The following is a 115,343-nucleotide window of genomic DNA, read 5'->3' as shown; positions in this document are numbered from 1 at the left end:
CGGTGTCGATCCCCGCACTCGACATCGACAGCACCTCGATGCCGGCGGCGGCGAGGAATTCGACGAACAGCTTCGCGACGTCCTCCGGGTAGCTCGCGGCCACCGCGACCCGGGTGATCCCCAGGGCGTGCAGGGCGTTGACGAACGCGAAACTGGTGCTGGACGTGGGCACACCGGTGGCGGCGGCGAGCGTCTCGGCCTGCTGCTTCGCGCCGTCGGGGCCGTAGACGAAGCTGCCCGACGTGCACGCCCACACGACGGCGTCCGGCTTCTCGCCGGCGAGCAGCGCGGCCCCGCCGGCGAGTTTCTCGGGGCTACCGAGGTCGAGCAGTTCGGGCACGGCGTGCAGGTCGGTGCCGTAGATGTGCACGACCGGCAGATCGACTCCGAGCATCTCCGCGGCGAAGGGGTAGTCGTCTTCGGCGGCGTGGTCCGGGTAGATGAATCCCACAGTGGGGGTCGGCGTGCTCGTCATGCGTTCTCCTCGTTCCGTGTCGTGGGGGTGTGTCAGAAGACGTTGCGGAGCCACTTCCCGGGCCCCGTCATGGGGAGTTTCATCCGGCCCAGACAGGCCCAGATGGTGAGCTGGTTGGCGGTGAGCACCGGTTTGCCGAGTTCCTCTTCGAGCGGCGCGATGACGTCGTAGGTCGGCAGGTTGGTGCAGCTGACGAAGATCGCCTCCGACCGGGGGTCGTCCGCCGCGATGATCCGCTCGGCGATCGTGCGGTAGTTGACCTTCCAGATGCCGCCGCCGAGCCCGAGGTGATCGGAGCGCACCACCTCGGTGCCGGCCTCGTTCAGGAACGCGTGCAACCGTTCGGTCAGCGGGGCGTCGTACGGCGTGATCACCGACAGCCTGCTCAGCTCGAGGTGCTCGATCGCCTCGACCAGCGCCCCGGACGTGGTGACCGCGTGCAGGGCGCCGGCCTCGCAGATCGCGTCGCACAGCGTCCGCTCGTATTCGAGGCCCTTGATGAAACTTCCCGACGTGCACAGATAGGCCACGACCTCCGGCTCGACGTGCAGGACGTCGCGCGTCGCCGCCATGAGGTGTCTTCGCTCGGACACGAGTTCGGCCATCTCCAGGCTGACGGGCACGGGTTCGTACGGCGTGCGCGCCAGATGCAGGCTCACCTCGAGGGGAGCCCAACGCCACAGTTCACGTTCGAGCGCCAGGTCGAACGGGGCGATGATGCCTATTCCCCGTTGCGCGATCGGCCCCTCGAATTCGGGAATGTTCAGTTCCAACACCAGGCCTCACCTTCGATTCGGCCGCGCCCGAGCATTATCAGATTGTTGACAATCATACGAGTTACTCTTACGGTGTCAACGTGAGTCGGAACCCGATCGTCGCGGTGCTACATGCCCACGTTCTGCCGAGCGACGAACTCATGGCACCGGTCGCGTCCCGTGCCGAAGTTCGCTACACCGGCAAGGCGGGGCTGAGCGACGCCCTCGACGGCGCGGACGTGCTGTTTCTCTACGACTTCCTCACCGATGCGGTGCCCGGAGCGTGGCATGCCGCCGGTTCCCTGCAGTGGCTGCACATCGCCGCGGCCGGCGTCGATCCCGTCATGTTCCCCGAGGCCCGCGACAGCGACGTCACGATCACCAACTCCCGGGGCGTGTTCGACGGCGCGATCGCCGAGTACGCGCTCGCGCAGATCCTCGCGTTCGCGAAGGATCTGCCGGGTTCGCTGCGACTGCAGCAGTCCCACACGTGGCAGCACCGCGAATCCGAGCGGATCGCGGGCCGCACCGCCCTGATCGTCGGCACCGGCCCCATCGGCCGCGCCACCGCCCGACTGCTCCGCACCGCGGGGATGAAGGTCAGCGGTTCGGGTCGCACCGCCCGCGACGCCGATCCCGACTTCGGGACGGTCACCGCCACCGAAGATCTCCCGGAGCAACTCGCGGCCGCCGATTACGTGATCGCGGTGGCCCCGCTCACCGAGCAGACCCGTCACCTGTTCCGCGATACGACGTTCGCCGCGATGAAGCCGGGCGCCCGGTTCGTCAACGTCGGACGTGGTGAGCTCGTGCGCACCGACGACCTCGTCGCCGCGCTGCGGTCGGGAACGATCGCGGGCGCCGCGCTCGACGTGTTCGACACGGAACCGCTCCCCGCGGACCATCCGCTCTGGGACATGACGAACGTGTCGATCACGCCACACAATTCGGGCGACTTCGCCGGCTGGCGCGACGACCTCGTCACCGTGTTCACCGACAATTTCGAACGCTGGGTGACGGGGTACCCGCTCGAGAACGTAGTTGACAAGCACCTCGGGTACGTACCGAGCCGATGATGACAGGGCCCGAACGTCCAGGCTGAAGGAGTTCTCATGAATCCCACCGACATGACCGCCGTCGAACTGGTCACGGCCTACTCGTCCGGAGAACTTTCACCGGTGGAGGCGACGCAGGCGATGCTCGACGCCATCACCCATCGTGATCGCGCCATCAACTCGTACTGCCTCGTCGACGAGGAGCGGGCGCTCGCGCAGGCCCGGAAGTCCGAGGAGCGCTGGAACACCGGCTACTCCAAGGGACTGCTCGACGGCGTCCCGATCTCCATCAAGGACATCTTCCTCACCGACGGCTGGCCGACGCTCCGCGGATCGCAGGCCGTCGACGAGGACCAGCCGTGGGACGTCGACAGTCCCGTCGCCGCCCGGCTGCGCGAGGACGGGATGGTGTTCCTCGGCAAGACCACGACCCCCGAGATCGCCTGGAAGGCCGTCACCGACAGCGCCCTGTGCGGGATCACCCGCAACCCCGCCGACCCGACCAAGACGGCCGGTGGTTCTTCGGGCGGCAGTGCCGCGGCGGTCGCCGCGGGTCTCGGTCCCTGCTCCGTCGGCACCGACGGCGGCGGCAGTGTGCGGATCCCCGCGTCGTTCTGCGGCGTCGTCGGTTTCAAGCCCACCCACGGCCGGATCCCCCTGTTCCCGGCGAGCCCGTTCGGGCCGCTGGCGCACGCCGGCCCGATCACCCGCACGGTCGAGGACGCGGCGCTGCTGATGGACATCCTGGCGTTGCCCGACCCGCGCGACCCGACGTCGCTCGCGCCGTCCCCGACCACCTTCCGCGGCGAAATCGGCCGCGACGTGGTCGGACTCGGCGTCGCCTACTCCCCCACACTCGGCTACGTGACCGTCGATCCGGAGGTCCGGGCGATCGTCGACCGGGCGGTGCAGGCCATCGACGCGGCGGGCCTGCCGGTCACCGCCGCCGACCCCGGGTTCGGCGATCCGATCGACGCCTTCGAACTGTTGTGGGCGGCCGGGGCCGCCGCCATGCTGAAGAATTTCCCGGAGGGGGCACGCGACAAGGTCGACCCGGGCCTCGGCAAGGTCTGGGAACGAGGCGAGAAGTTCAGCGCGGTCGAGTATCTCGACGCTCGCGCGGTCGCCGCGGACATCGGCATCACGATGGGCAAATTCCATCTGACGCACAATGTCCTGCTCACACCCACCGTCCCCATTCCGGCTTTCGAGGCGGGCCACGACGTCCCGCCGGGCAGCGACCTCACCGGCTGGCCGCAGTGGACGCCGTTCACGTACCCGTTCAACCTGACCCAGCAGCCGGCGATCAGCATCCCGGTCGGTCGCACCGCGGCGGGTCTGCCGGTGGGCCTGCAGATCATCGGCCCCCGGCATTCGGACGACCTCGTGCTCGCGGTCGCACGGTACGCGGAGCACGTCCTCGGCTAGGTCGGCCGAAAAGCACCCGATTCGCGCTGCATCCGAGGATGATCAGAACTGGGCCCGGTGCTCCGAACATCTGCTCTGCTGCCGGGCGACAGTTGCCTGACAGAAGTTTTCGGGGTCGAGGAGAGCCCGGGAGAGTAGATGACAGCAATGCCGGTGTCCGGGGTCCCGCCGCATTCGCCGCAGGACCGGGATCCGTTCGCCCCGGGCATGGTCGTCGCCACTCGATACACACTCCTCGGACGATTCGCCGGACCCGACTGGGTGCAGTGGTGGCACGCGCACGACACCGAACTGTGCAGGGACGTCTCGCTCAGCCTCGTCGACTCGGCGCACCTCCGCGACACCGACACCCGTCCGGATCCGGTGGCGCGGTTCTGCCGGAACACCACCGGCACCAGCTTCAGCCACGAGGGGCGGATCGCGCAGGTCTACGACATCGCGGTGGTCGGCGACCGGATCGCCGTGGTCGCGGAATGGACGCCCGGATGGCGTCTCGCGGATATCGCGCGCACGGTTCCGCGGCCGCTGGACGCCGCGCGCATCGTGCGCGACCTCGCCGCCGCCACCGCGGACGCGCACCATTTCGGTGCGCGCATCTCACTCGATCATCCCAACCGGGTACGGATCTCCCGGGAGGGACTCGCGGTCCTCGCCTTCCCCGCCACCCTCGCCGCCGCGAGCACGGCCGACGACGTCGCCGGCCTCGGCGCGCTGCTGTACGCACTGCTGCTCGGCACGTGGCCGCTGCCGTCGTGCGGCGAGACCCACGCGGCCGGACTGCCCCCCGCCGGTCGTCGGGGTGACGGTTCCGTCGTCCCGCCGCATCGGGTGCGGCCCACGATTCCCCGGCGACTGTCCGACGTGGCCGTCAACGCGCTCACCCGGCGACCCGGGATGGACACCGCGCAGGCGGTGGTCGACGCCCTCGACCGGATGCTGGCGGACGCGCGGGCTCGGTCGGCTCCCGCGTTCGCCCCGAAGAAGAAGGTCCGCCCGAAGGCCGACGACCGGTCGGCCCGATCGAGGGCGCCGCTTCCCGCGATGAGCGCTGCACTCGCCGTGGTCGTCGCCCTCGGCGCCGCCGGGTGGGCGATCGGCACCTCGTTCACCGCGTCGGACGCACCGCCCGCGGCTGTCGCGGACAGCACGCTCAGCGAGATCGTGCCCGCGCCGGAACCCGACCCGGTACCGCTGATCCCGTCGTCCGCGACCGTCTACTCCCCCCAGCACTTCCCGGACAACGGGACGAGGGCGTCGCTCGCGGTCGACGCGAACCCGGCAACGTTCTGGGCCACCGACCGCTACCCGCAGCAATTGCCGCCGACGAAGGGCGGAGTGGGCCTGATCGTGTCGTTCCCCAAGCCCGTCGATCTGCGGACCGTCTGGATCGAATCACCGACGCCGGGCACCAGGGTGGAGATCCGGACCGCGCCCGCCGCCTGGGCCAACATCGGCCACACCCAGTTGCTCGGCGCCGCCACGCTCGCGCCCGGAGTCACCCGGATCGCCGCCCGCACGCCCGCACCCACCACCCGCGTCCTCGTGTGGATCTCGGGCCTGTCCCCGGTCGAATCCGGATTCCAGTCGAGCCTGTCGGAGATCGGGTTCCTGGGCGGCGGCGCATGAGTCGCGACATCTTCGGCCCCACCCAGCCGAACACGGGAAGCACCGCGCGCGACCACCTCGCGAACGAACGCACCTATCTCGCGTGGCATCGCACCGGCATCAGTGTCGCCGCACTCGGTGTGGCGGTGGCGAAGTTCGCCCCACACCGCGGCGACCACGCCATTGCCGCCGGATTCATTCTGATCGGCGCGGGCCTGCTGGTATCCGCCTACGGCACCTACCGATACCGGGTCATCAGCAGGCAGATCGAATCCGGGGTATTCGCGCCGGCGACGTTCGCCGCCGTCGTCACCTCCAGCGTCGTCACACTGCTCGCGCTCCTCGCCGTGCTGGTTCTACTCTGACCCCGGCGCGGCCTCGACGCAGCGGAATCCGATGTGGCTCATCCCGGTGTCGACCATCTGCGGCCGCCGGGCCGCGGGCCGGTATCGGCGGCAGTAGCTGTCTGCGCAGAGGAACGATCCACCCTTGATCACTCGCCGCGGAACCCGGAACTGGGGTTGACGCGGGTCGAAGCTCTCCGCCATGCCGGGTCCACGCGGATTGCGTGGCGCACAGCACGACTGCGCGGTGTCGTCGTGCCGATCGGCGTACCAGTCGGCGGTCCACTCCCACACGTTTCCCGCCATGTCGAACAGACCGTAGTCGTTGGGCCGATAACTACCGACGGCGGTCGTGGTGCCGTACCCGGGGTCGGCGCGCCACGGGAAGTCCCCGTGCCAGTAGTTCGCCGGCGGCGGGGACTCGGAGTCCGGGGTGTCGCCCCAGGTGAATTCGGCCTGGTCGAGACCGCCGCGCGCCGCGGCCTCCCACTGCGCCTCGGTGGGGAGGGACCGTCCGGCCCACTGTGCGTACGCGGCCGCGTCCTCGTGGGCGACGTGGACGACGGGATGCCGTTCACGGCCGGCGATCGTCGACGCCGGTCCGGTGGGGCGGTGCCAGGACGCGCCGACCGTCCAGGTCCACCACTGGCTCAGGTGACGGAGATCGACTGGCCCGCGGGTGGGAGTGAACACCATCGATCCGGGTTGCAGGTTCTCCGCGGGAGCCCCGGGAAAGTCGGCGGGGTCCAGCGGACGCTCGGCGACCGTGACGTAACCGGTGTCCCGCACGAACGTCGTGAACTGTTCGTTGGTGACCTGGTACGCCTCGATCGCGAACGCGTCGACCGCCACCCGATGCGCCGGACCCTCTTCCGGATAGTGCCGATCCGAGCCCATGGTGAACGTCTGGGCGGGGATGCGACGGACATCGGAAACGGTCACGGTATCCACGAAGTCTCCCCTTCCGACTGCTCAGGTGACGGCCGGCGAGAAGACGCTCGTCCAATCGTTCTTCATGCTTACCACGGTCCAGTTGTTTGCTCGTGCCTCTTCGAGGGCCTGCTCGGCGCCGGCGACGTAGTCGAATTCGCGATCGGCGTCGTCGTGCAGGATCAGCACCCGCAGGGACGGGCGGTCGGGCAGCCCGGAGAACGCCAGCATCGGCAGGTCGCCGTTGGAGTTGCCGACCGACAGGATCGGCCGGCGCCCGATCCTGCTCCAGATCCGGACCGGTTTCTCCGGTCCGTCGTCGAAGAAGTCCATCGCCGCCTTGTAGAGCAGCTCCGTCCGGCCTTCCTCGGCGCGGTAGGAGAGGCCGAGTGCGCTGCCGATGATCCGTTCCGGCGGCACCCCGTAGAGCTGCCCTGCGATCGGGCGCATGAAGTCCCGGTCACCGCCGGACGCGAGGTAGATCGTGAATCCGTTCGCCTCCAGGTAGCGCAGCAGTTCGACCATCGGTGCGTATCCGCAGCCCCGGTACGGTCGACCGAGCGTCGGATGGTCCGCCCCGTCGAAGAATGCGGTGACGCGGGCGTCGTAGTCCTCGACGCTGACCTCGTCGAACGCCCGGGTGATCGCACCCATCAACAGCTTCAGATCCGCGTCGTCGCCGTGATAATGCTTGACCATCGCGGCGCCGAGCCATTTCAGGTCGTGCTCGTGCGCGGCCTGCCAGGGCTGCGTCTGCTGCAGATCGGGATCGGCAGCGGCCATTTCCGCCAAGCGCCGGATCGTGAAGTCGAGTTGGATCGGCATCGGCTTCTCGCACCACAGTGTGCCGTCGTTGTCGAAAACGGCGACCCGGTCCGCAGGCTCGACGAAGTCCGGCCCGCGCGCCGTTACCCGTCCGACGAAGTCCTCGATCGCGGACCGCGTCGATCCGTCCGCCCAGGAACCACCCAGTCCGGCACCCATCCCGGTCAGTCCTTCGACAGGAAGGCGTGCAGCTTCGCCACCGCGTGGTCGATCGTGAAGCTTGCCGGCTCCTGCCGCGGAGGAAATTCCTTGAACGTCTCGAGGAATTGAGTCGTGATGACCGTTCCGTAGATCGCGATGTAGTCGTGGTCGAGGAACCAGTCCCAATAGGTGTTCGACGTGATATCGGCCCGCTCGAACGGGTCGGTGCGCAGGTTGAACAGTTTCGGTAGCCGCAGTGGAGTGAACGGCTCCGCCCACAGTCCGAGGGTGCCCTGCGCCCGCTGCTCCATGAACACGATCTTCCAGTTGTCGAAACGGATGCCCAGCACGTCGCAGTCGTCGGAGAAATAGACCATGCCCCGGCGCGGGGACTTGTCGACCTCACCGGTGAGATACGGCAGCAGGTTGTAGCCGTCGATGTGCGCCTTGAACCTCTTGCCGCCGGCGTCGTGACCGCTCTTCAGTTGCTCGACGACCTCGGGCGCACCCGCGGCGGCGAGGAAGGTGGGCAGCCAGTCGTGGTGCTGAACGATCTCGTTGGAGACCACGCCGGCGGGAATCTTGCCCGGCCAGCGGATCACTTCCGGGACGCGGAACGCGCCCTCCCAGTTGGTGTCCTTCTCGCTGCGGAACGGTGTGGTCGCGCCGTCCGGCCAGGTGTTCGCGTGCGGGCCGTTGTCGGTGCTGTAGATGACGATGGTGTTCTCGGCGAGACCGAGTTCGTCGACGGCGTCGAGCAACTGGCCGACATGCTTGTCGTGATCGACCATGGTGTCGTGGTAGGGCGACTGCCAGTGCCCGGCCTGCCCGATGCTTTCCGGCTTCGTGTGCGTCCGCAGGTGCATGTGTGTGGTGTTCATCCACACGAAGAACGGGGTTTCGGCCTCCTTCTGCCGCGTGATGAAGTCGATTGCCGCGGCGACCGTCTCGTCGTCGATGGTCTCCATCCGCTTCTTGGTCAGCGGCCCGGTGTCCTCGATGCGCTGCTTCCCGAGCGGCCCGTATCGCGGATCGACCTCACCGGCGTCTTCCTCGGTGGCCCAGCAGTGGAGGACGCCGCGCGGCATCATCACCTCGTGCAGTTTGGGATAGTCCTGCGCGCTGGGATAGTCGGGGAGCTCGGGTTCTTCCTCCGCGTTGAGGTGATAGAGGTTGCCGAAGAATTCGTCGAACCCGTGCACGGTCGGCAGATATTTGTTCAGGTCGCCGAGATGGTTCTTCCCGAACTGCCCGGTGGCGTATCCGAGTGGCTTGAGCAGTTCGGCGATGGTGGGGTCCTCCGGCGACAATCCGACGTCGACTCCTGGGATTCCCACCTTGCTCATGCCGGTGCGGTACACGCTCTGCCCGGTGATGAACGACGCCCGGCCCGCGGTACAGCTCTGTTCCCCGTAGGAATCGGTGAACCTCATCCCCTCGTCGGCGAGGCGGTCGATGTTCGGTGTGCGGTAGCCCATCAGCCCGTCGCTGTAGCAGCTGAGATTGGTGATACCGATGTCGTCGCCCCAGATGACCAGAATGTTGGGTTTCGCGTCCGTCATCTGTCTCTCCTCGCATCATCGGGGGAATCGCAATCCTGACGATGCTCGCGGGACGTCCCGGCCACATCACCCGCGCCGGGTGAGAACCTCGTGCCGCCGACCTGCGTCAGTCCGGCGGCACCGACGCCGGTCGGTCCACGGCCAGGATGTACACGCTGATCACCATCACCCACACCGGAAACACCAGCGTTACCCAGAGACTGAAGCTGACGACCACCAGGAGCGTGACTGACAGCACGTAGGTGGCGACGGCCAGCCAACGCGGCATCAGCCCGGTGCGCAGCCAGATGGTCCCCAGCGAGATCATGAACACCCCGGCCATGCGAACTCCGTACACGTTGTTCACGTGCAACATCACCTCGCGACCGAAGTAGACGAGGTCGTTCTGCGGAGCGGTGGGCAGCCGGGATATGGCGAGCATTCCACCGGCGAGGGCCATCGACACGAAGGTCGTCGCGAGGAACAACAGCCCACTGCCCACGAAGACGGTCGAGAAGAATCGGTCTTCGAGTTCTCCGAGCCGGTCGCGAATGACGCCGATGAACCACAGGAACGCGATGCCCGCGAAGGGCGCGAGGACCAGGGCCGCCGTGATCTGCGTCTGGTGACTTACCCACGGGGTGCCCGCGGCGCCCGGCAGTGCGCTGCGCAGCAGGACGATGCTGGAGGCGAACAGGACGCCGAAGACGACACCGGCGACGGCTGCGGCCCGTGGGGTCCGCAGCCGGTGGTACTCGGCATCGCCCCGTGTGCCGGCCATAGGATCAGTCTTCGCCGCGGTCGTGCTCCGGGGCAACAGGGACCGCCGGTCGAGCAGCTATCCGGAAGCGTCCAGTGCCGCTTTGAGAACGGTGACGTCCAGCGTGGCCGCGAGATCGGCGATCGTCACACCCGACAGCGTGTCCCGCCACGCACGCTCGGCGCCGGCCATGACCTTCGCGATGCCGCAGGGGGTTGTGCACTGTTCCGGTGGCGCGGCGAGCAGCCCCTGCTGCCGGATCTCCGTGCACCGAAATGCCGGCGCATCGCCGTCGACCGCCTGCACGACGTCGAGCACCGTGATGTCGCCGGGGGCGCGGGTGAGGACGTACCCGCCGTCGCGGCCCTCGGTCGGGTGGACGAGGCCGGCCCGTGCCAGCGACTGCAGGTGCTTGGCGAGATAGGACTTCGACACCCCGTGCAGGTCTGCCAGCCGCGCGGTCGGCACCGGACCCTCGGCCTGGCTGAGCACGACGCAGCAGTGGAGCGACCACTCCACACCACCGGAAATCTTCATGCTCACGACCCTATTTGCGCAACCATTCGTCCAGGGTGGTCGGGGCGATCCAGGCGCCGGCGCCGGGTGTCGGCGTGATGGCCGCGTCGTCGAGTTGCGCACCGAAGTAGCCGGCGGCGGGATCGGTCGTCACGGACCGCTTGTCTCCGGTCGACGCGAACAGCCGGCGCACCAGTTCGTCGATGCCCAGCGGCTCGGGACCGGCGATCTCGACGGTGCCGTTCAACGGGGAGCCTGCGGCGACCTCCGCCACCCGCGACACGACGTCACGCGAGGCGATGGGCTGCAGGTGCGCCGGCGTCGCGTGCACCGTGTCGCCGACGGTCCCGGCGTCGGCGATGCCCGCGATGAACTCGAAGAACTGGGTCGATCGCACGATCGAGTAGGGCACTGGGCCCGCCTTGACCACGTCTTCCTGTGCGACCTTGGCCCGCAGGTATCCCGAGTCGGGAAGCCGGTCGGCGCCGACGATCGACAGGACCACGTGGTGCCCGACGCCGGCGGCCTCCTCGGCGGCGAGCATGTGCTTCGTCGAGTCCCGGAAAAACGCCAGGACGTCGTCGTCCGCCCACGACGGCGAGTTGGTCAGGTCCACCACCGCGTCGGCTCCCGCGACGGCCTCCGCGACGCCCTTGCCGGTGGTCGTGTCGATTCCGTCGGCGCGGCCGAGTGCCACGACGTCGTGCCCGGTCTCGCCGAGCGTGGCCGCGACCTGCCGTCCGATCAGTCCGTTCCCGAAAATGACGATCTTCACGTCTTCTCTCCTTTACTCGGATAATCCGTATCCGAGTTTACTCCGACAAGCGTTGTCCGAGTCAAGGCCCGCATCACGCCGATTCCGGCCGCACCACGACGGGCACCCCCTCGTACGGCGCGAGGGTGATCGGGAAACTGTGCAGCTCGTCCACGGCGCCGATCTGTTCGTCGGTGAACAGGTTGACCGCAGGCGAGCCCGCGGGCAGGAACTGCGACTGGACGGTCGCGGCGATCTCCTCGGACGTGAAGTTGAGGACCGTGACCTCCAGACTCGCGTCCGCCAGTTCGTGGACCATCACGAGCAGCCCCTTGTGCGACACGGTCGGCACGTCGAGCTGGACGGCGGTGGCGATGCCGAATCGGTTCCGGATGTCGATGATGCGGGCCAAGCGGCGTGCGAAGGACGTCGGATCCTGCAGTTGCACAGGCAAACTCCCGTACAGACTGTGTCCGCGGGGAATGCCCGACTCCGACCGTTCGGCGTCCGGGTTGACGCCCATCAGGTCGTGCGCACCCCGGTTGATCCAGCGGGTGTCCCCCTCCGCGAGGAGATCGGCGACGTCCTCTGACGGCACGGGAAGCAAACCGCACAGGTCCCAGCCCGACAGAGCGAACACTCCCGGCTGGAGTGCGTTGAACATCGCCAGCAGCAGGTGGGCCTGCTTGACGGTGTCGATGTCGGCGGCGTCCATCCGGTCGAGGTCGCGGATGCCCAGCGCGGCGGTGATGACACTGGCTGTCGTGCACGCGATCCCGTTCGTGGTGAACGTGCGGTTGTACGGCGCCCACCGCCCGGTGAGCCGCTCGCAGAGGTCCTTGCGGATGCGGTCGCCGAGGTCCGACCCGGTGACGGACTCGCCGCCGTAGTCGAACTCGTCGTCCTTGTGCAGCGTCGCGAAATGGACCAGCTCGAACGTCAGCTCGTCGTGGTTCTGCAGAGCATGGACGAGCGAAGCCGCGTCGACGCCGTGATCGCGGGCGAGGTTCATCGTCAACCGGAGGAATTCGGTGTTCCCCATGACCAGCGCGTGATGGTAGGCGGGGCGATTGATGAAGTCGTACGACAGGTCGGCGCCGGTCGTGCCCATCGCCTTGATGTCGTCGATGGTGAGGTTCAACTCCTGGAACGTGAATCCGCCCATCTTCCGCACGATGCTGGCGATGAGGTGATTCGCCGCCTCCGACAGCGGGTGCCCCTCCGACCAGCCGGGGAGTCCCTCGGTGCGGCGTTCCACCCCGAGGAAACCGTTGGCGTCCAGGCGGAGCGCGCCTGCGCCGAGGTCCGCGATGGAATGGCATGCGTCGCCGATGACGAGGCGCATGCCCGCGAACGACGGATCGAGCCAGTTGATCGACGGCTGCCCCGCCTTGAAATAGTGCAGATACACCCACCTGCGCTCGACGCCGTCCACCCCCATCACCGCGGGTGTGACACTCCAGTTGGTCTCCTTCACCCCGAGTTCGTAGAAGATGACCCGCTGGAGTTGCCCGATGATGTACCCGGCGCGGGCGAGCTGCGCCTCGGTGTCGGCGTCGATGTTCACCGCGTCCCGGCCTTCCGGAACGCGGGGAAGCAGGTGCCAGTCCTGCTGTTCGATCTCCACCATGTGATAGATGCCGGGATAGTCGGCGTGCGCCATCTCGGCGAGCCGGAAGTCGGCGCCCTTACCCGTGTGACCGGGGACGATGTCGTCGATGACGATGCCGTCGTACGCTGCGGCGACGACGCAGAGCTTGCGGAACTCCTCCTCCGTCCCGAACGCCGAGTCGATCTGCATGCTGATGCGGTCGAAGTGGCCGTCCACCGAGGGCGTGGCCCGCCACCCGTCGATCCCACCGGCCTGCTTCACCGGCCCCGTGTGCACCGCCGTCACCCCGATGTCGGAGAACGCCTGCCACAGCGACTCGTCGCCGAGTGAACTCAGGAAACTCGCGCCCGGCGCCGTGATGATCGAGATCGGGTACGCCGTGAACCACACCGAACCCCGCTCCACCGCGGCCCGCGGATTGGGGTCGGCATACGGGTTCTGCCACATGCTGCCCTTGCCGGACAACTGCTCCGCGATCAACTTCGCATCGTGCAGGATCGACTGGTTGATCAGCCACTCCACATACTTCGGGTTGTCCGGCACCGGTTCACCCGACTGCGCATCCACCCTGGCCGCGCGGCGGACCGACGGTTTCAACGGCCGCGGACGCGCCGGGTAGAACTGCTCGTCGTAGCTGATCTCGCTGGGCTCGTGATGGATCTCGGGGTTCATGGTCCTCCGTCGTCATCTCGTCGACTCCGCACCGGTCGGCTACCCGTTCACCGTCCCACGGAAACGACCGCCCGGCATGCGGAGTTGGGGAGGAAACGGCTCGATCACCTGGCGAGCAGCGGTGTGACGTCCCGGCCGACGAATTCGACGAATCCCAGCAGATCCGGTTCGTCCTCGGTCGGCGTGATCGCCACGGACGTCGCGCCCAGATCGGCGAGTCTGCGCACCTCCGCGGCGATGGTGTTCGCGTCTCCCGCGACGCCGATTCCTGCGTCGGCCGGTTTCTCCCACCGCGCCAGTTCCGCATCCACCCGTCGCTGCGCACCGTCGCCGGTGGCGGCGATCTTCGGGACGACCACGTCATGCGAGGCGGCCCGGTCGCCGCCGATCTCCTGCGCGATCAGGTCGCGGGTTCGGCGGACGTCGTCGTCGCCGACCGCGGACGGGAGGAGGTTGCCGTCACCCAGCCGTGCCGCCAGGCGGATCGACTTGGGGCCCTCGCCGCCGAGCATCAGCGGCACCCGCTCGGCCGGGGGCCAGTCCAGTGTCACGTCGTCGAGCCGAACGTACCGCCCGCGGGTGCTCACAGACTCGCCGTCGAGCAGCGCCCGCAGCGCCACCGAGTACTCCTCGAGCAGGGTCATCGGCGACCCGGCCCGGGCACCCACCTGCTCCATCCAGTCCTGCACCCCGTGTCCGACACCCGCGATCACCCGGCCGGGAAACAACCGGGCCATCGTGGCGATCTCCATCGCGGTGAGCGCGACGTTACGCAGCGGGGCGGGCATCAACCCGACGCCGACGTGGATTCGTTCCGTCCATGCGAGCGCCGCGGCCGCCGACGCGACGCCGCTCTCCTTGAAACAGTCTTCCCACAACCAGATCTCGTCGAGGCCGCTGCTCTCGGCCACCCGCGCGAAGTCTCTCAACCGCTCAGGTTCGATCGTCGGGATGAACGTCACGCCCAGTCGCGGCACCGCATTCGTCATCGACCCATCATGCGCGATCAGGCCGGCCCATCGTCACGATTCCCGCAACCGGGCGGTGCTGGCGCGCACGACCAGTGACGTCTTCATCAACGATCGCGTGCGGGTGCCGCCACCCAGCCGATCGAGCAGGATCGTCGCGGCCGCACGCCCCTTCTCGACGATCGGCTGATGAATCGTGCTGAGACCGAGAAGTTCTGCGACGGGCGCGTCGTCGAAACCGATGACGGACATGTCGTCCGGGACCGACAGCCCGCGCTCGCGCAGCACCTGCCACGCCGCCACCGCGTGCACGTCGGACGTCGCCACGAGCGCGGTCGGCCGTGCGGCGTCGAGCAGGATCCGGGTGGCCTCGGCACCGGAGTCGCTGTCGATGTTGCCCGCCACCACGATGAGCAGTTCCTCCACCGGAAGGTGATGGTCGCGGGCCGCGTCGAAATAGCCGGCGAGGCGTTCGCGTGCGTTGCGCTCGGTTGCCGCACCGACGTCGGCCGTCGTGACCATCCGGCAGTCGGAATCCTGACCGAGTTTGTCGACGATGATCCCGATGCGCCGGTGGCCCAGTTTCAGGATGTGGTCCATCTGGAGATAGGCGCCGTTCCGGTCGTCGATGGCCACGAACGGCAGTCCCGCGCTTCTGGGCGAATCGACGACGACGGCCGGGATCCCGCGCGCGATGATCGCCTCGACCAGGGGATGCCCGTCCGGGACGTTGTGGATGACGACACCGTCCACGAGCCCACGGAGAACCAGCGAGTTCGGGGGCGAGTCCGGTGAGCCACCGCGGGAGGCCGGGAACAGGGTGAGGGCGATGTCGGCGGAGTTCCCGATTTCGGCGATGCCCTTCATCAGCAGGGTCACGGACGGATCCTCCAGCGCTTGCACCGGGGAGTCGGGCACGATCACACCGACCGCGCCGATCCGTCCCGACCGCAGGCTGCTTCCGGCGATGTTCGGCCCGGCGTAGCCGAGGTCCGCGGCCACGGAGTAGATGCGTTCCCGTTGTGTCGCAGAGACCTTCGACGATTTGCTGAAGGCGTAGGAGACGGTGGCGACCGATACGCCGGCCGCTTTCGCGACGTCTTTCATCGTGACCACGTGGTACTCCCTCGTCGGCGTTCATCGGCCACAACCGGCCGTTGCGCACCGAAGCGCACAGGTGGCGAAGCCCGATCCTAGTCCGCGGTCGGGCGCTCCCGACGCTCCCCTCGACATCACCCATTGACAGCACTCCAGCCGGTGATACGATTCACCACCATAAGTTAATCGTTTCACCATCTGCTTTCACCATTCCGGTTTCACCATCCCTGGGAGCACTCATGACCAAGGTCCTCTACCTCTACGGCGGCTGGCCCGGCCACCATCCGTACGACATCGCCGCGTGGGCACGCGAACTGTTCTCCGAGCTGAACTACCAGGTCGAGGAGTCGCAGGACATCTTCACCCTCGACCGCGACCTGACCGGATACGACCTGATCGTGCTCGGCTGGAACAACGCGCTCACCACCGAAGACCTGAGCGATTCGCAGGAGAAGAACCTGCTCGACGCCGTCGCGGCCGGAACCGGGGTCGCGGCGTGGCACGGCGCCGCCGCCGCGTTCCGGGCGAGCCTGAAGTACCACTTCCTCCTCGGCGGCGACTTCGTCGAACACCCTGCGGGAGAGGCTTTCCCGCAGCCGTACAAGGTGAGCATCACCGACCGCGAGCACGAGGTGACCGCGGGTGTCGAGGACTTCGCCGTCGCGTCCGAGCAGTACTACATGCACGTCGACCCGAACAACCGGGTTCTCGCGGAAACCGAGTTCAGCGGCGAGCACCTGCCCTGGCTGGAGGGACTGCGCAGCCCGGTGGCGTGGGTGCGCCAGTGGGGCGCCGGCCGGGTCTTCTACCACTCGATCGGCCACACCCCGGCCGACCTGTCGGAGCCGAACGTGCGCCGACTGACCAAGCAGGGACTGCGCTACGCCGCCCGCGTAGCCAACTGACACAGCAAGGAGACACGATCATGGCGAAATTGACCGGCGGGCAGGTGGTCGCCCAGGTCCTGAAGCAGTACGGCGTCGAATACGTCACCGGCATTCCCGGCCACGGCATCTGGTCGCTCACCGATGCGTTCCTGGAGCAGGGGTCCGAGATCCCGTTCATCCAGGTCTACCACGAGCAGAGCGCCACACACCTCGCGGACGGGTACTACCGGGTGTCCGGCAAGCCGATGGCCGCGGTGGCGTCGATCGGGGCGGGCGCCGCGAACACGGTGCTCGGTCTCGCGACCGCGTACAGCGACTCGACGAGCCTGCTGTGTATCACCGGCGGGCCGCCCACCCACATGCGCGGGCGCGGTCTGCTCCAGGAACTCGAGCGGCACACCGACAACGGCTTTCCGCAGGTCACCGACGCGGTGTCGAAGCGCAGCTGGGTCGCCACCCGCGTGGAGGAACTGCCGTTCATCATGCACCGCGCGTTCAGCACGATGCTGACCGGTCGCCCGGGGCCTGCGCACATCGAGGTGCCGATGGACGTGCAGGCCGAGGCCGCCGACGTGTCCCTGCACGACCTCGCGCGACGGCTGCCGGTCGGCCTGCAGCAGCCCGACCCGCTGGCGATCGACAAGGCCGTCGACGTGCTCCGTGACTCACGCCGGCCGGTGATCGTCGTCGGCGGCGGCGCCATCACGTCCGACTCGGCCGACGAGGTACTCGCCCTCGCCGAGGCGTGGCAGATCCCCGTGGTCACCACGTGGAACGGCAAGGGCGCGTTCCCCGAGGACCACGCACTGTTCGCGGGCAGCGTCGGCCAGACCGGCACGATCGTCGGCAACGCCGTCGCCTCTCGCGCCGACGTGGTGATCTCCATCGGATGCCGGTTCACCGACTGGTCCTCCTCCAGCTACGCGCAGGGAGTGACGTTCTCGATTCCGCCGGCCAAGCTCATCCACATCGACATCGACCCACACGAGATCGGCAAGAACTACCCGGCCGAGGTCGGCATCGTGGCCGACGCCAAGCCGACCGTCGCCGCGATCGTCTCCTCTCTCCCCCGCAGCAGCGCCGACCGCTCCGAATACCTCGCCGAACTCGAGCAGCTGAAGGCGGAGTGGGAGGCCAAGCTCGCGGGCCGACGCGATTCCGACCGGTTCCCGTTCACCTCGCAACGCCCCCTCGGCGGTCTGCGGTCGGTGATGGAACGGGATGGCATCATCGTCGCCGGCTCCGGCAACACCCAGGGCGCCGTGAAGCAGACGTTCCCGGTGTATCACCCGCGCACGCACCTGACCTCGGGCGGATTCTCGTCGATGGGCTGGGCCGTGCCCGCCGCGATCGGCGCCAAGCTCGCCGCCCCCGACCGGCAGGTCGCGTGTGTGCTCGGTGACGGCGACTTCCTCATGACGTCGCAGGAGATCGGTGTCTGCGTGCAGCACGACATTCCTGTGGTCTTCGTGGTCCAGGACAACGCGGGCTTCATGTCCATTCGGGGTGGGCAGCGCAAGCAGACCAGCCGGCACATCGGCACCGAATTCAACCGCCCCGACGGCACCCCGTACAGCCCCGACTTCAAGGCGCTCGGCCAGTCGTTCGGCCTCGAATCGTTCCGGGTGGACGACCCTGCCGACCTCGAGAGCACGTACCGGAAGGCCTTCGACTCGAAAGCGCCTGCCCTGATCGAGATCCCGACGGATCGTGACGCCGCCGGACCGTGGGTTCCCGGGTGGTGGGACTTCCCCGTCCCCGCGTACATCGAGGACGAGCGCCAGGACGAGTACTGGGCGACGCGAGCCAAGGAACAGCACCTGTGAGAACCTCGGGCCACGATCAGATCGACGCGTATTCACCGCTGCGCGAGGGCGCGGTGGTCGAGGTGGGCGACTCCGACACGGTCACGGCCGATGTCGTGGTCGTCGGGTCCGGGATGGGTGGTTCGACCCTGGCGTGGGCGCTCCGGGATCGGGACGTCGACGTCCTGGTCGTCGAACGCGGCCGGTTCCTCCCCCGCGAGGTGGAGAATTCGCAGGCCGCGGAGATGTTCCTCGAGGGCCGGTACAAGACCGCCGAACCGTGGTTCGACGGCAGCAACGGTGAGCCGTTCCAGCCCGGTGTGTACTACTGGGTGGGCGGCAACACGAAGTTCTACGGCGGCAGCCTCCCCCGCTTCCGCGTCACGGATTTCGAGGAGACGCAGCACTACGACGGCGTCTCACCGAAGTGGCCGTTCAGCTACGCCGACCTCGAACCGTTCTACGCCGAGGCGGAGCGTCTCTACCAGGTGCACGGCAGCGACGGCGAGGATCCGACGGAACCGCCGCGGTCGACTCCGTACCCGTTGCCGCCGCTGCCGCACGAGCCGACGATCGAGCGTTTCGCGTCCTCGCTGCGCAAACAGGGTCTGCACCCGTTCCACACGCCGAACGGCATGAACCTGACCACGCAGGAGCATCGCCGGCAGTCGACCGCGTCGGACGGCACCCCGTCGCAGACCGACCACAAGAGTGAAGCGGAGAACCGCGCGCTGCGCCCCGCCCTCGAGTCGGACCGGGTACGCCTGCTCACCGAGGCCAAGGTGACGCGCCTTCTCACCGACGCGAAGGGCACGCGAATCGTCGCCGCGGAGGCCGAGTTCCGTGGTCGCACGATCCGGATCACCGCCAACCAGTTCGTGGTCTCGGCGGGCGCGGTCAACACCGCGGCGCTGCTGCTCCGCTCGGCCGACGAGCGGAACCCGGACGGTCTCGGCAACTCGTCGGGACTGCTGGGCCGGAACTACATGGTGCACAACAGCACGTTCTTCATGGGCGTCAACCCCTTCCGGACCAACACGACAGCGTGGCAGAAGACACTGGGCATCAACGACTGGTACGTCGCCGGCCCGGACAACGAGTACCCGCTCGGCAATCTGCAGATGCTCGGCAAACTGCAGGCCGCGCACGTGAAGGGGGCACGGCCCTGGGCCCCGATGTGGGCGCTGAAGGCGGTGGTGGATCGCAGTCTCGACATCTACCTCACCACGGAGGATCTCCCGGTGCGCAGCAACCGCATCCGGGTCGACGGCGACCGGATCATCGTCGACTGGACGCCCAACAACACTGCGCCGCACCGTGAACTGGTTCGCCGGGTCTCCGCGGCGGTCCGCAGGGCAGGGTATCCGATCATCCTCACCGAACGGATGGGGATCGCGACGAACTCGCACATGTGCGGAACCGCGGTCGCGGGGACCGATCCGGCGGCGAGTGTCCTCGACCCGAACTGCCGCAGTCACGACGTCGACAACCTGTGGGTGGTGGACGGGTCGTTCTTCCCGTCGTCGGCGGCGCTCAACCCCGCGCTGACCATCGCAGCCAACGCGCTGCGAGTCGCACCCCACATCGCGTCCGCCGCAGAATAACGTCGCTCCGCGGCCCTTCCGATCACGTCGCGCCCCGCTCGACGGGTGCGACACGGAGGAAGGGTCCGCGGATCGTCGCTGTCACCACCGGCTAACCGAGCTCGTACACCCGACCGGTCTGGATGCCGTACACGGACTTGACGAAGGCGCGGGCGACGTCGGCGACGGGAACGGGCGTGAACCCCGGGAAGTAGTCGCCGTAGACGTCGAGGGATTCGGTGACGACGGAGGGGCGTTGCGCGGGGTCAGAGCGTCCACGACAGTCGCGCCGATGCGGCCGGTTCCTCCGACGACGAGGATCTTCATTGGTGAACTCCCCGGTGTTGAAGACATTCCTGTGTGTGTATCGGCCATGGTGCCTGAACTATTCCGGGCCCGTTATCGTCTGACCGATTCCGGGACTGTCGCGACAAGGGAATGACTCGCACCGAGGCGCGCCTTCCGCATCACCGGTGGCCCGATGACCGCGACCACGAGTGCCAGCAGTGCTGGGATCATGAGTGCGAGAGTCAATCCGGCGTGGACTACGACAGTGCCGATGAGGACCGGTCCGACGAGCAGTCCGCCGTACCCGAGCATGTTGACGATTCCGATGTTGGTGCCGCTTCGGGCCGGGTCGATGCGACCGGCCGTGGCCAGCACCAGCGGGACGATGGGAGCGAGCCCGAGGCCGAAGACGAAGAGCCCCAGCAGCGCGGTGTACGCATGGGGCAGCGCGAGGGTGAACGCAAGGCCGAGAGCAGCCAGAAGTCCCGAGGTCGCGGTCACTGCCGTCGCTCCCCATCTCCGCGTGAGTGCGTCGCCACCGAGACGGCCGACCAGTTGGCCTGCCGAGAAGAACGCGAAGGCGAGCGCAGCGACTGCCGTGGTGGTTGCGAGTTGTTCGTGCAGGTACTTCCCGGTCCAATCCGATGACGCCTCGCCGAGCATGGCGCACAGACCGGTGCATCCGAGGGCGACGGCCAATAGTGTGCTCGCCGACCGTGCCGGACTCAATGCGGCGGCCTGCCCACCAACGCATGCGCGATCGTCGATCGTCCTGCCACCGTGGCCTTCTGGAGCCTCGGGGAGGTACCACCGGCTCAGGACGATCACCGCAAAGGCGACGCCGATCCCGTTGACGGTCAGGCACAGCACCGGATTGTCAGGCGCCATCCTCATGAATTGGGCACTCACGAGGCCGCCGACCAAGCCACCAGCCGGCCAGGCCGCGTGGAATGCAAGCATCGTCGACCGCCCGAGGCGACGCTCGACTGCTACACCATGAGCATTCACGCTCGTGTCCGTGGCGCCGCGCAGAAACCCCATCGCCAACGCGGCCACTCCCAGTGACGCTGCCCCTGTTGCGAATCCGACAGGCAGCAGCGATACGGCGTACAACGCCGCCGACAGTCGCAGCGTCCACTTCGGCCCCCACCGGTCGACGACACGACCCGCCGCGATGCATCCGACTGTGGCCCCGATACCGATGTAGAGGGCGACGATCGCGTACTGACCGTCGCTGACCTGGTTGCGGCCCTGGATCAGCGGAACGTTGGACGCCCACATTGCGACGGTGTACCCACCGAGGAAGAACGAGGCGAATGTAGCCAACCGCGCATTCCTCACCGTGACGAGATTCCCGATCGAGTCGTCCGTTGCGTTGCACACATGCCCTCCAGAACCGTCGATCATTGGATCAATGCTGTCAGAGGCCGTCGACAACATTGCGACCTCTAGTTTATTGTCGACAGATCGTTCATCGCAGCGGATCTGCGCCACGTAGCGCGCCCGCTGGTTTGCCGAGGGCGATGTTCTCACACCCTGCGGGACAGTCGATCCCGCCGAATGGATAGGTTTCCCATGCGAAAGATTTTTCTGGCCTGCCCGTACAGCCACGCGGACGAACGTGTCGTCCACGAGCGCTTCCTCGCCTGTAACGAGGTCGCCGCGACGATCGTCGAGTCGGGCAACGTCATCTTCAGTCAGGTGTCGATGTCGCACCCGATCAATCTGGCCTTCAAGACAATCGACCCCAGCGAGGTGGGCAAGCTGTGGGCACCCGTCGACGCCCACTTCATGGAATCGATGGACGAGTTGATCATTCTCGACGTGGACGGGTGGGATCGGAGTTCGGGATTGACGTCCTCTCGGCCGTGAACGACCGAGATTCCCTCGAGACTCACGTCCCGAGGTTCCTGTTTCACCGACAGTCGCCTCCCCACACCTTAGGTGCGAGGTGGTCTCACACCATCTCCGCAGGCTGCCACCGCCAGTCCGACGGCCAAAATATTCCTCGCCGCGTTCACATCCCGATCATGGACGGCGCCACATCGGCATGTCCACTCCCGCACGTCCAGCGGCATCGCCCCGGCGACCGCCCCGCACACCGAGCAGGTCTTCGACGACGGACAGAACCGATCGACCGCCACCACCCGCCGCCCGTACCAGTCGGCCTTGTACTCGAGCATCGACCGGAACTCGGACCACCCCGCATCCGAGATCACCCGAGACAACGACCGATTCTTCACCATATTCCGCACACTCAGATCCTCGATGGCGATCACTTGATTTTCGCGCACCAGCCGAGTGGAGAGTGTGTGCAGATAATCGCGACGCCGATCGGCGATCCGGCCATGAATCTTCGCGACCTTCAGTCGGGCCTTGGCCCGGTTCCGGGACCCCTTCTGCTTCTTGGCCAGCATCCGCTGCGCCTTCGCCAACCGCGCACGATCCCTGCGCTCATGGCGCGGGTTGGTAATCTTCTCCCCCGTCGAGAACGTGTACAGGCTCGTGATCCCGGCATCGAGCCCGACCACCCGATCGACCGGCTCGAGTTCGGCGATCGTGTCCTCGACGAGAATCGAAATGTGGTACTGACCGCGAGCATTACGCGACACCGTCACCTGCGACGGCACCGCCCCCTCCGGCAGCGGCCGCGACCACCGAATATCCAGGGGTTCGGACTGCTTGGCCAACCGGACCTGCCCACCCCGGTAGGTGAAGCAGTTCGAGAAGTAGGTCGCCGAATCCTTCGACCGGCCCTTCCTCTTGAATTGCGGGTAGCCGGTCTGCTTGCGCCAGAACCTCTCGAACGCGCCCTGCAACTGCCGCAGCGACTCCTGCAACGGCCCCTTCGACGGCTCCGCCAACCACTCCGTCTCGGCATCCCGCTTCCATCCCGTGAGCATCTTCGAGGTATCCGCATAGGTCACCCGACGCCGCTCCTGCGACCACGCCCGCGACCGCTCCGCCAACGCCCGATTGTAAACATACCGGGCGCACCCGAACGTCCGAGCAAGCTGATCCGCCTGCACCGCAGTCGGATAGAAACGAAACTTGAACGCCCGCCTCACCACCCTCCCCGCCATAACCCAGACACTAACCCCACGGTCCGACAAAACCAGATCGGCTGATCCCGGACCTGAAGGACCGGGTTTACGCCGAAAGAATCACGGATCAAGCGAGAGATCGAGTTCTTCGAAATCCGTGGCCGTCGCGTCAGCCTGTGGTCGAAGGTATCGGACGAGTTCGTGACGGAGACCGCCCGCGCCTGAGGCAGTGCCTCGGTCCGTCCCGTCACGGACGGCGGTCGGGTACCGGCTGCCGTCCACCGACGGGCGCCACCGTCCATGCGTACGTCATGCCGAAGGCTCGGACTCCCAACGCATCCGAGTGCCCGGCGGGCGTGAGCGAGGAAGCACACGCAGGGAGCGGCGCCGGCGTGCCTCGTCCCGTCTCGCGCGCGGGATCAGCGTCTGCCGGTCGCGCTCGGTGGTTCCACCCCACACGCCGTACGTCTCGCCGGCCGTGACGGCGTGGTCTGCGCATGCTCGCCGTACGGGGCAGCCCAGGCAGATTTCCTTGGCCGCTCGTTCTCGGCGGGCACGGGCAGCTCGCTCTTCGCCGTCATGCGAGTAGAACAGCTCGGTGTCCATCTGCCGGCACAGTGCTTGGATCTGCCAATCCCATTCCGGAGTAATCGGTTTGGGAAGAATCAACGCCCGAATCGTGGTCATCGTCAGCTTTCCCACCCCGATGCGGGAGGTCCGGTTTCGGACCCGACCACGGGGCGAAGGCATTGCGAGGGCCGACCGGAACCGAGGCGCCCAGCCAGTGTCCGGTCAGCGGTGTGCAGTCGGAAGTCAGTGGTCGACGAGTGCGCTGACACCCACCTCGAGGCTTCTCCGTCCGTCACGGGTGCGGAACGGTGTCCGGGCCGCCGCCGACTCTGTACACAGCGCCGCGGGGTCACGGTCGAGCCAGTGGTCGATCGCCACCCGGATTCGTTCCCGCAACGGCCGGGGTGCCAGGCGAAACGCCTCGACCTCGGTGGTCACCGCGAACTCGCCGACAACACGGGACCCGCGCTGCACCACTGGGTGGTCGCTTCGATGATCAATCCGGCGACCTCGCGGTGCGCGAGGTCGTTGGGAATGTCGTGGTAGCCACCGGGGATCGCGACGGCACGGCACTGGTGGAGTTCGCTCGCAAATTCCGAAGCCTTACCAGGTGCGGCGAATGCGTCGTGCTCGCCGTTGATCAACAGGATCGGCATGATGAGGGCCGGAAGGCCCGTGCGGACCTTGCATCCGGCGACGGCGAGCGCGCTCCACAGGTTCGGTTCGGCTGGGGCGGTGTCGAATCCGAGCGAATCGTTCGCGAGCGCGTCGAGGTATTCCTCGTCCTTCGCCATGATCAGATCGGTGCGTCCCTCCGCCTCGGGAGGCAGCCCCCACAGCGGCGCACCGGTCATCACCAGGCCGGTGCGGGCGGTCGCGGTGCGCATCGCCAGCAGCGCCCCGGTCAACGCGCCCAACGAGTGCCCGACGATGACGACGGGCAGGTCCGGGTGAGTGCTCGTCATGAGATCGAGCAGGATGCCCGCGTTGGACGCGAGTTCGTCGACGGAGGGGAACATTCCCGGGCGGCCGCCGGTGTGGCCGTGTCCGAGATGATCCGGGCCCCACACCTCGATGCCCGCATCGGTCAGTTGCCCGGCCAGCCGGTGGTAGTGCCCGGTGTGCTCCCCGAAGCCGTGCAGAAGCAGCACCTGGGCGTGGGCTGACCGGGCAGCCCAGTGCCGGTAGTAGATCTTGTTGCGTACGCCGTCGAAGAAGGGCACGTCACGCCTCCGGTGCGGTCGAGTCGGGGGCCTGCCCGTCGGACAGGTCCTGGAACCAGGTCGGCGACGTCAGCCACTTCAACGGGATCGGGGGGCTGGGGTAGCCGGCGACGAGGATGGTGTTGGCGTGCACCGAGTAGTCCCCGGTCTGGACGAAAACCTTGACCCGGTCGCGTAGTTGGTAGAACTCGGGCAGATAGCGCAGTTCGTGCACGTTCTCCTCCCCCACCAGCCCGGAGACGAATTTCCGGCCCTCCGGGTTGGCCCGGATCATGTCCTCGGTGACGATTGCCGCCTCGAAATCTCCGGCCTCGCACAGCACGGAGAGCACGTCACCGACCGAGGGCAGCCCGGGAGCGATGCCCAGATCGATCGTCTCGACCTGCGGCGACAGCGGCACCAGACTGGCCGCCGAGGTGCCGCTTCCGGCATCGGCGATGTAGACCATCTCGCCGTGGCGTAGCTGGCTCACCACTGCCGCCAACCGCTCGTGCAACAGACGGACCTTCGGTGCCATGGATGTGTCCTCTCCTCGTGGTGGAAACGCCGCGATCCGCGGCGTGAACGACCGATCGACCTCGGCCCGTTGAATGCCGAATGTGCTCTAGTCGACAATCGACTAGAAACGTAAGCCGGGCGACGGCATCAGTCAAGAGGTGTTCGGCCCGGCAAATCGAGGCTTGACCCGGCCGCCCGAAGCACGCACACTAAACATGTCGGTCGATTGTCGACAAAGGATCAATCGCCTGCGCGGCGCGACCTGTTTCCGCGAAAACCACCCTGAAGGAGCGAACTATGGGCCAGCTGCTCGAAGGCAAGACAGTAATCATCACCGGTGCCGGAGGCGGGATCGGCCTGGCCACCGCGCTGCATCTGCACGACGAGGGCGCCCAGGTGGTCGCCACCGTCCACTCCGAGGCGAGCTTGCCGCAGCTGAAGGTGGACGACGACCGCCTGATCGCCAAGGTCGTGGACGTGACCGACGAAGAGCAGGTCAAGAGTGTTATCGACTTCACCGTGCAGACCTTCGGAAAGCTCGACGGCATCGTCAACAACGCCGGCGTCCTCAAGCCCGGGACCATCCTCGACGCCAGCGTCGAGGACTTCCAGAAGACGTTCGACGTGAACGTCAAGGGAGTGTTCCTCGGGACGAAGTACGCCATCCCCGAGCTGCTGAAGGCCGGCGGTGGATCGATCGTCAACTTCGGCTCGATCAACTCGATCGGCGCGGAGAAGTTGCTGACCACCTACACCGCGAGCAAGGGTGCGGTGCTGACGCTGACCAAGGCGGTCGCCCTCGACTTCGGCGCGCAGGGCATTCGGGCCAACACCCTGTGCCCGGGCTTCGTCGACACCCCGCTGAACGTCCCGCATTACACCGCCCTCGGTGGCCGTGACGAGCTCGAGGCCGGGCTCCCCGACTTCCAGCCGATCGGACGCGCCATTCTCCCCATCGAGATCGCCCACTCGGTCGCGTTCCTGCTCTCGGATCACTCCACGGCCATCACCGGCACGGCGTTCGTGGTCGACGGCGGTGTCCTCGCCGGCGCCTGATCATCACCTGACGTGCGGTGGAGGCCCTGGAGCCTCGGGCCTCCACCGCACTTTCATTTGACAGCGGACGTGACGCACGCCACTATGACAAAATGTCGACAATTAGACGAAATGAGGTCGACTCTGATGACTTCCACCAGCCACGATGTCACCGAGCACGATTCCGTCGATGTGCTCGTGATCGGCGCGGGTCCGTCCGGCGCAGTGGTCACCCATACGGCCGCGACTGCCGGCCTGAACGTCCTGTGCCTCGAACAGGGCGACTGGGTCAACCCCAGCGATTTCCCCGCCAACCACCCGGAATGGGAATTGCTGATCCAGCACGACTGGGCGCACGACCCGAACGTGCGGGCACTGCCCTCCGATTATCCGGTGGATATCCGCGACTCCGACATGTGGCCGGTGATGTTCAACGCCGTCGGCGGCAGCTCCATCTACTACGGCGCCGAGTGGCCGCGACTGCTGCCCTCGGACTTCCGGGTCAAGACACTCGACGGCGTCGCCGACGACTGGCCGATCGCCTACGACGACCTCAAGCCGTACCACGACGAGGTCGACGCGTTCATCGGCGTGTCCGGCGTCGACGGTGACACCGCCTACCCCGACGGGCTCGAGTACCCGCTGCCGCCGCATCCACTGGGCAAGCCGGGAATGAAGGCGGCCGAAGCGGCGAACACACTGGGCTGGCACTGGTGGCCCGGTACCAACGCGATCCCGAGCCAGAAGAACAAGACCCTCGAGCAGTGCGGCCGCTGGGGGGTGTGCGAATGGGGTTGCCCGCAGGGCGCGAAGGCCTCCTTCGATCTGATCTACATGCCGCAGGCGCAGCAGGCCGGTGCACAGGTGCAGACCGGGGCGCGCGTGCGCAGGATTCGAACCGACGACACCGGGCGGGCAACCGGTGCCGAGTGGATCGACCGCGACGGCACCGTCCACTTCCAACCAGCGAAGTCGGTCGTTCTGTGCGCCAACGGAATCGGCACACCCCGACTGTTGCTGCTGTCGGCGGACGAGCGCAACCCGGACGGGCTCGCCAACTCCTCCGGGCTGGTCGGCAAGAACCTGATGCTGCACCCGAACTGCACCGCGGTCGGCTACTACGAGGAGAACCTCGAGAGTTGGCGCGGCCCGGCCGGACAGCTGATCCACTCGATGCAGTTCTACGACACCGACACCTCCCGCGGTTTCGTCCGTGGTGCGAAGTTGCACGCGCTGCCGACCCCGGGACCGCTGAACACCATCGAGACCCACCGCCAGCTCGACTTCGACGAGCTGTGGGGACCGGCCGTCCACGACGTGGCACGCGCGTCGTCGAACGGCATCCTGTGGGCAGCCAACGTCGAGGATCTACCCGAGGAACACAACCGGGTCACCCTCTCCACGGAGGAGTTCGACTCGGACGGGCTGCCCGCGCCGAAGGTCGAATACCGGGTCAGCGAGAACACCCGCAAGATCCTGAAGTACACCGTCGAGCGGATGGTGGAATTGCACAAAGCGGCAGGCGCCAAGCAGATCATCACCCAGGAACTGTGGGTCGATCAGCCCGGACATCTGCTCGGCACCGCCCGGATGGGCGACGACCCGGCCACCTCGGTCGTCGATTCCTTCGGCCGCAGCCACGACGTCGACAACCTCTACATCGCCGACGGCAGCATCTTCGTCACCTCGGGCTCGGCCAATCCGACCTGCACCATCAGCGCTCTGGCACTGCGGGTGGGCCGCAAGGTCGTCGAGGACGTCACCGCAGGAAAGGCCCAGGCATGAGCACCACACCCATCGAACTGAAGACCTCGGCGCCGCGGCGTCTGTCCGTGCCGGTTCGCACGCTCCGCCCGCCCCGGCAGCTGTCCGAGGACGAGTTGACCATCCTGTTGCGGATCGCGGACAGCCTCATCCCCGAATCCGGAGAGAATCCCGCCGCCAGCAAGGCGCAGGACTATCTGCGGTATCTCGATCTGGCGCTCGCCGCCCGCGCCGACGTCTTCGACGCGGTCGTCACGGCGATCAACGACGTCGCGGATCTCCACGGCGACGAACTCCACGCCCGGTTGAAGCGCATGTGGGCCGAGGACAAGGTCACCTTCGACCCGCTCTCCTCGATCGTGGCCGGCGCCTACTTCATGACCCCGCAGGTCAAGGCGCTGATCGGGTACCCCGGACAGCACCGGGACGCTGCCGGATTCGAGGACGCCGCCAACGAGTTGTCGACCGGCATCCTCGACCCGGTGATCGAACGCGGATCCATCTACGTCTCCGCCACCGGGGAGTGAGGCCCCCAGGCGGGTCACCAGCTGATCTACTGTCGACAAGACACCTGCAACCCGAGTAGGACTGATACCACCTCGTCGAGTGAGCAACCACGAGGCCGAAGCAAGAAAGGACAACGGAATGACTCTGTCACCGAATCGTCCGGGGTCGACAGTGGGCCGCGACGAGGGGGAGATTTCCCTCGGACGAATCCAGCAGCGCACCACGCCCGGCACCGTCGCGGGCGTGCTGCGCACCGCCATCCTCGACGGCACCCTCGCCCCCGGCAGCCAGCTGCGGGAGGCACACATCGCCGCCGATCTGGGAGTGAGCCGGGCACCTCTCCGCGAAGCCCTGGGCATCCTCGCCGACGAAGGTCTCGTGGTGAAGATCGCCTACAAGGGCGCCTTCGTCGCCGAGGTCAGCGCCCAGGGCATGGCGGAGATCGCCAGCCTGCGCAAGCGCCTGGAACCGTATGCGATCGAGCTGGCGATGCCACGGCTGGCGGCCGGTGGCCGCACGAAGGTCATCCGCGCGTTGCAGGACATGGCGCGCGGCGCCGACGACGGCGACATGACCCGAACCATCGACGCCCACATGAGCTTTCACCGCGTGTTCTACGAGCTCTCCGAGCACGGGCTGCTGCTCGACCTGTGGCGCAGCTGGGAATCGCAGTTGCAGCTGTTCCTGTCCGCCGATCACCAGTCTTTCGCCGACCTGCACGACGTGGTCGCCGAGCACGAGCGGCTCCTGGCGATCATCGACACCGGCGACATGGACGCGATCACCCGGGAGATCGATCGTCACGTGCACGGTCCCGCATCCGCCCTGGACGCCGTCGACACCGTGCGCGAGGCCGCTTCCGCCACGCATGCGTGAGTACGTCGACTTCCTGGGCGGTCAGCCGCCGTACGACGAACTCGAGTCGACCGACCTCGACGCCCTGGCACGCCTGGTCGAGGTCGAGTTCTTCCCGGCCGGGACCCGCATCATCGAAGCCTGCGAAGCCCCGTTGTCGCACTTCTACGTGGTGCGCACCGGGGAGGTCGAGGTCGTCGACCGAGGACGGGTGATCGACCTGCTCGGGTCCGGGGAGACCTTCGGGCAGATCTCGGTCCTGTCCGGGCTGCCGCCGCCCCTGGACGTGCGGGCCGCCGAGGACAGCCTCTGCTACCGGTTCCCGGACCCGAGACCGATCCTCGCTCACCCCGAACGTCTGCAATTTCAGCACTACAACACCCTCGTCACCCGGGAACGCCTCACCCGGTCCGGCCTGGTGGATCAGGCATTGCGCGCCGCCCGCCATCAGATGCGCCCGGCCGTGTGGTGCCCCGTCGGGGCCACCGTGTCCGAGGCCGCGGCGGTGATCACCGACGCCGCCCAGTCCTACGCCCTGCTCGACCGTGGTGGGGAGATCGGGATCGTCACCGACAGCGACTTCCGGCGCGCCCTCGCGACGGCATCGTTCGATCCGCACGCCCCCGTGACCACCATCGCCTCCTTTCCTGCCGAATCCATCGGTGCCGATGCCCTGGTGGGTGACGCCTTCCTGCGCATGATCGAGTGCGGACTGCACCACCTGGTGGTCCGGGGCGCCGCCGACCGGCCCGTGGGCGTGCTGCGGGTGGTCGACCTGGCCTCCGCCGAGGTACGCAATCCACTCGTCATCCGCCGCGCCGTGGACGACGCCCACACCATCGACGAACTCACCGCCGCGGCCGCATTGCTGCCCGGCACCTGGGTCGAGCTGTACGACACGGGCGTGGCACCGATGCACATCGCCGGACTTCTCTCGGCAGTCGTGGACGCCCTGTTGCAGCGGCTGGTCGAACTCACCGACATCGGTGACGACTGCGTGCCACACCGGACGTCCTGGTTGCTGCTGGGCTCGGTGGCACGCCGGGAGCCGCTCCCCCGCTCGGACGTCGACACCAGCCTGGTCTGGGAAGACCTACCCGGAGAACGCAATCCGGCGCGGAAATTGCAGCGCTGGGCTGGGCGCGTCCTCGACAACATGGAGCGGTGCGGGCTGAAGCGCTGCGTCGACGGCGCCAATGCCACCAACCCGGAGTTCGCCCGCTCCCGCGCCGATGCCGTCTCCACCGCCACGTCGTGGATCCGCAATCCCACCCAGCACAACGCACTGCTGCTGTCGTCGATGATCGCGGACAGCCGCCCGGTGACCGGGCTGTCGCTGGGCCGCTCGGTGTCGGATGCGATGCTGGCGACCACCCGGAGCCACGAGTACCTCTCGGCGCTGCTGCGCTACACCGTCTCGAGCCGCCCGCCGGTGGGTTTCGTCCGCAACTTCGTCGTCGAGCAGTCCGGCGCCAACCGGGGCCACCTCGACCTCAAGGCCCGCGGACTGGTCCCGATCGCCTCGCTCGGGCGGTGGATCGCCGTCGTCACCGGCGACGACCGCGGCTCGACGATTACCCGGTTGCGGCGGGGCGGCGCGTCGAACCTGCTCACACCGGACGAGACCGAGGTCCTCGTGCAGGCCTTCGAGTACATCTACGGTCTGATCCTCGGCCGGGAGATCGACGCGATCAAGACCTCTACTGCCGCGACCACCTGGGTGGCGCCGAATCAGCTCGACTCCCTGACCCGTCGTTACCTGCGGGAGGCGTTCCGCGCCGTCGCGGAGGTGCAGAATCGGCTCGAGAGCGAGTGGGTGGCGCGACTGCCATGACAGTGCGCTGGAGACGACGACGCGAGGACCCTCTACGAAAACCGTGGCGGCAGAGCGAATATCTCGTCGTCGACCTCGAGACCACCGGGCTGGACCTGAAGAAGGACACCATCGTCTCGTACGGCGCCGTCGTCATCCGAGACGGCCGGGTGATCACCGCCGAGAGCGTCTACGACCTGGTCCGCCCCCGGTCGGCAATGTCCCCGGAGGCGATCGCCGTCCACACCCTGCGCCCGGCAGACGTCGCGGATGCGCCACCGCCGGATGCCGCAGTGCACACTCTCGCCGCCCTGATGACCGATCGGGTGGTCGTCGCACACTCGGCGTGGGTCGAGCAGGCCTTCCTCACCCGCGCGTTCCGGGACGCCGGCATCCGGTTTCGGGTCCCGCTGATCGACACCGCGGCCCTGGCCCGCGCGTGTGGCACTGCGCCCGCGGGTCAGCGCGGCGACGCGGGTCTCGAATGGCTCGCCACCGCGCTGGGACTCCCCGTCGTCGATCCGCACCACGCACTCGGTGACGCCGTCACCACGGCGCAGGTCTTTCTGGTGCTGGCCTCCCGCCTGAGCGGCCGCGGATACGGCACCGCTCGATCCCTGGTCGATCTGACCTGCGGGGACCGGGGTCTGTTGTCCCCTCCGAGCGGGCGGTAGCCCAGCCGAAACAGTCAGTGATTGAGATCACACGCATCTATGGTAGATTGTCGACAGTTGCTCAAAGAGCGGATAGACTTCCCCTTGTGCGGCTACCCCCGACCCCAGCCTCGCCGCACTGCCGAGGCTTTCTCGACACCGACCAGTGAGGTCAGCATGGCCACAAAACCCGAAGAGCCGACCGTGTCCACCCAGCCCCCCGCGCCCGGACCCGACTTCGAGTCCGCGCCCACCGGGACGCCCACGGACTCCGACGCCGCGTACCTGGAAAAGCTCGGGTACAAGCAGGAGCTCAACCGCACACTCGGACTCTTCTCCGCGTTCGGAGTGCAGTTCACCTCGATCGCGATCGCCTCCGGCATCTTCACCACCCTCATCGTGGGATTCGGATTCTTCGGCCCCGCCTCGTTCTGGTCCTTCCTCGTCGGCGGCGGCCTGCAGGTGTTCACCGTGGGCCTGGCAGTGGCACAGCTGGTGTCCGCCTACCCGCTGGCCGGCGGTGTCTACCAGATCACCGGCCGGATCACGGGCAAGCCGTGGCTTGCCTGGCAGACCGGATGGTGGCTGCTCATCGCCCACACGGTCGCAGTCACCACCGTGGCGGTCAGTATTTCCCCGTTCATCGCCGGATGGTTCGGCGTCACGTTCGACGGCCCCGCCGACACCCTGCCCTGGGCACTGGGTCTGATCGTCCTCGGCACGATCATCAACATCGCGGGCGTCAAGGTCGCCGCGGTGCTCAACAACATCGGCGTCGTCGCCGAGGTGCTGTGCGTGGTTGCACTCGTCGGCGTCCTGCTGGTCGTCAAGCATCCCACCCAGCCGCTGTCCTTCCTGAGCGACTCCGGCGGGACCGCCTCCGGCGGGAACTGGTTCGTCCCGTTCCTGTTCGCGATGATCCTGCCCGCCTACGCGATCTCGTCGTTCGATGCCACCGGCAACGCGTCCGAGGAGACCAAGGACGCTGCCCGCAAGGCCCCGATGGCATCGGTCATGGCGAACGTGTCGTCCTACGTGGTCGGCGTGTTCATGGTCGCCTTGATCATGCTCGCGATCCAGGACCTGCCCGCGGTGATGGACAGCGACACCCCGGTCAAGCTGATCCTCGACACCGCCGTCGGCTCCGCGTTCGCCAACATCTTCGAGGCCGTCGCCATCATCGCCCTGTTCGCGGCGCTGGTGATGTTGCAGCTCACCGGAATCCGGGTCCTGTGGTCGCAGGCCCGCGACGGTCAGGTGCCTGCCGCACACTGGCTGCGCAAGGTCAGTGCGCAGCGCATCCCGATCAACGCCACCCTCACCATCTTCGCCCTGTCGGTGATCTTCGCCCTGTGGTCGTCGCTGCTGTCGGTACTGGCCGCCATGACCGCCCTGGCCTGGGGACTGGCGTACGGCGTCGTGGTCACCGTCGGCCTCTGGGGTCTGCTCAAGCGCAAGCTGCCGAAGCACCCGTGGCACTACGGATTCCTGAGCCCGCTCATCTTCGTCCTGGCCATCGCCTGGTCGGTGGTGCTGTGTGCGCTGCTGATCTACTCCGACCCCACCCACGTCGGAATCGGCATGCTGCTGGTGATCCTCTCCGGCGCAGTCGTGTACATGACCATCCCCAAGAGCCGACGCGGCAAGTCCATCGACACCCTGCAAGGCCACCTGTAACCGCACCCGCCGACAAATCGCAACCGAGGAAAGGTTTCACATGTCGTCCCCCATCCAGCTCACCAACATCATCGACGGCAAGGCGGTGACGGGATCGTCCGACAAGATCCGCACGGTCCTCAACCCCTCCACCGGTGAGGTGGTCGCCGAGCTCACCGAGTCCACGATCGAGGACGCCGACCGGGCGGTCGCCGCCGCCCGCGCCGCCTTCCCCGCCTGGTCCGCCAAGACCCCCGGCGAACGTTCGCAGATCCTGCACGAACTGGCGAATCTGCTCGAGGCCAACCTCGACGAACTCGCCCACCTGGAAACGATCGACGCCGGCAAGCCCACCACCGCGGCCACCGGTGACGAACTGCCCGGGATCGTCGCGGCGTTCCGGCACTTCGCCGGGGCGGGCAGGACACTGGCCGCCCAGGCCGCCGGCGAATTCGTCGCAGGCAACACCAGCTTCGTCCGGCGTGAGCCCCTCGGCGTCGTTCTCGGCATCACCCCGTGGAACTTCCCGCTGTGGCAGGCGGTCTGGAAGCTTGCCCCGGCCCTGGTCGCCGGCAACACGGTCGTGATCAAGCCGGCCGAGCTGACCCCGATCGCCACCACCCGGTTCGCCGAACTCGCGCAGCAGCTGCTGCCCGCCGGTGTCCTCAACGTCGTACACGGCAAGGGCAGCGTCGTCGGCGATCACCTGGTACGTCACCCCGAGGTCAACCTGGTCTCGTTCACCGGCTCCACCGCGGCCGGTCAGCGCATCGCCGAGGCGGCAGGCGCGACGCCCAAGCGTCTCGTGCTCGAACTCGGCGGCAACGCTCCGGTCGTGATCTACGACGACATCGACCTCGAGGCCGCGCTGCCGATCCTGACCAACGGCATCCTGTTCAACGCCGGCCAGGAGTGCATGTCCGCCACCCGTCTGCTGGTGAGCGAGAAGATCCACGACCGGTTCGTCGAGGCGCTCGCGGCCAGCCTGGCCGCCACCGAGATCGGAGACGCGGCCGACGCGTCGACCGTCCTCGGACCGCTGATCTCCGAAGGCCAGCGTGCCCGGGTCGCCGAGCTGGTCGACCGGCTCCCCGCCCACGCCCGCGTCGTCACCGGCGGCAAGGCCGTCGACGGTCCGGGTTACTTCTACGAGGCCACCCTGATCGACGGGTTGCAGCAGGACGACGAGCTGGTCCAGGAGGAGATCTTCGGACCGGTCGCGACGGTGCAGACCTTCACCGACGAAGCCGATGCCCTCGCCAAGGCCAATGCGGTCGAGCAGGGACTGGCCGCCTCGGTGTGGACCCGCGACATCGGCCGCGCTCTGCGGAACGTCAACGCCATCGAGTCCGGGGTGGTCTGGGTGAACAACCACATGGCCGTCGGACCGGAAGGCCCGCTGGGCGGCTTCAAGGGCTCCGGCTACGGCAAGGAAGGCGGCGCTGCGGGGCTCGAGGAGTTCACGCGAGTCAAGCAGGTCATCGTCAGCCTCTCCTGACCAGTTCCTCGTGATCGCCCGTTGATTGCCGGAGTGCGCCGCGCCATGCCGAAAGCATTGGCGTGGCGCATAATCCACAGAATCAGGAGGGTCGTCATGCTCGCAGCAGAGCGTCACCGCCGGATGGCCGAGGCACTGCGAGTGAGCCGGATCGTCAGCACCGAGGAATTCTCACGACTGCTGGGAGTGTCCCCACGATCCTCGCCGGAGTCCGCCGGCGCATCCGCGCTGTTCTGATTCCGGCGCTCACACTCTCGAAAGGAAGAGATCGTGGCAGTCCTTGCCATCGACCAGGGCACCTCCGGGACCAAGGCGGTCGTCGTCTCCGACGACGGCGACGTCCTCGCGATCGCCGAGAACACCGTGCGCCCCACCTATCTCGCGGCCGGTGGCGTCGAGCAGGATCCGATGGACCTGCTGCACTCCGTCCTGGACGCCGGCCGGAAGGCGGTCACCCAGGCGGGAGTGCCGGTGTCGGCCGTCTCCCTCGCCAACCAGGGCGAAACCGTCCTGGTGTGGGATCCGGAGACCGGACGACCGCTGAGCCCGGCAGTGGTCTGGCAGGACCGCCGGTCGGAAACGCTGTGCCGCGACAAGGCGGCGGCCCGGAGTTGGGTCGAACAGCGGACCGGATTGATTCTGGACCCGTACTTCTCGGCGCCCAAGATGCAGTGGCTGCGCCGCAATGTCTCCCGCGAGGGAGTGGTCACCACCACCGACACCTGGATCGTGCGTCACCTGACCGGCGAATTCGTCACCGACACCGCCACCGCGAGCCGCTCGCTGCTGACCGGTCTCGACACCGGAGGGTGGGATCGGGAACTGCTGGAGCTGTTCGAACTCGCCGAGGAGCGGTTGCCCGAGATCGTCGGCAACGACGCCCTGGTGGGCAAGACCGATGCCTTCGGCGGGAGCGCCGCCGTGGGCGGGCTGATCGTCGACCAGCAGGCGGCGCTGCTGGCGGAGCGGTGCCTCGATCCCGGCACCGCCAAGTGCACCTTCGGCACCGGAGTGTTCCTGCTCGCCAACACCGGCCGACGCCCGGTGCGCTCGGCGTCCCAGCTCGCCTCCTGCGTGGCGTGGAACGTGCGGGGGCAGACCTCCTACTGTGTGGACGGGCAGGCGTACACCGCGGCGTCGGCGATCCGGTGGATACAGGACCTCGGGCTGATCGCGTCGGCGCGGGACCTCGACAGCACCGCCGCCGAGGATTCCGGAGGCACCTACTTCGTCCCGGCGCTGGCAGGACTGGCCGCACCGTGGTGGCGACCGGACGCGACCGCCTCGTTCACCGGGATGACCCTGTCCACCGATCGGGCGCAGCTGGTGGCCGCGGTAGTGGAAGGCCTGGCGGCGCAGACCGCCGAGCTGGTCTCGGCCGTGGAGGTCGACCTGGGCGGCCCGCTGACCCGGCTGCGCGTCGACGGTGGACTCACTCAGTCGCGGCGGTTGATGCAGGCGACCGCGGACCTGACCCAGATCCCCATCGACGTGTATTCCTCCTCGCATGCGACCGCTCTCGGTGCGGCCGCGTGCGCGCGCCTGGCGATGAATCCCGGCCTGTCCCTTGCCGACGCGGTCACCGACTGGACTCCCGCCACCACCTACGAACCTCGCTGGTCACCCGACCGCGCAGCAGAATTCCGACACCACTGGGCGTCGGCGGCACACGCGACGCTTCCCCAGGAGAAACGATGACTGACTCACCCACCCCCACCGACTACGACTTCGTCGTCCTCGGTGCCGGCATCGTCGGCTCGGCGATCGCCCGCGAACTGGCCGGATACGACCTCACCCTCGCGCTCGTCGAGGCCCGCGACGATGTCGGCGACGGCACCAGCAAGGCGAATACCGCGATCCTGCACACCGGATTCGACGCGAAACCCGGCACCCTCGAATCACGGATGGTCAGCCGCGGCTACACGCTGCTGTCGGCATACGCCGAGCAGACCGGAATTCCCGTCGAACACACCGGGGCGATCCTCGTCGCCTGGAACGACGAGGAGTACGACGCTCTGCCGAGTCTGCGGGACAAGGCCGCCGCCAACGGGTACACCGAGTGCGAAATCGTCGACGCCGACACCGTGTACGGGATGGTGCCCGATCTGGGCGAGGGTGTCCTCGGCGGTCTGACCGTGCCGGACGAGTCCATCATCTGCACCTGGACGACCAACCTCGCGCTGGCCACCGACGCGGTCGCCCGCGGGGTGACGCTGCGGACCAACACGCGTGCGGAGTCGGTGACGGTCGAGGCAGACCGCACCACCCTGCACACCTCGGCAGGCGACATCACCGCCCGCTGGGTGATCAACGCGGCCGGGCTCGGGGCGGACTTCCTCGATCAGGCCTTCGGCTACGACCGCTTCCACATCACCCCGCGCCGCGGCGAACTGCTCGTCTACGACAAGCTGGCCCGCCCCCTGGTCGACAAGATCGTGCTGCCCGTTCCCACCTCCCGGGGCAAGGGTGTGCTCGTATCGCCGACCATCTACGGCAACGTGATGCTCGGCCCGACCGCAGAGGACCTCACCGACCGGTCGGCGACGGGCACCTCGGCGAAAGGGTTCGAATTCCTGCTCGGCAAGGGCGCCAAGCTCCTGCCCCGGCTGCTCGACGAAGAGGTCACCGCCACCTATGCCGGGCTCCGGGCCGCCGCCGACTACGGTGACTACCTCATCGAGGTCGACACCGATCAGCGGTACGTCCTGGTCGGCGGGATCCGGTCGACCGGCCTGACGTCCGGAATGGCCGTCGCCGAGTACGTCGGCGAACTTCTCACCAAGGCCGATGCTCTCGGCGAACCCCGCGCCGAGCTGCCGGACCCGCCGGCGATGCCGAACATCGGTGAGGCGTTCACCCGCCCGTACCAGGACGGTGCGCGCATCGCCGCGGACGCCGAATACGGCAAGGTCGTCTGCTTCTGCGAGCGGGTCACGGCCGGTGAGATCCGTGATGCCTACGCCTCCCTCATTCCCCCGGCCGGGCTCGAGGGTCTGCGCCGACGCACCCGCGCCATGAACGGCCGATGCCAGGGCTTCTTCTGCGGAGCAGAGGTGGGCGCCCTGGCCGAGGGCTACCGATGCGCCGGCCGCTCCGCCGCCACGACACCGAAGGAAAACCGATGAGCGTCCCTACCTCACCACGCACCGTGGTCAAGACCGACATCGCGATCGTCGGTGGCGGCCCGGCGGGTCTGTCCGCCGCGACCCGGCTCGGCAAGGTCCACGGCCGCCGCGCCCTCGTCCTCGACCGGGAGAGCCGTGCCGGCGGAATCCCCAGGCACTGCGACCATCCCGGGTACGGCATCCGCGACCTCCACACCTTCATCGGAGGTCCCGCGTACGCCGAGCGCCTGGTCCGGTCGGCGACCGACGCCGGGGCAGAGATCCGGACCAACGCGACGGTCACCGCCGTCCACCCCGACGGCGCGCTCGATGTCACCAGCCCGGCCGGGCTGCTGCGGGTGGAGGCGAAGGCACTCGTCCTCGCGACCGGTGCCCGTGAGCGGGCCCGCCCGGCCCGCCTGATCCCGGGTGATCGACCCGCCGGCGTCTACACCACCGGGCAGTTGCAGAATCTCGTGCATCTGCACCACGGTCGCGTCGGCACACGGGCCGTGATCGTCGGCGGCGAACTCGTGAGCTGGTCCGCGGCAATGACACTGCGGCACGCCGGCTGCGACACCGTGCTGATGACCACGCAATACCCCTCACCTGAGTCGTACGCCGCCTTCAACATCCCCGGCAAGGCGCTGTTCCGGTTCGCGATCGCCACCCGCACCCGTGTCGTCGGCATCATCGGGCGCAAGAACGTCGAAGCGATCGAGATCGAACACCTCGACACCGGCGTCCGGACGAAGATCGACTGCGACACCGTCATCTTCACCGGCGATTGGATCCCCGACCACGAACTGGCCCGCAGCGCAGGCATCGAACTGGATCCCGGCACCAAGGGACCGCTGGTCGATACCGCCCTGCGCACCAGCGCTCGCGGCGTCTTCGCCGCCGGCAACGTCCTGCACCCGGTCGACACCGCCGACATCGCAGCACTCGACGGCACCTTCGTCGCCGATCAGGTGGCCGGCTACCTCGACTCGCATGCGCCCGCTCCCACCGGAGAGGCTCTGCGCATTCTCGCCGAAGAGCCGTTCCGGTGGGTATCTCCCGGCCTGCTGCGCCCGGGCGACCCGGCGCCTCCGCGACAGCGCCTGCTGTTGTGGACGGACGCGCTCGTCCGGTTCCCCAAGGTCACCATTTCCCAGAACGGCCGCGTCGTGACCACCAAGACACTGCCCTGGGCGGCCTCCCCCGGCCGCGTGTTCCGGGTGCCGTGGTCGATCATGCGCGACGTCGACCCGTCCCGAGGACCGGTGACGGTCGGCCTGGCGAACGCAACCCAGACCGCGCCCACGCTCAACGGGGTCGGGCAGTTCATCCCCGCCCGCTGCTCCTGACACCCGCCCGCATCCGCGATCGCTTCCTGCCCGCCCTGCCGAACCAGTCATCCTCCCGCGGTGTCTGATTCGGCAGGGCGGCTTTCGCACGTCCCGGGAGCCCGGCAGTCCTCACCTTCACCCCGTAAGCAGGTGACTGAGCGCGCGCGAAGCGGCTTTACTCGACGTTGACATTGCGTGTGACCCGGACAACAATCAGGAACGTCACTTGTCGACAATAGACCGCACTACAACTTGTGCGGGTGCCCACGAATCGATCGGAAGCATCCATGACAGAACACCAGGGCCATCTGCACGGCTCGGAGATGCGTCGAGCCATCACCGCGGCGGCCATCGGAAACTTCATCACCTGGTTCGACTTCGCGGCGTACGGGTTCCTCGCCGTACTCCTGGGGCAGATCTTCTTCCCCTCCGAAAACCCCGCCACCAGTCTGCTGGCGACCTTCGCCGCATTCGGGGTCGCCTTCCTGATGAATCCGATCGGCGGATTCGTCTTCGGCCGTCTCGGCGACAAGGTGGGCCGCAAGAAGATCCTGGCCACCGTCATCATTTTGATGTCGATGTCGACCTTCGCGGTCGGCCTGCTGCCCGGCTACGCCTCCATCGGCATCGCCGCGCCCGTCCTACTGGTGGCTCTGCGCATCCTGCAGGGCTTCGCCGCCGGTGGCGAACCCGGCGGTGCCGCCACGTTCCTGGTCGAGTCCGCCGCGCGGGGACGACGGGCACGCACGGTGAGCTTCTGGCACTGCTCGAGCTACCTCGCCAACGCCGCCGCCTCGATCCTCGTCCTGAGCTTGAACGCGGCCCTGAGCGACGACGCCATGTTCGCCTGGGGCTGGCGGATACCGTTCCTGATCGCCGGTCCGCTCGGACTGGTGGGCCTCTACATCCGGCTCAAGCTCAGCGACACAGCGGAATTCGAGCGCTTGCAGGCTTCCGGCGAGGTGAGTGAGTCACCCATCAAGGACGCCCTCGCCACCAGCCGGCGCCAGATCGTGCAAGTCGTCGGCTGCATCGCCTTCCAGGCCGCCGCCTTCTATTTCATCTTCGTCTACATGGAGACCTACCTGCAGGCCGAGGTCGGATTCTCGTTCGGCATGGCGTCCGCGTCGACGGTCACCTGCCTGGTGTCGGCCGCGGTGTCGATCTTCGTCTTCGCCCGCTTCTCGGACCACTTCGGCCGCAAGCCGGTCATCATCCTCGGCGCGGTGTCGAGCACACTGATCGTCTTCCCCGCCTTCGTGGCGTTCTCCACCGGCAACATCGCCGCCATCATGGTCGCCCACGCCGCCATGGGCGTGTGCCTGGCCATGTTCATGTCGGCCTCCGGCGCCGCGATGGTGGAGATCTTCCCCTCGAGAGTGCGCTACGCCGGCTTCTCCATCGGCTTCAACATCTCCGTCGCACTCTTCGGTGGCACCGCACCGTACTTTGCGACCTGGCTGATCTCCGCCACCGGAAGCCCGGTGTCCCCCTCGGTGATCCTGATCGTCACCGGGGTCACCGCGATCGTCGCCGCCGCCACCCTCCACGAAACCGCCGGACGCAAGACCGACGCCGTCATCGCCGCCCGTCCGGCTCAGTACGACCCGGTCCGGGTCGGCGAATGAGAACCCCGCCACCCGAACCCTTGACAAGCACCGCGCGCCACAGTTAAATTTCTATCGTTCACTTGTCGACAATCGTCAATCTACGACGGTCGAGGAGACGAGCGGGATCCGGGCCATCGACTCGGAGAATCCACGGCCCTCAAGTAGCCGACCAACCACGACACAAGGACACGAACATGACCAAGAAGCTGGGTGGCATCCTCGCTGCCGTTTCCACTCCCTTCGCCGCCGACGGCTCCGTCGACGAAGGCGCACTGCGCAACCACGTCGACTTTCTGATCGACAACGGTCTGCACGGTCTCGTTCCCGGTGGCAGCACCGGCGAGTTCGCGGCACTGTCCCTCGACGAGCGCAAGCTCGTCAACAAAGTCGTCATCGACCAGGCCGCAGGCCGGGTGCCCGTCGCCCCGCAGACCGGCTCGACCCGCACCGCGGACGCGATCGAACTGTCCAAGCACGCCGCCGACGCCGGAGCGGACGCGGTCCTGCTGGTCCAGCCGTTCTACGAGGCGCCCACCCGCCACGAGGTGATCGAGTACTTCGCCACCGTCGGCGAGGCCGCGAACATCCCGGTCATCGCGTACAACCTGCCCGGTGTCACCGGAATGAACCTCGACCGCCCGTTCTACCGCGAGCTGCTCGAGCGCACCGACGCCGTGAAGTACATCAAGGACACCTCCGGCTCGATCGAGCAGGCCTTCGACCTCATCTTCAACCTCGGTGACGCCATCGACACGTTCGTCGGTTGGGACACCATCGTGCTGCCCGCCTTCTCCGCTGGTGCCGCCGGATCCATCTGGGGTGCACCGAACTTCGCGCCCAAGGAGACCGTGGCGATCTACGAGCTGGCCAAGGCCGGCAAGTACACCGAGGCCCTCGAGATCTTCAAGCGTCTGTGGAACGTCCTCGACTTCCTGGGCAAGGAAGGCTACGCCGTGGCCACCAAGGCCGCCGCACAGGCCGTGGGTGTCGACCTCGGTGTGCCGCGCGCACCCTACGGCGAACTGCCCGCGGAGAAGAAGGAAGAGCTCACCAAGCTGATCGCCGAGACCGGACTGAACTACGGCAAGTAGACCGGCCCCTCACCGACTGTCGGCGATGTCGGCCCACCGCGGCCGGCATCGCCGACCCGAATCGCACGCGTTTCGAAAGGAGCGACCCTTCCCATGACACGCGCGCAGAGGCCGGTGGCAAACGTCTCCGTCACCGATCCCGTCTCGTACCTGATGCCCTGCATCGCCGACGCCCGCGCCCGAGAGATCCTCGCGCGGCGGTGGCGGTGCAGGATCAGGCTCACCGCCACCCCGACACCGATGCATCTGCTGCCGAACTTCTCCGAACGCCTGGGCCGTGAGGTCTGGATCAAGCGGGACGATCTGACCGGGTTCGCGGCCGGCGGCAACAAGTCCCGGAAGCTGGAGCTGATTCTCGCCGATGCGATGAACGCCCGCGCGACCAGCCTGGTCACCGTCGGGGCGCAGCAGTCCAACCATGCCCGCACCGTGGCGGCGGCCGCGACCGCGGCGGGCATCGACGCCCACCTGATCCTGGGTGGCCGTGCCCCGCACCGCCCCAGCGGCAACCTACTCCTCGACGACTTGTTCGGCGCCGAAACCCATTTCGTCGACGACCTCGACTGGACTTCGATGAGTGCGCACGCCCGGCAGCTGTGTGCCCGGCTGCGGGATCAGGGCAACCGCAGCAAACGCCCGTACCTCGTTCCCGCCGGCGGCAGCACCAGCTCGGGAGTACTGGCCTACGCCGCTGCCTTCCTCGAGATCCACCACCAACTCGATCTCGTCGACCGCACCGAAGCCACCATCGTCCACGCCTCCTCGACCGGCGGCACCCAGGCCGGGCTCGAACTCGGTGCCGCACTGCTCGGCGCCCCGGCGAACATCGTCGGCGTCGACGTCGCGCAGATCCACTCCGACCTCGGCGGACGGGTCCGGGACCTGGTGGCCGCCACCGCGGAGCTCGGATTCGACCCGCCCGCAGTGACCCCGACCGTGTTCGACGAGTACCTCGGTCCGGGATACGCACTTGCCTCGGACCGGTCGCAGGCGGCGATGACCGAACTGGCCCGTGACGAGGGCATCGTGACCGACCCGGTGTACACGGCGAAGGCCGTCGCCGCACTGTCCGACCCCCGCCTGACCGGGCCCATCGTGTTCCTGCACACCGGTGGTGTGCCGGCGATGTTCGCCGACGACGCCGCGGCCGCATACCCGGCTGTGCAACGCTCGAAGGGAAGGCCGCTCGCCGCGGCACAGAACAATTACTGACACTGCTTCGATGAACGCCATCGAAGCGCATCGGATCGGAGGAAGTCGTGCGGTGGAGCCGAGTCGTCAACGTGGTCAAGTGTCACGTGGGTGGAGAAATCAACAACGTCGTGACCGGCGGGATCGGTGACGTTCCCGGCGCCACCGTGTTCGAGAAGATGAAGCACTTCCGGGACAATCAGGACGACCTGCGGCAATTGCTGTTGCACGAACCCCGCGGTGCGGTCACCCACTGCGTCAACTACATCGTCCCGGCCACCGATCCGCAGGCCCAGCTCGGCTACGTCATCGCCGAGTCGACCGAGTATCCGGCCATGTCGGGCAGCAACACGATGTGTGTCGCGACGGCACTGCTCGAGACCGGGATGATCCCCATGGTCGAACCCGTCACCGACATCGTCCTCGAGGCGCCCGCCGGGCTCATCCGCATCCGGTGTACCTGCGAGAACGGCAAGGTCACCGGCGTCGAGTTCGAAAACCAGCCCGCCTTCGCCTATGCGGTCGAGGTACCGCTCGAACTCGACGGATACGGCACCCTCACCGTCGACGTCGCCTGGGGCGGCATGGCGTACGTGCTCGCCGACGCCGAGGCCCTCGGCCTGAAGTTGGTTCCCGACGAGGCCCGCGACCTGTGCGAACTCGGACAGAGGCTGAAAACCGCAGCAGCGGAGCAAATTCCGGCCCAGCACCCCACCAACCCGGAGTTCGCCGGCATCACCCAGACCGAATTCGTCGGCCCGCTGTCCCGCCACGAGGGCGTCCTGACCGCGCGTAACGCGGTCGTGGTCTCACCGGGGCGGCTGGATCGCTCGCCCTGCGGCACCGGCACGTCCGCACGTCTTGCGGTCCTGAAAGCGAAAGGCCTGATCGAGGTGGGTGAGACCTTCGTCCACGAATCCGTGATCGGCAGCCGATTCACCAGCCGCATCGACCGGCTCACCAGTGTGGGCGACTACGAGGCGGTCGTACCCCGCGTCACCGGGCAGGCCTACATCACCGAACTCAGCCAGGTCGGCCTCGACCCCGCCGACCCCTTCCCCACCGGCTACACACTGTCCGACAACTGGCCGACCGGACACTGACCATGTGAGTGGGAAAGTGTGCCGGGACACGCTTTCCCACTCACATGGGATTCGGCCGTTTGACGTCCCGGCCGGCACGCGCTCTCCGGAGATGATGACCGATGCCCGCGCCCACGGGCGGTCTTCGGCCAGGAAGGGGTTCTCCTGCGCCATCCACTCCTCGATGAACGCGGGCGGATCGACCCCGCGCTCGACACATCTGCGGTAGGCGACCACCGGGTCGGTGGACACCCAGATCGTGGCGTCGAACCATCCGGCTAGGTCGCGGTGGGTTGCCCCTACTCCTTCGACGAAGACGACGTTCGCGGTATCCGGAATGTCGATGGAACCGGGCCGTCCGCGTGCCACCCACCCGGGTGGACGGAACGAGACAGGCGCCCCGCACTGCCGGAGAGGGCAGAGGATGCCGTCGGCAAGAAGATGGTGCCAACCGAAAAAGGAGTGGTGCCAGGCTATGTCATCGGTATGGACGATTACGCTGTCACCGGTCGCTGCAGCGAGTCGAGCGGCAACGGTGGACTTTCCCGACCCACTCCGGCCATCGATTCCGATGACGATCGGGCGGTTCGTGTTCATCTGTCGTGTTTCGCAGAGGCGGGCGAGCAGTTCGTCAGGAGTCGTCTCGACCCAATCGAGAACCGTGACTTCGTTGTCACTCGTCATTGCGGGGATCCTCCTCCAGGATGCCGAGGAGCGCACGCACAGATTCGGTCCCGAGCCCATCCACCTTTCGCCGCAGCGGCAAGGTATCGAGAAAGGCGCCGGCCTCGACGCTTGAGTCGATGCGGGGCACGACAACGGCGACACGGTCGCGATCGATACTCGGGCTTCTCGTGCGATGTCCGCCATGCGCACCGAGTCTCGCAGCGGCGATGTCGTTCTCGGATGCATCTGCTCTTCTTCACGACGCTGATGCGGTTCAGCACACTGTCGAGTGCTGAACCGCATCAGTGGTTCGGTCGGGCCGGGTCAGCCGGCCGCGATGGGTCGTTGCTCGTTGTGTGCCTCGTTGACCGGCTTGTGGTAGCGCGGCACCAGGCGCATCAGGGCGGGACCGCCGATCGCGATCAGCGCGAGGAGGATGGCCGGCAGCAGTGGCATCCATTCGATACCGAGGTTGTCGACGACGACGGTGATCGCGGCCGGCCCGACCAGCATGCCCACGTAGCCGATCGCGTTGACGAGACCGATGTTCCGTCCCGCATTCTCCGGATCGCGTCGCCCGGCCGCCGACAGCATGAGCGGTGCCATGCAGGCCAGGCCGAGACCGAGCAGCACGAAGCCGGTGAGTGCGAGCGGGGCCGAGCCGCCCAGCATCGCGAGGAGAGCACCGGCGGCGCCGATGACTCCGCTCGCGCCGACGATGAGGCGGGCACCGAAGTACTCGGCCAGCCTGTCGCCGAACAACCGGCCGACGAACTGCGCACCCGAGTAGAGCGTCACTGCCGTCGCCGCCAGCCCTGCCGTGGTGCCGACCGCACGGCGAACGAATTCCTGGCCCCAGTCCAGGACCGCGCCCTCGCTCAACATCGACCCGAGCAGGAGCACACCGAATCCGATCATCACGAGCAGCGTCGCCGTGGTGGCCGACCGCTTCCCCGGGTGGGCGGGGTCGGCTGCGCCCGGAATCTCGTCCTGCTCCGGGGGCAGCAACTCGTCGAGGGAGAGGAGCCACTTGCCGAAGACGAAACCGAGGACCGACAACACCACGCCGATCGAGATGTAGGCGACGGCCGGGCTGTCGGTGAAGTGCCGGGCCAGCGCGCTGCCGACGAGACCGAGAACGAAGCCACCCGCCGGGTAGGCGGCGTGGAACGCGGACATGATGGGTCGCCCGTAGTACCGCTCGACCTGCACGCCGTGGGTGTTGAACGCCGTGTCGAATGCGCCGCGGAGCAGTCCGATGAGCACGCCGATCGCCATCGCTCCGACCAGTCCGTCGAGGAACGCGAGGGGGATGTAACAGAGCGGGTAGATCACCATCGTGGGCATGGCCGTGTTTCGCGGGCCGTACCGATCGATGAACGGGCCGATGGCGAAGCACCCGACGGCTGCGCCGATGCCGATCGACAGCGCGAGGAGGCCGAACTGCGAGTCGCCGCCGTCGCCCTCCCATCCGAGGTGACTACGCAACGAAGTGGTGCTCGTCGACCACATCAACATCACGGCGCCCAACTGGAAGAAGCCGAAAAATGTTGCGATTCGCGCCTTTCGCACGCGTGTATGGTCGAGCACGGGAGCGGTGCCTGCTCCATGTGTTGCCATGATTTCGTCCTTGCCGTAGGTCTCGGACCGCCGCGGGCGCCTACGGGGGTAGGCATCCGTTCAGCGAGTAGCGAGCGCGTGAACTTTCGATCAACACCGACTGGATGGCCGGAATCTTGGTGAAAACACTACGAAGGTGACGCGCCGCACAACAGGTACAGACCGTGTACCTCCCGCGCGCAGACTGCACAGAGTGAGAAGGCAGCGCCGGCGATGTCATGGTCGCCTGCTCCGCACTCATGGTCGCCCGCTCCTCACTCATGGTCGCCCGCTCCTGCGCGCCGCGACCGACGACCCCTCGAGCAGATCCAGCCCCTTCACCGCGAGCAGCAGGCTCTGCCGGGTGGCGGCGTCGTCCAGGGATTTACCCAGGATCGCGGCAATGCGGTCGAGCCGGTTGTACAGCGTCCGGCGCTGGATGAAGAGTTTGTCCGCCGCTTCGGTCTTGCGGCCGTCGACGGCGAGGAAGGCCCGCAACGTGGGGAGCAGCGGGGTCGTGGACTGCGCATCCTTCGTGAGAAGTGGGCCGAGTTCGTCCTCGACGAAGCTGGCGAGTTCGGGACCCTGCGCCAACGTCACGAGCAGACGTTCGACACCGAGGTCGTCGAAATGCAGCATCGGTGAGGCGGGCAGGGAGCGCGACACCGCGGCCGCACTTTTTGCCTGCGTGACCGCGACCTGCAGCATCGAGGCGGGCACCGCGCGGCTCATGCCGCCCCCGTGCTCCATCTTCCCGAGCAGGCCCGCGAGGTCGGCGCGTGTTCGCCCGGATTCCGCCGCCACCGCCACGACGTAGTCGCCCATGTCGGCGTTGATCGCCCCGGTGTCGGGCTGGCGGCCCCCGCGCGGAGCGGACGACTCGTCGCGGCCGTCCTTGTTCGCGATGACGACGACGATGTGTCCCGACCCCAGCTGATATCCGAGTCTTCCTGCCTGGTCGACGAATTCGGCTCCGGAGAGGTCGCCGATCAGCAGTCGCGTGATCAGTGCCGTGCTCCGCTGGTCGTCCCGTGCTTCCCGGCTCCGGTCGGTCAGCAAGGAGATCGCGACGGACGCGGCGGCGCGCTCCGCTGCGAACGTGGCGGTGGAGCGTGCGGTCGCGGGCCGGTCGGTGAAGACGTGGATCCAGCCCCAGGGCTGGCCGCGCATCAGAACCGGCCTGCGAACGCATCCGTCGTCGTCGCTGTGGAGGCCGCGCGCGTGCTTGTCCCAGTCCTCGATGCCGGCCTCCTCGTCGAACTCGCCGACGTACGCCATCACGCGGTGCGCGATGTTCTCGAGCACCACCGTGCCGTCGGTGAGTTCGGCCAGCGTCTGCACGATCGACAGGTAGTCGGCGCCGTCGAGCAGCAGGTTCGAGAACGTGGACTCGACTTCCCGCTCGTAGGTGAGCGCCTGCAGGCGCTTGTCGGTCAGGATCTCGTGCACCTGCGCCGAGACACCGGCGAACGACACCTCGCGGGCGAGGGCGATGATCGGCAGGTCGCAGGCCTGCCCTTCGGCGACTACGGCATCCGGTACGCGGTCGAACATCCGTCCCGACTCCTCGATGACGAGAGCGGCGGCCCCGGCATGAGCGGCTGCGCGCACGAACACCTGCTGCAGGGCGCCCGTGTTGCCCATTCCGAGCCCGGCGGTCAGGAGTAATTCTCCGCCCCGGAGGAAGCGGGCGATATCCGAGATCTCGGATGAATGCACCCAGCGGACCTCACGGTCGAGGCTGCCCGATCCGGTCAGGACACGGGCTCCCGCGTCCTTGAGGAGATCGATTTCGAGGGCATCGGCGACGGTGAAGACCATGAACAATGGTACACAGAACGTGCATGAACCGACGCAAATAGTTCCCACAATGCAACTGTCGGAAACGGTGTGGCACCGCAATGCTGAATGACAACAGATCCAGCCCCTCGCTCATCCGAAGGAAGCACCCATGTCATTCGTTCTCAAGGCCGCCGTCGGCGAACCAGCGCAGCGGGCGAGCAACCCCGCCGTGGTCGACACCGTCGCCGCCGTCATCGCCGACGTCCGCGCGAACGGCGACGACGCCGTCCGGAAGTACTCCGAGAAGTTCGACGGCTGGTCCCCCGAGTCGTTCCGGTTGAGCGAGGACCAGGTGGCGGAGATCGTGAAGTCCGTGCCGGAGACCGTCCTCGACGACCTGCGGTTCGCGCAGCGCCAGATCCGCAACTTCGCTCAGGCGCAGCGGGACTCGATCCAGGACATCGAGGTCGAGACGCTGCCGGGCGTCTTCCTCGGCCACCGCAACGTCCCGATCGACGCCGCGGCCGCGTACGTGCCCGGCGGCCGCTACCCGCTGACCGCGTCCGCGCACATGACCGTGCTCACCGCGAAGGTCGCCGGCGTCGAACGCGTCGCCGCGACGACCCCGCCGAACGCGGGCGAGGCACCGCCGATCAGCGTCGCCGCCATGCATCTGGCCGGCGCCGACGAGATCTTCGTCCTCGGCGGCGTCCAGGCGATCGCCGCCCTGGCACTGGGCACCAACACCGTCGACCCGGTCTCGATCCTGACCGGCCCCGGCAACGCCTTTGTGGCCGAGGCCAAGCGGCAACTGTTCGGTGAGGTCGGGATCGACCTGTTCGCCGGACCGACCGAGACGCTCATCGTCGCCGACGACCACGCCGACCCGTTCACCATCGCCGTCGACCTGCTGTCGCAGGCCGAGCACGGCCCCGACTCCCCGTGCGTGCTGATCACCACGTCCGAGGCGGTCGGCCGGGCCACCCTCGACCACATCGAGGCGCTGCTCCCGGGCCTGGTGACCAACGCCATCGCCGGTCCCGCGTGGCGCGATCACGGCCAGGTCCACATCGTCGACACCCTCGCCGAGGCCTACGCCCTCGCCGACGAGTTCGCGTCCGAGCACGTCCAGATCCTCACTGAGGACCCGCGCCAGGCCCTGACGGCCATGCGCAACTACGGCGCCCTGTTCCTGGGCGAAGGCACGTGTGTTCCTTACGGCGACAAGCTGATCGGCACCAACCACGTCCTCCCGACCCTCGGCGCCGCGAACTACACCGGCGGTCTGTGGGTGGGCAAGTTCCTCAAGACGCTCACCTACCAGGAGGTCCGCAATCTCGACACCAGCGCCCAGCTGGGTGAGATCTGCGGACGGGTCTCGCGACTCGAGAAGTTCGAGGGCCACGCCCGGTCCGGCGACCTCCGGGCAGCCAAGTTCGGTAACGCCCCGTTGGCATGGGGCGACATCCCGACGCGAGTGACCTCGGACCGATGACCCGTCTCGAGCACGATCTCCTCGGCGACCGGGAAGTTCCCTCCGACGCCTACTACGGCATCCACACCCTGCGGGCGACCGAGAACTTTCCGATCACCGGCATTCCCCTGTCCAGCCATCCCGACCTCGTGTCGGCGCTGGCAGCCGTCAAGCAGGCCGCGGCGCAGACCAACGCCGGACTCGGCCTGCTACCGCGGCGCGAAGCGGACGCCATCGCCCGGGCCTGTGAAGAGATTCGGGCCGGCGCCCTCCGGGACCAGTTCGTCGTGGACGTCATTCAGGGCGGTGCCGGCACCTCCAGCAACATGAACGCCAACGAAGTGGTGGCCAACCGGGCGCTGGAACTGCTCGGCCACGCCCGCGGCAGCTACGAGCATCTGCATCCGCTCGAGCACGTGAACATGAGCCAGAGCACCAACGACGTCTACCCCACCGCGATCAAGGCCGGTCTGCAAACCGCCCTGACCAGGCTGCGGGCGTCGATGCACGAGTTGGCGGCGGCATTCGCGGTGAAGTCGACCGAGTTCGCCGACGTCCTCAAGGTCGGGCGCACCCAATTGCAGGATGCGGTCCCGATGACCCTGGGGCAGGAGATCGCGACGTTCGCGCTGATGATCGACGAGGATTCGCAGCGGCTCGGGGAGGCGGCGACGCTCATCTCCGAGATCAACCTCGGCGGAACGGCGATCGGGACCGGTCTCAACGCGCACCACGAGTACGCGTGGCGGGTCCGCGAGCATCTCGCCGCGATCACCGGGATCGAGGTGACGACGGCGTCCGACCTGATCGAAGCCACCCAGGACGTCGGCGCGTTCGTCCAGCTGTCCGGGGTGCTCAAGCGCACCGCGGTGAAGCTGTCCAAGATCTGCAACGACCTTCGGCTGCTGTCGTCGGGGCCGCGCGCCGGCTTTGGTGAGATCACGTTGCCGCCCGTCCAGGCCGGCTCGTCGATCATGCCGGGCAAGGTGAATCCGGTGATCCCGGAGGTCGTGAACCAGATCGCCTTCCGGGTGATCGGGAACGACCTGACCGTCACGATGGCCGCCGAGGGCGGGCAGCTACAGCTCAACGCGTTCGAGCCGATCATCGCGCACAGCCTGTTCGAGACGATCGAACTGCTCACCCGCGGATGCGCGGTACTCCGCGAGCGGTGTGTCGTGGGGATCGGCGCGAACATCGAGCACTTGAAGAACAGCGTCGACGCGTCCATCGGCGTGGTCACGGCCCTCAACCCGCACATCGGGTACACCGCGGCCACCGCGATCGCCGCCGATGCACTGGCGACCGGTCGCACCGTGGCCGCGCTCGTGCTCGAGCGGGGTCTGCTCAGCCGGGAACAGCTCGACGACGTGCTGCGGCCGGAGAATCTCACTCGACCGCTCGTGCCCTGACGACCGCGAGCAGCTCGTCCCCTGCCGGGATGAGCTGCTCGTGTGGGGTTGACATCCACGACGTCGTCGCTAACCTTTAGTTATACGTATAACCAACTTCGTCACACCACTCTCTACGACCGAGGAGCAGGACCCATGAGAGACGCATCCGTGGGGGAGCCCACAGGCCCGAGCAAACACAGCTACGACGTCGTCATCGTCGGCAGCGGAATGGGCGGTGGAACGCTCGCCTACGCGCTCGCGGACTCGGGAGTCGATGTGCTTCTGATCGAGCGCGGCGACTTCCTGCCGCAGGAAAAGCAGAACTGGAGCCCGCAGGAGGTCTTCGAAGGACACCGGTACGCGAACGCCGAGCAGTGGTACGACACCGAGGGCAGACCGTTCAGCCCCGGCACATACTACTACGTCGGCGGGAACACCAAACTCTACGGCTCCTCGCTGGTGCGGTTCCGCCGGGAAGACTTCCAGTCGACGCAGCACGAGGCCGGCGAATCACCCGAGTGGCCCTTCTCGTACGACGACTTCGCGCCGTATTACGCACGCGCAGAACAGGTGTACCGGGTCCACGGTGACCACACCGACGACCCGACCCTGCCCCGCGACGAACCGTTCCCCTACCCGGCGATCGGACACGAACCGCCGGTGCAGGAGGCGGCCGACGCCCTGCGCCGCCTCGGATACACCCCGTCGAACATTCCGCTGGGCATCGACCTGCGCGAGGGCGGCGGCTGCATTCGATGTCGGACCTGCGACGGGTTCCCCTGTCGCGTGCTTGCCAAGTCCGATGCGGACGTGCGCTGCGTGCGTCCCGCCGTGGCCTCCGGCACGGTGGAACTGCTGACCAACGCCTACGCCGAACAGGTCCTGACCGACGACACCGGCATGCAGGCCACCGGAGTTCGGCTGCGGCACCGCGGGACCGAACTCGTCGTCGAGGCAGCCACCGTGGTGGTCTCCTGCGGCGCCGTCAACTCCGCGGCGCTGCTGCTGCGGTCGGCGAACCCCGCGCACCCGGGCGGTCTCGCCAACTCCTCCGGCATGGTCGGACGAAACTACATGGTGCACAACAACTCCATCATGGTCGGCATCAACCCGCTGAAGAAGAACACCGCCGAGTTCCAGAAGACGCTGTACCTCAACGACTTCTACACCCGCGGCACCGCCGAGCACCCCTATCCGCTCGGGCACGTGCAGCTGATCGGGAAACTGCAGGGCGAGATGATCAAGGGCCAACGTCCGCTGATCCCCAAGTGGGCGCTGAGCCAGGCGACGGCCCGCAGCATCGACTGGTGGCTGTTCACCGAGGACCTGCCCGATCCGGACAACCGCGTCACCCTCACCGCCGACGGCAACATCCAGATCGCGTGGACCCCCAACAACACGCGCGCCCACGAGGTGCTGGTCCGCGAGATGCGCAAGATCCTCCGCAAGATCGGGTACCCGTTCGTCTTCAGCGAGGGCACCGGCATCGAGGTCAACTCCCACCAGGCCGGCACCGTCCGCGCCGGAACCGACCCCGCGACCTCCGTACTCGACGCCGACTGCCGCGCCCACGACGTGCACAACCTCTACGTCGTCGACTCGTCCTTCTTCCCGTCCCTGCCCGTGATGAACCCCGCCCTGTCCATCGCGGCCAACGCCTTCCGCGTCGCCGAGGCGATCACCGCACAGCACCGCACGACCGCAGGCCGGACTTCCCCGGCCGAGCCCACGTCCGTCTGACACCGTCACCGACAGCTAGGAACCACCGATATGACAACACAGCAACTCACCGGCGGACAGATGGTCGTCGACTTCCTCATCCGCGAGGGAGTCGAGAAGGTCTTCGCGATCCCCGGCCACGGCAACACCGCACTCCTCGACGCGTTCGTCGACCGCGCCGACGAGATCGAACTCGTGCCGGCCATGCACGAACAGGGCGCCGCCCACATGGCCGACGGCTACTACCGGGCCTCCGGCAAGATCGCCGCGATCTGTACCTCCATCGGTCCGGGCGCGACCAACACCCTCACCGGGTTGGCGACCGCGTTCGCCGACTCGATGCCGATGCTCCTGATCACCGGCGCCGTGCACACCTACATGGAAAACCGGGGTGTACTGCAGGAGATCGACCGCCCGCACGGCAACAACTTTCCCCGCATGGTCGAACCGGTGGTCAAGCGCTGGTGGCAGCCCAGCCGCCTCGAACAGCTTACGGTGGCGCTCGCGCAGGCGTTCAACACCATGCACGAGGGCCGGCGCGGGCCCGTGCTCGTCGACATCCCGCAGGACCTGCAGGCCGAATACGGCGACTACACCCCCGACACCGGCACCCGCAGGCCCGCCACCCGCGCAACCGGCGACCCGGCCGTGATCGCCGAGGCCGCCCGCCTGCTCGCCGGCGCGAAACGTCCCGTCATCGTCGCCGGCGGCGGCGTCATCCACGCCGAGGCCGCCGCGGAGTTGATGGCCGTCGCCGAGCACCTCGGGGCACCGGTCACGCACTCGTTCCAGGGCAAGGGCGCCTTCCCCGCCGACCACGACCTCTACGCCTGGCCGTGCGGCGACATGGGTTCGATCCCGGGCAACGGCGTCACCCGCACCGCTGACGTGATCCTCGCCGTCGGCTGCCGGTTCAGCGACCGCATCACCTCCTCGTACCGCCCCGGCGTCACGTTCGACATCCCGAACACCAAACTGGTGCAGATCGACATCGACGGATTCGAGATCGGCCGCAACTACCCGGTCGAGGTGGGTGTCGTCGGCGACGCGAAAACCTCCCTGCAGTCCCTGCAGAACGCCCTCACCGACCTCGGGCCCGGCCGCGACTACCGCAGCACCGACTACTTCGCGGAACTGCAGGACCTCAAGGCCCAGTGGGACGAGCACCTGCGGCCGATGCGGACCACCGACTACCTGCCGATGACCAACTCGCGGGCGATGGTCGAGATCCGCAAGGCCCTTCCGCGCGAGGGCATCCTCGTCACCGACTCGTCCAACCCCGCGAACCAGGCGTTCAACGAGTTCCCGATCTACGGCCCGAAGACCAACATCGTGGCCGGCGGCTTCTCCGGCATCGGATTCGGTGTGCCCGCCGCGATCGGCGCGCAGATCGGCGCCCCGGACACCCCGGTCCTGGCGATGGTCGGCGACGGCAGCTTCCTCCAGACCGGCACCGAGATCGCGACCGCCGCGATGCTCGGAGTGCCGCTGGTGATCGTCGTGCTCAACAATGGCGGCTGGGAAGCGATCAAGGACCTCCAGATCAGCCTGTTCGGTGAAGAACGCGAAATCATCTCCGGGTGGAAGAACCTCGACGGGACACCGTATTTCGCCGACATCACCCGGTTCGCCCAGTCACTCGGCTGCAGCGCCGAGCGCGTCGAGGACCCGGAGAAGCTGGCCGACGCCATCGAGCGCGCGTTCGCGACGCCGGGCCCGGTGATCATCGAGGCGATGAGCGCGCACGAACTGCCGTGGACCGAGATGCACCCGACCGGCTGGTGGGACATCACCGTCCCCGCCTACCACGGCGAGGTCCGCGACGACTACGTCGCTCAGCGCGGATTCTGATCGGGGACCGGCATGGGAGAAATCAAACTCGGCCTGAACCTGGAGTTCGCCCGCTTCGAGAACGGGTCGTTCGACTGGGCCATGGACCAGGCCGCGGAGATCGGCTACAAGTACGTGGAGCCGATGGTCTACTGGGGCCGCGAGTTGCTGAGCACCGCCGGGTACTTCCACACCCGGTCGATGCTCGACGACCCACTGATCATGCGGGACGCCGCCGAATCCCGCGGGCTGAGCATCTCGTCGCTGTCCAGCCACGCCCCGCTGGCCAAGCCGGACGTGTCGGTCGACTACCTCAAGCAGTCGATCCGCTACGCCGCCGAGGTCGGGTCGCCGATGATCATGGTCGACGACGGGCCGCTGCCGACGTGGACCACCGAGGCGGAGAACTACACGCTGATGCGGTACACGCTGCAGGAGGCGGCGAAGGTGGCCGAACGGCGCGGCATCAAGATCGCGATCGAGACGCACGGCGAGTACACCGCCACCCCGGAGCGGCTCGAGAAGATCATGAACCTGATCGACAGCCCCGCGCTGACGATCAACCTCGACACCGGCAACAGCTACCTCAGCGAGAACGACCCGCACGAGTGGCTCGAACAGATCATCGGGGACGTCACCCACCTGCACGCCAAGGACATCGGCGTCGACGACGCGAAACGGCTGCGCGGCAAAATCCGCGGCATGCTCGGCTGCGCCTGCGGCGACGGCGTCATCGACTGGGAACGGATCGTGAAAACCCTCCACGAGGCGGACCACGACATCGTCCTGTCCGTCGAATGCGGTGGCCTCGACGCCGCGAAGAAGAGCTACACCTATCTCACCGATCTGATCACCCGCATCCAGACCGGCTGACAACGGCGTCACCGGCCCCGCAGGTGATCCCACGACACGCTGGATCCTGAACCGACATTCGAGTCTCCGGCGCGTCGTGTCCACAGCGTGCCGCCCGACACCCCGTGTGCCGGGCGGCACGTTTCACCCCTACCAGCAGTGCGGATGGCGATAGCCGCGATCCGGGAAGAGCTTGTCATGAATACTCCTGCCCGCACCGAGGCACGTCATCGGGTGGTGATCGTCGGCTCCGGATTCGGCGGCCTGTTCGCCGCGAAGGCGTTGCGCCGGGCCGACGTCGACGTCCTCGTCGTCGACCGCACCAGCCACCACCTGTTCCAGCCGCTGCTGTACCAGGTGGCGACCGGGATCCTGTCCGAGGGCGAGATCGCGCCGGCGACGCGGATGGTGTTGAAGAAGCAGTCGAACGCCTCGGTGATGCTGGGGGACGTCACCGACATCGACCTGGCGGGGCGCAGCATCACCTTGACCCATCAGGGCAGGACGACCACCACCGAGTACGACAGTCTGATCGTCTCGGCCGGGGCCCGGCAGTCGTACTTCGGCAACGACCACTTCGCCGAGCACGCCCCCGGCATGAAGACCATCGACGACGCACTCGAACTCCGCGGCCGGATCCTGGGCGCGTTCGAACGTGCCGAACTGTCCACCGCCGCGGAGGAACGCGCCCGCCTCCTGACGTTCGTGGTGGTCGGCGCCGGGCCCACCGGAGTGGAAATGGCCGGGCAGATAGCCGAACTGGCCCACCGGACCCTTGTCGGCGCATACCGGAACATCGACACCCGCGACGCCCGGATCGTCCTGCTCGACGCCGCGTCCACGGTGTTGCCGCCGTTCGGCGACCGACTCGGATCGACCGCCGCCGAGGGTCTCGAGAAGATCGGCGTCGAGGTGCGGCTCGGGGCGGCCGTCACCGACGTCGACGCGGACGGGGTGACGATCAAGGACGGGCGAGGCGAGACCGTCCGCATCGAATCCGCGTGCAAGGTGTGGTCGGCGGGCGTGGAAGCCAGCCCGCTGGCCCGGCAGCTTGCCGAGCAGTCGGGGGCCGAACTCGACCGCGCCGGGCGGATCGCCGTCCGCGAGGACCTGACGGTGCCGGGGCACCGGGAGGTGTTCGTGATCGGCGACATGATGGCCCGCGACCGCCTCCCCGGGGTGGCGCAGGTCGCGATCCAGGGTGGCCGGTACGCGGCGCAGCAGATCGCAGCAGATGCCCGCCCGCGCGCGTCCGCACCCGACCGGCTTCCGTTCCGGTACAGGGACAAGGGGTCGATGGCGACGATCTCGAGATTCAACGCCGTCGTGAAGGTCGGGGGCGTCGAACTCGCGGGACTCCTCGCCTGGATCCTGTGGCTGGCCGTCCACGTCGTCTACGTCGTCGGGTTCCGAAGCCGCCTGTCCACGCTCATGTCGTGGACGTGGACCTTCCTCGGCTCGTGGCGGGGACAGCTGACGGTCACCGATCAACAAGTGTTGGCACGCAACGTCCTGGGCAAACTCGTTCTCCTCGACCGGTGCGAGGGATGTTCACCCATCAGGGCCGTACAGACAATTAGCAGTGAGCATGCTAACTTGCTAACATCCCGTAAGAGAAGGAGCTCCTCATGACCACTCCAACGTCCGGCACAAAAGCGACCGACACGAAGGTCTCCGGTGGAAATCTCTCCCGCGCAACAGATTCCGGGAAGGGCAAGGATCAGAACGCGTTCGCAAGCATCGGGTCGAAGGTCGTCGACACGACCAAGAAGGCAGGGAACCGGTCGCTCGACGTCTACGAAAAGGCTCTCGACAGTAGCCTCGAATACCACTCGGCAATCGCGGCGGTCACCAACGTCGAGTGGGTTTCGACGATTGCGGATGCGCACGCGAAGCTGGCCCGCGAGATCAGCGCGGCGACAACCGCAGCGGCTCGAGAATTGCTGAAGTAGCTGCCAGGGCCCGCGGTAGCACGGTAGTACGGTCACCGTGGGTCCTGACCGCCGCCTCCCGAGCGAGAGCCCTCCGCGGGAAATTCATTCCGTCTCCCGCCCAAAGGCGACACAGACGTCTGCGCTTATCCGCGCTTACGCTCGGCCCTCGTCACCTTGCGGAACGTCTCGTACATCTCCACGAAGGCCGTGCGCCGGGCATTGGTGAGGTCGCCGTCCTGCCCTATCGCCCGAACTACGCTCGAAGACTCCTCCGGACGCGCTCGGACCTGCCCGAGCAAAACATCAGCCGAGGTCTGCAGGTGCTCCGCGATGGCGTCGAGAACTCGCTCACTCGGCTCCCGGAGTTTGCGTTCGATCTGCGAAAGGTAGGGGTTCGAGATCCCCACCATCGCGGCGAACTGCCGCATCGGAAGCTCGGCAAGTTCCCGCTGCTGCCTGATCAACTCACCTAACGTCGGTGACGGCTTCTTGTCTTCGGCCACCCTGCCAGGATAGACAGCGGGGAACGCTACCCTCCGACCCGCACGTCCAAGATGCTTCGGCCCGCGACTTCGCCACGTCGGCGGAGGGAAATGGAGAATGTCAACCCAGCGTGGCGGCCGATTGTTGCCGCCGATGCAGCGCCTTTCCCGTCTTCTTCAGGATGGTGAGGAGCTCACCCGCCAGAGCGACATGGCCGGCGCTGGCAGGCAGGGCCACGAAGATCTCCCGCGCAAGCGCCGGCTTCAACCGGCGGGCGCGAGTTCCGCGGCCGGGAACCAGGGCGAGCTCGGGAACGAATGCGACGGCGACACCGGAGGCGGCGAGAGCCTGTGCGACATCGTAGGACTCGGTCTGGAACGGCACCCAAGGCACGAACCCGGAGTCTGCGGCTGCCGAGTTCAATTGTGTACGTGCGGGTCTGCCGGTGATGCTGCACGCCCAGGCGTCCTTCTCGAAGGCCTTCAACTCCACAGCCTGAGAGGCCGGATCTTGCGCCTGAGGGTGATCGTCGGGGAGGACGACCCGAAGCGGATCGGTGAGAAGGTGCTCGAATCGAACTCCTTCGACTGCACTCGGGGTGCCGCTGTACGAGGCGGTGATCGCCATATCCAGCTCACCGCTGGTGATCAGTTCGATGCCTCCGTCGGTGGGCACGTCGACGACCGACAACTGTGCTTCGGGGTGTCGGTATCGCAGCGCGGTCAGTCCGTCCGGAAGCAACGCAACCGCCGCCGAGGGAAACGCGCCGAGACGGAGTCTGTTGGCGTGAGCGCCGAGGTAGTCCGCGACGGTTTCCTCCGCTCGGGACAGTTCGGCAGAGACGCGTTCGCTGTGCTCGGCCAGCAGGCTTCCGAGAGGGGTCAGCTTGGCACCTCGCGCGCCCCGTTCGACCAGCAGTGCGCCGAGGTCGCGTTCAAGCTTGGCGAGCTGCTGTGACACTGCGGGGGAAGTGATTCCGAGTGTTTCTGCTGCGCGTGCGAGGCTGCCCCCCTGCTTGACGGCCAGCAGGAGGGCCAACTGCGACGAGGTGAGGTTCATTAAGCAAACCTTAGCGCTGCAGCAGCTAGATCGCCATTCTGCTTATTCAATTTCGGCGAGACGATGGACGGTATCGAAACCCGCAGAAGGAGTATGCCCTGATGGCCAGTTCACCTCGCGCAACTCGCGCCGCCGACTCCCGCGCCTGGAAGTCAGGTGTCCTCCAGTGACGACCTCCGTTCGATTCGACGTCCGTAGCAACGTCGCCTGGATCACCCTCGATGGCGTGGACACCCGCAACTCCCTCGATCGGAACAGCGCGCAAGCCCTGGTCGACGCTTGCGATGCCGTCGACGTTGACCCATCGGTGGGTGCTGTGGTGATCACCGGAGCCGGAAGCGCCTTCTGCTCGGGAGCCGACCGAGCCGCACTCGGGAATCTTGCAAGTGCACAGCCGCACGAGGCGTACGAGGCGCTCGACTCCCTCTACCGTGCGTTCCGCCGATTCGGTGAGGTGACTGTTCCGTCGATTGCCGCGATCAATGGTGCCGCGGTGGGAGCCGGACTCAATTTGGCGCTGTCGGCGGATGTGCGTCTTGCGGCCGAGGACGCGCTGCTGGTGCCGGGCTTCGCGGAGAACGGAATTCATCCTGGCGGTGGGCATTTCCACCTTCTCGAGCGGGCAGCCGGTCGCCAGGCCGCCGCCGCGCTAGGCGTGTTCGGGCACCGCTTGACCGGGGCGAGTGCCGCTGACACCGGACTGGTGTGGGACGCGGTTCCGGTGGCCGATCTCGAAGAGGCGGCCCAGCGCCTCGCCGAACCGGTCGCCCGCGATCCTGAACTCGCTCGGGCCTTGGCGAACAGCCTGCGGTTGACGACCACACCACCGTGCGCATGGCAGGCGGCAATCGAGGTCGAACGCGCCCGGCAGATGTGGTCGCTGTCGCGCCCCCGCTGACGGGCCCAAAGACACAGGAAGGACCGTGATGATCGACAATCTCCCACACCTTTTCCTCGATCGCGCATCCATCCGCCCCGACCTGATGGTCGGTGTGCTCGACGATCAGATCTCGTTGCGAGTCGCTCTCGAACTTGCCGCCGGTGGGGCAGCCGACTTGTGTGCCCGGAACCTGTCCCCAGACGACCGCGTCGCAATCGTGGCGGAAAACTCGACGGATTACGTTCTGGCCTGGCTGAGTTGCTTGTTGGCAGGCGTGCCTGTCGCGCTGGTGGATCCGACCTACCCTCGGGAGCCCTTGGCGTGCATGCTCGACGTCCTCGACCCCACGGTGGTGATCACTGACCGCCCCGCGGCCCCATCGTTCGCTGGAACTCGCAACGCGATCACCATCAGCGCCTTCCGTAATGCCCCTCGGCTCGATCCCAGCCACGCCCCCGGCACCAACTCCGGTCGGTACTCGACGGCATCGCTCATGCACCCGGCCCGGCCCACGCCGCGTATCCCGAAGTTCTGCGCCCTATCGCACGAGTACTTTCTCCGACTGGGACGGGCGGTCGCGGAGGCGATGACACTCACCGACCGCGATCGATCACTCACTCCGCTGCCCCTCTCACGAATCAACTCCCTCGGGTACGGGCTCGTCGGCGCACTGACCGCGGGCGCGGACGCCTTGCTCGCCCGCACCTTTGCGGCCGGCACATTCTGGTCCGAGGCCATCGACCACGGGATCACCGCGCTGACACTGGACGCACCACTGGCGCACAATCTCGCGCGCACCGCCACCGAGAAGGACTCGGCCGGCCACCGCGTGCGAACCATGTTCCCGGCCGATCGTGCGTTGATGCAGCAGTTCGGGGTGGTCCGGGCGGTTTCCGGATACGGTTCGCCCGAGGCCGCCGGAGCGAGTCACCTGCGCACGTGGTCCATCGACGACTACATCCCCACCGACGCCCATCGCCACGGCGGGCCTGGGCGAGAGGACATCGAATGGAAGTTGACGGACTCGGGTGAGATCCTGATCCGCGAATCCGCCCGTGGCACGTTGTTCACCGGATACTTCACCTTTCCCGGCGTGACCTCGACACTCGACCAGAACGGCTGGTTCCACACCGGGGATCACGGGCGGCTCGACGTCGACGGCGGTCTGGTCGCCGTCGACCCTTCACCTGCATGAAAAGCTTCTGCGTTCCGCCTCAACCGCCCCCAGTCTGCTATTTCAAGTAACAGCCAACATCTGAAGGAACCGAGATGTCCACGTCTCTGCACAGTCTCACCGACCACGAGCTCGACGCCGAGCTCACCCGGAGCCGCGCCGAGTACGACACATTGAAGGCGCGCGGGCTGGCCCTCGACATCACCCGGGGCAAGCCCGCGCCGGAACAGCTCGACCTATCAGCCGCGATGCTTTCCCTCCCCGGCGACAACGACTACGTGATCGATGGAATCGACTGCCGCAACTACGGTGAACTGCCCGGACTCCCGTCGCTGCGAGCACTGTTCGGTGAGGTCCTCAATATCGCCCCGGAAAGTTTGATTGCCGGTGGCACGTCGAGTCTGGAGACGATGTACGACGTACTCTCGTTTGCGTGGATCCACGGGACATGTGACGCCGGCGCTCCGTGGTCTTCCGCTCCGGTGAAGTTTCTGTGCCCCGTACCCGGTTACGATCGGCATTTAGCCATCACCGAGTCGTTCGGTATCGAGCTGATTGCGGTCCCCCTGGTCTCCGACGGTCCTGATGTCGACGCGATCCGGGAGTTGGTTGCCGGGGACCCGCAGATCAAGGGTATATGGTGTGTCCCAATGTTTTCCAATCCCAGTGGGGTGACCTATTCCGAACAGGTCACTCGCGACCTGCTGAGCATGCAGACCGCCGCACCGGACTTCCGCATCTTCTGGGACAACGCCTATGCGGTGCACGCCCTGGTCGGCGACGCCCCGGAGGTTCTCGATGTACTGGCCATCGCCGCACAGATGGGCAATCCGGAGCGGCCGTTCGTCTTCGCGTCGACGTCGAAGATGACAATCGCCGGTGGCGGTGTGAGTTTCTTCGCCGGTTCCGGCGAGAACGTTGCGTGGTATCTGGGCCACCTCTCGCAGAAGCGGGTCGGACAGGACAAGGTCAACCAACTTCGGCACGTCCGGTTCTTCGTCGACGTGAACGGTGTTCGTACGCACATGCGCAAGCACCAACAGATTCTCGCCCCGAAGTTCGAACTCGTCACCACCATCCTTCGCCGCGAGGTCGGCGATTCCGGCATCGCATCGTGGACGGATCCGCGCGGAGGCTACTTCGTCAACCTCGAGGTGCTGCCCGGCACGGCCAAGCGGGTGGTGGCGCTGGCGAAGGATGCCGGTATCGCTCTGACACCGGCCGGTTCGGCATTCCCGTCCGGCAATGATCCTCGGGACAGCCACATCCGGTTGGCACCGAGTTTGCCGTCCGAGGCCGAGTTGCAGTTGGCGATCAATGGCCTGTGCACCTGCATCCGGTTGTCGGCCGCCGAGCTCGTCCACCGCGATCGCGCCGCCGATGTCCATCGCTCGTCGGTGTCGGTGTAGCCGAGACCGACTCGTTCGCAGAGGATCCCGAATGCACCGAATCTCGTGGAGGATGCGGCGGGCCACCCTCGCCATGGGGCTGCTGGTGGTCTTGATCGTCACCGGTGACCTCATGCATCAGGGCATGCAGCTCCTACACAGCTGGTGACCATTCCGGTCCGCGACCATACGCGCCGGCCTCTTCGAGAGGCCGGTGTCGACTGCGCACGGATTCTCCCAGCCGCTCCGGCACCCACATGGCGGGTTGCGGAGCAATGCACTTCGAAGCATTAAGCAGAGTTAATGCTCTGCAATCGAGAACGTCGTTCCGTTGACGGGTTGTTGACCGGATCATTGTGCATACGAAGCCAGGACGAATCAGTGCCGGGCGGACCCACCATCAAGTGCCACAGGAGATGTCAGGTGAATCTCGAAGGACTCGAACACGACCGTCAGCTCGAGGTCAGTGCTGAACTCGGTGCCCTGGCGTCCGCACCGAGCGGTTACCAGGATTACGTCGATGCGCTCTTCCGTCACGAGCCCCGCGACGATCTCGCCGAATGGACCGACACTGCACTCGCCGGCCGCGCTTATGAGTATCTCCGCTTTGCTCGGCTCCGGGCCGAGGGGGTCGCACTGGTGCAGTGCGAAGTCGAGGCGGGAACAAGCCACGCGCACATCCTGATGGTCAACACCGACCTTCCCTTCCTCGTCGACTCGGTGGCAATGACCGTTCGACGGCACGGCACGGTCTCCGCGCTCCGTCACGTCACGCTGGCAGTACGACGCGATACCGAGGGAGTGCTCATCCCCGACGGCATTACCCGCCCACGCCAGGACGATCAGTACGACAACGACCCGCTGGTCGAATCCTGGATGGAGATCACTTTGCTGCCTGCCGCGGGAACCGAACCCCACTCCGCGGAGTTCACTGCGATGATCGAGAACGCGATTCGCAGCACCCTCGCCGACGTCGCGGTCGCGGTGACCGATCAGACCGACATGGAAGGTGTCGCCCGCCAGGCAGCACTGTCCTTGAAGTCCGATGCGACCGAGAACCAACTCGACAGCGCCTACGAGGCAAGCGAGCTGCTGCACTGGATGTGCGCCGAGAACTTCACGTTCCTCGGCTACTGCTCCTACCGCCTGGTGAAGGCGACGGAGTCGGGAACGGCTACCCTCGAACCACTTCCGGAGACCGGACTGGGAATCCTTCGGCCCCATCACCACGAGCACCGCCACCACACCCTCGATCCGCTGACCACGACTCGCGCGTTCGGCCCGGATGTGTTGATGGTGTCGGCGGCCGGCACCCGCAGCACGGTGCGGCGCGACGCCCCGTTGGACTACGTGGGAATCAAGATCGTCGATTCCGACGGGATCACGGTCGGCGAGCACCGCTTCCTCGGTCTGTTCGAAAACACCCTCGACACGTCGGATATGCGGACGATCCCGGTCGTCAACCGAACTGCCGGACGTACTCTGTCGATGCTCGAGCGCGATCCGCGCTCCCGAGAAGGCCTCGAGCTGCTCGACATTCTCCAGGACTACCCGCGGCGGGAGATTCTGCAGAGCACCGCCGAAGAGCTTGCTCCGACGGTTCTCGCGGTGCTGCATCTGCAACGGCATCCTCGCGTGCGAGCGTTCATCCGCCAGGACACCTACGGCCGGGCCATCTCGATTCTGCTGTATGTCCCCCAGGACCGGTTCTCACCTGCCGTTCGACGGGCAGTGGTGGCGGCGGTCTCGCAGTTCCTGGGCGGCGCCGCGGTCGATCACAACACCCGAATCGGGGAAACCGCGCTGGTGCGTGTTCACGTCACCGCCTGGCCGAACACCGGGGACGAGCGCATCGATGTCGCGGAGTTGTCGCGCGTGGTGGTGGAAGCCGCCCGGTCGTGGACCGAGAAGCTCGACGATCTCCTCTCCGAGGCGTCGACATCGGTTCACGACGACTTCATCCCCGTGGCAGTGCCCCTGAGTTATCAGGAGCGGTTCTCTCCCGCCGAAGCAGTCGCCCACTTGTCGGCGCTCTCCGAACTGACGCAGGATCCGCACCGGCGGCTGCAGCTGACGATCACCCCACCCGAGAACGCAACCTCGGACCTGATCTCGGCCATCGCGGTCACCACCGAGCCGATGGTCCTCGCTTCGGCACTGCCGATCTTCGGGCATCTGGGATACGAACTCGCAGCGGAACATCCACACACGCTGACCAGTACCGACGGGCGACTCGCCTACGTATACGAGTTCATCCTCCGCTCGCGCTATCGCCAGCACCGCCTGGACGCGCCCACAGCGGCGCGGACCGCCGAGGCGTTCGAGGCGAGCTACAGCGGGCACACCGATCCGGATGCACTGCAGGCGCTGGTCACCACCGCTGACATGGAGTGGCGGCAGGTCCTGGTTCTGCGCGCCTATGCCGGGTATCTGCGGCAGAGCGGTTGGACCTTTTCCTCGGAGTTCGTCAATTCCGTGATCGCCGGTCACCCGAAGATCGCCGCTGCCCTGTGGACGCTGTTTCGCGCGCGGTTCGATCCGGCGCTTGCTGACGGCGAACGCGACCACATCGAACTGGTCGCGGAGATCGAAGGCGCAATCGACGAGGTTCAGGGAATCGAACCCGACCTGATCCTTCGAACCTTGCTCGACACCGTGCTCGCCACCGTGCGAACGAACGCGTTCCGGCGACTGTTCGCACACACCGACGGACCGGTCGACACGATCTTGAGTTTCAAGCTCGATCCCCGCACGATTCGTGGCCTTCCCACTCCAGTACCACAACTGGAGACGTGGGTGTTCGCCCGCAATGTCATGGGCACCCATCTGCGATTCGGGCACATTGCGCGCGGCGGCATCCGGTGGACCGACCGGGTCGAGGATTTCCGCACCGAGGTTCTCGGTCTGGTGCGTGCGCAGATGGTGAAGAACGCGGTCATCGTCCCCACCGGAGCCAAGGGCGCGTTCCTTCCGCGGCTGCTGCACACCGGGGCCGACCGAGCCCGGCAGCTCGAGATCGCACGCACCGCGTACAGCACGTTCGTCGAGGGACTGCTCGATCTGATCGACAACTTCACCAAGGACGAGTCCGGCACCTACCGCCTCGACCCGGCACCGCAGACGGTGCGGCACGACGGTGACGACACCTACCTGGTCCTCGCCGCCGACAAGGGCACCGCACAGTTCTCCGACGTCGCCAACGCAATCGCCACCGGCCGCGGGTACTGGCTCGGGGACGCCTTCGCCTCGGGTGGATCCAACGGATACGACCACAAGCAGATGGGTATCACCGCGCGCGGCGCCTGGGAATCTGTGCGCCAGCACCTGTTCGAGGTCGGCATCGACTCCGACACCGATCCGGTTACCGCGGTCGGGATCGGGGACATGAGCGGGGATGTCTTCGGGAACGGACTGCTGCGGTCTCGTTCGGTGCGGTTGGTCGCCGCCTTCGACCACCGGCACATCTTCCTCGATCCCCAGCCCGAGGCTGGCGCGGCGTTCGAGGAACGGCAACGACTCTACGACCAACCCGGCTCCTCCTGGGCCGACTACCGTCCCGACCTCATCAGCTCCGGCGGCGGCGTCTTCGCTCGCTCGGCGAAGCGTGTCACGCTCGCCCCGCAGGCCCGAGTCGCACTGGGACTGGACGAGGAACGGGCACAGTACACACCGAATGAGCTGGTGCAGGCGATCCTGGCGGCACCGGTCGATCTGCTGTTCAACGGCGGGATCGGTACCTACGTGCGCGCGAGTTCGGAAACCGACTCCGAGGTCGGCGACAGCGCAAACGACGCCGTCCGCATCACCGGGTGTGAGGTACGTGCCCGGGTGATCGGTGAAGGCGGAAACCTCGGGCTCACCCCGCTCGGGCGGCGGGAGGCGGCGCTGCACGGGGTTCGGTTGAACACCGATGCGATCGACAACGTCGCCGGTGTGGATACCTCCGATCACGAGGTCAACATCAAGATCGCGCTCGACGATGCCGTCGCCGCCGGCGTCCTGGGCCAGGACAAACGCAACGTTCTACTGCAGTCGCTGACCGACGACATCGCCGACCGCGTTCTCGACCACAATCGCGCACAGAACACCATGCTGTCGGTGGCCCGTGCCGAGGCCGCGGAGATGGCGCCGGTGCATCGCCGGATGCTGACGGGACTCGAACGGAAGGGTTTGCTGTCCCGGGAGGTGGAGTCTCTTCCGAGTGACGCCGAGCTCGAACAGCGCATCACCCAGGGCGGGGTGTTGACCTCTCCCGAACTCGGCACCCTGCTGGCCTACGTGAAGTTGGAGATGAAATCTGCGGTCCTGGCGTCCGGGATCACCTCGGAGTCGTGGGCCGAGCATTTCCGCACCGAGTACTTCCCCGCCGATGTTGTCGCCGTGTGCGGTGATCGTCTCGGGGCGCACCCGTTGGCAAAGGAGATCACCGCTACCGCGATCACCAATCGCCTTGTCGACGACAACGGCATCACCTTCGTCTTCCGGATGCAGGAGGAAACCGGGGCGTCGGTAAGTGCGATCATCCGGGCGTGGGAGGTCGTCCGCCGCGCTATCGGTCAGCGTGACTATCTGTCCAGCATTGCCGAGCTGGACCCGTCGGTCACGGCGGACACCCGCGTCCGGATGCAGCTGAGTCATCGACGACTTGTCGAGCGCTCGGTGCGCTGGCTCCTGGCGAGCCGGCGGCAGACCATCGATGTGACCGGTGAAACTGCCCGCCTCACTCCCCTCGTCGAGTCGCTGCGCTGCTCCCTGGCGGATTTCCTCGTCGGCGCCGACCGGGCCGCAGTCGATGCCAAGCATCAGCGGTACCTCGACGACCGGAACGTCCCCGGACCCCTCGCCCGCAGATCGGCGAGCCTGTTCCAGGAGTTCTCGCTGTTCCCGATCAGCGAAACCGCACTGCGCACCGGCACGGATCCGGAAGGAGCGGCGCGCACCTATTTCCAGGTCGCCGAGAGGTTCCGCCTCGATCGGCTTCTGCGCCGGGTGGCGGCCCTTCGTCGAGTCGACAACTGGGACGCGATGTCCCGGGCCGCGCTGCGCGATGATCTCTACTTCGCGGTCAGCGACGCGACGCGGCGCCTGATCAATGACTCTGACCCGCGGCAGTCGCAGCCCGGTCAGGTCGGGGACCTTCCCTCCGAATGGCTCGACAACGTGCTGGACTCTGCCCTCGATCCGGCACGCGAACCCGAGTTGGCGGTTCTGCTCGTTGCGACCAACGCCCTGCGTTCGTTCGCGGAGAACCTCGCCTAGCGGCATCGGTGCACCGCGGCGCCGCCAACGCACGCCCCGGCGCGTGTCCAAATCCGACATCGCAGGGTTTGCCGCGCTGACCGGTGACGAACAGTGGATTCACACCGACGCTTCACGTGCTAGGGAGGGCCCGTTCGGAACCACCATCGCACACGGGTATCTGACTCTGTCCCTTGTTTTTCCACTGCTCGCCGAACTCCTCGACTTCACCAACGTGAGGATGGTCGTCAATTACGGGCTCAACCGGGTGCGGTTCCCGTCGGCGGTCCCGGCCGGTGCGCGCATCCGCCTGGCCGCGACCGTCACCGAGGTGACTCGGATCGGCGACGACTGCTATGAGCTCGTCATCCTCAGCAGGCTCGAATGCGACCGCGGCACCAAACCCGCAGCTGTCGTCGAGCTGATCTACCGCGCATACGAGTAACTTCATCAGTGGGGGAATACGTCCGTGTCGATCCTGAAAGCCATCCCATCGTGGACACCGCCGCGTGATCTCGGGGCGCTGAGAATCACCACCTCCGATGTCGACCCTGCAGCGTTCCTGCGCTCACTCGGAGCAGCAGGCATCGGCGCGCTGAAGCACCCCAGTGGAACCGCTGCCGCGCATTGTCGGCTCCTACTCGGCTCCGGCAGTGCGCTGCGCACTGCCGCCGGACGGGCGATCGGCCGAGACAATCCGGGACCGATAGTGCCCAAGCCCGGTGACAAGCGGTTCTCCGACAATGCGTATCGGGAGAACGCCGCGTACTTTTACCTGGCACAGCAGTACCTGCTTCTCGAACACCTGGTCAACGAGCTCATCGACGGCGCCGAACTGAATGAGGACACCGCGGTCAAAGCACGGTTTGCCGCCCGGTTCATTCTGGACGCCCTCAGCCCCACCAACACCCTCCCCGGCAACCCGGCAGCGATCCGCAAGGCTTTCGACACCGGTGGGCTCAGTCTCGTGCGTGGTCTTCGGAACTTTCTGCACGATCTCCGACACAACGGAGGGTGGCCGTCGCAGGTCGATCGGTCACAATTCGCGGTGGGCGTCGATCTCGGCGCCACACCCGGATCCGTTGTTTACCGCAGCGATCTGATCGAGCTCATCCCGTACACGCCGCAAACCCCCGATGTGTACGCGACCCCACTGCTGTTCTGCCCGCCGTGGATCAACAAGTTCTACATCATGGACCTGGCACCGGGAAAGAGCCTGATCGAATGGGCGGTTCAGCACGGCCACACCTGTTTCGCCATCAGCTACCAATCAGCTACCGCAACCCGGATGCATCGATGAGTGGCCTCGGGTTCCGCGACTATCTCTTCGACGGCCCGCTCGACGCGGTCCGAGTCGTCCGCGAGATCACCGGCTCGGAGACGGTCAACACCGTATCCATCTGCCTGGGTGGCACCCTCACCGCGCTGGGTCTGGCATACAACGCAGCTCAGGACGATCCATCCATCGGATCCGCGACCTTCATCAATACTCACACCGACTTCACCGAGCCGGGAGTGCTCGGCGCGTTCACCGATGAGAACACGATCGCGGCGTTGGAGACGCAGATGGCCCGGAAGGGGTATCTCGATTCGTCGCAAATGGCACGCACCTTCAGCACCCTGCGCGCCAACGACCTGATCTTCCAGTACGTGATCAACAACTGGTTGCTCGGCAACAAGCCTCCCGCGTTCGACCTACTCGCCTGGAATGCCGATTCCACCCGCATGCCCGCACGCATGCACGGGGAGTACCTGCGCTCGTGCTACCTGCGTAACGAGTTCTCGCGAGGCGAGTTCGAGATCAACGGGGAGCTCCTCGATCCCTCGCGAGTGGACGTCGACAGCTACATCGTGGCGGCGGTCGACGACCATGTCGTGCCGTGGACGTCGAGCTACAAGACCACCCACCTGCTCGGCGGGGACAGCCGGTTCGTTCTGAGCACGTCCGGGCACATCGCCGGAATCGTCAACCCGCCGAGCCCGAAGGCCAAGCACTGGGTCAATGAGGCACACAGCGGCGATCCCCACGAGTGGAAGGCCGCCGCCGAGCTGCGGGACGGCACGTGGTGGCTGGACTGGGCGACGTGGCTCGCCGACCGAGCCGGCGCGAAACAGCCGGCGCCACCGGCGCTCGGCAACGCGACGTATCCGCCGCTCGACGACGCGCCCGGCGTCTACGTGCAGGAGGAGGCGTGACAGTGGCGAACACGGAGCCGACCTCCGCCACATTCGAGGTGGCGACTCGGCACGGACAGCAGGTTGCGGTGCACGTGAGCGGATCCGGTAACCCGGTGGTCCTGCTCAACGGTCTTGCGCGACCCATGGCGAGCTGGTCGGCCTTCACCCCTGTGCTGGGCGAGCGGATGATCGTATCGTTCGACGCCCCCGGCGTCGGCGCGTCGAAAACTCCGAAGCTGTCGTTGTCGATGCAGGCACTGTCGGACGTCGTCGCCGACGTGCTCGACGCGGTGGGCGTCGCACGGGCCGATGTCGTCGGCTTCTCGCACGGCGGCGCGATCGCCCAGCAGTTCGCCTTCAGCTCACCCGAACGAGTCCGCAGACTGGCCTTGCTGTCCACCTCCTGCGGTCGTGGGGCAACACCAGGTTCCGGAAAAAAAGCTGTGGGCCACTACTATCGATCAGCGCAATCCTCGTCGCTGGGGGCTGGCACGTACGGTCGGTGCGCTCTGGCAGGTCGCGGCAGTAGCGAACTGGTCGAGTATCCCCCTGCTCGGATCGATCTCGGCGCCGACGCTGGTGGTGTGCGGTGAGTACGACCGGATCGTGCCGCCGACGAACAGTCACCTGCTTGCCGCGCGGATACCGAACGCGGTGATATCCGTCGTTCCGGCGGGACACGACCTGCAACGCCCGGATGTCGCGAACCCAGTCGCCATGCGGGTGTTGCGATTTCTCGATGGGCCCGTCGCCGAGGACGTGGCGGTAGATGACGACGCCGGCCTCAGCCCGTGTTGGTGAGCCCCACAGATTGTACGGAAACTACCGAAGGAGTTCAGTTGTCCTCGCTACATTTCGACGAACGCGTAGCCATCGTGACCGGAGCCGGCAACGGTCTGGGCCGATCGCACGCCCTCGAACTCGCGCGCCGGGGCGCGCGGGTGGTGGTCAATGACCTGGGTGGCTCGCTACATGGTGACGGACAGTCGACGGACGCGGCGCAGGCCGTCGTCGACGAGATCACCGCGTTCGGCGGTACGGCTGTCGCCAACCGTGACAGCGTCGCCACGGAAGAGGGCGGTCGCGCGATCGTCCAGACGGCACTCGATGAGTTCGGCCGACTGGACGTTCTGGTCAACAATGCAGGTATTCTGCGGGACAAGGCCTTTCACAAGATGAATGGCGCGATGATCGACGCCGTCATCGACGTTCACCTCAAGGGAACACTGTTTGTCACCCAACCCGCCTTCCGTGCCATGCGGGAGGCGGGCTACGGCCGCATCGTCAACACCAGCTCGGCCTCCGGCCTGTTCGGCAATTTCGGGCAGGCAAACTACGGCGCCGCGAAGGCGGGGATCGCAGGCCTTACCCGCGTTCTCGCGCTGGAAGGGGCGGCCTACGGAATCGTCGCGAACGCAATCGCGCCGATAGCCGCGACCCGCATGACGGCGGGGCTGCTGGGCGATCTGACAGCACACGTGACGCCGGAAGGCGTCAGCCCGGTGGTTGCGTTCCTCGCACACGAGGACTGCCCCGTCTCCGGGGCCGTGTACTCGGTCGCCGGCGGCCGGGTTGCAAAGATCTTCGTCGGAGAAACCTCGGGGGCAATTCTGGAGGAGCTGACGGCGGAAGCGGTCCGTGACCAGCTCTCCCAAATCGAGGATCAGAGCACATATCACGAGCCCACGTCATTGGACATGGCCACGGCGATCATCGCCCGCGCGCTCAGCTGACAAGCGGGTGCGGGCAGCGACCACGTCGCTGCCCGCACGTGCTTCCGTGCTCGACTCCCGCCGGCGAAACCCGTCGAGTTCGAATCTGCCTGTCAGTCCTGATGGTTCCTCCGGCGGCGCTCGATCATCTGATGCGAGACGAAGCGTTTGAGCTCCTGGAGGGCTTCCGGATGGAGCGTGCGCCGGACCGGCCCCTCGAGCGCCTCGGCGAGACGATCCACATACCGACTGGGGGTCATCCCGAACTCGACCCAAAGGTGTTCGTTCGCGATAGTGCCGAAAGGTAGCCACGTCAAAGCGAACTCGACGAGGGCGCTCTCCTCGCGGCAGACGGTAGCGATACCTCGACGACGGCCGAGATGGTTGATCGGCCGTCGAGTCGTTGCCGGTCGTTGAACATTTCTCATGTCAGATCCTTCGGAAGAGGGCGGCGAGGGCCTGGCCGCCGCCGATGCACATGGTGACGATGCCGAGTTCGAGGTCGCGGCGCACCATGTCCTTCGCGATCCGCAGACTCAGGATCGCCCCGGTCGCCCCGACCGGGTGACCCAACGCGATCGCCCCACCGTACGGGTTGGTCTTCTCCGGGCTGAGCTTCGCGTCCCGGATCACCGCGACCGCCTGCGACGCGAACGCCTCGTTCAACTCGATCACATCGATATCACCGGGGGTGGTCCCGGTCTGCTCGAACAAATTCTGCAACGCCAGCACCGGGGCGTATCCCATCAGCGCGGGGTCCATCGCCGCCGTCGCGACCGCCTCCAGCGTCACCAGCCCGGTCAGGCCCCTCTCCCGGGCGGCGGACTCGGTGGCCAGCACCAGCGCCGCGGCGCCGTCGTTGATCCCCGACGCATTCCCCGCGGTCACCGACCCGCCCTCCTCGAACGCCGGCCGCAACTTCGCCAAGGTCTCGAGGGTGGTGTCGGGCTTGGGATGCTCGTCGACGTCGACCGTCTTGGGACGCCGGCCCCCGATCTGCACCGGGGTGATCTCCTCCGCGAACGCCGCCCGCGCGGCGTCGGTGGCGGCGCGGCGCTGGGATTCGACGGCGAACTCGTCCTGCTGCTCCCGGCTCACGTCGTACTTGCGGGCCACGGCCTCGGCGGTGCGGCCCATATGCACCCCACCGAACGGGTCGGTCAGAATCGCGACCGTGCCGTCCACCAGTGCGCGGTCACCGAGCTTGTACCCGGAGCGCGCCGAGAAGTCGTAGAACGGCATCCGCGACATGCTCTCGTCGCCGCCGGCGAGGGCGAAGTTCACCCCACCCCACCGCATCTGCTGCGCCGCCGACCACACCGCCTGCAGACCGGACCCGCACAACCGGTTGACGGTATACGCCGGCGTCTTCTCCGGAAGTCCGGCGGCCAAGGCGACGCGGCGGGCGTTGTAGGCGTCCGGCCCGACCTGACCGATGCAGCCCATCACCACCTCGTCGATGTCCGCACCCGGCACCCCGGCACGATCCAGTGCCGCCTTGACGGCGGTGGCACCCAGTTCGTGGGCGGGCACGTCCTTGAACGCGCCCCCGAAGCTGCCGATCGGGGTCCTCGCGCCGTCGACTACGACGATCGGTTCAACAGAATTCATGACCTGCCTTTCAGGTTGTACTGCCGGGCGGCAGCGGCGGTCGGCGGGGCCTGTATCAACGTCGAAGGGGGCGGCACCGGTCGGCGCCGCCCCCTTCGAGGAATCACACCGGGACGACGTCGTCTTCGAGGTGATTTTCCCGCACTTCGTCGGTCTGGAAGCCGGAGGCAACCGACCAGTAGTAGCCTGCGAGGCCTGCGACCGTCACCGGGATCAGGTCCCAGCCTTCACCGAAGGCGGGGTGGTCGAGCGGCCCGTAGCTTCCGTAGAAGGACAGGAAGAGCACGGCCACCAGCAACGTGACGAACCAGGTCGACCGGGAAACATGCACGCGGCCAACGGTGTCACTCATCAGGTAGAGGACGATCCCGCCGACGGCAAGCACTGCCGTGCAGGCCACCAGATAGGCGGGGGTATCCCAGGCGCCTTCTCGCTGGCCGCCGCTGACCGTCATGAACCATCCACCCTGCCAGCTCACGAAGCCCCACGCCGCGAGGAATACTGCGGACCAGCTGTACGCGCGAGCGCGGGTGATCCAACCCTGTCGTACGGCGATGTATGCGACGTATGCCGGGGTACCCGCGAAGACCACGATGGCCAGGTTGAGGACGGTCGAGAAGCCGGCGACGTACACCAGGATCAGGGTTGCCACGAAGCTGGCGGGCGCCCAGAGTCCGGCATTTCGGAGGCGGAAGGGACGCGGCAGGTCCGGGGCGGTGCGGCGGAGAACCATCATGCTGGAGCTGCCGACGAGGTAGCTCAGCAGCAGTGCCACCGACACGATGGAGACGAGGCGGTACCAGCTCGGCAGCGGGAGCAGGAACAGGCAGGACACGGCGAAGGAGACGAGCAGCGACATCCACGGCACGGCGAATCGGTTCAGTCGCTGCAGCAGCGACGGTGCCATGTCGTGCTCGGACAGTGCGTAGGTCGACCGGGTGGCACTACCGAGGAACACCCACCCGGTTGCGGCAGGGGAGACGATCGCGTCGATCAGGAGCAGTGTGCCGAATCCGCCGAACCCGGCGGCGATCAGGGCCTGGAACAGTGGTGCCGATGCCCAGTCACTCGACAGCAGCGATCCCCATTGGCCCGGTGCCAGGCCGGCGGCGGCCCAGTCCAGTGCTCCGATGAACGCAACCTGGAGCAGCACGTAGACGACCATCGGGATGAGGATGGATGCGGCGATGGCGATGGGGATGTTGCGTTGCGGGTTCTTGCATTCGCCGCCGAAGTCGAGGACCTGGCGGAAGCCGAGGTAGGCGAAGGCGATACCGGTGGCGGGGATGGCGTGGAGGACGCCGTCGAAGCCCATGGCGAAGAATCCGGTCTCGGTGAAGTTGGAGCTGCGGAATGCGGTGAACAGCAGGATGAAGGTCAGCGTCGGGATCGCGATCTTCCACAGCGTGATCCAACGGTTCGCTTCACTGAGCATTTTGATGCCGAAGATGTTGAGGACGGTGAAGACGGCGAGGATGGCGACACCGGCGAGGATGCCCCTCGGCCAGGTCAGGATCTCGAGCCCGTCGACCTCGTGCATTAACCCGAGTTCAGGCCAGTTGCTGCTGACATAGGTCAGCACTGCCTGGGCCTCGAGGGTAGTGACCGCGACGGTGGCGATCCAGTACGCGCCGCCGACCAGCCAGCCGGTCATCATGCCGTGCGACAGACTCGGGTACCGGACCGGTCCGCCCGAGCGGGGGAGCATGGCGCCCAGTTCCATCCAGGGCATCGCGATGACACCGAAAAGTAGAGCTGCGAGTACCCAGGACAAGACTGCGGCCGGTCCTGCGGCCCCTGCGGCGGACAGAACGGCGAACAACCACCCGGAGCCGATCTGCGCACTCACACCGAGGAAGATCAGGTTGGTCAGGGACATCGAGCGCGTCAATTTCTCCGACGACGCTCCCGGGGCGGCGATGCCACCCGATGGTGCGGATGAAAGTGCCATGAGTTTTCCTGTTTCGTGATCAGCGGCGCCGGCAGTTTCTTCGGCACATGAGCGCTGAGGGGAGGGAGGGCGGGGGTGCCCTGCATCCGGTTCGGATTCGAAATCCGAAGCGCCGGAGGAGGACAGATCGAAGATTACAGGGCGTTGGTGACGGAGAACACAGTCACCTGAGAGCGTTCATCCTGAGTGATGGCAGCGAGTGCATTCGCTTACCTCCGGAGTCGGAAGTGTTCTCGCCCTGCAACTCTGCCGGGCCGAAAGGGCGCGGACAGAAGGGGATCTGGGAGTCTTGCCACGTCGAGGACGGGCAACCTGGAGCGGGGAGATTACTCCCCGGCCAGAGGAAGGCAGCGAGTGCGTCATTGAACTTGCCGCCTCCCCCTGGCTTTTCGGGGTTGGGCGCGGCGATGGCGTGGTGCATTGTTGCCCGCACCATTCGCCGTGTCCGATTCTCGATGCGGCCGTCGGCAGGACTGAGGCCTGGCCGGTGACCTGGAGGGTTCGGGCGGGAGCCCGTACCCCTACGCCGGTCAGAAGACCAGCGACACTGAATTCTCGATGGCACCGGTCTGGAATCGGGTCAGGGACAGCTCGGACAGGTCGATGCTGGTAATGGCCCCGGTGGTGACCTGCTCGGTGACGAGTCGACCGATCTCCGGCGCCTGGATCAGGCCGTGCCCGGAGAAGCCACATGCGTTGATCCACTGTGGTTCTCGTGGGACGGCGCCGACGATGCCGTCGTGATCGGGGGTGTTCTCGTAGGTGCCCGCCCAGCAGGCACGCCGATCGAGTGGCAGCTCCACCAGCCAGGGGAAGCGGTCGGCGGCCAGCGCCAGCAACTCCTCCATCCAGGGCCAGTCGATCGCGGTGTTGTATCCGTCGACCTCGGTGGGCTTGGCGCCGGCGAAGAGCAGTCGCCTACCTTCGCTGCGCATGTACACACCCGTCGCCAGGTCCACCGTCATCGGCACGTACGAATCGAGGGCGCCCTCGGCGGTGGCGTAGACGTTGCGGCGGGAATGCACCACGGGCACGTCGAGCCCTGCGAGACCCGCGACTTCGCCCGCCCAACCGCCCGCTGCGTTGATCACATGGCGGGCCGTAACCGCGCGGTCGCCCGCCGAGACGGTCCACAACTCGCCGGCCTTGTCGATCGCGTCCACCGGTGCCTTGAAGAAGACGTCGGCGCCCTTGCCGCGAGCGAGCGCGAGGAAGGCGTTCGTCGCACTGTGTGGGTCGATCTGCCCATCCGCCGTCCCCCAGGTGGCCCCGCCGATTCCGGCCGGGTCGAAGGGGGTGATCTTCTGGGCCCGGTCGACGTCGAGGACCTCGACCGGGACACCGTGGGCGCGTTGGAGCTCGACAGCGTGGAGCTGACGTTCCCAGTTCGCTTCCGGCACCAGGAACAGGTACCCGTTGGGCTGGTACCCGATGTCGATGCCGTACCGGTCCTGGAAGTCGCGATAGAAGCGGATGCTGCGCCAGGACAGCTCGGTGTTGAGGCCGTCGGCCCACTGCGCACGGACCGAGGCGAACGACAGCCCGGTGCTGCCCTCGGCGGCACCGGCCTTCGCCTCGAGCACGGCGACCTTATGCCCCCGCTGGGCCAGGTGGTGTGCACAGCTGGCACCGATGATGCCGGCTCCGACGACCACGACGTCGTACACGGTTGGATTGGTCATGACGTTTCCTGTCGTGGATCGGACGTTACTTCTCGAGGTGGGGGTAGCGGTAGTCCGTCACCCTCAGGTGGTTTTCCTTCGTGGTCCGCGGGCTGGCGAAACGAATCAGGTTCCACACCGTGCCGGCCTTGTCGTTGGTGCCCGACGCGCGCGCACCGCCGAACGGCTGCTGGCCGACGACGGAGCCGGTGGGCTTGTCGTTGACGTAGAAGTTGCCGGCCGTGTACCGCAGGGCGGCGTCGGCCTCTTCGACCGCGCGACGATCCTCGGCGAACACGGCGCCGGTGAGGCCGTACGGCGTCGAGGTGTCGACCAGACGCAGTACGTCGTTCCAGTCGGAGTCCTCGTACACATAGGTGGTCAGAACCGGGGCGAAGATCTCCTCCGTGATCAGCGGTGAGTGCGGATCGGTGACCTCGAGAATTGTCGGGTCGACGAACCAGCCGATGCTGTCGTCGGTGTTGCCGCCGACGACCACGGCCTTCTCGGCACGAGCCCGCGCGAGGATCTCGGTGTGCTTGGCGTGCTGGCGGCTGTTGATGACGGCGCCGACGTAGACCTCGGGGTCGGTGGGGTCGCCGACCTTGATCTGTTCGGTCAGCGCGACGAGCCGATCCTTCAGGCGCGGCCACAGACTGCGCGGCACGTAGAGCCGGGAGGCAGCCGAGCACTTCTGGCCCTGGAACTCGTAGGCGCCGCGGATACAGGCGACAGCCAACGCCTCGAGATCGGCGCTCGGGTGGGCCAGGATGAAGTCCTTACCACCGGTCTCGCCGACGACACGCGGGTAGTTGCGGTACGTTCCGACGTTCTTGCCGACCTCCTGCCACATGTGCTGGAAGGTCCCGGTGGAACCGGTGAAGTGGACGGCGGCGAGGTGTTCGTTGCCGAGGGCGGTGGGGCCCACGTCGCTGCCGGTGCCGTAGACGACATTGATGACACCGTCCGGCAGACCGGCTTCACGCAGCAACTGCAGAGACAGGTGGGCGACGAGCGAGGCGCTCTCGGCCGGCTTCCACACCACGGTGTTGCCCAGCACTGCGGGCCCGAACGCAAGGTTGTTCATGCACGTGAAGTTGAACGGGGTGACCGCGAAGACGAAGCCCTCCAGCGGCCGGTACTCGATTCGGTTCCACGCACCTGCCTGCGAGCCGGGCTGCGTCTCGTACATGTCGAGCATGTTCTTGACATTCGCGCGGATGAAATCGACTGTCTCGCAGGCGGCGTCGATGTCGGACTGGTAGGTGGTCTTGGACAGTTCGAGCATCGTCGCGGCGTTGAGCTTGGCCCGCCACGGGCCGTGCTCGAGCATGTCGGCTGCCTTGAGGAAGGGGGCGACCCGCTCCTCCCAGGGCAGGGTGCCCCACCACCGGGCCGCATCGAGCGAGGCGTCGATCGCGGCCTGGGTCTCGGACGGGCCGGCCAGGTCGAGCTCACCGAGCTTCTGCGAGTGGTTGTGCGGCGCCTGGATGGCCATGGTGCGGCCGGTGCGGACCTCCTTGCCGGCGATGTTGCTCGCGACCTGGAAGTCGGTGTTGCGGATCTCGTCGAGCGCGGCGGCGATCTCCGCGCGCTCGGTCGAGCCGGTAGCGAAGGCGTAGGGATCGGTGGGGCCGATGGGAAAGAGGCCGGTACGGCCGGCGGAAATATTCATCAATCGTCTCCAGAGGGGGTGGTCGATGGTCTGACCAACGGTCCCATAGTGGTACGAGTGAGTCAATGCACAGCAGTTAACGGTTTGTTACGGCGGCCACTAAGTTTGTTAACGGCGTTACGAACGCCAGCGCCGCAGATGCCCTGCCATCGCCGCGCGGGCACCGTCACCGTCACGCGCAATGACCTTGGTGAGCAGCTCGATCACTTCGTCCCGCAGCAGCTCCGGGCTCGACGCGCTCGGCTCGACCTGAGCGAAGCTACGGGCGAGTGCGTCGTGGATGCCCGCCGAGATCGCCACGCGGACGGCATTGTGGGAAAGTCTCGGCAGCAGTTCGTGGACGGTCAGATCCAGGGCGCGCACCCGGTCCCAGTCGGTCGAGCCGGAGGAGCCCAGTTCGCGCACCTCGTCGAGGATCGTCTGCAGGCCCGCCATCTCGTCGTCCGTGGCCCGCCGGGCCGCCAGCTCAGCGTTTTCCTGCTCGAAGTCGATGCGGTAGTCGGTGAGGTCCTCCTCGGACACGGACTCGAACGCGAGGAGCATCGCCAACGCCGAGCCCATCAGGCCCGGGTCCGGGGGGTTGAAGAATGCGCCACCGCTGCCACCGAGACGTATGGTGATCAGCCCATGCGCCTCGAGTGTGCGCAGAGACTCACGGACCGTGGTCCGGCTGACCTGCAGCAACCGGGCCAACTCCCGTTCGCTCGGAAGCTTCTCCCCCGGGGCCACCCCGCCGGTCAGCAGAATCTCGCGAAGCTTGGCGACCACGTCGTCCACTGACGTCGTGCGGACCGCGGGTGAGAGCAGCGACTCGAAGTCGGCGCCGAAGGGAGAGGCTGTGGACATGGCGTATGTGTATCACAGCGGCGCCCGAGGTCATCAGCCCCAACGGGGCATGTCGACCGACACGAGACATAAGTTTCGCTTACCGCTGACGCTAGCTGAGGGCCGTTCTCTTATCTGAATCCGTCGGCGACCATCGACTGTGCAACCAGCTCCAGGGAGCGACCTTCCACCGCCCGCGGCCAGCCCGTTCGCGGTGTGACGACGCCCTGCCCTCCAGCCCGGAAGAGACGACATGAGCACCACGAACCTCGCCCAACTCCTTCTGCAACGGTCATCGGATCGACCCGATCTCCGGGTGGGCACCGTCGACGACCAGATCCTCCTGTCCGACGCGGTCCGCATCGCCGCCGCAGGTGCGCAGGAACTGCAGGAACTGGGCATTCGGCGTGATCAGCGATTGGCCATCGTCGCGAACAACTCCACCGAGTACATGCTGGTGTGGATGGCGTGTCTGCTCTCGGGCACCCCGGTGGCCCTGGTGAACCCCACGTATCCGCCGGAACTGCTCGCGCAGATGCTCGAGCGCCTGGATCCGGCCGCCGTGTTCACCGACCTCGACACTCTCCCCGCGACGTTGCGCACCTTCCCACTGTCGACGGCTCGGGAGTGGGCACCGGTCGACCCGCAGTCCAGCCCCGGCCTCGACGCTGCACCGTCGGACCTCGCCTCCTTCATGCACACCTCCGGAACCACCGGGCTGCCGAAGTTCTGCGCCCAGACCCACGAGTACTTCCTGAGGTTGGGTTCGGCGATGGCCGAAGCCCTCGACCTGCAGGCAGGCGACCGGATGCTCGCTCCGCTGCCACTGTTCCACATCAATCCGATGGGATACGGCATCATCGGCGCCCTGTGCGCGGGCGCCGACGCCCTGACAGTCCGGAAGTTCTCGGCCAGCGGCTTCTGGCCGGCTGTCCGCGAGCACGGGGTGACTGCGCTGGCGCTGCACGCACCGCCCGTGGAAATCCTCAAGCGCGCCACGACGACCGCCGACTCCGGTGAACACAGCGTCCGCACCATGTTCTACGCCGACCGGGAATTCATGTCCCGCTTCGGCATTCCCGTCGCCGTATCGGGATACGGCTCCACCGAGGCAGCCGGAGTGAGCCACCTGCACCGCTGGTCACTCACCGATGAATCCGAGATCCCCTCCAACGCCAGTCGATTCGGCGGACAGACCCGAGCCGACGTCGAGGACCGTCTCGACGACGACGGTCAGATCTACGTACGCGAGAGCGCGCCGAACACCCTGTTCGCCGGGTACTTCCGGGACGGCGCCGTCGACCCGAGCCGCGACGAGGACGGCTGGTTCGCCACCGGCGACCTCGGCCGACGCGACGACCAGGGTGGCCTGGTGTTCCTCGAGCGGGCGGCCGAAAGCATCCGTGTCAAGGGCGAGTTCGTGCCCATCCCGTACGTCGAGGAACGACTCGGCACGATCGACGCTCTCACCGACCTCGCGTTGTGGAAGAAGCCCGGTGAGCTGGTCGACGACGACGTCGTCCTCTACGTGGTCGCCGACAGCGTGCCGCTCGAGTCCATCCGCGACGCCGTCGCCGATTTGCCGGTGTTCATGCGTCCCGCGCACATTGCGCGTGTGGCGACGATTCCCCGCGACGCCGCCGCCGGCAAGGTTCAGCGTCGGCTTCTGCACGAGCAGCAGGTCCTGTCCTGGACCGCGATGTCCTGACGGCCCACGATCCTCCCCTCCGCGAAAGGACGCACCCCATGACTGTCATCGCAGTTCTGCCCGGCGACGGGATCGGCAGTGAGATCCTCGACGGGCCGCTCGAGTTTCTCCGCCGGCTCGCCGCCGCCGGTGCTCCGCTCACGCTGACCGGGCCGTTGCCCTACGGCACCGCCGGTTGGCAGGCGACCGGTTCGATCCTCCCCGAGGAGACCATCGAGGCGTGCCGCAGTGCCGATGTCGTGCTCAGCGGGGCGGTCGGAACGCATCCCGGGGGCGCCGCCGAGGAGTGCCCCAATCCGGAGGCGGCGCTGATTTCCCTCCGCAACCTGTTCGACCTGCGGGTCAGTGTCCGCACGGTGTGGGTTCCACAGCTGAGCGAGGATGTCACCATCGTCCGCAACATCACCGGCGGCGCGTACGCCGATCCCAGCCAGCGCGAGGAGAGCGACGGTGTCAGCGCCGCGGTCGACCAGCTCCGACTCCTGCCCGCTCGTGTGGGCGAAGTATTGGAGATGGCGGCCGGGTTCACCGGAGATGCTCCCGGGCGCCGGTACATCAGTGTCGACAAGGCCAGCGTCTTCGCGACCTCGCGGCTGTGGCGTGCCACTGCCATGCAGGTCGCCGACCGGACCGGGGTGGCGTTCGATCACGTCAACGTCGATCGCGCAGCCTACGAATTGGTCAGTTATCCGCAGCTGCCCGCTGTGATCGCCACGGAGAGCATTTTCGGCGACATTCTCTCCGATATCGTCTGCGCCCGGGCCGGCTCCCCCGCCCTGTGCGGATCCGCCACCATCAACCCCGACCGGAACTTCGGGTCGGGCATCACCGCACTGTTCGAACCGGCACACGGATCCTCACCACACCGGACCGGCACCCGCCGTTCCAACCCGACGGGCGCCTGGCTCGCTCTGGCAGCACTGCTCGACTGGTGCCCCGACCTGCGGCCCCTGGGCCAGGCAACCAGGATCCGTTCCGCGCTCGAGGTGGTTCACCGGTCGGGTGTGCGCACCTACGACCTCGCCACACCCGAGCAGGAACTCGTCGACATGGACGGCTACAACGCCCGGATTCTCGACGAACTACAAGCCCTCCAGCCTGCCTGAGGGTTCGGGGCGCGGGGCCGCCCCGATGCACCGTCCCGGCCACCCATCCGACATCAACCCTGACTCATCACCGATACCGAGATCACGAGCAAAGGCCGAACCATGAGTTTCTGGAGATACCTGGTCGACGAGAAGATCGCCGCCCCCGCACGCCAATTCAGCGACGACGTGGTCAAACCCGTCGCCGACGAGATCGACCACCAGGATGTGTATCCGGTGGACCTGGTCGAGCAGACCGCGAAGCTGGGCTGGAACGCGATGACCCTGCCGACCCGGTACGGCGGCCAGGGCGAGTCGATGGAGAACGCCCTCGGGGTCTTCGAGGAACTCGGAGCCGGGTCGGCGAGCCTGGGAGTCTCGCTGATCACGATCCTGCAGAGCAGCAAGATCATCGAACTCTACGGCCGCGACAGCCTCAAGGAACGGGTCCTGCCGCGGTATGCGCACGGCCTGCGCGCCTCCTACGCGCTGACCGAGCGCGGGCACGGCAGCGACATCCGCACCCTCGACACCAAAGCCCGCGGCAACGAACGCGACGGGTGGGTGCTGACCGGGGAGAAGGCGTTCATTACCTCCGGGTCGCGGGCCGAGTTCTTCGTCGTGCTGGCCGAGACCCCGGTCGGGGTCTCCACGTTCGCGGTCGATCGCGACGCCCCCGGTGTCAGTACCCGGCAGACCCGGGAAGCGCAGACCTTCGGGCTGCGCAACGGCCCGCACGTCAACCTCGTGCTCGACGACGTCGAGATCCCCGGGGACGCCCTGATCGGTGTGGAAGGCAATGGGCTGCGGCAGGCCCTGGTCACCTTGTCGAACAGCCGCACCCTCGCGGCGGGCATTTCACTGGGCATCGCCCGCGCTGCGTTCGACGACGCGTTCGCGTACGTGCGCACCCGGCCCGCGTTCGACGGCAACGTGATCGACTTCCAGGGCATCCAATGGTATTTCGCTCAGGCCGCCGCGGAGATCGATGCCGCTCGACTCGTCACCTACCAGGCCGCCCGCGACCTCGACTCCGGCGGGGACTACCAGCGGTCCTCGTCCGCGGCGAAATTGCTTGCCGCCGAACTGGCCACGAAGGTCGCGAGTATGGCCGTGCAGGTCTGCGGGGCGACCGGTACCCAGGAAACCTCACCGTTCGGACGCTACTTCCGCGACGCCAAGGCCTACGAGGTGGCCGGAGGATCGTCCGAGGTCCTGAAGAACACCATCGCCAAGACCCTGATCAAGTCGGCCCGCTGACCGAACGCCGAGAGCGAGGATAGACACCCATGGATTTCGGATCGGACAAAGTCGACCAGGTGTGCCCGGCGCCAGACCCAGCCCCGCACGCGCCGCGACGGTTCGCCCTGCCCGCAGGCGCGGTGGATACCCACGCGCACGTCGTGGGGCACTCCTTCGTCCCCGAGCGCAGCTACACCCCGCCACCGGCATCCGCCGGGCAGTACCTGTCGATGCTCGACGCCGTGGGAACTACCTACGGGGTGCTGGTGCAGATCAGCGTGCACGGCACAGACAACACGGTCATGCTCGAAGCCGTCGAGGGGGCCCGTAACCGGCTGCGTGCGGTCGCCGTGGTCGCGCCCGACGTCGACGATCGCATGCTCGCCCATTTGCAGGACTCGGGTGTCGTGGGGTTGCGACTCAACACCCTGTCGGGCGGCGGCATCGGCCTCGACCAGCTCGCCCGGTACGACGCCATTTGCGCGGAGATGGGATGGCATCTGCAGTTCCTCACCAACACAAGGCATCTCGCCGCCGCGGCTGCGGATCTGCGCACGCTGACCGTGCCCTACGTGGTCGATCACATGGGCGACTTCGATGTCGCCGCCGGTGTCGACGCACCCGAATGGACACAGTTTCTGAAACTGATGGCAGACGGCGCGTGGACCAAGCTGTCCGGGGCGTTCCGGATGGCGCGAACGGCGGACTATTCCGACACGATTCCGTTCGCGCAGAGCCTGATCGAGGCCGCACCCGACCGCTGCGTGTGGGGTTCGGACTGGCCGCACGTCGGGTTCTGGGGACAGATGCCCAACGTCGGCACCCTTCTGGATCTGCTCCCTGACTGGGCACCGGACCCCGCGACCCGCGAGGCGATCCTCACCACCAACGCCCACCGGCTGTACGGATTCACCCACCCCTGAGCACCGCTCACCTGAAAGGGACGCCATCATGACTCCACCGTTCGACGCGGTGCACCACGTCTGCATCGTCGTGCCCGACATCGACGCTGCGATCGCGTTCTACGAGAAGGTCGGCATCGGCGGATGGCAGGATTTCCCGCCGCTCAGCGCATTCACCGACCTCGACGTGCCGGACCTGGATGCCTTCCTGGACCTGACCTACAAGTACACCGACGCCCCGGGACTCCAGCTGCAACTGTGCGAACCCGGACCCGGCAACTCCCCGCAGCGACAATTCCTCGACCGCACCGGCGGCGGAGTCTTCCACATCGGCTTCGTCGTCGACGACGTCGACGCAGGAGCCCAGGCCGCTCGCGCCGTCGGACTCGAACCGTGGATGTACGGGCGCCGCCCCGACTCGACCGGATTCACCTACCTGCAGACACCGCCGTCGGCCGGAGCGACCCTCGAGATCCGGCAGAGTCCGAACTCCTGACGAACCGGCCCGGCCGCCCCAAGCGCCGGGCCGGTTCGCTTGACCTCACCACGACCAGCATGAGACCGTTGGTCAGACCATCGACCACCCTTTCCTATCGAGAGAGACAACCGATGAACATTCTCGTGGTCTTCGCGCACCCCGAGCGCCGCTCGTTCTGCGGTGCCCTCAAGGACACCGCGGTCCGGACCCTGACCGACCTCGGACACGAGGTGACCGTTTCCGACCTCTACGCCATGAAGTGGATCGCCGAACTGGACAGCCAGGACTTCACCGGTGAGCGAGTCGACGCCGACTACCTGGATCTTTCCCGCGAACAGGAGCATGCCTTCGCCACGCGGACGCAGGCGTTCGACATCGAGCAGGAACAGCGCAAGGTGGCCGAGGCCGATCTGATCCTCTTCCACTTCCCGGTGTGGTGGTTCTCGATGCCGGCCATTCTGAAGGGGTGGGTGGACCGGGTGTTCGCCCGAGGCTTCGCCTACTCGGCCGGCCGCAAGTACGGCAAGGGTCACTTTTTCGGAAAGATGGCGATGATCTGCCTGACAACCGGGACCGATTCGACGCTGTACGAGCCGAACGGCATCGACGGCGACCTGCTCCATGTGTTGTGGCCCATCCACAACGGAATCCTCGCCTATACCGGCTTCACCGTACTGCCGCCGTTCGCGGCCTGGATGCCCGGCCGGGTCAGCGCCGACGAGCGGCAAGGCTACCTGGACGGATATGCGCGACACCTGACGGCCATCGAGGAGGCCGAACCGTTGTTCTTCCACCCCTGGGACGACTACGACGAAACCCAACGTCTCAAGCCCGGCATCAAGGCCCGCTCCGGCATCCAGTGGAACCCACGCGCCGGCCAGACATTCGAGCAGGCCGCACACGAGTACGACCAGCGTGTGGCGACAGAAAGGTAATCGCCCCATGACCAGCGAATTCCAGAACCTGCATCACGTCTGCGTCGTCGTGGCAGACATGGACCGGGCCGTGGCCTGTTACGAGTCCCTCGGGATCGGCCCCTGGCACCCGTTTCCGTCGCTCGAGGCGTTCCGCCCCGACCTGCAGGCCCCCGATGTCGACGACTTCATGAAGCTCGAGTACCGGTACGCCGAACTCGGAAATGTACAACTGCAGCTGTGCTGCCCGCCCGAGGGCAACACGCTGCAACGCCGGTTCCTCGACGAACACGGCGAAGGGGTGTTCCACCTCGGATTCTCCGTCCCCGACGTCGACGCGGCCGAAGCCCGAGTCACCGCCGCCGGCCCGTCCCCGAAGTTGCGGGGCCGGTTGCCCACCGGCGCCGGCTTCACCTACTTCGATACCGACACCGCAGGCGCGGGAGTCACCCTGCAAGTCCGTGCTGCTCGCTAACCGCCGAGACCAAACCCGGCATCTCCCTCCCACCCTCCAACTCGGCCTCGGCGCGGCAGCTCTCGCCGGCTCGGGGATCTTCATCGCCCTCGCTTCCGTGTCGACCGCCACGACGATTCTGGTCCGATACCTCATCGCGGTCCCGATTCTCGCGGCTCTCGCCTGGCACGACTACCGCAAGCACGGCCCGCTGCCTCGACGGGTGCTGACCGTGCAAGTGGTCGCCGGGGTTCTGTTGGGTGTAGACATGGCGATGTGGGCGCAATCGGTCGCCCTCGTCGGAGCCGGCGTCTCCAGCGTCCTGGTCAACATCCAGGTGGTCGTCGCTCCCCTGCTGGGGCTGTGCATCACGGGCAAACGGCCGTCGAAGGCCTACATCGTCGCGGTCCCGTTCCTGCTGTCCGGAGTGGCCCTCACCACTGGTATCGCGCAGCCCACGGCCGACCTCCACACGATCGCGTACGGATCCGTGCTGGCCCTGGTCGCTGGGATCTGTTACGGAGCCTACGTCTTCGCGATCGGTGCCTGGTGCCCACCGAATCGCGCTTCCTCGCAAGTATTTTGCTCGTCCGTCGTCGCGTGGGCGACCGGCACGGTGCTCGCCCTCATCTGGGATCCGGTCGACCTGTCCCCCGGGTGGGCCGCAGTGGGCTGGCTCGCCGCACTCGCGATCGTCGGGCAGGTCGCCGGCTGGATCCTTGTCGGCGTGTCTCTGCCGCGCCTCACCCCTGGGGCGGGAGCCAGCCTCCTGATGCTCCAACCGGTTCTCGCCGTCGTCTTGGGCGTCGTGGTCCTCGGCGAGCGCCTCTCCCCCACCCAGGTCGTCGGTGTCGTCGTGGTCACCCTCGCGATTCGGGTGGTTGCGATGCCGCCGCGGAGGGTGAAACGTCCGGTCGGCGGGGAGGAGCCCGAAGTGATCCCCCACGGCGACTCGGCCCGCAGCGTGCCGGATCCCGAGGTCCGCACGCGCTCGTAGCGGCGGTGCCGCCCCGGGCAGGCGGCACCCCGCTCAGTGCTGGTCAGCGGACGCCGGAGCCAGGGGTGGGCGCACGATGCCGGACAGTTCCAGCGATCGGTCACGTGCCGCGGTCAATGCTCCTCGGAACGTTTGCCGAATGTCGGATTGTTCGAAGACCTCCAACGCCGCTGCCGTTGTCCCCGCCGGCGATGTCACAGCCGCCCGCAGTTGGACCGGGTCGGCGTCACCGAGCATCGCCGACGAGCCGGCCAAGGTTCCGGTCACCAACCTGTCCGCCGTTGCCCGGTCCAGTCCCAGCTTCATCGCCGCGTCGATCATCATCTCCGCCACGAGGAACACGTACGCAGGGCCAGAACCGGAAACTGCAGTGACGGCGTCGAGTTGATCCTCGGGGACACGCAGTACCTCACCGACAGACTCCAACACGGACTCGACCAGCCGCAGATCGCGCTCGGTTGCCGCGCCGCCACGCGCGATCGCAGTGACCGCCGCGCCCACCGTCATCGGGGTATTCGGCATCGCGCGTACCACCGGCACCACAGAGGGAAGAAATTGCTCGATTCTCTTGGTGGCCACCCCTGCCACCACCGACAGCACGACCGGACGGCGAGTCGATCCGTGCAGCGCCACTCCGAGGTCGGGCAACACGTCCTCGATCTGCTGCGGCTTCACCGCCACCACCAGAACGTCACACTCCTTGGGAAGATTTCGCATATCGGCAACTCGTACCCCGTGCCGATGCGCGACCTCGAATGTCCGTTCCATAGTGCGACCGATGACGGTGATCGATTCAGCGGACGTCCCCGCTCGACACAGTCCTGCTACGAGTGCCTCGCCGATCCGGCCGACACCAATGACGGTTACTCTCACGCACGAAGTTTCCCACGACATACTCTGTCGCACTATGCGTCTCGGGTACCGCCCGCAGAGAAGTCCGCTTAACGGACTGGTTGAGCGTGTCAGACAGTCTCGGATGCCCGAGCCGAGTTCAACAGCCATGCGATGGTCGAAGCCACATCACCTGCGGCGAGCTGTCCAGGGCCCTTGTCCTTCAATGCCGCTGAGGTCAGAGCGAAGCGCGCCTCGGTGCCGGCCAGAACCACCGACGGGCAACCCATCTCCGCAAGTTGGGCGCGGGCCCGCTCCACCTCGTGCATCCGACGCTCGGCGTGCTGAACATGGCTGGTGATCAGCATCTCCAAGAAGGGAACGAACCCAATGGTGTCGACATCGGTCAATACGTCGTAGAGATTGCTGCGGAGGCCCTGCTGCTCGGCGGCCATGAAACACTCGACGACAAGTGATTCGAGACCCTTGGTCAGGATCGTACGCAGAAGCTTGATTGCGGCGGCGTCACCCGCCCGGCCGCCGGCCATCGTCTGCACCGGCGCCCCGAACTCTGCGAACTCGGCGAGTACTTCTCCGGCCTTCTGGCCCGCAGCCAGCAACGCGGTGCGCGATCCGGTCAGCGTCACCGACCCCATGATCACGGCATCGACATACTCGATGCCGTGCGCTGCAAGGGTCGCCGAGCACTCGCGCTTGTCGTCCGGCGACGCAGTCGTCAAATCGACTACCACGGCGTGACGGGGCAGATTTCCGATCAGAGATGTAGTAATCGTCTTCACCAGGTCTCCGGACACACAGATCCATACCCGGTCCACGTCGCCGACGGCCTCGTCCGGCGAGAGATGGAGCGCCGCCCGAGTCTGATCGGCGACTGCGGTAGTCGCAGCCGACGGACGAGGGTCCACGAGCACGAGTTCGTAGCCGGCGGCCGCACCGGCCAGGGCATACGCACGCCCAACTTCCCCACACCCGATAATTGCAACCTTCACGACGCGTCCTACTTTCCTTAGACTTGAGTTGCTTCGAGGATGGCACGATCAGTGGCCGATTCGGCAGACGATTTATCTTTCGCCGGCGCATGACAATGCTTATCGGTCGGCCGATTCCGCGTTCGCCGAACACCGCCGCGCGGGTTCTCGCGAGGCGCGTCGGCGGGGACGGTGTAGCGCTACACCACTTACGCTCGAGGAGGTCGTGCCGAGCGTCAGATTTCGCCTGCCGGCCGTGAGCAGTCCAGCCCCCGCGCCCCACTGAACTCTCCCGGCCCTCACAGGGGCAGGGGCCGGTTGTCGGCCACGCTCTTCATGACGAGGGTGGAGCTGAGGCGCTGGACGCCGGGGAGGGTGGCGAGGCTTTCGTCGTAGAGCGCCTGGAAGCCTGGGAGGTCGCGGGTGATGACCCGCAGAAGGTAGTCGGGGTCGCCGAACAGCCGTTGAGCCTGCAGGACATGGGGAATGGCAGCTACGGCCTGTTCGAATGCCTCGATGGTGTCGCGGTCGGCAGCGCGCATGGTGACGAAGACGAGCGCCTCGAATGTGAGTCCCAGCGCGTGGGCGTCGAGCTGCGCGCGGTAACCAGTGATCGCGCCGGAGCTCTCCAGTGCGCGCAGCCTCCGGTGGCAGGGCGAGATGCTGAGGCGGACCCGGTCGGCGAGTTCGGTGAGGGTGAGTCGACCATCTTGCTGGAGTTCAGCAAGGATTTTCCTGTCAACGCTGTCCATCCGGAAGATTCTTCCCCAAATGTGGGGTGTTCAGGGAATCTTTGGCAACACTTTCTCCTCCATTATTTCTAGTCTTTCTTATCGGAACCGCTGGGCGTTCTGGTGTTCCGCGAGAGTGAAGGACTAGGGAGATTATGGCGATCGGTACCGTTGCCGCGTTCTGGGCGGTTTCTTTTCTGTTCGTGCTGACGCCTGGCGCGGATTGGGCGTACGCGATCGCGGCGGGGTTGCGGCATCGCACCGTGGTGCCGGCGATCGGCGGTCTGTTGTCGGGGCACCTGGTGATGACCGCGGTGGTGGCGGCCGGCGTCGCCGCGCTGGTTTCCCGCTCGCCCTTGGTGCTGACCGCGTTGACCGGGGTCGGGGCGGCGTACTTGGTGTGGCTGGGGATCACGACGCTCGCAAAACCTTCGGCGCCGCCGCAGGCCGGTCCCGAGCAGGCACCCGAATCGTGGGTACGGCAGGCCGTCAAGGGCCTGGGGATCAGCGGGCTGAACCCGAAGGTGTTCCTGCTGTTCCTGGCTCTGCTGCCGCAGTTCACCGACGCGGGCGCGCGGTGGCCGCTCGCGCTGCAGATTGTGCTGCTCGGTTTGGTACACACGGCCAGCTGCGCCGTGATCTACACCGGGGTGGGGGCAGGTGCGCGGGTGGTGCTGCGCACCCGCCCCGCCGCAGCGCGGGTGGTGACCTGGGTGTCCGGGGCTGCGATGATCGGAATCGGGGCCGTGCTGCTGGTCGAGCGGGTGGTCGGATAGGGCTCGTTCTTCACGGCCGCGCTGGACCTGTGGGTGCCGGGGACTGCCATTCCCGGGGGAAGGACACCGGCAGCGTTTCCGGCGTGACCGGGGTGTGCTCGGCCGCCGCATGCAGTCGCGTGTTCCGAACAACCACGGCACCACCGCGCACCATCGTCTCGACCAGTTCGGCGGCAAGCGCCTCGGGGGTGAGGCGCAGCAGCCGGGCTGCGTCGACGAGCCAAGCACGGGCATGCAGGTAGGGCTCGACCTCGTCGGCGGAGATTCCGTCACGAATCATCAATGCGAAGGCGAAGATTCGCCGAATTCCGTACCATACTGCGCCGTCCGGGTCGTCGACGAGGCGTCGCGCCCGGCGCCGTGCACTGGCCAACGCCGCGCCGGGGTCGGCGGGAATCGGTCCGTGCCCGGGCAGCAGCACCCGCGGCTGCAGGTCGGTCAGCCGGTGGAGCGACTGCAGGGCCGCGTGTGCCGCGTCGGGGCCGTCGAGGGCACTGTTGACCCAGCCGACGTCGTAGTCCGACAACGCATCTCCCACAACCAGTAGCCGTTCCTCAGGCTGCCACAACGCCAAGTGGCCCGGGGTGTGGCCGGGGGTGCGGACCACCTCCAAGTCGGCGTCACCGAGCCGGAGCACGTGCCCGTCGTCGACCGGCTCGTCGACGGTGTAGGGAGCGACCGGCTGGTCGAGGTACTCCGCGAGACAGCAGCCCGGGTCGCGACGCGCGACGGCGTCGGCGTCCGGGGCGCTGGCCGCAATGCCGGCGCCCCTCGCCTGGAGCAGCGCATTGCCTCCGACATGGTCGGCGTGCCAGTGCGTGTTCACGACTCGGGTGAGGTTGTTGCTGTGTGCCCGCACCCAGTCGGCTGTCTGCTGCGCGTGTCCGACGAAGCCGCTGTCGACGAGCGCCGCTTCCCGCCCGTCGATCAGCAGTAGGTTGGCATCGGGGAAAGGCCGCTGCTGCCAGATCACCCAGTCGGGCAACCGTTCTGCGCCATTGGTGTCCACTCCGGTCACCAGTCGGCGGGGCGGCCCTTGAGCTGTTCCCAGTACCGGCGGTGGGCACGCCGGGACGGCTCGCTCGTCATGCCGGCGGCCAGTTCCTTCCGGTCCAGTGGGTCGGACAAGTCCGCGATGTCACGCAGGGTCGGGGCCTGCAGGGCTTGCTTGGTATAGGCGTAGTTGTCGATGCAGTCTTCGGGGGTCAACTCGGCGAGGGCGACGGCCCGGTCGAGCAGTTCCTCGGCCGGCACCACCTCGTGCAGAATCCCCATTTCGTGTGCCTCGTGCACGGAGAAGATCTCCCCCTGCAGGCAGGTCCGGGATGCCACCGGCTGCCCCCATGCGTACGCCAGCATCCGCAGATATACCGCCGGCATCGGGATCCCGATGTTGACCTCGTTGATTCCGAACCGGGCCTCGCCGGCGGCGGCGACCGTGCGATCGCACACGGCGGCGGTGATGAGACCTCCGGCGAAGGCGTGCCCGTTCACCGCGGCCACCGTCGGTCTCGGGTAGGTGAACAACCGGATATTGGTTGCCCGATAGTCCTGGAACCAGGATGCGACTGCTGCCTCGTCGCCGGCGAAGAGCCGGAAGTGCTCGGCCAGGTCCAGGCCGGCGGAGAATCGGGTGCCGGTGCCGGTCAGCACCACCGGCGACTGTGAGTGGTCGCGTTCGAGTCGATCGAAGGCGTCGTGCAGGTCGGCGAAGTAGGCGCGGTTCTGCGCGTTGACCGGGTTGGTGTTCATCGTGACGACGGCGACGCGACCGCGTCGTTCGATTGTCCAGCTCATCATGCCCTCCGTTTGGCTTGTCGTGAATGTTGTTCGAGTATGGGCGTGTTCGGGTCTACAACCCGAGGACCTGGAGAGCTTGTTCGCGCAGTTCGACCTTGCGGACCTTCCCGCTGACGGTCATGGGGAACTCGTCGACGCAGTGCACGTAGCGCGGGATCTTGTAGTGCGTGAGTCGGCCCGTGCAGAACTCCCGGAGGTTGTCGGCGTCGATCTTCTCGGCGCCCTCGCGTAGCCGCAGCCAGACCATCAGCTCTTCCCCGAACTTGTCGTCGGGAACTCCGATCACCTGGGCGTCGAGGATGTCGGGATGGGTGTAGAGGAACTCCTCGATCTCCCGGGGGTAGATGTTCTCCCCGCCGCGGATCACCATGTCCTTGATGCGCCCGGTGATGGCGACGAACCCGTCCTCGTCCATGACCGCGAGGTCGCCGCTGTGGATCCAGCCGTCGGTGTCGACCGCCTTGGCGGTCTTGTCAGGTTCGTTCCAGTACCCCAGCATCACCGAGTAACCGCGGACACACAATTCACCGGACCGTCCTCGTGGCACGGCCTCGCCGGTCTCAGGATCGACGACCTTGACCTCTACGTGGGGGTGGGCGCGGCCGACAGTGGACACCCGACGGTCCAGGGAGTCGTCCACCCAGGTCTGGGTGGAGGCCGGGGATGTCTCGGTCATGCCATACGCGATCGCCACTTCCGGTGCCCACGCCGTGACCTGCTTCATGATCTCCACCGGGCACGGTGAGCCTGCCATGGCTCCGGTGCGTATCGACGAGAGGTCGTATGAGCTGAAGTCGGGGACGTCGAGCATGCTGATGAACATCGTCGGCACTCCGTATACCGAGGTGCATTGCTCCTGCGCACACGCCGTCAGCGTGGCGACGGGATCGAACGACGGTGACGGAATGACGACACACGCGCCGTGCGTGCTGGCCCCGAGGTTGCCCATGACCATGCCGAAGCAGTGGTAGAACGGCACCGGCACGCAGATCCGGTCGAGTTCGGTGTAGCCGAGCAGCTCGCCGACGAAGAACCCGTTGTTGAGGATGTTGCGGTGCGAGAGGGTGACACCCTTCGGCGACCCGGTGGTTCCCGACGTGTACTGGATGTTGATCGGATCGTCCGGTGACAGGACGGCCTGCACCTCGGTGAGCCGTTCGGACGAGGCCTGATCTCCGCGGATCAACAGTGACGCCCACTCGTCGCTGCCGAAAATTACCACCCGATCGAGCCCCGGGCACCGGGGCGAAACCTCTGCGACCATCGCCTCGTAGTCGGAGGTCTTGAACGACTGGACCGCGAACATCAGCCGGATCCCCGCCTGGGTGAGGACGTATTCGAGTTCGTGGGAGCGGTATGCGGGATTGAGGTTCACCAGGATGGCACCCACCTTCGCCGCCGCGAACTGCACCAGCACCCATTCAGGGCAGTTCGGGGCCCAGATCGCAACCCTGTCCCCGGGGACGATCCCCTCCTCGAGCAGGGCAGAAGCCAGCGCATCGACGTCGGCGCGGAGACCGGCGTACGTCCACCGCCGGCCCGTGGGAACGTCGACCAAAGCCTCGCGCTCGGGAAATCTCGAGGCGGTCCGGTCGAAGTTGTCGCCGATCGTCATCTCGAGCAGCGGCCGCTCGGTCGGACCGACGGTATGACTCAGCCTGATGTCCATGTGTGTTCCTCCGTTCTGGGAGGTATGTGACCCGTGAAACGAACGGAGCGGGACCCCCGAAGGTAGGTCGGGGATGTCGTACCCACCTTCGTGGGTACGACGTTGCCACGGTGTGACGGCACTCACTAGCCTCGGGATCAGATGTTTAGTTGGAGGCCGACGTGACCATGTCATTCGAAACCGATACGCCGATCGAACGGCGCATCCTCGCGCGCTCGCTGGAGACTCTCCGAAAGCACGCCGGAATGGACATGGTGTTCGGTGGGCCGGTGCATCACGGGGCAGCGGCGATGGAGATCACCGACCTGACCGGGGTCCGCACCCGCTCGGCGGTGAACCTGGTCGTCCGCAACGGTGAGGGACTCGGCGGCAAGGCGCTGATGCTCGCCCGCCCGGTGTCGGTGGCCGACTACATCTCGTCGCAAGGCATCACCCACGTCTACGACCACGCCGTGCGACCGGAAGCGATCGAGACCCTGGCCGCGCTTCCGATCATCGTCGACCGCACGCCCCGGATCCTGATCTACCTGGCGGCCCGCACCCATGTGCGCCTGGGCGACCGCTGGTTCGACAGCTTCACCCCGCTGGTCCGGCGGCTCGAACGCGACATCGCGGTCGAGGACGAAGTGCGGCGACGGCTGAGCCTCATGCGCACCACTGCCGAGGCCGACCGGGCGACGCTCAGTCGCGCCGACCTGTACGACATCGCTCAGGAACTGACGAACCTGGCCGACCAGATCGAGGACGAGACCCTGCGCGCCAAAGTGGAGGCCGTGGGGAACCGGTTTGCGCCCGTGCTGGGGTCTGCCAGATCGCAGGAACCCCCCACCCTGCTCCGGCCCCGCGAGGTCGACGTGCTCGAACATGTCGCACGCGGTCTGAGCAACCGTGAGGTCGCCGAGGCCCTCGGTCTGCTGCCCAACACCGTCAAGTCCTACCTCAAGAGCGCCATGCGCAAACTGCACGCGACCAACCGCGTCCAAGCAATCCTCGCCGCCCGCGAGCGCGGACTCCTCCGCTGACGCCGGCGCGCCACAGGCACGAAGCGCGGCCCCTGCACGTCCGTCGTGTACCCACGAAAGTAGCTGCCCGGGAGGGCAACCCACTTTGGGGGGTGTAGGACCCGATGTAACGGCGCTCACACTGCTCGTCGTACCTCAGCTCCTCCGCCAGCGGGCGGATGGGCCCACCGAGCAGGAGATCTCAGATGTCCCGAACCGTCGACCCGGTAACGAGCCCACCGACCACCCCGATGCGCCGCGTCGCCATTGCCAGTTGCACCGGCACCACCATCGAGTTCTACGACTTCTTCATCTACGGCACCGCGGCAGCACTGGTCTTCCCGAAGGTCTTCTTCCCCGCCCTCGGCACCGCCGCCGGCACCGTCGCCTCCTTCGCCACGTTCGCCGTCGCGTTCGTCGCCCGGCCACTCGGCGCCGCGATCTTCGGCCACTTCGGTGACCGGATCGGCCGCAAGAAGACTCTGGTCAGCACACTGCTGCTGATGGGGATCAGCACCGTCCTCATCGGACTGCTCCCCGGTGCCGCCACCATCGGTGTGGCCGCACCGATCGCGCTGATTGCGCTGCGGATTGCGCAGGGCCTCGCCGTCGGCGGTGAATGGGCCGGGGCAACCCTGCTGGCCACCGAATACGCCCCCACCGGCAAACGGGGCCTGTACGCGGTATTCCCGCAGCTGGGACCGTCACTGGCCTTCGCTCTGTCCAACGGCACCTTCCTGGCGGTCAACGTCTTCGTCGGCGAAACCTCGCAGGCGTTCCTCGACTACGGCTGGCGGATCCCCTTTATCGCCAGCGCACTCCTCGTGCTCATCGGCCTTTATGTCCGGTTGAAGGTGGAGGAGACACCGATGTTCGCCCGTCAGGCCACCCAGAGTCGCCACACCGGCGCGGGCCCGCTCCTCGGGGTCTTCAAGAACCAGCCCCGTGAGCTGCTCGTTGCCGCCGGATCCCTGGCGATGATGTTCGCGTTCTTCTACATCGGCACCGCATACCTCACCTCGTACGGCACCGCCACCCTCGGCCTGAGCCGCACCACAGTTCTGTCCCTCGGACTCCTGGCCGCCGCCGTCTTCTGCGCGGCAATCATCCTGTCCGCCATCTACTCCGACCGAATCGGCCGCCGCAAGTTGGTGCTCGCCTCCTGCATCGTGGCCATCCCCGGAGGATTGGTGCTCTTCCCCCTCCTCGACACCGGCTCCCCGCTCGCGTTCCTCGCCGGCCTGGCCCTCGCCCTGGTCATCATGGGCGTCTCCTACGGTCCCGCGGGGGCACTGCTCCCGGAGATGTTCCACACCGAATACCGCTACACCGGCGCCGGTATGGCGTACGCGATCGCCGGCGTCATCGGCGGCGGCACCGCACCCATGCTCGCCGCGGAACTGACCTCTCGATACGGCAGCACCGCCGTCGGGTGGATGCTCGCCGGGTTCGGCCTCCTCAGCTTCGCCTGTGCCCTCGCCCTGCCCGAAACCCGGCGCCGCGACATGGAGGACACCGGAACCGGCAACAGTCGGGCGGCTCGCCCTATTCCCGAAACCACCTGAGAGGGAATCACTTCGAGAGGCAACATGTTGACCAACACAATCGACACTTGGATGCAGCACCCGACCCAGCGATGGCTCGACATGCCGTTCCTGGACTCCCTGCGCCACTGGTCGAAGGGAACCATCCCCGAAACCGAACCGCCGGTGTCGTGGACGATCGACCGGATGGACGAGGCCGGCGTCGAACTGGGCCTGCTCAGCGCCTGGCACGCCCCCGCGGGACCGCTGATCAGCAACGACGAGGTCGGGGACATCGTCAAACGCCACCCGGACCGCTTCCCGATGGTCGCCTCCGTCAACCTCCACCAGCCGATGGAGGCGGTACGAGAACTGCGCCGATGCGTCGAGGAGTACGGCGCCTGCGCCCTGCGGGTCCTGCCGTGGCTGTGGGACCTGCCTCCGGACGACCGCCGGTACTACCCGCTGTACGCGGCGTGCTGCGACCTCGACATCGCCTTCTGCACGCAGATCGGGCACACCGGCCCGCTGTGCCCCTCCGAACCCGGCCGCCCGATCCCGTACCTCGACCACGTGGCCCTCGAGTTCCCCGAACTACGGATCATCGCCGGCCACATCGGAGTTCCGTGGACGGGTGAAGCCATTTCGCTGGCCACGAAGTACCCGAACGTCTACATCGACACCTCCGCGTACAAGACCTCCCGCTACCCGGCGGAGATCGTCGACTACCTCCGCGGGCACGGCCGGAACAAGGTGCTGTTCGGCTCCAACCACCCGGCCTGGCCGGCCCCCGACTGCCTGTCCGGGTTGGACAAGCTCGAGCTCGATGAAAAGACGCGTGCAGCGTTTCTGCGCGAGAACGCAATCCGCGCATTTGACCTCCCGTCCTGACCACCAAACCCACACCGAGGAACCACTTTGTTCACCAACACCTTCACCGAGACCTTCGGGATCGAACACCCCATCGTGTGCGGCGGCATGACCGCCGTCGGCACCGCAGACCTGATCGGCGCTGTCGCCAACGCCGGGGCGCTCGGATTCCTCACCGCCCTGACCCAACCGACCCCTGAGGCGCTGGTCAAGGAGATCGCCCGCTGCCGCGACCTCACCGACAAGCCGTTCGGCGTCAACCTCACCATCCTGCCGACCATCCAGCCGGTGCCCTACGACGAATACCGCGACGCCATCGTCGACAGCGGCATCACCATCGTCGAAACCGCCGGGGGCAACCCGACCCCACACCTGCCCACCTTCAAAGCCGCGGGTGTCAAGGTGATCCACAAGGCTGTCTCGGTGAGGCACGCCGTCAAGGCCGAGCAACTCGGCGTCGACGCGATCAGCATCGACGGCTTCGAGTGCGCCGGGCACCCCGGTGAGGACGACGTTCCCGGGCTCGTGCTGATCCCCGCTGCGGCCCGGGCACTGACCATCCCGATCATCGCGAGCGGCGGAATCGCCACCGGCGCCGGACTCGTCGCCGCCCTCGCGCTCGGCGCCTCCGCCGTCAACATGGGCACCCGGTTCATGGCGACCACCGAGGCCCCGATTCACGACAACGTCAAGCAGCAGATTGTTCAGAACACCGAACGCGACACCCGAATTGTGTTCCGCGAGTTCCACAACTCCGCACGCGTTGCCCGCAACTCGGTCTCCGAAGAGATCCTCGACCTGTCCCGGCGCCCAGGTGCCGGCTTCGGCGACATCGCCCATCTCGCCAGCGGTGTCCGCGGCCGCGAGCAGGTGTACGGCAACGGTGACGTCGAAGGCGGGCTCTGGTGGGCAAGCCAGGCCCAGGGCCTGATTCACGATATCGGCAGCTGCGAGGAGGTAGTCGACTCGATCCTCACAGACGCACAACACATCATCGCCCGAACATTGCGCGACCAACTGGCCGGCTGAACAGGTCTTCTCACGCGACACCTGACCAGGCAGCGCGGCGGTGATCCAGTCCGGTCGACATGGGTACCGACCGCGTTGTCCGGGTTTCGCGGATGAGCCCGCAGCGCGCCGGCCACATATGTGGTCACTTCGCGAACAGATCCGTCACCCGGACGCGGTGATGGGCTCACCAGCGCCGCGGAGCGTTGTCTCATCCAGGGCACGACGACGTGACCTCGTCGTCACCAGGGCGAGCTGACACCCCGAAGACGCGCGCGGTCCGGCCGATAAGCTGGGCCGGGTAACCGCGTGACGGAGAGGATCGGCATTCGTGACCACGATGCACGACGTTGCCCGGGCGGCAGGCGTGTCCCAGGCCGCGGTCTCGTATGCGTACAACCAGCCCCACAAGCTGTCCGCGGCGCGGCGCGCCCACATCTTCCAGGTGGCCGCGGAACTCGGCTACGCCGGCCCTAACCCCGCGGGCCGCAACCTCCGGACCGGGCAGGTCGGTGCGCTGGGGCTGATGATCACCGACTCGTTGCGCTACGCCTTCGACGATCCCGCCACCTCACAGCTGCTGAAGGGCATCTCGGAGGTCGGTGAACTCGCCGAGGTCGCGCTGACGCTGCTGCCCTGCCCCCTCGAGTCCACCCGGGTAGCGGAGGGCTCCGGGGTGCTCGTGCGCGGCGCGGTGGACGGCTTCCTCGCGTACGCGATGCCGGAGGGCCACCCCGGAATGCAGACGGCGATGAGCCGCCGGCTGCCGATCGTCGTGATCGACGGTCCGAATCCTGGCGGGCTGCCCCGGGTCGGAATCCAGGATCGGCAGGCCGCCAAGGAAATCGCGGAGCACGTGCTCTCCCTCGGGCACCGCCGTGTCGGGTTTCTCGTCGACCGCCTCGTGCCCGACGGCAAGGGCGGGCGTGTCGACGCCGCCCGCACCCGGGCAGCCCGCGACCACGTGATGAAGGAACGACTCGCCGGCTACGCGTCCGCCTGCCGGAAACACAGGGTGCCGTGGTCGTCTGCCGTGGTCGTCGAAGCAGGCGGGTTCGACTACGAGTTGTCCCGCACCGCCGTCGAGACGCTGCTCGACGCCGGACCCGTGACCGCGGTCGTCGCAGCGTCCGACCTGCTGGCCCTTGCCGCGATCGACGTCGCCCAGGCACGCGGCCTCCGGGTGCCCGAGGATCTGTCGGTGGTCGGTTTCGACGACATTCCCGCGGCCCGCACCGCGGGACTCACGACGGTTCGGCAACCCCTCGTCGACAAGGGCCGCGAGGCCGCCCAACTGCTGCTCGACATCATCGGCGGCGGCGCGGGTCGGGAAATCACGCTGCCCACCGAACTCGTCGTCCGCGAGAGCGCCGGCCCCCCGCCCACCGATCAATGAGTTAACCTGTTGCGCCGCGTAGTTCGGGATTGTCGTCGACGATGGAGTAGAGTGCCTCGGTGATCGCCTTGACCCGGGCCAGGCGGGTCAGTTCCCGCGGCACGACCAGCCAGTAGGTGCGGTGGGCGATGAAGTCGTCGGTGAGGATCGGCACGAGGTCCTCGTCGAGCGCCCCGATGTAACTCGGCAGTGGCGCGATCCCGACGCCGTGCTTCACCGCCTGGTAGTGGCCGGCGATGTTGTTGGTCTGGATCTGCGCTTGGAAATCCGGGATCAGCGCGTCGAGGATGCGCAGCGGTTCGACGTCGAGGAACGCGTCCACGTACCAGATCAGCGTGTGATGGCGTAAATCCTCGAGGGCCGTGATGGGGTCGTGCTCGCTCAGGTAGTGCCGTGACGCGTACAGGCGGAGGTCGTACTCCGCCAGTTTGCGGACCACGACGGACCGCGGCGACGGTCGTTCGAGGGTGACGGCGATGTCGAAGTCGCGCCCGGTCAGTAGGTCGTGGGTGGTCGACGTGACGAGTTCGGTGAACAGATCGGGGTGCTCGGACCGCACCGCCGCGAGACCCGGCACCAGCACGAACGACCCGAAACCGTCGGGCGTGATGATCCGGACGGTGCCGGTCAGCCCGCCCCGCGACGACGTCTCGTCGAGTGCGGCGAGGACCGCGGTCTCCACCGCCTCGGCGTGGGGAACCAGCCGCCTGCCCGCTTCGGTGAGCTGCCATCCCGACACCCCGCGGTCGAAAAGCCTGGTGCCCGTGTCCTTCTCGAGTCGGGTGATTTTCCGCGAGACGGTCGTGTGATCGACACCGAGTCGCTTCGCCGCGTCGGCGAGGCGGCCGGTTCTCGACAACTCCAGGAGGTAACGCATGTTGTCTGCGGTAAACATCACCCTCACCCTCGTGCAAATCTGCAGTCCGAAGTGCCATTTTACTCGTTGACGCAGGCATTGTTGCCCAGCAGACTCGTGGTCACCCCACCTTTCCAGGAGTACATCCCATGGCCGTCATCTCCCATTGGTTCGACAACAAGACCTTCCCCGGCACCAGCGGTAACACCGCCCCCGTCACCAACCCGGCCACCGGCGCCGTCACCGGACAGGTCGCCCTCGCCAGCGTCGAAGACGCCCGCGCCGTCATCGACGCCGCAGCCGCCGCCTTCCCCGCCTGGCGCGACACCTCCCTCGCCAAGCGCACCCAGATCATCTTCACATTCCGCGAACTACTCAACCAGCGCAAGGGCGAACTCGCCGAAATCATCACCTCCGAACACGGCAAGGTCGTCTCCGACGCCCTCGGCGAAGTCTCCCGCGGCCAGGAAGTCGTCGAATTCGCCTGCGGCATCGCCCACCTGCTCAAAGGCGGCATGACCGAAAACGCCTCCACCAACGTCGACGTCTCCTCCCTCCGCCAACCCGTCGGCCCCGTCGGCATCATCTCCCCCTTCAACTTCCCCGCCATGGTCCCGATGTGGTTCTTCCCCATCGCCATCGCCGCCGGTAACACGGTGGTGTTGAAGCCGTCCGAGAAGGACCCCACCGCCGCCATCTGGATGGCCGAACTCTGGGCCGAAGCCGGCCTGCCCGCCGGGGTCTTCAACGTGCTGCAGGGCGACAAGACCTCCGTCGACGAACTCCTCACCAACCCCGCAATCAAGGCCATCAGCTTCGTCGGCTCCACCCCCATCGCCCAGTACGTGTACGCCACCGGCACCGCCCACGGCAAACGCGTCCAAGCCTTGGGTGGCGCGAAGAACCACGCCATCGTCCTCCCGGACGCCGACCTCGACCTCGCCGCCGACGCCATGGTCAACGCCGGCTTCGGATCCGCCGGCGAACGGTGCATGGCCATCTCCGCCCTCGTCGCCGTCGGCGACATCGCCGACGAACTGGTCGCGAAAATCACCGAACGCACCGACACGTTGAAGATCGGTGACGGCACCCGCGATTCCGACATGGGTCCGCTGGTGACGAAGGTGCACCGCGACAAGGTCGCCTCCTACATCGACGCCGGCGAAAACGACGGCGCCACCATCGTCGTCGACGGCCGGCAGGTGCAGGCCGACGGCGGTGCCGATGGGTTCTGGCTCGGCCCCACCCTCATCGACCACGTCACCACCGACATGTCCGTCTACACCGACGAGATCTTCGGACCCATCCTCTCCGTCATCCGCGTCGAGACCTACGACGAAGCCCTCGAACTCGTGAACTCCAGCCCGTTCGGCAACGGCACCGCCATCTTCACCAACGACGGCGGCGCCGCCCGCCGGTTCCAGAACGAGGTCGAGGTCGGCATGGTCGGCATCAACGTCCCCATCCCCGTCCCGATGGCCTACTACAGCTTCGGTGGCTGGAAGAACTCCCTGTTCGGCGACACCCACGCCCACGGCGCCGAAGGCGTCCACTTCTTCACCCGCGGCAAGGTCGTCACCACCCGCTGGCTCGACCCCAGCCACGGCGGCCTCAACCTCGGATTCCCCCAGAACGCATAAGGAACCTCTCCCATGAGCGCACACCTCTCACTCCCCCGGTTCGCCCGGATCGGGGCCGGAGCAGTCGACGAGATCGGCTCGGTCGTCGACCAATTGGTTCTGCAGAGACCGGTTCTCGTCACCGACTCCTACCTCGTCGGCACCGGCGCGGCCGACCGGGTGATGGCCCTCCTCAGGTCGGCAGGCAAGGACCCCGCCCTGTTCGACGGCACGGTGCCCGACCCCACCACCGATTCCCTGGCGGACGGGCTGAGGATCGTCGCCGAACACCGGGCGGATTCGGTGATCGGATTCGGCGGCGGCAGTCCGATGGACACCGCAAAGGCGCTGGCCGTGCTGTCCGCGAACGGCGGCGAGATGCGCTCGTACAAGGCACCGCACGTGTACACCGGGAAGGCGCTGCCGATCATCGCGATCCCGACCACCGCAGGCAGCGGCTCCGAAGCGACACAGTTCACCGTCATCAGCGACAGCGCCTCCGACGAGAAGATGCTGTGTCCGGGGCTGTCGTTCCTGCCGATCGCCGCGATCGTGGATTTCGAACTCACGATGTCGATGCCGCCGCGACTGACCGCGGACACCGGAATCGACGCGCTCACCCATGCGATCGAGGCGTACGTCAGTAAGAAGGCCCAGCCGTTCACCGACGGACTCGCTCTCGCCGCGATCCGCACCATCGGCAAGCACATCGGCACGGCCTACGCGGACGGCGAAGACCGCACCGCGCGGGAAGCGATGATGGTCGCGTCCATGCAGGCCGGCATGGCGTTCTCCAACTCGAGCGTGGCGCTGGTCCACGGGATGAGCAGGCCGATCGGTGCGCATTTCCATGTCGCACACGGACTGTCGAACGCGATGCTGCTTCCCGCGATCACGGCGTTCTCCGTGCAGGGCGCGGAGAGCCGCTACGCCGACTGCGCGCGGGCGTTCGGCGCCGCGTCGGAATCGGCCGGCGATTCCGTGGCCGCGCAGTTCCTCGTCGAGACACTGAGCACGCTCTGTCACGATCTGAAGGTGCCGACCCCGCTCGAATACGGGATCGATCGCGACGCCTGGGACGGCCTCATTCCGTTGATGGCAGAGCAGGCGCTGGCGTCCGGGTCACCCGGCAACAACCCGGTTGCGCCCACCGCCGAGCAGATCGAGACGCTGTATTCGGAGGTCTTCAGCCAGCGCTAGAACTCGACGGTGCCCCTGAGGTACCGCCGGTAGGCCCCGGACAGGTGGACGCGGTCGCCGCGCACGTCGCAGTGAACGGTTCCGCCGCGCGCCGACAGTTGCCGTCCGACGAGGCTGCCACGCCCCAGCGTGGCAGCCCAGTACGGCGCGATCTGCGAGTGCGCGGACCCGGTCACCGGGTCTTCCTTCACGCCGGCCGCGGCACCGAACCATCGCGACACGAAATCGACCCCGTCCGCGTCCGATGATGCGGTGACGACGACGCCGCGCACCTTCAGCGGACTGATCACGGCGAAGTCGGGGGTCATCGACGCGATGTCGTGTTCGGATTCCGCGACGAACACGAGGTCGGTGGCCTTCAGGCACTCCCGCACCGGGATGCCGAGTGCTGCGACGACCCGGGGATCGGCGGCGGTCTGCACCGGCACCTCGGCGGGGAAATCCATCACCAGCGTCGCGTCCGGTCCGCGGTCGACGGTCAGCCAGCCGCTCCGCGTCCAGAACTGGATCCGGTCGGCATCCGGGTGGACGTCCTCGAGGATCTGCGCGGCGGCGGCGAGCGTCGCATGACCGCACAGGTCCACCTCGACCGCCGGCGTGAACCACCGCAGGTGATACGCCGGATGTGCCGGGTCGTGAGGCGTCGCATCCGCGGGAAGGCGCGCGGTGTAGAACGCCGTCTCGGACAGATTGTTCTCTTCGGCCAGTTGCTGGAGAACCGCATCGTCCAGCCAGTCGGTCAGCGGCATGATCGCCGCCGGGTTGCCCTCGAACGGTCCGGCGGCGAATGCGTCGATCTGATGGATGTCCAGCTTCATAACGTCCGATGGTGGCGGATGCCCCGACGGTCGTCGAGGGCCATCCCGGACACTCTGGACCGGTCCCCGCCTCGAGCGGTCCCCCGACGTCAGGCCCGCGCGAAGCTCATCGTCTCGCCCTCGACGCCGCGCATCCACAGGTCGTTGCACGCGGCCGCCAGCTCCGGCAGACCCTCCTCGATGGCGGCGAACACATTGCCGGGCACCCAGCCGACGTCGCCGTTGAGCAGCAGGTTGTTGCGGCCGTAGAAGATCGCGAGGTCGGTGGCGCCCTGCGCGGCGTGCGCCTCGGAGCCCGGTTCGTACCCGTAGGCGGAGTTGCCGATCTCCCACGGCTCGAAGTCGAACAGGCATACGTCACCGGGAATCGGTGTGACGGTGGGATTTTCCCGCCGCGGTGCCGCCGTGATCCGCGGGATCAGCGTGTACACCTCGTTGCGCGCGTACTTGGCGTGATACGCGTCGCCGCTCTGTGGAAGGACGTCCCAGACGGCGTCGCACGTGAGTGGTGCGTCCTCGTCGAGAAGCCGGGCGCGGCACGTCACGCCGCGCTTGTCCAGGGTGATGGTGATGTAGCGAGCCACAGGTCCTCCTTCGGAGCCCGTGAGTACTTCTTAACCGCCCGCGGTTAACAAGTACTCACGGGTGCTGGTCACACTTCGTCGAGTACCTCGGACCAGATCTTCAGGGCGTCCTCGATCTGGTCTGCCGTCACGATGAGCGGTGGAATCATCCGTACCACGTTCATGTGGGCGCCGCAGGTCAACAGCAGCAACCCCTTCTTCGCTGCCAGTTGCTGCGCCGCAGCCGCTTTCGCACGGTCTGCGGTGCCGTCGCCGGCAGTGAACTCGCTGCCCACGAGCAGCCCGAGGCCGCGGACGTCGCCGATCGCGTCGATGGCCTTCCGGCGGGCACCGTCGAGCAACTGCGCGCCTCGGGCGGCGGCGTTGGCGACGAGGTCTTCCTTCTCGATGACCTCGAGTGTCGCGATCGCGGCCGCGCAGGACACCGCGTTGCCGCCGTACGTTCCGCCCTGCGACCCCGGCCAGCCCTTGGACATCAGCTCCTCGGACGCCGCGATGCCCGACAGCGGGAAGCCGCTGGCCAGACCCTTGGCGATGGTGATGATGTCGGGGCGGACGTCGAAGTGCTGGTGCCCGAAGAACTTGCCGGTGCGACCGAACCCGGTCTGGATCTCGTCGATGACGAGCAGGATGCCGTAGCGGTCCGCGCGCTCACGGAGCCCCTGGAAGAACGCGGTGTTGCCGGGCACGTACCCGCCCTCGCCGAGCACCGGTTCGACGACGAACGCGGCCGTCTCGTGCGGCGCGGTGAGCGTCGCGAAGATGTAGTCGAGTTCCTTGAGCGCGAACGCGGTGGCTTCCTCCTCGGACCAGCCGTAGCGGTACGCGTTGGGGAACGGTGCCACGTGCACGCCGCCCATCAGCGGGCTGAAGCCGGCCGAGAACCGGGTGCCGGACGTGGTCATCGTCGCCGTCGCGACGGTGCGTCCGTGGAATCCGCCGTGGAAGACGATCACGTTGGGCCTGCCGGTCGCCTGCCGCGACAGTCGCAGCGACGCCTCCACGGCCTCGCTTCCGGAGTTCGCGAAGAACAGCGAGTCGAGTCCTTCGGGCAGCACCGACCCCAGGCGGTCGACCAGTTCGAGCATCGGCTGGTGCATGACCGTGGTGTATTGGCCGTGGATCAGGGAGCCGACCTGCCTGCGGGCGGCCTCGACGACGTGCGGGTGGCAGTGCCCGGTACTGGTGACGCCGATGCCCGCGGTGAAGTCGAGATAGCGGCGGCCGTCGGTGCCGTAGAGGTAACAACCTTCACCGTGATCGACCGTCACGGGTGTGGCCTGAGCGAGCAGTGGAGATAGCCGAGTCACGGGTAACCCTCCCACGCGTTGATGCCTTCGAATGTCGGCAAGTGCATTGTCAGATTGTTGACAATCTGTATAACATGAGGACCGTCCCTACGGCAACGGAGAACGGGGAGAAATCATGCTCGAGGACGCAGCAATCGGATCGGTGCAGACCGGCCTGTTCATCGGCGGCAAGTGGCGCGACAGTGCGCGCACCATGCCGGTCCACGACCCGTCCACCGGACAACTCCTGCGCACGGTCGCCGACGCCGACGCCGCGGAGGCCCGCGAGGCGCTCGACGCCGCGGTGGCCGCGCAACCGTCGTGGGCGGCCACGACGCCCCGCGAACGCAGCACCATCCTCATGAACGCGCACCGTCTGCTGCTCGAGAACGTCGACCGGCTCGCGCTCGTCATGACACTCGAGATGGGCAAACCGCTCACCGAGGCCCGGGGTGAAATCGCCTATGCCGCAGAATTCTTCCGCTGGTTCGCCGAGGAAGCCGTCCGCATCGACGGCGGCTACACGACGGCGCCGGGCGGCGGATCACGATTCCTCGTCACCAAACAGCCCGTCGGGCCGAGCCTGCTCATCACCCCGTGGAACTTCCCGATGGCGATGGGCACCCGCAAGATCGGGCCCGCGATCGCCGCCGGATGCACGTCCGTCATCAAACCCGCGGCCCAGACGCCACTGTCGATCCTCGCGCTCGCCGACATCCTCACCGAGGCCGGGCTTCCGGACGGCGTCGTCAACGTCGTCACCACGTCCAGCCCCGACGAGGTCATCACTCCCCTCATCCTCGACGGCCGGGCCCGCAAGCTCTCGTTCACCGGTTCGACCAAGGTCGGGAAGCATCTGCTCGAACTGTGTGCCCGCACGGTCATGCGCACGTCCATGGAACTCGGCGGCAACGCACCGTTTCTCGTGTTCGACGACGCGAATCTCGACGACGCCGTCGACGGGGCGATGGCGGCGAAGATGCGCAACATCGGCCAGGCCTGCACGGCCGCCAACCGTATCCTCGTGCACAGTTCGGTCGCCGAGGAATTCACCCGCAAGCTCACACAGCGGATGGAGGCCCTGCCCGTCGGGCGTGGCACCGAAGACGGCGTCGTCGTCGGACCGCTGATCGACGAGGCCGCCGTCGCCAAGGTGAGCAGCCTCGTCGCGGATGCGATCGACCGCGGCGCCACCGTACTCACCGGAGGCGAGGCACTCGACCGCCCGGGCAACTTCTACCCGGCGACGGTGCTGACGGGCGTGCCCGACGACGCCGAGATGTGCCACAACGAGATCTTCGGCCCGGTCGCCGCGATCAGTACGTTCGAGACCGAGGCCGAGGCCGTCGAGCGCGCCAACGACACTCCGTACGGGCTGGTGGCCTACGTGTACACCGAGAGCCTCAAGCGCGGCATCCGCGTGTGCGAGGCCCTGGAGTCGGGCATGGTCGGGCTCAACCAGGGTGTGGTGTCGAACCCGGCCGCGCCGTTCGGTGGCGTGAAGGAATCCGGGCTCGGACGCGAGGGCGGGACCACCGGCATCGACGAATTCCTCGAGACCAAATACATCGGTGTCGCCATCTAGAAATCTAGAGCCAGGTGTCTTCCGAGGACGTCGTGAGGAACGCCTCGAGGTCGTCGCGCCACGGCGCGGGCACCGTCTTGTCCGGTTCGATGCCGGTGTACTGCCCGCGGTAGAACAGCAGCGGTCGCTCCTCCCTGATCTCGCTCAGGGAGGAGACCCGGCCGAACGCGACCCAGTGGTCGCCGCCGTCGTGCACGCTCTCGAGCGAGCAGTCGATGTGGGCGAGCGAACCGGTGAGGATCGGTGAGCCCAGCGGCGACGCCGTCCAGTCGATCCCGGCGAACTTGTCCGGATCGCGGGAACCGAAGCGGGCGCACGTCGACTGTTGTTCTTCTGCAAGCACGTTGACGCAGAAGATGCCACTGCGCTCGATCGACGCCCACGACCGCGACGTCTTCGTTGGGCAGAACAACACGAGCGGGGGTTCGAGCGACAGCGCGGCGAACGACTGGCACGCGAACCCCACCGGCACGCCGTCGTCGATCGTCGTGATGACGGTGACGCCGGTGCAGAACTGGCCGAGCACCGTCCGGAACCGTCGCGGATCGATCGCCTCGGCCGCGACGGCCCCGTCCCCGGTCACCTCGCTCACGGCTGCATTCCGACGCTGAAGTCGTGACCCCACAGGCTGACGGCCGTGCTCTCCCTCGCGATCCAGCTCTCGTCCTCCACCTGACGTCCCTCGCAACCGAATTCGACGTCGAAGCCGCCGGGGGTCTTCATGTAGAAGGACAGCATCAGGTCGTTGACGTGACGGCCGAGCGTGGCCGACATCTTGACCTTCTTGCGGAGTGCGCGGTCGAGGCACAGCCCGACGTCGTCGGAGTTCTCGACCTCGATCATGAGGTGCACGATGCCGCTGGGCGTGGGCATCGGCAGGAACGCGAGGCTGTGGTGCCGCGGATTGCAGCCGAAGAACCGCAACCACGCCGGTTTGCCGTCCGCGGGCCGCCCGACCATCTGCGGGGGCAGCCGCATCGAGTCGCGCAGGCGGAAGCCGAGCACGTCGCGGTAGAAGTGCAGCGACGCCTCGTCGTCCGTCGTCGAGAGGACGACGTGCCCGAGACCCTGCTCTCCGGTGACGAACTTGTGCCCGTACGGGCTGACCACCCGCCGATGTTCGAGGGCCGCGCCGTGGAACGCCTCGAGCGTGTTGCCGGACGGGTCCTCGAACGTGATCAGCTCGTCGACCCTGCGGTCCTGCAGTTGTTCTGCCGTGCCCTCCTTGAACGCGACGCCGGCCGCCGACAGGTTGTCGCGAACCTCCTGCAGCTCCGCCGCATTCGCCGTCTCCCAGCCCGACACCGACAGCCGGTCGTGCTCCCCTGGGAAGATCACGAGACGAGCCGGGAAGTCGTCCATCCGCAGATACAGGGCGTCCGGGTCGGAGCCCTTGCCCTCGACCATGCCGAGCACCTTGAGGCCGTATTCGCGCCACGCGGCCATGTCGGTGGCCTCGATGCGCATGTACGCCAGTGAACGAATACTCATCACTTACCCCCGTCCAGGAGGAAATCGGTTGCCAGACGGTTGAACTCGTCGAACTTCTCCAGCTGCGCCCAGTGTCCGCACCCGCCGAAGACGTGCAACTGCGCCCGCGGGATCATCTTCAGCGCCACCAGCGCACCGTCGAGCGGGTTGACCCGGTCTTCACGGCCCCAGATCAGCAGCACCCGTTGGCGCAGCTTGTAGGCGTCGCGCCAGAGCATGCCCAGTTCGAAATCGGCCAAGGAGAACGACTTTCCCATCGCCTTCGCCGCGGCGAGCGACTCGGGGGTGCTCGCGGCCGCGAACCGTTCGTCGATCAGCTCGTCGGTGATCAGCTTCTGATCGAACACCATGATGCGCAGGAACGCCTCGAGGTTCTCGCGGGTGGGCTGGTAGCCGAACCTGCCGAGGTTCTTCACGCCCTCGGTCGGATCCGGGGCGAACAGGTTGACGCTCAGCCCGCCCGGCCCCATGAGCACCAGCCGGCCTGCGCGGTCCGGGTAGTCCAGCGCGAAACGCACTGCGGCACCGCCACCGAGGGAGTTACCGAGCAGGTGGACGCGTCCGCCGATGCCGAGGGTGTCGAGCAGGTCCTTCAGCGCGGACGCACTGTGCACGAAGTACTGCGGGTGCTCGGTCGGCTTGTCCGACAACCCATACCCCGGCTGATCGACGGCGAGCACATGGAACTTCTCGGCGAGAACCGGGATGTTCCTGGCGAAGTTCGACCACGACGACGCACCCGGACCGCCACCGTGCAGCAGCACGATCGTGGTGTCGTTGCCGACGCCGGCCTCGTGGTAGTGCAACGTCAGGTCAGGCCGCACCTGGGCGAACTTCGAGGTGGACTCGAACGTGAGGGCTTCTTCGGTCGTCGTCACGTGTTCTCCTAGACCATCGTGTCGGTGATGGGCAAACCGAATTCGCCTGTGCCGTACATGACGTAGGCACGCTCGGGATCGTTGGCCGCGTGGACGCGTCCGGCGTGCGCATCCCGCCAGAATCGTTGCAGCGGTGTACCATTGGCCAGCGCGGTGGCCCCCGAGCTCTCGAACAGTTTGTCGATGGACGAAATGGCGCGGCCGGTGGCGCGCACCTGGTCGCGGCGCGCCCGCAGTCGCAGCTCGAACGGCACTTCCTCACCGGCGACGAGCAGCGCGTACTCGTCGGCGACGTTGCCCGACAACTGGCGCCACGCGGCGTCGATGTCACTCGAGGCCTCGGCGATGCGGACCTTCGCGAACGGGTCGTCCTTCGCCTTCTCGCCGGCGAACGCTGCTCGGACGCGCTTGCCCTGGTGCTCGACGTGGGCGTCGTAGGCGCCGTAGGCCATCCCGACGATCGGCGCGGAGATGGTGGTGGGATGGATTGTTCCCCAGGGCATCTTGTAAACGGGCGCGGTGTTACGCTCGAGCCCGGGCGCGGTGAGAGTGCTCATCGCCTTGAAGCTGAGGACGCGGTGCCGCGGGACGAACACGTCCTCGACCACCACCGTGTTGCTGCCGGTTCCGCGGAGCCCGACCACGTTCCACACGTCGTCGATCCGGTAGTCCTCGCGGGGGATCAGGAAGCTGACGAAGTCGACGGGGCGGCCGTCCTTGATGACGGGACCGCCGAGCACCGCCCAGGTGGCGTGATCACAGCCGGACGACCAGGCCCACGCGCCGTTGACCGTGTATCCGCCGTCGACGACCTGGCCTGCGCCCATCGGCGCGTACGACGACGAGATGCGAACGTCGGTGTCGTTGCCCCACACGTCCTCCTGCGCCTGCTGAGAGAACAGCGCGAGGTGCCAGTTGTGGACACCGATGATCGACGAGACCCAGCCGGTGGAACCGCACGCGCTCGCGATCTTCCGCACCGCGGAGTAGAACAGCACCGGATCCGCCTGGTAACCACCCCACTGTTCGGGCTGGAGCAACCGGAAGAATCCGGTCTCCTGGAGCGCCTTCATGGAATCGTCGGGGATACGACGGAGATCCTCGGTCTCCTGCGCCCGCTCTCGCAGCGTCGGCAGTAGTGCGTCGAGCCGCTGCATCACCTCGTGACTGTCATGGTCACCCACAGGACGCTCCTGTCTCGTTCGATGGTTCACTTGTCTTCTGAGATTAGAACACGTTCCCATTTATGTCGAGATACCGGCAAAGGTGCTGCTTGGGGGCCCAGGTCTGGAAGAAAGCCCCCGAAAATCTGGCGGATCGTGTCGAAGTTCTATAACGTGTTCTACTAACAGCATGAAGGGATGTGAGGGCACAATGGCGCAGATTCGCGAGATCGATGTGGGCACGGTCCAGACGCGCTTCGCGCGTGGTTGGCACTGCCTCGGTTTGACCAAGACGTTCAAGGACGGCAAACCGCATTCGATCGAGGCATTCGGCACCAAGCTCGTCGTCTTCGCCGACAGCAAGGGCGAACTGAAGGTTCTGGACGCGTACTGCCGGCACATGGGCGGAGACCTGTCGCAGGGCACCGTGAAGGGCGATTCCGTGGCCTGCCCGTTCCACGACTGGCGCTGGGGCGGCAACGGCAAGTGCACCAGCATTCCCTACGCACGCCGGGTTCCCCCGATCGCCCGCACCCGGGCATGGATCACGCTCGAGCAGAACGGTCAGCTGTTCGTCTGGAACGACCCGGAGGGCAATCCCCCGCCGGAGAACGTCACCATCCCCCGCATCGAGGGCGCCTACAGCGACGACTGGACCGACTGGACCTGGAACTCGATGCTGATCGAGGGCTCCAACTGCCGCGAGATCATCGACAACGTGGTCGACATGGCCCACTTCTTCTACATCCACTACGCGTTCCCGACGTATTTCAAGAACGTCTTCGAAGGCCACGTCGCGACGCAGTACCTCAACACGAAGGGCCGTCCCGACGTCGGGATGGCGACGCAATACGGCATGGAATCGCTGCTGCGCTCCGAGGCCGCGTACTACGGCCCGTCCTACATGATCAATCCACTGTGGAACAGCTACGGCGGGTACGAGGTCGAGAGCGTTCTCATCAACTGCCACTATCCGGTGACGAACAATTCGTTCGTGCTCCAGTACGGCGTCACCGTCAAGAAACCCACCGGCATCGACGACGTGACGGCCGACAAACTGGCCGCGAAGTTCACCGAGGGCATCGCCGAGGGCTTCCTGCAGGACGTCGAGATCTGGAAGAACAAGACCAAGATCGACAATCCCCTGCTCTGCGACGAAGACGGTCCGGTCTACCAGCTGCGACGCTGGTACGACCAGTTCTACGTCGACGTCGCCGACGTCACCGACAAGATGACGCAGCGCTTCGAGTTCGAGGTCGACACCACCAAGGCCAACGAGGCCTGGCAGCACGAGGTCGACGAGAACCTGGCCCGGCAGAAGGCCGAACGTGAGGCCTCCGAGGGGTCCGAGAAGACGACTGCCGAGGGGTCCGACAGCAGGGAAGCGCAGGTCTGATCATGAGTGCCTCGACCGAATGGGCCAAAGCTCCCGACTTCGCCGGGCAGCCTGCCCGGCTCGAGGCCATTCATGCGCAGACGGTGGCCGACAAGGCCAGCTACCTCGACGACGGCATGAACGAAGTCGAGTGCCGTACGTGCGGAACCTGTGTGCTGGTGCGCAAGAACAGCCTCGAGCACACGAGCGTCCAGTGGACGGACGACCCCGCGAAGACGTGCCCGACCTTCCGGGACGCCGCCGGCGAGGGAAAGTCCACCGCGCTCCGGGAAGGGTGCCCGCGGCTGTGGGACAGCATCGATCACGCGGTGATGGAGGGGTTCATCGACGTGCGAGATCGAGTCGAATAGTCGCCGGCGCCTGCGCGCCCGGGTAGATCGCCCGATGTGACATTCGTGCAGTCAGGAGCTGCACGAATGTCACATCGGGCGCTTACGCTGGAATGTGCCGTCGGACGCGGCGGCGTCAGCCGAACCACGGAGGCGTGCCATGACAGGCCGAATCGTGCACTTCGAGATCCCCTTCGACGACGGTGACCGCGCACGAGCGTTCTATCGCGACGCATTCGGGTGGGTCATCGCCGAGATCCCTGACATGGAATACAGCATGGTCACCACCGGACCCGTCGGCGAGAGCGGCATGCCCGACGAGCCCGGCTACATCAACGGCGGCATGATGCAGCGCGGGGAGGTGACTTCCCCCGTGGTCACCGTCGACGTCGAGAGCATCGAATCCGCCCTCGAACGGATCGAATCCCTCGGAGGGAAGACCGTCACCGGCAGAACACCCGTCGGGAACATGGGTTTCGCCGCGTACTTCACCGATTCCGAGGGCAACGTCGTCGGGCTGTGGGAGACCGCCCGCTGACCCGTGAGTACTTGTTAACCGCGGGACGTTAAGAAGTACTCACGGGCGGCGCAGCCGCATTCTCGCGCTGCAGTTCGAGCGCAATGTCGATGAGCTGGTCTTCCTGGCCGCCGACGAGTTTGCGTTTGCCCGCGCGGACGAGGAGTTCGGCGGACGAGACGCCGTACCGCTCGGCCTGGCGTTCGGCGTGCTTGAGGAAGCTCGAATAGACGCCCGCGTACCCCATCATCAGGGCCTGCCGGTCGAGGAGGCATTCGGCGGGCATCGCGGGACGCACCACGTCCTCGGCGGCGTCGGCGATGGCGAAGAAGTCGATGCCCGTCTTGACACCGATCTTGTCGCACACCCCGACGATCGCCTCGACCGGCGCGTTTCCGGCGCCGGCACCGAATCGTCTTGTGCTGCCGTCGATCTGCTTGGCGCCCGCCCTGATCGCGGCGATCGAGTTGGCCACGCCGAGGCCGAGGTTCTCGTGACCGTGAAAGCCGACCTGCGCGTCGGAGCCGAGTTCCTGCACCAGCGCCTCGACGCGGTCCGACACCTGCTCGAGCACGAGGGCGCCCGCGGAGTCGACGACATACACGCACTGGCAGCCGGCGTCGGCCATGATGCGGGCCTGCTCGGCGAGCTTCTCCGGTGGGATGGAATGCGCCATCATCAGGAAGCCGACGGTCTCGAGTCCGCGGTCGCGGGCCAGCCCGAAGTGCTGGACGGACACGTCCGCCTCGGTGCAGTGCGTGGCGATGCGGCAGATCGACGCGCCGTTGTCCTGGGCGATGATGATGTCGTCCTTGATGCCGAGGCCGGGCAGCATCAGGAACGCGATCTTCGCGTTCTTCGCCGTGTCGACGGCAATCGAGATGAGTTCCTGCTCGGGCACCTTGGAGAACCCGTAGTTGAACGAGGACCCACCGAGTCCGTCGCCGTGGGTCACCTCGATGACGGGGACCCCGGCGCCATCGAGGGCACCGACGATGGCCCGGACCTCGTCACCGGTGAACTGGTGCCGCTTGTGGTGCGAACCGTCCCGCAGGGAGGTGTCGGTGACGCGGATGTCCCAGGTGGGGTCGAAATGGACCATTGTGCTCATGCCTCCACACTCAGGAGCTTCTGGGCGATCTCCTCGCCCACCTTGGTTGCCGCCGCGGTCATGATGTCGAGGTTGCCCGCGTACGGCGGCAGGAAGTCGCCTGCACCCTCCACTTCGACGAACGTCGTGACCGTCGCCTGCCCGCCCGACACGACGCTCGGGTCGTCGAACTGGGGTTCGTTCAGTAGCCGGTAGCCGGGGACGTACTGCTGGATGTCCGCCACGACGCGGTGGATGGACTCCGTGATGGCGGCGCGGTCGGCATCCTCGGGGATCGCGCAGAAGATCGTGTCGCGCATGATCATCGGCGGGTCGGCCGGGTTGAGGATGATGATGGCCTTGCCGCGCTGCGCTCCGCCGATGGTCTCGATGCCGCGGCTGGTGGTCTTGGTGAACTCGTCGATGTTGGCGCGGGTGCCCGGGCCCGCGGAGACGGACGCCACCGACGCGACGATCTCGGCGTAGGGCACGTCGACGACGC

Annotated in this window: 103 protein-coding genes and 1 pseudogene (2 of these 104 running past the window's edge); 61 read left to right on the top strand and 43 right to left on the bottom strand. The window is 66.9% G+C overall.

Annotated elements, in window-relative coordinates; translation table 11 throughout:
• Together JWS14_RS24970 and JWS14_RS24965 are read right to left on the bottom strand one after the other, a co-directional pair.
• Positions 1 to 475, bottom strand: partial view of a maleate cis-trans isomerase family protein gene (locus JWS14_RS24970; protein WP_206014638.1) — the 5' portion only. Its footprint begins 266 nt before the window's first position; the window shows 475 of its 741 coding nt (coding positions 1-475); it begins with the start codon at positions 473 to 475; the stop codon falls past the left edge of the window.
• A gap of 32 nt (positions 476 to 507) precedes the next feature.
• The gene (locus tag JWS14_RS24965) at positions 508 to 1,248 is read right to left on the bottom strand and encodes a maleate cis-trans isomerase family protein (RefSeq protein WP_206016177.1); all 741 of its coding nucleotides are present in this window, start codon (positions 1,246 to 1,248) and stop codon (positions 508 to 510) included.
• Positions 1,249 to 1,331: 83 nt separating this feature from the next.
• Here JWS14_RS24965 and JWS14_RS24960 point away from each other — a divergent pair, with 83 nt between their 5' ends.
• From JWS14_RS24960 to JWS14_RS24945, 4 genes are all read left to right on the top strand, one after another.
• Entirely contained in the window at positions 1,332 to 2,306 is a 975-nt protein-coding gene (locus JWS14_RS24960; RefSeq protein ID WP_206014637.1) for a D-2-hydroxyacid dehydrogenase, read from the top strand.
• Between the two features lie 36 nt (positions 2,307 to 2,342).
• A complete protein-coding gene (locus JWS14_RS24955; RefSeq protein ID WP_206014636.1) occupies positions 2,343 to 3,713 on the top strand; it encodes an amidase in 1,371 nt (456 codons plus the stop codon).
• A gap of 138 nt (positions 3,714 to 3,851) precedes the next feature.
• Entirely contained in the window at positions 3,852 to 5,339 is a 1,488-nt protein-coding gene (locus JWS14_RS24950) for a protein kinase family protein (RefSeq protein ID WP_095863125.1), read from the top strand.
• Positions 5,336 to 5,683 (top strand): YidH family protein, encoded by a 348-nt coding sequence (locus JWS14_RS24945; protein WP_095863124.1) that lies wholly within the window; start codon positions 5,336 to 5,338, stop codon positions 5,681 to 5,683. The genes JWS14_RS24950 and JWS14_RS24945 overlap by 4 nt, the downstream gene beginning before the upstream one ends.
• On the opposite strand, the gene JWS14_RS24940 is transcribed toward JWS14_RS24945, so the two are convergent.
• The 9 genes from JWS14_RS24940 to JWS14_RS24900 all read right to left on the bottom strand — a co-directional run bounded on the left by JWS14_RS24940 (position 5,675) and on the right by JWS14_RS24900 (position 15,497).
• Positions 5,675 to 6,613 carry a formylglycine-generating enzyme family protein gene (locus tag JWS14_RS24940; RefSeq protein WP_206014635.1) on the bottom strand — a complete coding sequence of 313 codons (939 nt, stop codon included), beginning with the start codon at positions 6,611 to 6,613 and terminating at the stop codon, positions 5,675 to 5,677. The genes JWS14_RS24945 and JWS14_RS24940 overlap by 9 nt on opposite strands.
• A gap of 21 nt (positions 6,614 to 6,634) precedes the next feature.
• Positions 6,635 to 7,576: an HAD family hydrolase gene (locus tag JWS14_RS24935; protein WP_072939167.1), complete on the bottom strand. Its 942-nt coding sequence runs from the start codon at positions 7,574 to 7,576 to the stop codon at positions 6,635 to 6,637.
• Positions 7,577 to 7,581: 5 nt separating this feature from the next.
• Positions 7,582 to 9,120 carry an arylsulfatase gene (locus JWS14_RS24930; protein WP_095863121.1) on the bottom strand — a complete coding sequence of 513 codons (1,539 nt, stop codon included), beginning with the start codon at positions 9,118 to 9,120 and terminating at the stop codon, positions 7,582 to 7,584.
• Positions 9,121 to 9,226: 106 nt separating this feature from the next.
• Positions 9,227 to 9,880: a hypothetical protein gene (locus tag JWS14_RS24925; protein ID WP_095863120.1), complete on the bottom strand. Its 654-nt coding sequence runs from the start codon at positions 9,878 to 9,880 to the stop codon at positions 9,227 to 9,229.
• A gap of 57 nt (positions 9,881 to 9,937) precedes the next feature.
• Positions 9,938 to 10,396, bottom strand: coding sequence for an RrF2 family transcriptional regulator (locus JWS14_RS24920; RefSeq protein WP_206014634.1), 459 nt, complete (start codon positions 10,394 to 10,396; stop codon positions 9,938 to 9,940).
• A gap of 10 nt (positions 10,397 to 10,406) precedes the next feature.
• Entirely contained in the window at positions 10,407 to 11,150 is a 744-nt protein-coding gene (locus tag JWS14_RS24915; RefSeq protein WP_206014633.1) for an SDR family oxidoreductase, read from the bottom strand.
• Between the two features lie 73 nt (positions 11,151 to 11,223).
• Positions 11,224 to 13,413, bottom strand: coding sequence for a maltose alpha-D-glucosyltransferase (gene treS, locus JWS14_RS24910; protein WP_206014632.1), 2,190 nt, complete (start codon positions 13,411 to 13,413; stop codon positions 11,224 to 11,226).
• A 104-nt stretch (positions 13,414 to 13,517) separates the two neighbouring features.
• Positions 13,518 to 14,402, bottom strand: a complete 885-nt coding sequence (locus JWS14_RS24905; protein WP_206014631.1) for an LLM class flavin-dependent oxidoreductase — start codon at positions 14,400 to 14,402, stop codon at positions 13,518 to 13,520.
• Positions 14,403 to 14,435: 33 nt separating this feature from the next.
• Complete coding sequence (locus JWS14_RS24900) at positions 14,436 to 15,497, bottom strand: LacI family DNA-binding transcriptional regulator (RefSeq protein WP_206014630.1); 1,062 nt, start codon at positions 15,495 to 15,497, stop codon at positions 14,436 to 14,438.
• A gap of 221 nt (positions 15,498 to 15,718) precedes the next feature.
• Between JWS14_RS24900 and JWS14_RS24895 the strand changes: the two genes are divergently transcribed.
• From JWS14_RS24895 to JWS14_RS24885, 3 genes are read left to right on the top strand one after another with little or no spacing between them, the layout of a single operon-like run.
• Entirely contained in the window at positions 15,719 to 16,384 is a 666-nt protein-coding gene (locus JWS14_RS24895; protein WP_005244749.1) for a ThuA domain-containing protein, read from the top strand.
• Between the two features lie 20 nt (positions 16,385 to 16,404).
• On the top strand, positions 16,405 to 18,192 hold the full coding sequence (locus JWS14_RS24890; RefSeq protein WP_206014629.1) for a thiamine pyrophosphate-binding protein: 1,788 nt from the start codon (positions 16,405 to 16,407) through the stop codon (positions 18,190 to 18,192).
• A complete protein-coding gene (locus tag JWS14_RS24885; RefSeq protein ID WP_206014628.1) occupies positions 18,189 to 19,775 on the top strand; it encodes a GMC oxidoreductase in 1,587 nt (528 codons plus the stop codon). The genes JWS14_RS24890 and JWS14_RS24885 overlap by 4 nt, the downstream gene beginning before the upstream one ends.
• Before the next feature lie 378 nt (positions 19,776 to 20,153).
• On the opposite strand, the gene JWS14_RS24880 is transcribed toward JWS14_RS24885, so the two are convergent.
• Entirely contained in the window at positions 20,154 to 21,368 is a 1,215-nt protein-coding gene (locus tag JWS14_RS24880) for an MFS transporter (RefSeq protein WP_206014627.1), read from the bottom strand.
• A gap of 249 nt (positions 21,369 to 21,617) precedes the next feature.
• On the opposite strand from JWS14_RS24880, the gene JWS14_RS24875 reads away from it, so the two are divergent.
• Complete coding sequence (locus JWS14_RS24875; RefSeq protein ID WP_095863113.1) at positions 21,618 to 21,914, top strand: DUF1937 family protein; 297 nt, start codon at positions 21,618 to 21,620, stop codon at positions 21,912 to 21,914.
• A gap of 68 nt (positions 21,915 to 21,982) precedes the next feature.
• Here JWS14_RS24875 and JWS14_RS24870 read toward each other — a convergent pair whose 3' ends face one another.
• From JWS14_RS24870 to JWS14_RS24850, 5 genes are all read right to left on the bottom strand, one after another.
• Positions 21,983 to 23,125 (bottom strand): RNA-guided endonuclease InsQ/TnpB family protein, encoded by a 1,143-nt coding sequence (locus tag JWS14_RS24870; protein ID WP_206014626.1) that lies wholly within the window; start codon positions 23,123 to 23,125, stop codon positions 21,983 to 21,985.
• 270 nt (positions 23,126 to 23,395) lie between these two features.
• Positions 23,396 to 23,773 (bottom strand): WhiB family transcriptional regulator, encoded by a 378-nt coding sequence (locus tag JWS14_RS24865; protein WP_206014625.1) that lies wholly within the window; start codon positions 23,771 to 23,773, stop codon positions 23,396 to 23,398.
• A 126-nt stretch (positions 23,774 to 23,899) separates the two neighbouring features.
• Entirely contained in the window at positions 23,900 to 24,094 is a 195-nt protein-coding gene (locus tag JWS14_RS24860) for a hypothetical protein (protein ID WP_143051412.1), read from the bottom strand.
• Positions 24,091 to 24,879, bottom strand: a complete 789-nt coding sequence (locus JWS14_RS24855; protein ID WP_206014624.1) for an alpha/beta fold hydrolase — start codon at positions 24,877 to 24,879, stop codon at positions 24,091 to 24,093. Before JWS14_RS24855 ends, JWS14_RS24860 begins: the two co-directional genes overlap by 4 nt.
• Before the next feature lies 1 nt (position 24,880).
• Positions 24,881 to 25,396 carry an RbsD/FucU domain-containing protein gene (locus tag JWS14_RS24850; protein ID WP_206014623.1) on the bottom strand — a complete coding sequence of 172 codons (516 nt, stop codon included), beginning with the start codon at positions 25,394 to 25,396 and terminating at the stop codon, positions 24,881 to 24,883.
• 278 nt (positions 25,397 to 25,674) lie between these two features.
• Here JWS14_RS24850 and JWS14_RS24845 point away from each other — a divergent pair, with 278 nt between their 5' ends.
• The 16 genes from JWS14_RS24845 (at position 25,675) to JWS14_RS24770 (ending at position 44,588) form a co-directional block, all read left to right on the top strand.
• Positions 25,675 to 26,433, top strand: a complete 759-nt coding sequence (locus JWS14_RS24845) for an SDR family NAD(P)-dependent oxidoreductase (RefSeq protein WP_072939203.1) — start codon at positions 25,675 to 25,677, stop codon at positions 26,431 to 26,433.
• A gap of 126 nt (positions 26,434 to 26,559) precedes the next feature.
• Positions 26,560 to 28,197 (top strand): GMC family oxidoreductase, encoded by a 1,638-nt coding sequence (locus tag JWS14_RS24840; RefSeq protein WP_072939205.1) that lies wholly within the window; start codon positions 26,560 to 26,562, stop codon positions 28,195 to 28,197.
• Entirely contained in the window at positions 28,194 to 28,703 is a 510-nt protein-coding gene (locus tag JWS14_RS24835; protein WP_206014622.1) for a hypothetical protein, read from the top strand. Before JWS14_RS24840 ends, JWS14_RS24835 begins: the two co-directional genes overlap by 4 nt.
• A gap of 118 nt (positions 28,704 to 28,821) precedes the next feature.
• Positions 28,822 to 29,559 (top strand): GntR family transcriptional regulator, encoded by a 738-nt coding sequence (locus JWS14_RS24830; RefSeq protein ID WP_072939211.1) that lies wholly within the window; start codon positions 28,822 to 28,824, stop codon positions 29,557 to 29,559.
• On the top strand, positions 29,552 to 31,372 hold the full coding sequence (locus tag JWS14_RS24825) for a putative nucleotidyltransferase substrate binding domain-containing protein (RefSeq protein ID WP_206014621.1): 1,821 nt from the start codon (positions 29,552 to 29,554) through the stop codon (positions 31,370 to 31,372). Before JWS14_RS24830 ends, JWS14_RS24825 begins: the two co-directional genes overlap by 8 nt.
• The gene (locus JWS14_RS24820; protein WP_206014620.1) at positions 31,369 to 32,025 is read left to right on the top strand and encodes a 3'-5' exonuclease; all 657 of its coding nucleotides are present in this window, start codon (positions 31,369 to 31,371) and stop codon (positions 32,023 to 32,025) included. Before JWS14_RS24825 ends, JWS14_RS24820 begins: the two co-directional genes overlap by 4 nt.
• A gap of 183 nt (positions 32,026 to 32,208) precedes the next feature.
• Positions 32,209 to 33,681 (top strand): APC family permease, encoded by a 1,473-nt coding sequence (locus JWS14_RS24815; RefSeq protein WP_378684488.1) that lies wholly within the window; start codon positions 32,209 to 32,211, stop codon positions 33,679 to 33,681.
• Between the two features lie 40 nt (positions 33,682 to 33,721).
• A complete protein-coding gene (locus JWS14_RS24810; protein ID WP_072939219.1) occupies positions 33,722 to 35,158 on the top strand; it encodes an aldehyde dehydrogenase family protein in 1,437 nt (478 codons plus the stop codon).
• 96 nt (positions 35,159 to 35,254) lie between these two features.
• Positions 35,255 to 35,395 (top strand): hypothetical protein, encoded by a 141-nt coding sequence (locus JWS14_RS24805; RefSeq protein WP_174705466.1) that lies wholly within the window; start codon positions 35,255 to 35,257, stop codon positions 35,393 to 35,395.
• 33 nt (positions 35,396 to 35,428) lie between these two features.
• The gene (locus JWS14_RS24800; protein WP_206014618.1) at positions 35,429 to 36,856 is read left to right on the top strand and encodes an FGGY family carbohydrate kinase; all 1,428 of its coding nucleotides are present in this window, start codon (positions 35,429 to 35,431) and stop codon (positions 36,854 to 36,856) included.
• Positions 36,853 to 38,283 (top strand): NAD(P)/FAD-dependent oxidoreductase, encoded by a 1,431-nt coding sequence (locus tag JWS14_RS24795; protein ID WP_206014617.1) that lies wholly within the window; start codon positions 36,853 to 36,855, stop codon positions 38,281 to 38,283. The genes JWS14_RS24800 and JWS14_RS24795 overlap by 4 nt, the downstream gene beginning before the upstream one ends.
• On the top strand, positions 38,280 to 39,611 hold the full coding sequence (locus tag JWS14_RS24790; protein WP_206014616.1) for an NAD(P)/FAD-dependent oxidoreductase: 1,332 nt from the start codon (positions 38,280 to 38,282) through the stop codon (positions 39,609 to 39,611). The genes JWS14_RS24795 and JWS14_RS24790 overlap by 4 nt, the downstream gene beginning before the upstream one ends.
• A gap of 269 nt (positions 39,612 to 39,880) precedes the next feature.
• On the top strand, positions 39,881 to 41,221 hold the full coding sequence (locus JWS14_RS24785; RefSeq protein WP_072939224.1) for an MFS transporter: 1,341 nt from the start codon (positions 39,881 to 39,883) through the stop codon (positions 41,219 to 41,221).
• 176 nt (positions 41,222 to 41,397) lie between these two features.
• The gene (locus JWS14_RS24780; protein WP_072939226.1) at positions 41,398 to 42,294 is read left to right on the top strand and encodes a dihydrodipicolinate synthase family protein; all 897 of its coding nucleotides are present in this window, start codon (positions 41,398 to 41,400) and stop codon (positions 42,292 to 42,294) included.
• Between the two features lie 93 nt (positions 42,295 to 42,387).
• Positions 42,388 to 43,506, top strand: a complete 1,119-nt coding sequence (locus JWS14_RS24775) for a 1-aminocyclopropane-1-carboxylate deaminase/D-cysteine desulfhydrase (protein ID WP_072939229.1) — start codon at positions 42,388 to 42,390, stop codon at positions 43,504 to 43,506.
• Positions 43,507 to 43,553: 47 nt separating this feature from the next.
• On the top strand, positions 43,554 to 44,588 hold the full coding sequence (locus JWS14_RS24770; RefSeq protein WP_072939232.1) for a proline racemase family protein: 1,035 nt from the start codon (positions 43,554 to 43,556) through the stop codon (positions 44,586 to 44,588).
• Positions 44,589 to 45,557: 969 nt separating this feature from the next.
• On the opposite strand, the pseudogene JWS14_RS24765 reads toward JWS14_RS24770, so the two are convergent.
• Together JWS14_RS24765 and JWS14_RS24760 are read right to left on the bottom strand one after the other, a co-directional pair.
• Positions 45,558 to 46,889, bottom strand: a pseudogene (locus tag JWS14_RS24765) (MFS transporter); the annotation flags it as partial.
• Positions 46,890 to 47,111: 222 nt separating this feature from the next.
• On the bottom strand, positions 47,112 to 48,653 hold the full coding sequence (locus JWS14_RS24760; RefSeq protein WP_072939238.1) for a PucR family transcriptional regulator: 1,542 nt from the start codon (positions 48,651 to 48,653) through the stop codon (positions 47,112 to 47,114).
• Between the two features lie 130 nt (positions 48,654 to 48,783).
• On the opposite strand from JWS14_RS24760, the gene hisD reads away from it, so the two are divergent.
• The 7 genes from hisD to JWS14_RS24725 all read left to right on the top strand — a co-directional run bounded on the left by hisD (position 48,784) and on the right by JWS14_RS24725 (position 57,835).
• Entirely contained in the window at positions 48,784 to 50,109 is a 1,326-nt protein-coding gene (gene hisD, locus JWS14_RS24755) for a histidinol dehydrogenase (protein ID WP_072939559.1), read from the top strand.
• Positions 50,106 to 51,500: an aspartate ammonia-lyase gene (locus JWS14_RS24750; protein ID WP_083395643.1), complete on the top strand. Its 1,395-nt coding sequence runs from the start codon at positions 50,106 to 50,108 to the stop codon at positions 51,498 to 51,500. The genes hisD and JWS14_RS24750 overlap by 4 nt, the downstream gene beginning before the upstream one ends.
• 135 nt (positions 51,501 to 51,635) lie before the next feature.
• The gene (locus JWS14_RS24745; RefSeq protein WP_072939244.1) at positions 51,636 to 53,222 is read left to right on the top strand and encodes a GMC family oxidoreductase; all 1,587 of its coding nucleotides are present in this window, start codon (positions 51,636 to 51,638) and stop codon (positions 53,220 to 53,222) included.
• A gap of 30 nt (positions 53,223 to 53,252) precedes the next feature.
• The gene (locus JWS14_RS24740; RefSeq protein WP_072939246.1) at positions 53,253 to 55,052 is read left to right on the top strand and encodes a thiamine pyrophosphate-binding protein; all 1,800 of its coding nucleotides are present in this window, start codon (positions 53,253 to 53,255) and stop codon (positions 55,050 to 55,052) included.
• A 12-nt stretch (positions 55,053 to 55,064) separates the two neighbouring features.
• Positions 55,065 to 55,904 (top strand): sugar phosphate isomerase/epimerase family protein, encoded by an 840-nt coding sequence (locus JWS14_RS24735; RefSeq protein WP_072939249.1) that lies wholly within the window; start codon positions 55,065 to 55,067, stop codon positions 55,902 to 55,904.
• Between the two features lie 177 nt (positions 55,905 to 56,081).
• Positions 56,082 to 57,515, top strand: a complete 1,434-nt coding sequence (locus JWS14_RS24730; RefSeq protein ID WP_241031457.1) for an NAD(P)/FAD-dependent oxidoreductase — start codon at positions 56,082 to 56,084, stop codon at positions 57,513 to 57,515.
• A complete protein-coding gene (locus JWS14_RS24725; RefSeq protein ID WP_206014615.1) occupies positions 57,512 to 57,835 on the top strand; it encodes a hypothetical protein in 324 nt (107 codons plus the stop codon). The genes JWS14_RS24730 and JWS14_RS24725 overlap by 4 nt, the downstream gene beginning before the upstream one ends.
• Before the next feature lie 125 nt (positions 57,836 to 57,960).
• Here JWS14_RS24725 and JWS14_RS24720 read toward each other — a convergent pair whose 3' ends face one another.
• Together JWS14_RS24720 and JWS14_RS24715 are read right to left on the bottom strand one after the other, a co-directional pair.
• Entirely contained in the window at positions 57,961 to 58,320 is a 360-nt protein-coding gene (locus tag JWS14_RS24720; RefSeq protein ID WP_072939255.1) for a helix-turn-helix domain-containing protein, read from the bottom strand.
• A gap of 100 nt (positions 58,321 to 58,420) precedes the next feature.
• Entirely contained in the window at positions 58,421 to 59,359 is a 939-nt protein-coding gene (locus JWS14_RS24715) for a LysR family transcriptional regulator (protein WP_072939258.1), read from the bottom strand.
• 166 nt (positions 59,360 to 59,525) lie between these two features.
• Between JWS14_RS24715 and JWS14_RS24710 the strand changes: the two genes are divergently transcribed.
• From JWS14_RS24710 to JWS14_RS24670, 10 genes are all read left to right on the top strand, one after another.
• Positions 59,526 to 60,257, top strand: coding sequence for an enoyl-CoA hydratase-related protein (locus tag JWS14_RS24710; protein WP_072939260.1), 732 nt, complete (start codon positions 59,526 to 59,528; stop codon positions 60,255 to 60,257).
• A 28-nt stretch (positions 60,258 to 60,285) separates the two neighbouring features.
• Positions 60,286 to 61,434: an AMP-binding protein gene (locus JWS14_RS24705; RefSeq protein WP_206014614.1), complete on the top strand. Its 1,149-nt coding sequence runs from the start codon at positions 60,286 to 60,288 to the stop codon at positions 61,432 to 61,434.
• Between the two features lie 74 nt (positions 61,435 to 61,508).
• Positions 61,509 to 62,822, top strand: a complete 1,314-nt coding sequence (locus JWS14_RS24700; protein WP_072939265.1) for an aspartate aminotransferase type Ic — start codon at positions 61,509 to 61,511, stop codon at positions 62,820 to 62,822.
• 402 nt (positions 62,823 to 63,224) lie between these two features.
• Positions 63,225 to 68,060: an NAD-glutamate dehydrogenase gene (locus JWS14_RS24695; RefSeq protein ID WP_072939268.1), complete on the top strand. Its 4,836-nt coding sequence runs from the start codon at positions 63,225 to 63,227 to the stop codon at positions 68,058 to 68,060.
• Positions 68,017 to 68,484: a MaoC family dehydratase gene (locus JWS14_RS24690; protein ID WP_255314961.1), complete on the top strand. Its 468-nt coding sequence runs from the start codon at positions 68,017 to 68,019 to the stop codon at positions 68,482 to 68,484. The genes JWS14_RS24695 and JWS14_RS24690 overlap by 44 nt, the downstream gene beginning before the upstream one ends.
• A gap of 24 nt (positions 68,485 to 68,508) precedes the next feature.
• Positions 68,509 to 69,339, top strand: coding sequence for a hypothetical protein (locus JWS14_RS24685; RefSeq protein ID WP_206014613.1), 831 nt, complete (start codon positions 68,509 to 68,511; stop codon positions 69,337 to 69,339).
• Positions 69,336 to 70,235 (top strand): PHA/PHB synthase family protein, encoded by a 900-nt coding sequence (locus tag JWS14_RS24680; protein ID WP_206014612.1) that lies wholly within the window; start codon positions 69,336 to 69,338, stop codon positions 70,233 to 70,235. The genes JWS14_RS24685 and JWS14_RS24680 overlap by 4 nt, the downstream gene beginning before the upstream one ends.
• The gene (locus tag JWS14_RS24675; protein WP_206014611.1) at positions 70,232 to 70,810 is read left to right on the top strand and encodes an alpha/beta fold hydrolase; all 579 of its coding nucleotides are present in this window, start codon (positions 70,232 to 70,234) and stop codon (positions 70,808 to 70,810) included. Before JWS14_RS24680 ends, JWS14_RS24675 begins: the two co-directional genes overlap by 4 nt.
• Positions 70,704 to 71,018: an alpha/beta fold hydrolase gene (locus JWS14_RS51785; protein ID WP_420855141.1), complete on the top strand. Its 315-nt coding sequence runs from the start codon at positions 70,704 to 70,706 to the stop codon at positions 71,016 to 71,018. Before JWS14_RS24675 ends, JWS14_RS51785 begins: the two co-directional genes overlap by 107 nt.
• Before the next feature lie 38 nt (positions 71,019 to 71,056).
• Positions 71,057 to 71,950 carry an SDR family NAD(P)-dependent oxidoreductase gene (locus JWS14_RS24670; RefSeq protein WP_206014610.1) on the top strand — a complete coding sequence of 298 codons (894 nt, stop codon included), beginning with the start codon at positions 71,057 to 71,059 and terminating at the stop codon, positions 71,948 to 71,950.
• 92 nt (positions 71,951 to 72,042) lie between these two features.
• Here the strand turns inward: JWS14_RS24670 and JWS14_RS24665 are convergent, their stop codons facing one another.
• The 6 genes from JWS14_RS24665 to JWS14_RS24640 all read right to left on the bottom strand — a co-directional run bounded on the left by JWS14_RS24665 (position 72,043) and on the right by JWS14_RS24640 (position 79,673).
• Positions 72,043 to 72,357, bottom strand: a complete 315-nt coding sequence (locus JWS14_RS24665) for a hypothetical protein (RefSeq protein ID WP_206014609.1) — start codon at positions 72,355 to 72,357, stop codon at positions 72,043 to 72,045.
• A gap of 1 nt (position 72,358) precedes the next feature.
• On the bottom strand, positions 72,359 to 73,540 hold the full coding sequence (locus JWS14_RS24660; RefSeq protein ID WP_206014608.1) for a thiolase family protein: 1,182 nt from the start codon (positions 73,538 to 73,540) through the stop codon (positions 72,359 to 72,361).
• Between the two features lie 103 nt (positions 73,541 to 73,643).
• The gene (locus JWS14_RS24655) at positions 73,644 to 75,491 is read right to left on the bottom strand and encodes an APC family permease (RefSeq protein ID WP_206014607.1); all 1,848 of its coding nucleotides are present in this window, start codon (positions 75,489 to 75,491) and stop codon (positions 73,644 to 73,646) included.
• A 530-nt stretch (positions 75,492 to 76,021) separates the two neighbouring features.
• Entirely contained in the window at positions 76,022 to 77,173 is a 1,152-nt protein-coding gene (locus JWS14_RS24650) for an NAD(P)/FAD-dependent oxidoreductase (protein ID WP_206014606.1), read from the bottom strand.
• Positions 77,174 to 77,198: 25 nt separating this feature from the next.
• Positions 77,199 to 78,827, bottom strand: a complete 1,629-nt coding sequence (gene pruA / locus JWS14_RS24645) for an L-glutamate gamma-semialdehyde dehydrogenase (RefSeq protein ID WP_206014605.1) — start codon at positions 78,825 to 78,827, stop codon at positions 77,199 to 77,201.
• Positions 78,828 to 78,944: 117 nt separating this feature from the next.
• Positions 78,945 to 79,673, bottom strand: a complete 729-nt coding sequence (locus JWS14_RS24640) for a FadR/GntR family transcriptional regulator (protein WP_095863083.1) — start codon at positions 79,671 to 79,673, stop codon at positions 78,945 to 78,947.
• Between the two features lie 232 nt (positions 79,674 to 79,905).
• Between JWS14_RS24640 and JWS14_RS24635 the strand changes: the two genes are divergently transcribed.
• From JWS14_RS24635 to JWS14_RS24600, 8 genes are all read left to right on the top strand, one after another.
• Positions 79,906 to 81,360 (top strand): class I adenylate-forming enzyme family protein, encoded by a 1,455-nt coding sequence (locus JWS14_RS24635; protein ID WP_206014604.1) that lies wholly within the window; start codon positions 79,906 to 79,908, stop codon positions 81,358 to 81,360.
• A 38-nt stretch (positions 81,361 to 81,398) separates the two neighbouring features.
• Complete coding sequence (locus tag JWS14_RS24630; RefSeq protein WP_206014603.1) at positions 81,399 to 82,466, top strand: isocitrate/isopropylmalate family dehydrogenase; 1,068 nt, start codon at positions 81,399 to 81,401, stop codon at positions 82,464 to 82,466.
• A gap of 102 nt (positions 82,467 to 82,568) precedes the next feature.
• Positions 82,569 to 83,705: an acyl-CoA dehydrogenase family protein gene (locus JWS14_RS24625; protein WP_206014602.1), complete on the top strand. Its 1,137-nt coding sequence runs from the start codon at positions 82,569 to 82,571 to the stop codon at positions 83,703 to 83,705.
• A gap of 29 nt (positions 83,706 to 83,734) precedes the next feature.
• On the top strand, positions 83,735 to 84,610 hold the full coding sequence (locus tag JWS14_RS24620) for an amidohydrolase family protein (RefSeq protein ID WP_206014601.1): 876 nt from the start codon (positions 83,735 to 83,737) through the stop codon (positions 84,608 to 84,610).
• Between the two features lie 28 nt (positions 84,611 to 84,638).
• The gene (locus JWS14_RS24615; protein WP_206014600.1) at positions 84,639 to 85,085 is read left to right on the top strand and encodes a VOC family protein; all 447 of its coding nucleotides are present in this window, start codon (positions 84,639 to 84,641) and stop codon (positions 85,083 to 85,085) included.
• A 113-nt stretch (positions 85,086 to 85,198) separates the two neighbouring features.
• Positions 85,199 to 86,002 carry an NAD(P)H-dependent oxidoreductase gene (locus tag JWS14_RS24610; RefSeq protein ID WP_206014599.1) on the top strand — a complete coding sequence of 268 codons (804 nt, stop codon included), beginning with the start codon at positions 85,199 to 85,201 and terminating at the stop codon, positions 86,000 to 86,002.
• 7 nt (positions 86,003 to 86,009) lie between these two features.
• Positions 86,010 to 86,456 carry a VOC family protein gene (locus JWS14_RS24605; protein WP_206014598.1) on the top strand — a complete coding sequence of 149 codons (447 nt, stop codon included), beginning with the start codon at positions 86,010 to 86,012 and terminating at the stop codon, positions 86,454 to 86,456.
• A complete protein-coding gene (locus JWS14_RS24600; protein WP_206014597.1) occupies positions 86,443 to 87,432 on the top strand; it encodes a DMT family transporter in 990 nt (329 codons plus the stop codon). Before JWS14_RS24605 ends, JWS14_RS24600 begins: the two co-directional genes overlap by 14 nt.
• 33 nt (positions 87,433 to 87,465) lie before the next feature.
• Here the strand turns inward: JWS14_RS24600 and proC are convergent, their stop codons facing one another.
• The 3 genes from proC to JWS14_RS24585 form a co-directional block, all read right to left on the bottom strand.
• Positions 87,466 to 88,326, bottom strand: a complete 861-nt coding sequence (gene proC, locus JWS14_RS24595; RefSeq protein WP_072939310.1) for a pyrroline-5-carboxylate reductase — start codon at positions 88,324 to 88,326, stop codon at positions 87,466 to 87,468.
• Positions 88,327 to 88,394: 68 nt separating this feature from the next.
• Entirely contained in the window at positions 88,395 to 89,273 is an 879-nt protein-coding gene (locus JWS14_RS24590) for an NAD(P)-dependent oxidoreductase (protein WP_072939313.1), read from the bottom strand.
• 278 nt (positions 89,274 to 89,551) lie between these two features.
• Complete coding sequence (locus tag JWS14_RS24585; RefSeq protein WP_072939316.1) at positions 89,552 to 90,004, bottom strand: Lrp/AsnC family transcriptional regulator; 453 nt, start codon at positions 90,002 to 90,004, stop codon at positions 89,552 to 89,554.
• Between the two features lie 134 nt (positions 90,005 to 90,138).
• Between JWS14_RS24585 and JWS14_RS24580 the strand changes: the two genes are divergently transcribed.
• Positions 90,139 to 90,759 carry a LysE family translocator gene (locus tag JWS14_RS24580; RefSeq protein WP_072939319.1) on the top strand — a complete coding sequence of 207 codons (621 nt, stop codon included), beginning with the start codon at positions 90,139 to 90,141 and terminating at the stop codon, positions 90,757 to 90,759.
• 10 nt (positions 90,760 to 90,769) lie between these two features.
• Here JWS14_RS24580 and JWS14_RS24575 read toward each other — a convergent pair whose 3' ends face one another.
• From JWS14_RS24575 to JWS14_RS24565, 3 genes are read right to left on the bottom strand one after another with little or no spacing between them, the layout of a single operon-like run.
• Positions 90,770 to 91,768 carry an MBL fold metallo-hydrolase gene (locus tag JWS14_RS24575; protein ID WP_206014596.1) on the bottom strand — a complete coding sequence of 333 codons (999 nt, stop codon included), beginning with the start codon at positions 91,766 to 91,768 and terminating at the stop codon, positions 90,770 to 90,772.
• 5 nt (positions 91,769 to 91,773) lie between these two features.
• Positions 91,774 to 92,556 carry an enoyl-CoA hydratase/isomerase family protein gene (locus JWS14_RS24570; RefSeq protein WP_206014595.1) on the bottom strand — a complete coding sequence of 261 codons (783 nt, stop codon included), beginning with the start codon at positions 92,554 to 92,556 and terminating at the stop codon, positions 91,774 to 91,776.
• A 55-nt stretch (positions 92,557 to 92,611) separates the two neighbouring features.
• Positions 92,612 to 94,228 (bottom strand): AMP-binding protein, encoded by a 1,617-nt coding sequence (locus JWS14_RS24565; RefSeq protein ID WP_206014594.1) that lies wholly within the window; start codon positions 94,226 to 94,228, stop codon positions 92,612 to 92,614.
• A 167-nt stretch (positions 94,229 to 94,395) separates the two neighbouring features.
• Between JWS14_RS24565 and JWS14_RS24560 the strand changes: the two genes are divergently transcribed.
• From JWS14_RS24560 to JWS14_RS24540, 5 genes are all read left to right on the top strand, one after another.
• Complete coding sequence (locus JWS14_RS24560; RefSeq protein ID WP_072939569.1) at positions 94,396 to 95,250, top strand: helix-turn-helix transcriptional regulator; 855 nt, start codon at positions 94,396 to 94,398, stop codon at positions 95,248 to 95,250.
• A gap of 185 nt (positions 95,251 to 95,435) precedes the next feature.
• Positions 95,436 to 96,794, top strand: a complete 1,359-nt coding sequence (locus JWS14_RS24555) for an MFS transporter (RefSeq protein ID WP_206014592.1) — start codon at positions 95,436 to 95,438, stop codon at positions 96,792 to 96,794.
• Positions 96,795 to 96,818: 24 nt separating this feature from the next.
• Complete coding sequence (locus JWS14_RS24550) at positions 96,819 to 97,643, top strand: amidohydrolase family protein (RefSeq protein ID WP_206014591.1); 825 nt, start codon at positions 96,819 to 96,821, stop codon at positions 97,641 to 97,643.
• 27 nt (positions 97,644 to 97,670) lie between these two features.
• The gene (locus JWS14_RS24545; RefSeq protein WP_206014590.1) at positions 97,671 to 98,651 is read left to right on the top strand and encodes an NAD(P)H-dependent flavin oxidoreductase; all 981 of its coding nucleotides are present in this window, start codon (positions 97,671 to 97,673) and stop codon (positions 98,649 to 98,651) included.
• Between the two features lie 310 nt (positions 98,652 to 98,961).
• The gene (locus JWS14_RS24540; RefSeq protein ID WP_072939329.1) at positions 98,962 to 100,026 is read left to right on the top strand and encodes a LacI family DNA-binding transcriptional regulator; all 1,065 of its coding nucleotides are present in this window, start codon (positions 98,962 to 98,964) and stop codon (positions 100,024 to 100,026) included.
• Between the two features lies 1 nt (position 100,027).
• On the opposite strand, the gene JWS14_RS24535 is transcribed toward JWS14_RS24540, so the two are convergent.
• Positions 100,028 to 100,921, bottom strand: a complete 894-nt coding sequence (locus tag JWS14_RS24535) for a LysR family transcriptional regulator (RefSeq protein ID WP_072939332.1) — start codon at positions 100,919 to 100,921, stop codon at positions 100,028 to 100,030.
• Between the two features lie 110 nt (positions 100,922 to 101,031).
• On the opposite strand from JWS14_RS24535, the gene JWS14_RS24530 reads away from it, so the two are divergent.
• Together JWS14_RS24530 and JWS14_RS24525 are read left to right on the top strand one after the other, a co-directional pair.
• Entirely contained in the window at positions 101,032 to 102,522 is a 1,491-nt protein-coding gene (locus JWS14_RS24530; RefSeq protein WP_206014589.1) for a CoA-acylating methylmalonate-semialdehyde dehydrogenase, read from the top strand.
• A gap of 12 nt (positions 102,523 to 102,534) precedes the next feature.
• Positions 102,535 to 103,701: an iron-containing alcohol dehydrogenase gene (locus JWS14_RS24525; protein ID WP_206014588.1), complete on the top strand. Its 1,167-nt coding sequence runs from the start codon at positions 102,535 to 102,537 to the stop codon at positions 103,699 to 103,701.
• Here the strand turns inward: JWS14_RS24525 and JWS14_RS24520 are convergent.
• The 3 genes from JWS14_RS24520 to JWS14_RS24510 all read right to left on the bottom strand — a co-directional run bounded on the left by JWS14_RS24520 (position 103,698) and on the right by JWS14_RS24510 (position 106,413).
• On the bottom strand, positions 103,698 to 104,519 hold the full coding sequence (locus tag JWS14_RS24520; protein WP_206014587.1) for a PhzF family phenazine biosynthesis protein: 822 nt from the start codon (positions 104,517 to 104,519) through the stop codon (positions 103,698 to 103,700). The two genes, JWS14_RS24525 and JWS14_RS24520, sit on opposite strands and share 4 nt — an antisense overlap.
• A gap of 89 nt (positions 104,520 to 104,608) precedes the next feature.
• Positions 104,609 to 105,103 carry a DUF3830 family protein gene (locus JWS14_RS24515; RefSeq protein ID WP_012691631.1) on the bottom strand — a complete coding sequence of 165 codons (495 nt, stop codon included), beginning with the start codon at positions 105,101 to 105,103 and terminating at the stop codon, positions 104,609 to 104,611.
• A 68-nt stretch (positions 105,104 to 105,171) separates the two neighbouring features.
• Positions 105,172 to 106,413, bottom strand: coding sequence for an aspartate aminotransferase family protein (locus tag JWS14_RS24510; protein ID WP_206014586.1), 1,242 nt, complete (start codon positions 106,411 to 106,413; stop codon positions 105,172 to 105,174).
• Between the two features lie 115 nt (positions 106,414 to 106,528).
• Between JWS14_RS24510 and JWS14_RS24505 the strand changes: the two genes are divergently transcribed.
• Positions 106,529 to 107,977 (top strand): NAD-dependent succinate-semialdehyde dehydrogenase, encoded by a 1,449-nt coding sequence (locus tag JWS14_RS24505; protein WP_206014585.1) that lies wholly within the window; start codon positions 106,529 to 106,531, stop codon positions 107,975 to 107,977.
• Positions 107,978 to 107,981: 4 nt separating this feature from the next.
• On the opposite strand, the gene hsaB is transcribed toward JWS14_RS24505, so the two are convergent.
• Genes hsaB through hsaA form a run of 4 tightly spaced genes read right to left on the bottom strand, consistent with a single transcriptional unit; the run spans position 107,982 to position 111,530 of the window.
• The gene (gene hsaB, locus JWS14_RS24500; RefSeq protein WP_072939349.1) at positions 107,982 to 108,569 is read right to left on the bottom strand and encodes a 3-hydroxy-9,10-secoandrosta-1,3,5(10)-triene-9,17-dione monooxygenase reductase subunit; all 588 of its coding nucleotides are present in this window, start codon (positions 108,567 to 108,569) and stop codon (positions 107,982 to 107,984) included.
• On the bottom strand, positions 108,566 to 109,468 hold the full coding sequence (gene hsaC / locus JWS14_RS24495; protein ID WP_072939352.1) for an iron-dependent extradiol dioxygenase HsaC: 903 nt from the start codon (positions 109,466 to 109,468) through the stop codon (positions 108,566 to 108,568). Before hsaC ends, hsaB begins: the two co-directional genes overlap by 4 nt.
• Entirely contained in the window at positions 109,468 to 110,346 is an 879-nt protein-coding gene (gene hsaD / locus JWS14_RS24490; RefSeq protein WP_206014584.1) for a 4,5:9,10-diseco-3-hydroxy-5,9,17-trioxoandrosta-1(10),2-diene-4-oate hydrolase, read from the bottom strand. Before hsaD ends, hsaC begins: the two co-directional genes overlap by 1 nt.
• Before the next feature lie 8 nt (positions 110,347 to 110,354).
• Positions 110,355 to 111,530, bottom strand: a complete 1,176-nt coding sequence (gene hsaA / locus JWS14_RS24485) for a 3-hydroxy-9,10-secoandrosta-1,3,5(10)-triene-9,17-dione monooxygenase oxygenase subunit (RefSeq protein WP_072939355.1) — start codon at positions 111,528 to 111,530, stop codon at positions 110,355 to 110,357.
• Positions 111,531 to 111,720: 190 nt separating this feature from the next.
• On the opposite strand from hsaA, the gene JWS14_RS24480 reads away from it, so the two are divergent.
• The 3 genes from JWS14_RS24480 (at position 111,721) to JWS14_RS24470 (ending at position 113,772) form a co-directional block, all read left to right on the top strand.
• Positions 111,721 to 112,905: a 3-ketosteroid-9-alpha-monooxygenase, oxygenase component gene (locus JWS14_RS24480; RefSeq protein WP_206014583.1), complete on the top strand. Its 1,185-nt coding sequence runs from the start codon at positions 111,721 to 111,723 to the stop codon at positions 112,903 to 112,905.
• A 2-nt stretch (positions 112,906 to 112,907) separates the two neighbouring features.
• Positions 112,908 to 113,255, top strand: a complete 348-nt coding sequence (locus tag JWS14_RS24475) for a hypothetical protein (protein ID WP_072939359.1) — start codon at positions 112,908 to 112,910, stop codon at positions 113,253 to 113,255.
• 139 nt (positions 113,256 to 113,394) lie between these two features.
• Positions 113,395 to 113,772: a VOC family protein gene (locus tag JWS14_RS24470; RefSeq protein ID WP_072939361.1), complete on the top strand. Its 378-nt coding sequence runs from the start codon at positions 113,395 to 113,397 to the stop codon at positions 113,770 to 113,772.
• Positions 113,773 to 113,800: 28 nt separating this feature from the next.
• On the opposite strand, the gene dmpG is transcribed toward JWS14_RS24470, so the two are convergent.
• Together dmpG and JWS14_RS24460 are read right to left on the bottom strand one after the other, a co-directional pair.
• Positions 113,801 to 114,862 (bottom strand): 4-hydroxy-2-oxovalerate aldolase, encoded by a 1,062-nt coding sequence (gene dmpG / locus JWS14_RS24465; protein ID WP_206014582.1) that lies wholly within the window; start codon positions 114,860 to 114,862, stop codon positions 113,801 to 113,803.
• Positions 114,859 to 115,343, bottom strand: the 3' portion of a protein-coding gene (locus JWS14_RS24460; protein WP_206014581.1) for an acetaldehyde dehydrogenase (acetylating). Its footprint extends 418 nt past the window's final position; the window shows 485 of its 903 coding nt (coding positions 419-903); the start codon falls outside the window, past its right edge — the gene reads right to left on this strand; its stop codon occupies positions 114,859 to 114,861. The genes dmpG and JWS14_RS24460 overlap by 4 nt, the downstream gene beginning before the upstream one ends.

The organism is Rhodococcus koreensis (genome assembly GCF_017068375.1).
In the GTDB taxonomy this organism is placed as follows: Bacteria; Actinomycetota; Actinomycetes; order Mycobacteriales; family Mycobacteriaceae; genus Rhodococcus_F; species Rhodococcus_F koreensis.
The sequence above is the reverse complement of the archived record's forward strand: the minus strand, read 5'-3'. Positions and strand labels throughout refer to the sequence as shown.

Coding starts and splice junctions, on each gene's coding strand:
- JWS14_RS24820 (WP_206014620.1), top strand. CDS start 31,369: ATGACAGTGCGCTGGAGACGACGACGCGAGGACCCTCTACGAAAACCG.
- JWS14_RS24810 (WP_072939219.1), top strand. CDS start 33,722: ATGTCGTCCCCCATCCAGCTCACCAACATCATCGACGGCAAGGCGGTG.
- JWS14_RS24480 (WP_206014583.1), top strand. CDS start 111,721: ATGGCGCAGATTCGCGAGATCGATGTGGGCACGGTCCAGACGCGCTTC.
- JWS14_RS24640 (WP_095863083.1), bottom strand. CDS start 79,673: ATGTCCACAGCCTCTCCCTTCGGCGCCGACTTCGAGTCGCTGCTCTCA.
- JWS14_RS24560 (WP_072939569.1), top strand. CDS start 94,396: ATGTCATTCGAAACCGATACGCCGATCGAACGGCGCATCCTCGCGCGC.
- hisD (WP_072939559.1), top strand. CDS start 48,784: ATGTCATTCGTTCTCAAGGCCGCCGTCGGCGAACCAGCGCAGCGGGCG.
- JWS14_RS24935 (WP_072939167.1), bottom strand. CDS start 7,576: ATGGGTGCCGGACTGGGTGGTTCCTGGGCGGACGGATCGACGCGGTCC.
- JWS14_RS24550 (WP_206014591.1), top strand. CDS start 96,819: ATGTTGACCAACACAATCGACACTTGGATGCAGCACCCGACCCAGCGA.
- JWS14_RS24715 (WP_072939258.1), bottom strand. CDS start 59,359: ATGAACCTCACCTCGTCGCAGTTGGCCCTCCTGCTGGCCGTCAAGCAG.
- JWS14_RS24555 (WP_206014592.1), top strand. CDS start 95,436: ATGTCCCGAACCGTCGACCCGGTAACGAGCCCACCGACCACCCCGATG.
- JWS14_RS24850 (WP_206014623.1), bottom strand. CDS start 25,396: ATGGCACCGAAGGTCCGTCTGTTGCACGAGCGGTTGGCGGCAGTGGTG.
- JWS14_RS24610 (WP_206014599.1), top strand. CDS start 85,199: ATGAACATTCTCGTGGTCTTCGCGCACCCCGAGCGCCGCTCGTTCTGC.
- JWS14_RS24825 (WP_206014621.1), top strand. CDS start 29,552: ATGCGTGAGTACGTCGACTTCCTGGGCGGTCAGCCGCCGTACGACGAA.
- JWS14_RS24830 (WP_072939211.1), top strand. CDS start 28,822: ATGACTCTGTCACCGAATCGTCCGGGGTCGACAGTGGGCCGCGACGAG.
- JWS14_RS24845 (WP_072939203.1), top strand. CDS start 25,675: ATGGGCCAGCTGCTCGAAGGCAAGACAGTAATCATCACCGGTGCCGGA.
- JWS14_RS24475 (WP_072939359.1), top strand. CDS start 112,908: ATGAGTGCCTCGACCGAATGGGCCAAAGCTCCCGACTTCGCCGGGCAG.
- JWS14_RS24730 (WP_241031457.1), top strand. CDS start 56,082: ATGAATACTCCTGCCCGCACCGAGGCACGTCATCGGGTGGTGATCGTC.
- pruA (WP_206014605.1), bottom strand. CDS start 78,827: ATGAATATTTCCGCCGGCCGTACCGGCCTCTTTCCCATCGGCCCCACC.
- JWS14_RS24660 (WP_206014608.1), bottom strand. CDS start 73,540: ATGAATTCTGTTGAACCGATCGTCGTAGTCGACGGCGCGAGGACCCCG.
- JWS14_RS24525 (WP_206014588.1), top strand. CDS start 102,535: ATGAGCGCACACCTCTCACTCCCCCGGTTCGCCCGGATCGGGGCCGGA.
- JWS14_RS24950 (WP_095863125.1), top strand. CDS start 3,852: ATGACAGCAATGCCGGTGTCCGGGGTCCCGCCGCATTCGCCGCAGGAC.
- JWS14_RS24795 (WP_206014617.1), top strand. CDS start 36,853: ATGACTGACTCACCCACCCCCACCGACTACGACTTCGTCGTCCTCGGT.
- JWS14_RS24725 (WP_206014615.1), top strand. CDS start 57,512: ATGACCACTCCAACGTCCGGCACAAAAGCGACCGACACGAAGGTCTCC.
- JWS14_RS24570 (WP_206014595.1), bottom strand. CDS start 92,556: ATGAGCTGGACAATCGAACGACGCGGTCGCGTCGCCGTCGTCACGATG.
- JWS14_RS24700 (WP_072939265.1), top strand. CDS start 61,509: ATGTCCACGTCTCTGCACAGTCTCACCGACCACGAGCTCGACGCCGAG.
- JWS14_RS24680 (WP_206014612.1), top strand. CDS start 69,336: ATGAGTGGCCTCGGGTTCCGCGACTATCTCTTCGACGGCCCGCTCGAC.
- dmpG (WP_206014582.1), bottom strand. CDS start 114,862: ATGAGCACAATGGTCCATTTCGACCCCACCTGGGACATCCGCGTCACC.
- JWS14_RS24650 (WP_206014606.1), bottom strand. CDS start 77,173: ATGACCAATCCAACCGTGTACGACGTCGTGGTCGTCGGAGCCGGCATC.
- JWS14_RS24630 (WP_206014603.1), top strand. CDS start 81,399: ATGACTGTCATCGCAGTTCTGCCCGGCGACGGGATCGGCAGTGAGATC.
- JWS14_RS24905 (WP_206014631.1), bottom strand. CDS start 14,402: ATGACGAATGCGGTGCCGCGACTGGGCGTGACGTTCATCCCGACGATC.
- JWS14_RS24775 (WP_072939229.1), top strand. CDS start 42,388: ATGACACGCGCGCAGAGGCCGGTGGCAAACGTCTCCGTCACCGATCCC.
- JWS14_RS24580 (WP_072939319.1), top strand. CDS start 90,139: ATGGCGATCGGTACCGTTGCCGCGTTCTGGGCGGTTTCTTTTCTGTTC.
- JWS14_RS24895 (WP_005244749.1), top strand. CDS start 15,719: ATGACCAAGGTCCTCTACCTCTACGGCGGCTGGCCCGGCCACCATCCG.
- JWS14_RS24535 (WP_072939332.1), bottom strand. CDS start 100,921: ATGTTTACCGCAGACAACATGCGTTACCTCCTGGAGTTGTCGAGAACC.
- hsaC (WP_072939352.1), bottom strand. CDS start 109,468: ATGAGTATTCGTTCACTGGCGTACATGCGCATCGAGGCCACCGACATG.
- JWS14_RS24835 (WP_206014622.1), top strand. CDS start 28,194: ATGAGCACCACACCCATCGAACTGAAGACCTCGGCGCCGCGGCGTCTG.
- JWS14_RS24805 (WP_174705466.1), top strand. CDS start 35,255: ATGCTCGCAGCAGAGCGTCACCGCCGGATGGCCGAGGCACTGCGAGTG.
- JWS14_RS24705 (WP_206014614.1), top strand. CDS start 60,286: ATGATCGACAATCTCCCACACCTTTTCCTCGATCGCGCATCCATCCGC.
- JWS14_RS24875 (WP_095863113.1), top strand. CDS start 21,618: ATGCGAAAGATTTTTCTGGCCTGCCCGTACAGCCACGCGGACGAACGT.
- JWS14_RS24735 (WP_072939249.1), top strand. CDS start 55,065: ATGGGAGAAATCAAACTCGGCCTGAACCTGGAGTTCGCCCGCTTCGAG.
- proC (WP_072939310.1), bottom strand. CDS start 88,326: ATGTCGTGGGAAACTTCGTGCGTGAGAGTAACCGTCATTGGTGTCGGC.
- JWS14_RS24840 (WP_072939205.1), top strand. CDS start 26,560: ATGACTTCCACCAGCCACGATGTCACCGAGCACGATTCCGTCGATGTG.
- treS (WP_206014632.1), bottom strand. CDS start 13,413: ATGAACCCCGAGATCCATCACGAGCCCAGCGAGATCAGCTACGACGAG.
- JWS14_RS24925 (WP_095863120.1), bottom strand. CDS start 9,880: ATGGCCGGCACACGGGGCGATGCCGAGTACCACCGGCTGCGGACCCCA.
- JWS14_RS24945 (WP_095863124.1), top strand. CDS start 5,336: ATGAGTCGCGACATCTTCGGCCCCACCCAGCCGAACACGGGAAGCACC.
- JWS14_RS24620 (WP_206014601.1), top strand. CDS start 83,735: ATGGATTTCGGATCGGACAAAGTCGACCAGGTGTGCCCGGCGCCAGAC.
- JWS14_RS24865 (WP_206014625.1), bottom strand. CDS start 23,773: ATGACCACGATTCGGGCGTTGATTCTTCCCAAACCGATTACTCCGGAA.
- JWS14_RS24920 (WP_206014634.1), bottom strand. CDS start 10,396: ATGAAGATTTCCGGTGGTGTGGAGTGGTCGCTCCACTGCTGCGTCGTG.
- JWS14_RS24955 (WP_206014636.1), top strand. CDS start 2,343: ATGAATCCCACCGACATGACCGCCGTCGAACTGGTCACGGCCTACTCG.
- JWS14_RS24790 (WP_206014616.1), top strand. CDS start 38,280: ATGAGCGTCCCTACCTCACCACGCACCGTGGTCAAGACCGACATCGCG.
- JWS14_RS24530 (WP_206014589.1), top strand. CDS start 101,032: ATGGCCGTCATCTCCCATTGGTTCGACAACAAGACCTTCCCCGGCACC.
- JWS14_RS24585 (WP_072939316.1), bottom strand. CDS start 90,004: ATGGACAGCGTTGACAGGAAAATCCTTGCTGAACTCCAGCAAGATGGT.
- JWS14_RS24605 (WP_206014598.1), top strand. CDS start 86,010: ATGACCAGCGAATTCCAGAACCTGCATCACGTCTGCGTCGTCGTGGCA.
- JWS14_RS24635 (WP_206014604.1), top strand. CDS start 79,906: ATGAGCACCACGAACCTCGCCCAACTCCTTCTGCAACGGTCATCGGAT.
- JWS14_RS24615 (WP_206014600.1), top strand. CDS start 84,639: ATGACTCCACCGTTCGACGCGGTGCACCACGTCTGCATCGTCGTGCCC.
- JWS14_RS24870 (WP_206014626.1), bottom strand. CDS start 23,125: ATGGCGGGGAGGGTGGTGAGGCGGGCGTTCAAGTTTCGTTTCTATCCG.
- JWS14_RS24930 (WP_095863121.1), bottom strand. CDS start 9,120: ATGACGGACGCGAAACCCAACATTCTGGTCATCTGGGGCGACGACATC.
- JWS14_RS24470 (WP_072939361.1), top strand. CDS start 113,395: ATGACAGGCCGAATCGTGCACTTCGAGATCCCCTTCGACGACGGTGAC.
- JWS14_RS24655 (WP_206014607.1), bottom strand. CDS start 75,491: ATGGCACTTTCATCCGCACCATCGGGTGGCATCGCCGCCCCGGGAGCG.
- JWS14_RS24505 (WP_206014585.1), top strand. CDS start 106,529: ATGCTCGAGGACGCAGCAATCGGATCGGTGCAGACCGGCCTGTTCATC.
- JWS14_RS24780 (WP_072939226.1), top strand. CDS start 41,398: ATGACCAAGAAGCTGGGTGGCATCCTCGCTGCCGTTTCCACTCCCTTC.
- JWS14_RS24760 (WP_072939238.1), bottom strand. CDS start 48,653: ATGGTCTTCACCGTCGCCGATGCCCTCGAAATCGATCTCCTCAAGGAC.
- JWS14_RS24625 (WP_206014602.1), top strand. CDS start 82,569: ATGAGTTTCTGGAGATACCTGGTCGACGAGAAGATCGCCGCCCCCGCA.
- JWS14_RS24565 (WP_206014594.1), bottom strand. CDS start 94,228: ATGGACATCAGGCTGAGTCATACCGTCGGTCCGACCGAGCGGCCGCTG.
- JWS14_RS24745 (WP_072939244.1), top strand. CDS start 51,636: ATGAGAGACGCATCCGTGGGGGAGCCCACAGGCCCGAGCAAACACAGC.
- JWS14_RS24785 (WP_072939224.1), top strand. CDS start 39,881: ATGACAGAACACCAGGGCCATCTGCACGGCTCGGAGATGCGTCGAGCC.
- JWS14_RS24740 (WP_072939246.1), top strand. CDS start 53,253: ATGACAACACAGCAACTCACCGGCGGACAGATGGTCGTCGACTTCCTC.
- JWS14_RS24750 (WP_083395643.1), top strand. CDS start 50,106: ATGACCCGTCTCGAGCACGATCTCCTCGGCGACCGGGAAGTTCCCTCC.
- JWS14_RS24890 (WP_206014629.1), top strand. CDS start 16,405: ATGGCGAAATTGACCGGCGGGCAGGTGGTCGCCCAGGTCCTGAAGCAG.
- JWS14_RS24665 (WP_206014609.1), bottom strand. CDS start 72,357: ATGAGAAATGTTCAACGACCGGCAACGACTCGACGGCCGATCAACCAT.
- JWS14_RS24520 (WP_206014587.1), bottom strand. CDS start 104,519: ATGAAGCTGGACATCCATCAGATCGACGCATTCGCCGCCGGACCGTTC.